The organism is Halorussus limi (genome assembly GCF_023238205.1).
GTDB lineage: Archaea > Halobacteriota > Halobacteria > Halobacteriales > Haladaptataceae > Halorussus > Halorussus limi.
Genome location: NZ_CP096660.1, coordinates 1 through 112603 on the forward strand (window position 1 = coordinate 1; position 112603 = coordinate 112603).

A 112603-nucleotide genomic window follows, 5' to 3' on the forward strand; every position below is an offset into this window, starting at 1 on the left:
CTCTCGTTTGCGAATGCGTTACCGTTTCCGTAAACGGAACCGTAAATGTACTTTCTCCCACAGATGTCTGACGAAGGATTAAGTGAGTTGTTTGCGTTTGCGCAAACGCAAATTATGTCTCGGTCCATTCGCGCCTGCACCTTCCTCGACAAGGGAGGAACGGGCAAGACCACGACGGCGGCCCACCTCGGCGTCGCGCTCGCCGAGCGAGGCAACGACGTGTTGCTCATCGACCTCGCTGGCAAACAGGGCGACCTCGTCAAGCACTTCGGCCGGTGGGAGACGGTCGAACGCCAGATCGCCGAGGACGACGACTGGCCGAACATCTCGACGGTCTTTCAGGACCAGTGGGGCGCCATCGCCGAGAAGTTGGGCGACGCCGCGGTGGACGACCTGATTCTGGAGACCGACGAGGGCGTCGACCTGATTCCGGCCCATCCGGGACTCGACAGTCTCGACGCCGAACTCGGCAACATCGACGACGCTCACGACCGCTACTCCCGACTCGACTCGTTTCTGGACGAGTACATCGAACCGCTCGGCTACGACGCCGTCCTCATCGACCTGCCGGGCCTGACGAACAACGTCAGCTACAACGGCCTCTGGGCCGCCCGGAACGTCATCGCCCCGGTCGAGATGGGGCCGTTCGAGTCCGAGCAGGCCGAGGCGCTCCGGGCCGACCTCGACAAAATCGGCGCGAACTTCGACGTGGACGTGAAACTCGCCATGGTCCTCCCGAACAAGGTCGACACCCGCACGAAACTCGCGGAAGAGTACCTCGACGCCTTCGAGGAGGCCTACCCAGAGGCGTTCGTCTCCTCGCACGTCCCCGTGAGTCAGGACATCCGGAACGCAGCGGAGTCGGGGCGGACCGCGTTCGCGCTGGAAGAACCGTCAACGACCGCCGAACGCGCGCGAGAAGCGTTTCTAGAGAACGCCGAGACGCTGGTCGAGCGGCTGGACGAGTCCGAACGCGCCGCCCCGGCGGGAGGTGAACTCGCGTGAGCGACCCCGACCTCGAAGAACTCCGCCAGCAGACCCAGCGCACCGACCGACTCGCGGAACCCGACGCCCGAGACGACGGCACCGACGACCTGCTCGAAGACCTGGTGGACGCGCTCGCGGCCATCGACTCGGGCGAGCAGGCCAAGACGTTCGCGGCCAGAGACGAGTCGGTGACCGCGCTCCTCTCGACGCTCGACGACCGCCAGCACGACCTCGAAGCCGTCGGCACCGCCTTGCAGGGCGCGCTCGGTCGCGAAATCGAGACCGACTCGCTCGACCGGAGCGAAATCGTCCGCCTCGCGGTCCGACTCGGTCTCCGCGAGGCCGCCCCCGAGTACCTAGACCTGCTCGCCGACGCGTCCGGCGAGTACGCGCGCCGAAACGTCTGAGCGGTCACTCAGGCCGTTTGCGGCATCGTTTACGCAAACGTTTCCGTTTTTGTTAACGTGAGTGCTTCTGTTCGCGCTTTCGGCGACGATGCCGTGTTTCATCCGAATTTCATTTTGGTCTGACTCCGGGTCCGATTTCGTTTCTCTCGCTTCTCGCCGCCGGGGTTTCCATCCTGAATACGTTAGCGCATACGGAAACGATACCGTAAACGGATACGGAAACAGATTTGTCACCGCGGTGTCGATGCTTGCCCGGGGGCGCTGGTGAGTCACGCGTCGGAGAGTAGGCCGATAGCCGGACTCTGACGGAAACGTTTGCGTAAACGGTAACGCAAACGAAATCGCAAACAATGAGTCGGCTTCTGTCCGAACGTAGTTCTATTCTGACATGCGGCGTAGAGTTTGATAACGGATGGCGACGTATTACTGGTCGTGACCGACGACGCGCCGACGTTCGACATCCCTCGGCGGCCAGAGCGTGTCTATCCCCACGACGGCGGGGTCGAATACGAGGGCGGTACCGTCTTTCGGCTCTCGCCAGACCCCGAGGCTTCGGAGGCCGAGCTGGCATCGCTCGTGGAGCGGGTCTTGGACGGCGACCGGTACACCTACGGCGACTGGTTCGAACTCCCCGCGCCCGTCTATCTAGTCCACGACGAGCGCCACTCGACGGCGTTCCGGGTCGTGATTCGCGGCGGGAGCGTGGAGTTTCACGTCCTGCCGGACACCGCCGCGGAGGCGCTGCGCGGGATGTACTCGCGGCTCTGCGACGCGGGCGACGTCGGCTGGTGCGTCGCCTGCGAGACGACGCGGCCGGAGTGAGGGTTCCGTATCGATTTTCGAGCGGGCGCGGTAGCTTTTTATCGCCGCCGCGATACCCCCACAGTAATGACCCTCCCCACGACCGACGACGCCCAGTTGCGGACGAGTGACACCGAACAGGAGATGTGGGACCTCGCCGAGGGCGGCAACCCCGCCGAGGCCCGCCGGGCGTACCCGAGCGGGTGGCTCTGGCTGACCGGCGAGGAGTCGGTCCGGTCGCTGCTCGCGGCGCTCCTCGACGCCGACACCGAGGCGCGCTACGGCGTCGACGACCTCGCCTCGCGTTCCGACCTCGCCGAGACCGAAGTCGAGGAGGCCATCGACGCGCTCATCTCGCTCGGCGTGCTGGTCGCCGACGAGGGCGCGTACCGCGTCAACGACTGCGCTATCGTCTACCACGCGGCCGCGGAGCTGTCGGCCGCCGTCGAGGCGACCGGCGCACCAGACGACGAGTCCGGGTTCGAGTACCTCGCGCGACTCGAATCGGTGCGGCTGATGCTCGACGCCCTGCTGGAGGTCGATCCGGACCGGTCGCTCGCACAGGAAGACATCCATCGACTCAGCGGCGTCTCGCGCAAGCGCGTCTGGCATCACGTCGAGAAGTTAGTCGACCTCGCGGTGGTCGAGGAGTCGGGTGACGAGTACGTCGTGGGTGCCGCTTCCCCCGTCGTTCGGTGGGTGCAGTCGCTCGACGCGGCGGTCGTCGGCGCGACGCTCGCCCCCTCTCACCCCTGATTCGGCGCTCGCTTTCCGTGGCTCCGGTGGACGGCCGATTCGCGCGAACGCCGGTCAGGCGGTCGCTTCCTGCGGTAAGTCCACGTACTGAGTCTCCCACTCCCGGCGGGCCTCGATTTCCCGGGTCCCCCGGCGGGTGAGGGTGTAGTAGTTGGTCCGTCGGTCGCGCTGGCCCTTCTCCACGAACCCCTTGTCCACGAGCGTATCGAGGTTCGGGTAGAGTCTTCCGTGGTGAATCTCTTTCTCGTAGTACGATTCGAGTTCGTCCTTGATAGCGAGGCCGTGTGGCTCGTCCAGTCCCGCGATGACGTAGAGCAAGTCCCTTTGGAATCCTGTCAGGTCGTACATCTTCTCCCCTTTTAGACCGAAATTTCCGTATGGGCAAAAGGATGATGGCCGTTACGACGCCCCGGACCTGTCACGGCCGGAAGATAGCAAAACCGCCCGACGCTATCGGTTTGCGTCCGTTAAGCATTCCATACTCACGGACTCGAGCCACGTGTCCGCGACCGCCGACTCGTCGGTTCTATTCGCGCGAGGTATGGCAACTATTCGCACTTCGTCGCCGTCCGACACGGCGTCGGTCAGGTCGTGTTCGAGCAGGACCGGTAACTCCGTCTCGCCGGTCGGGTCGCGCACTCGAACTTCCCGCGCGTCCACGTATTCGCTGGCCTCCGGCGCGAACGAGAGGTAGCCGACCGAACTGCACCGCGGGCACTTGGCGTGGGACCGGAACTCGCGGCCGGGTTGGGCGACGTGGCGCGTGACTTCCTCGCACTTGGCGCATCGGAACCCCGCGCGGACGACTTTCGGACGGAGCGGCCCCGTCTCGGCGACGACGCCGCGCGTGGTGTGGAGTTCGTTCAGGTGAGTCGCGCGAATTTCGTCCAGCGCCACTTCGCTCTCGGCGGGCAGGTCGCTGACCCGGAGGTACACGTCCCGCATCTCGCGGTCGGTTTCGTCGGCGAGGAAGCGCCCGAGCGCGGCCTTCCCGGCCCGGAGCGCCTCGTCGGGGTTCGCCAGCAGGGGCCGGACGAACTGGTAGTCGTGGCCGAACCGCTCGCAACTCACCGACAGCGCGCGCTCGTCGGGGTACCGCTCCACGAACCGGCGCACCGACTCGCCGCGGTCGCGGTACACGTACTCGTACCACTTTTCCGTCAAGTCGCCGCTTCGCACTGACATGGACGTCCCTTCTCGCGTTCCGGTCTTTGTTACACGCCTCCTGTCGGGCGAAGGTTCCGGTTAGCGTCGGCCTTCGAACGTCTGGTTCGGGCGACCTCCGATCGTTATCGTTTGCGCTTTCGAATTCGTTTACGAAATCGTACACGAATTCGAATCCGGAATCGTTTCCGAAGTCCCTTCGTCACCGTTCGGTCTCCCTTTGAGCGTGGTCGGGCCGCAGAAACGACCCTTCTCGGTGCCGGCAGGCGTTCATTTTGGACCCGTAATTTATGTCGCCTCGCGTGCCATGAGATACCATGTCTTCTCCCCCCGCGGACGGCCCCGACTTCGAGTCCTACCGTGACTCGCTCGGTATCGACGCGCCCGACGACCCGGACCACGCCGCCCTCGCGGACGACCTCCGGCGGGCCTGCGAGGGCGAGGTACGCTTCGACGAGTACAGCCAGATTCTCTACGCGACCGACGGGAGCATCTACGAGGCGCGCCCGGCGGGCGTCGTCTTCCCGACCGACGGCGCGGACGTGCAGGCCGCGGTGGAGGTTGCGGCCGACCGCGGCGCGCCGGTCCTGCCCCGCGGCGCGGGGTCGTCGCTCGCGGGCCAGACGGTCGGTCCCGGTTGCGTGGTCCTCGACCTGTCGCGACACATGGACGCGGTCCTCGACGTGAACCCGGACGCCCGGCGCGCGACGGTCCAACCCGGCGTCGTTCAGGACGACCTCGACGTCGTCCTCGAAGAGTACGGTCTGAAGTTCGCGCCCGACCCCGCGTCCTCCAACCGCGCGACGGTCGGCGGCGGCATCGGGAACAACTCGACGGGCGCCCACTCGGTCCGGTACGGCATCACCGACGCCTACGTGGAGGAAGTCGAGGCCGTCCTCGCAGACGGAAGCCGGATTCGCGCCCGCGAAATCGAACTCGACGGCGCGGCGTGGGACGACATCGTCGCGGGCGACGACCGCGAGGCCCGCCTCTACCGGACGGTCCGGGCCATCGTCGAGGAGAACGAGGACGAAATCGAGGAGCGATACCCGAACCTCAAGCGGTCGGTGTCGGGTTACAACATCCACGAATGCGTTTACGTTAACGAAAGCGGAAACAAATGCGTAAACTTGTCCAAACTGTTCGTCGGCGCGGAGGGCACGCTGGGAGTCGTCACCGAGGCGACCCTCTCGCTGGTGTCGAAACCCGACGACACCGCGCTGGCGCTCTACTGCTTCTCGGACCTGCTGTCGGCGATGGAGGCGGTGCCGGTCGCGCTCGACTACGACCCGAGCGCGGTCGAACTCATGGACGACGAGGTGTTCCGATTGGCGCGCGAGTCCGCCGAGTACGCGGAGTACGCCGACCCGATTCCCGACGACGCCGCGGCCGCGCTGATGTTGGAGTTCGACTCGGAGGTCCACGACGACTTGGCGGACGCCGTCGCCGAAACGAACGCCGAGTTCGTCCACGCGGGAGCGGCGTTCGACGTGTTGGAGGCCTACGACGACGACGCGCAGGCGAAGCTCTGGAAGCTCCGAAAGGCGGCGATTCCGCTGTTGATGAGCATGGAGGGCGACCCGAAGCCCTACCCCTTCATCGAGGACGCGTCGGTTCCCCCCGAGGAGTTGGCCGAGTACGTGCAGGGGTTCGAGGGCGTGCTGGAGGCCCACGACACATCGGCGGCGTACTTCGCCCACGCCGGGAGCGGCACGCTCCACGTCCGGCCGGTGCTGAACCTGAAGGAAGCGGCGGGCGTCGAGAAGATGCAGTCTATCGCCGAGGACGTGACCTCGCTCGTGTTGGACCACCGGGGGTCGTTCTCGGGCGAACACGGCGACGGCCTCGCTCGGACGCAGTTCAATCCGAAGCTGTACGGTCCCGAGTTGTGGAGCGCGTTCAAGCGACTCAAGACCGCGTTCGACCCGGACTGGCGCATGAACCCCGGCAAGGTGGTGTTTCGGGACGCGCCCGACGACGTCGGACCGACCGATTCCGACCGCGGGGTCGGGACCGACATGCGCGAGAACCTGCGGTACGGCCCGACCTACTCGTCGCTCGAACCCGCCACCGCGCAGGACTTCTCGGCGGAGGGCGGCTTCTCGCACCTCGTGGAACTCTGTAACGGGTGTGGCACCTGCCGCCAGACCGACTCGGAGGTGATGTGTCCCTCCTACCGAGGGATGAACGACGAGATGGCGACGACCCGGGGCCGGGCGAACATGCTCCGGGCCGCGATTTCGGGGGAGCTACCGCCCGACGAAATCCACAGCGAGCGCTTCCAGAAGGAGGTACTCGACCTCTGCTTGGGATGCAAGGGCTGTCAGAGTGACTGCCCTACGGGTGTGGACCTCGCCAAACTCAAGGCCGAGGTCAAGCACCGCTACCACGAGGAGGAGGGCGCAGGCCTTCGAGAACGTCTGTTCGCCGATGTGGACCGACTCGCGCGAGTCGGGTCCAAACTCGCGCCCGTCTCGAACTGGCTGGCCGACCTACCGGGCGCCGGCGTCGTCGCCGAGAAGACCCTCGGTATCGCCCGCGAACGCGACTTCCCGTCGTTCGCCAATCAGTCGTTCGAGTCGTGGTTCGCGGCCCGCGGCGGCCCGCGGATTTCCGCCTCCGAGGCCGCCGACCGGGTTCTGCTCGTCCCGGACACCTACACCAACTACGTCTACCCCGCGACGGGCCGGGCCGCGGTGCAGGTCCTCGAAGCGGCGGGCGTCCGCGTCGAAGTGCCCGACGCCGACCCGAGTGGCCGCCCGGCCTACTCCGAGGGGTTCCTCGACGTTGCCCGGGAGCGCGCGGCGTCGAACGTAGAGACTCTCGCGCCCCGCGTCCGCGACGGCTGGTCGGTCGTGTATCCGGAACCCTCCGACGCCGCGATGGTGCAGGACGAGTACCGCGACCTCCTGTCGGAGTCGCCCGAGGCCGACCTGCTCGCCGAGAACGCCTACGGCGTATGCGAGTACCTCGACCTGACCCGACGCGACGACGCCGTCGACTTCGACGCGCCCGACGCCCGACTCGCCTACCACGGCCACTGCAACCAGAAGGCGCTGGGCACCGCCGACCACGCCGCCGCGGTCCTCGCCCGGGCGGGCTACGAGGTGGCGGCGCTCGACTCCGGGTGCTGTGGCATGGCCGGTAGCTTCGGCTACCACGCGGAACACTACGACCTCTCTCAGTCCATCGGCGCCATCTTGCGCGACCGGATTTCGGAGGCCGACGCCGACGAGGTGGTCGCGCCCGGCGCGTCCTGTCGCTCGCAACTGGAGTCCGAACGGCCGACCCACCCCGTCGAGAAGTTGGCCGCGGCGCTCCCGCACCGGTAAACTTCGTTATCTTTCCTGATAACTGTCGGATAGGTTTAAAACTGTGGAGTGAGTTACGACCAACTAACGAAATGCAACCGATGGAAGCCGCCTACGTCGTACTCAGCGCGGTCCTCGTCGTCGCGGGTCTCACGCTCGTCGCCAAGTCGGCCCGCGCGTACCTCGAAACCGAGAGTCGCTCGATGCTCCTGCTGACTATCGGGTTCTCGCTCGTTGTCGCGGCCGCAGTCGCGACCACCTTCAGCGCGTTCATGACCAACTTCACCCAGAGCAGGGTCCTGCTCACGGTCAACTACGCGGTCACGACGCTCGGCTACGTCTTCATCGTGACCAGCGTCCGGGCGCAGTAACGCCGGATTTCTCTCCCGCTCCTTTTGCCATCCTGCCGACTCGCAAACCTACTTGCCGGGCGACGCCGACGGTGTACCCGTGACAGACACCTCCGAGTTCAGGCGACGCCTCCGCGACGGCGACCCCGTGGTCGGCCACTGGCTCTCGGTCGGCCACCCGGCGGTCGCGGAGGTCTGCGCCCGCGACGCCGACTTCGCGGTCGTGGACACCGAACACGCGCCGACCGACCTCGAAACCGTGGCGAACGTGGCTCGCGCAATCGAATCCGCGGGGGACGCGGTTCCGCTGGCCCGCGTCGCGTGGAACGACCCCGTGCGAATCAAGCGCGCGCTCGACACCGGCGTTTCCGGTGTCCTCGTGCCGATGGTCGAGTCGGCCGAGGAGGCCCGCGAGGCGGTCGAAGCGACGCGCTACCCGCCCGAGGGCGTCCGGGGAATCGCGGGGTCGCGCGCCAACGACTACGGCCGGGACCTCGCCGCGCAGGTCGAGGGCGACGAGCGGACGCCCGTGACCGTCGTACAGGTCGAGTCCGAGCGAGCGGTCGCTAACGCGGGCGACATCGCCGCGGTCGAGGGCGTGGACGCCCTTCTCGTCGGCCCGGCCGACCTCTCGGGGTCGCTGGGCGTCTTCGGCGAGTACGAGTCCGAGACCTTCCGCGAGGCGGTCGAGTCGGTCCTCGACCGGGCCCACGCGGCCGACGCGCCGGTCGGCACGCTGGCGACGAACGACGACGAGATTCGGCTCTGGGCCGACTACGGCTACGACTACCAAATCGTGGGCACCGACGCGGGCTACCTCGCTTCGGGGGCCGAGCGGGCCCGGAGCGCCTACGAGGACGCGATGCGATGACCGGCGACTCGCCCGAAATCGCGAGCGACTCTCGCGACCTGACCTGCTACCGGTGCGGTGCGAACGCGGCGTTCCCCGACCGCAAGCGGTGCGACTGCGGCGAACCGCTCTGGTTCGACACCGACGCCGCGGCCGAGGCGTTCGCGTGGCCCGACGCGGGAACCGGCGTCAGTCGCTACGCCGACCTCCTCCCCGTCGAAACTGGGGGCGACTCCCGGACCGACGGCGGCGTGAGCGCGGCCGCCGGCTCGACGCCGCTCGTCCGCGCGTCGGGCCTCGACGCCGACGCGGGGTGCCGACTCTGGCTGAAAGACGAGAGCGAGAACCCGACGGGGAGTTTCAAGGACCGGGGGAGCGCGGTGGGCGTCGCGTGGGCCGCGCGGGCGGGCCGCGAGTGGGTCGGAACCGTCTCGCACGGCAACATGGCGATGAGCGTGGCCGCGAACGCCGCGGGGGTCGGCGGCAGCGGGTCGCCCCGCGCGCTGGTCCTCGTTCCCGACGACATCTCCGAGGAGCGACTCGCCGCCATCGCGCAGTACGACCCCGAACTCGTCCGGGTCGCGGGCGACTACGGCCGCCTCTACCGCGAGACGCTCGACGCCGACGCGCCGGTCGAGTTCGTCAACTCCGACACGCCCCTGCGCGTGGCCGGCCAGAAGACCACGGCGCTCGAAATCTGCGAGGCGTTCGCCGCGGAGACGCGCACTCGGACGAAGCGCGCGCCAGACGCCATCGTCCTCCCGGTCAGCAGCGGCGGCCACGCCAGCGCGACGTGGAAGGCCCTGCGCGAACTCCGGACCGCCGGCCTCTTCGCGGCGGCCGACCTCCCGCGCCTCTACTTCGTGCAGGCCGCGGCCTGCGACCCCATCGCCGCGGCGTACCGCGATGGAAACGACTCGGTGATGCCCGCGGACGACGCCGGCGACACCGTCGCCTACTCCATCGCCAACGCCGACCCGCCGAGCGGGACCCGGGCGCTCGCGGCGGCCCGCGCGACCGACGGCGCGGTCCTGTCGGTCCCGGACGACGAGATTCTCGACGCGAAGGCGACGCTGGCCAGCGAGGCGGGGTTCTGCGTCGAACCGGCCTCGGCGACGACGCTCGCCGGAATTCGGCGACTCGCCGACTCGGGCGAACTCGACGCCGACGACGACGTAGTCGCGGTGCTGACCGGCACGGGGTTCCGGGAACTGGACGCCGGGAGCGCGACCACCGAGACGGTCGCGCTGGGGGACCTGTCCGAGCGCCTGCGGGCGCTCACCGCGTAGACTCCGAGTCGGACGGCGGGTCGCGCGGTCGGTTCCCCGGCGGGTCCCGCGACCGACCCGCGGCGACGAGCGATCCGACCGCGAGGACGAACAGGTAGAAGGTGACGACTCGCCCGGCCCCCCAGACGAGGTGGCCGTCGCCGAACAGCGGTTCGACGAGTCGGACGACCGGATACACGAGCGTTTCGAGGCCGAACGCGCCGTCGCCGAACAGCATCGTCACACATACGACGGCAGAAAGAGGATTCGGTAGACCGGCGACGCGTAGATGTCCACGACTTCGGGGAGCAAGCCACCGAGCGCGAGGAACCCGAACACGGCGAGGGACGTTCTGGACGCGAGCGCGGTTCGGAGCGAGCGGAGGGCGGCCACGTCCGTAACCTCTTCGGCGTCAGACAAAAAGGCCGAGCTACTCGTCGGCGAAGCGAATCTCCTCGATTTCCCGGCGCTCGCCGTCCGGGCCGTCGTCTTCGTACTTGTAGCGGACCTCCGACTCCTCGTCCTCGGCGACTCGATGCGAACCGTCGCAGAACGGGTAGTCCTCCGAGAGGCCGCAGAGGCAGACCGCAATGTCGCCTTTCTCGTCGTCGAGGTCGCTCTCGTCCAGTCGGAGCGGTCCGGTCGCCTCGTGCGTGACTTCGCGGGCCATGCCCACCGGTAGGAACCGAACGGTCTTAATCCCCGTTTTCGCGCGCCCGGTCGTACGCGCCGTCCCGCGCGAGTTCGCCGCGCTCGGCCAGCACCTCGGGCGTCCGGCAGACGCCGTTCGCGCCCGTGACCTGCGGCACCGTGCAGTTGTTGCAGTTCTCGCAGACGGCCGCCGCGCGCTCCGCGTCCAGAATCCGGGCGGGGAGTCGCGGTTCGGCGTAGAACGGGCGGCCCATCCCCACGGCGTCGCAGGCCGGCGGCCCGCCGTCGTCCCCCAGTAGCCGGTCCATCTGCTCGCGCGAGCGAATCCCCCCTTCGAGCAGGACCGGAACCGAGACCCGTTCGCGGACGCGACGGGCGAGGTCGGCGTTCCACGCGGGTTCGAAGCCGTAGAATGCGCCCTCGATTCTGTTGGCGGCCGCGACCAGCGCGGCCTTCCACCGACTGCCGAACGCCGCGACGTACCCCTCCCGGAAGTCGGGGTCGCGCCACGCTCGCTCCGGGAACCGCCCGCGGACGATGCTCATGTCCCAGAACGTCGAGACCCGGACCGGCACGAAGGCGTCGTAGCCGACTCGGTCGAGTCGCTCACAAATCGCTACGGCGTCGTCGGCGGTGAGGTGGCGGCGGACGAACGGCGGGGCCTCGGTCTCGGCGGGCACCTTCGCCATCACGGGGAGGTCGCCCGCCCGCGCGCGAATCTCGTCGTAAACCACCTCGAAGAAGCGCGCGCCGTCGCCGAACTCGTCGTCGCGGCGGTTGTAGAACGGCGAGAGGAACTGCTGGAGGATGCCCATGTTCGCGCCCGCGAGGTGGACGCCGTCGTAGCCGGCGTCGGCGGCGTTGGCCGCCGCGCGCCCGAAGTCGGCCACGAGGTCGTACACCTCGTCGGTCGAGAGGACGCGGGGGTCGAGTTCGAGGAACCCCAACCGGTCGGCGGCCCGGAGCGGCCACGGCGGCCGCGAGACCGCGAGTTGGTTCAGGTCGGGGTTGGCCCGGCGGTACCCGACGTGCCACGTCTCCATGCTCCGGAGGCCGCCGTGGTCCAACTGCGCGAAGACGCGCCCGCCGCGGTCGTGAATCGCGTCGGGCACCGCCGACAGACGCGCGGCGAACTCCGGGTCGGCGAGCGGCGTCATCGCCGGCGCGACTCGGCCGCCCGCCTCCCGGACGGGGGACGCGCCCTGACAGACCAACCCCGCGCCGGCGGCCGCGGCGGGTTCGAGTTCGTCGACGAGAGTCTCCGGAGCGTCGGGACCGTCGCCCGCGCATTCGAGGAGTGGGGCGCGGTAGAGCCGGTTCGGTAGTTCGACGCCGCCGATTTCGAGGGGGGCTTCGAGTTCGGACACGCTCCCGTCGTGGTTCGACGGGTTTCGGGTAAAGTGTTGGGCCGCGGATGGTCTCGGACGGGAAGCTATTCCGCTCCCGGTTTGCGTCGCTCCGAGGTTGGCTTGTCGCCGCCGTTCTCAGACGCCTGTATCTTTCTTTCAGCCGTATCTACACACCCCAAAGAACGAATATCATTTCTTCACCGAAACACTTTTTAGCCCCTGGGCTGAATTATTACAAGAAGAAAAGTTCCGAAAGTAAATCGGCGCTCTTTTCTATCAGTTCCGCGTAGCTTTTTCTCCGGCGCTCGAATCCGAGCGGTTCGGGCGCGCTCGTAGGTGTAATCGCTACCGACCGCTTCGTCACCCGCGCGCGGCGACGCCGCGGTCGGCCGACGCGCACCGCCAACCAGCCGACTCCCCAGTCTCGATTCAACCATGCACGACGACACGCAAGCGACCGACGACGCACCGTCCGCCCAGACGCCGCCCATCGACTCGCTCATCGACCCCGAGCGCCTCCGTGACTGCGAGGACGTCCCGTTCACCGAGGAGACGGCGGTCCACGACGACCGCGACCACTGTAACACCGATATCGAGGGCAGAGCCGTGGTCGGTGTTACCAACGACGCAGGGGAAGTCCTCCTCGCAGTTCACGAGGAGGAGTCCGTCGCCATGCTCCCGCACGCCGGGGTCGAACCGGGGGACGACTGGGTCGCGGTCGGCCGCGATACGGTCGAAATCACGACCGAACTCCCCTTCGAAATCGACGGCGTGGCGGTCGTCCGAGAAATCGACCACGTCGTCGAAGGCGAGGACGAACCGCACGCGACGACCTACGGCGTCGTCTTCCGCGCTTCGCTCGCGTGCGACCCCGAACGTGCAGTCGTCGGGGACCCCAGTCACCCGGAAAACGAGCATTGGAACGCCGAGTGGTTCGATGCGGTCCCCGAGAACACGCCTCAGGGCGACGGTCTCGTAGAAGACGACATCCGCCTGTTCGTGGACTGACGTTTTCTAAAACGCAAACCTGGCCAAAAACGTAAACGTTTGCGTAAATGCAAACGACTCGATACGGAACGACTTCGAGACGCTCGCCGTCGGTCGAAATCGGCGACTCGAAGCCCCGCTAAGTCACGCCGACCCGCACGACTGCTCGTGCATCTTCACCCGGTTCGTCGGGTCCGGGCCGTCGAGTCGAACCGGTTGCTCGACGTAGTAGAGAGCGACTCGCTCCACGTCGTCCTCGTGGGTCGCGTTCCACCGTTCGCAGAGGTAGTCCGCGAAGTGAGGCCGGAGCGGTTCGGCCGCGCTCGCCCGGAGGTCCATCATGTACTTGAACCACCTGACGTTCCGATAGCTCGCGGCCACGTCTGGCGGTTCGTCCCACCTGACCGCCCGGCGGTGGAACACGTCGGCGCGCTCGCCCGACTCCAGTCGCCCCGGCACGACGTACCACCCGTCGGTCGTCCGGGGTTCGGGCGCGAACATGTCCCACCGGTACTCCTCCGGGTCCGCCGCCGAACTCACGTCTTCGGGCAGGGCGACGTACCCGAGCGCGGCCGCGTTCCAGACGAGGACGAGCGCGAGCAGGCCCCCGACGACCGGCGGGCGGGCGCGACTCGCCCACCGGCCGAGGCGGCGTACGCCGCCGGGAACGCGGCGGCGGACGTTCGGGAGCGCGGCGGCGACTCGCGCCGGCGCGTCCGTCTCGTCGAGCCACTCGCCCAGTCGCGACTCGCGGACCCTCGCGCCCGCGGCGTCCCAGAAGACGCCGGGCAGGAACGGAATCAGCCCCGCGATGGAGAGCAGCGGGAAGACGGTGATGCGCATCGTCAGCGCCATCCCGAGGTGCATCCCGACGAACAGCGCGGCGAACGCGGCCCGCGCCCATCCGGTCAACAGCAGGAGTCCGACGGAGGTCACGAGCAGCCCGAGCCACACCCTGTCGAAGGCCCTGAGCAGCGCCGGATACTGCGCCAGCGTCTCGCCGAGTCCCACAGTCAACTGGTCCAGATTGAACACGTACAGAATCGCCTCGCCGCTCACCCACAGCTCTCCCCGGAGCTTGTAGACCGCGTTCGTGGTGTAGACCAGCACGACCTGAAGTAGCAGCGCGGCGGACGCGACGCTGGCCACTCGCCCGGACCGCTCGGTCTCCCGACGCGCTCCGTCCCGCGCGCGCCGGAGCGCGTCCACCGACCACCGCCTCCCCAGCGGCAGGAACGCGCCCCAGAGCAGCAGGCGTCGGAGCATCGAGTCGCCGCCGTTGAGCAGGACGGGGTTCCGGGCGTGGAGCGAGACCACGAGGACGAACGACACCACCGTGGCCAGTCGCGTCCGGTAGCCGACCGCGAGCGCCACCGCGAACGCTCCGGCGACCAGAAAGAGCAGTCCCACCGCCCACGGCGACCCGAAGCGGGCGTGAATCGAGACGAGGGCGATACCGCCGAACTGCTCGCGGAGGACCGACCGCGGCAGGACCCCGGCGTCGGTGTAGAACGCCACGAGGTCCCGCGACCGCAGGTAGAGGTCCGTCAACAGGAGGAGACCGAGCGAGACACGGAGCGCGGCCAGCGCCCGCGGGTCCACGCCGAACCGGCGCGAAAGCGCACTCCCGGCGCGGTCCCGGAACCCCGCCGCGAACGATTGCACGTCCATGATACGCCGCGTTATCAGCTACGACTTGTAAACGTAGCGAAGCGACCGCCGCCGGGAGTTAAGTCGGAAGTCGTCGTACGGACCGACGTGACGGTCTACGAGACGGACCTCCCCGGCGTGGGTCGCAAGTTCGAGTACGAAATCGACGGCGACGACCGCCTCGTCGTACTCATCCACCACGACGGCAGGCGCGAGGTGTTCCGGCGACCCTCCGCCGAGGCCGACAGCGAGAAGCTCTTCGAACTCTCCGACCGGCAGGCTCGCGAGTTCGGCACCCTTCTCGAAGGCGCGTACTTCCAACCCGTCGATTTGGAGCGCGTGCAGGTGCCGCTCGGCGAGGAGATAATCGAGTGGCACGAGGTCGGTCCCGACTCGTCGGCGGTCGGTCGCTCGCTTGCCGACTCCAACGTCCGGCACGAGACGGGCACGTCCGTCCTCGCGGTTCAACGCGCCGACGAGACGGTCGGGAATCCGCCGCCGGAGTTCGAGTTGAGCGCGGGCGACGTGGTCGTCGCGCTCGGCACCCGCGCCGAGCACCGGACGCTGTCGGACCTCCTGTCGGACTGATGGCGGAGGTCCTCGTGGAACTGGGCGTCGCGTTCACCGCCCTCGCCGTCGCGGGCGCGCTCGCCGCCCGCCTGAACCAGTCGGTCATCCCGGCGTACATCCTCGCGGGCGTCGTCGTCGGTCCGAACCCGCCCCGGACGCTCGGTCCGGTGGACCTGACGCTGGTCTCGCGCTCGCAGATGCTCGACGTGGGCGCGGAACTCGGCGTCGTCCTCCTGCTGTTCTTCCTCGGGTTGGAGTTCAGCCCCGACCGCCTGCTCGCGCGACCGACCCGACTCCTCGGCGTGGGCGCGACCGACTTCCTCGTCAACTTCGGCGTCGGCGCGGCGCTGGCCGCGCTGTTCGGCTTCCCCCTGTTGACTGCGCTCTTCTTCGCCAGCATCGTCTACATCTCGTCGAGTGCGGTGGTCACGAAGTCGCTGGTCGAACGCGGGTGGATAGCCGACCCCGAGAGCGACGTCATCTTGGGCACGCTCGTCTTCGAGGACCTGCTCATCGCGGTCGTCCTCGCCGTCCTGACCGCGGTCGCCCTCGGAGGTGGCGGCGTCGCCGCGGTCCTCGCGTCGGTCGGGACCGCCGCCGCGTTCCTGCTCGCGCTCGCGGCCGTCGCGGTCTACGGCACGTCCTACGTCGAGCGCTTGCTCTCGGTCGAGGCCGACGAACTCTTCTTGCTGTTCGCGGTCGGCGTCACGACGCTCGTCGCGGGCGGAGCGCTCTCACTCGGCGTCAGCGAGGCCGTCGCGGCCTTCTTCGTCGGTATCGCGTTCGGCCGGACCGACCACGCCGAGCGCCTCGAAAGCGTTGTCGGCCCGACCCGCGACCTGTTCGCCGCGGTGTTTTTCTTCACCATCGGTCTCTCGACGGACGTGACGACGTTCCTCGACGTTGGCGCGCTCCTCGCGGTCGCGGTCGTCGCGACCGGTCTCTCGAAGGTGGCCAGCGGTCTCCTCGGCGGCCGCTTCTACGGTCTGAACCGACGCCGGTCGCTCCGGGTCGGCGTCGGACTGGTCCCCCGGGGAGAGTTCTCGCTGGTCATCGCCTCGCTGGCGACCGCGGCCGGGGCGACCCTCCCGCGGACCGAGGAACTCGCGTCGTTCACCGTGGGCTACGTCCTCGTGATGAGCGTCGTGGGCACGGTGGCGATGCGCTACGTCGATTCACTAACTGCGTTCGGCGGTGGAGAGTGAGAGCGGAGCAGGGCGGACCGGCGGGGCGCCGACCTATTTCCACTTGATGGAGCAACCCCGCGAGGGCATGAACTCCAAGTCCACGTCCTCGCCCGCCAGCACCGCGTCGATGGCGTCTCGGACGTAGATTTCGGTCGGTTCGTCGTCGGGGTTCAGCGCGTCGTCGAGGCGGCCGTGGTACGCGAGGGTGAACTCGTGGTCTCGCGACTCCGCCGTCTGCTCGCGGCGTTCGCCGCTCGCGTTCGAGGCGCGTTGCGCCTCGCCGTTTCTGAGCAAGAAGGGGTCGGGCGTGCAGGCCGCACCGTAGGCCTCGGCGACTTCTTGGGTGTCGTCCCGGAGGTAGGCGTCGTAGCGAACCGCCCCGTCCTCGACGTACTCGACCATCTTCTCGTAGGAGTCGTCGGGGTATTCGGCCTCGTCGTTCGGGTTCACCCCGACGACCGCCGCGTCGTCGTACTCCGCGGCCACGTCGTTCAGTAAGTCGAACTTGGCCTGCGCGTACGGGCAGTGGTTGCAGGTGAACACCAGCAGCACGGCGTCGTAGTCGGCGAAGTCCGCGAGCGAGTGGGTCTCGCCGTCGGTACCCTTCAACTCGAAGTCGGGGACCGGTTCGCCGCGTCGCAACTTCTCCTCGGACTCTTTCATCACCATGCGCGGGCGTTCGCGAGCGGCGGAAAAATAGGTTCCGTCGTCGCAGCGCCGGAGGGCCGGAAACGCGGCGCTCTCGCCCGGCCTACAGCGACAGGTAGGGAATCGTCGCCCGTTCGCTCGCGGAGTAGTCCAGCGCCTCTGACTGGTCGGTGCCGTCGGGCGTCACGAGGTCGATGACGTTCGGATTCGCGTCGTCGTCGCGTCCGCCGCCGAAGACGTAATCGCCGGCCTCGGCCTTCACTGGGCGGATGCGGCCGGGACTGTACCCGTCCTGCCCGAGCAGGAGCGGGACCAGTTGCTTGCCCGAGAGGTTTCCACCCACGGCCGACTTGGGCACCTCGATTTTTATCGCGTCTATTGATTGATAGCCCGACAGGCGCACGTCGCGCGTAACCGTCGACCCGTCGGCGGCCTCGACCCGCGGCGCGACGAATCCTTCTGCGAACACCCGGTACTGGTAGGGGGCCTCGAAGGTCGCGTTGACGCCCTCGCGGGCCTCGGTCGTGCCACCGGAGGCGTCGGGGTCCCGGAGGTAAATCTGGACGTTCTGGACCGAAATCGCGTTGCCGCCCCACGGGTTCGTGAGTTCGCCCGCCAGTCGGACGAGGAACTGGTAGCTCTCGTCGGTCTCGTAGACGCCGAACGAGTCGATGTCGAACGCGCCGTCGACGAACGCACCGGCCTTCGGGTAGACGTAGCTCCCCGGCCCGTGGTCGTCGTCCGCGGGGTCGTCGAACTCGGCGACCGGGTCGCCCACGTCCACGCGAGCGACCGTCTGCCGGGCGACCGAGGTGCCGACCTCGGTCACGTCGCCCGCCGTCGCCGCGACCACCGTGAGTTCGGTCTCGCCGTCGCCGACCGCGAGGTCGACGGAGAACCGCCCGTCGCTCCCGACTTCTCGCCGGACCGTCTCGCCTGCGGTCTTGACGACGACCTCCGCGCCGTCGGTCGTTCCCGAGACCGTGACCGTCTCGCTACCGACGACGCTCGGCGGGAAGTCGACGTCGAGGCTCGGCCCGTCGGGACGCTGGCCGTCGGCGTACCGCTTCGCGACGAATCCGGGTCGCTCGACCGGTTCGCCCGCGTCGATGGAGTGGGCGAGGCGGACGAACTGGGCCATGCTCCACGCCAGCGGCGTGGCCGACCCAGTCCCCGCGCCGAACTCCCAGCCGAACGCGGTGGGTTCGGGCCGGTCCCAGACCTGTTCGGGAATCATCCGGCCGGAGTTGGCGAACCCGGCCATCGTCTCCAGCAGGTTCCGGGGTGCGGTCGCGCCCGAGTCGGTGCCCGCGAGCAGTTCGTACTCGCCGCGCTCGCCCGAGAAGATGGGCCAGAGCCGACCCTTCCCGGAGTTGTCGAGGCTCCAAGGCGCTCCTGCGGGGTACTTGTCGCTCCCGTCCTGCTCGCCGTAGCCGTCGCCGTTGTACCGGTAGAACGCCGGGCCGTGGGGCGTCTCCACGCGGATGGTGTCGTCCACGACCGACAGCGAGTTGCGTACCACCTCGTCGTCCCACGGTTTGACCCCGAGGCGGACCAGTTCGAGGAAGCCCGCGTCCACGACGTTGCGCTCGTCGAGTCGCGGCCCGCCGTTGTTGATGTCGAGTAGCGCGCCGTCCTCGGGGTCCCTGTCGTCGTTGATGCGGAAGTAGTAGGGCGTCTCGTCGTGGGTCTCGGTGCCCGTCTCGGTCGCCATCCAGTCCTCGGTGCGGGCCTGCCACTCGTCGGCCAGCGCGAGGTAGACCAGCGCGTCGGCGCGTTCGCCCTCGTCGGCCGCGAGTCGGGCGGCGCAGGCGAGACCCGCGATTTCGGCCGCGGTGGTCGAGGGCGAGTACCCCGACTCCTCCTCCCATCGCTCCTGTCCCGTCGCGGGACCGTTGGCGACCACGTAGTCCGCCGAGCGCGCGACGTTCTCGTAGTCGAAGCCCACCGCGTCGAAGTCCTCGTCGCGGCGAGACAGGTACTGGTAGGCCATCACCTGCGGGAACGAGATGTTGTCCATCTGCTCGCCGCCCCACCGAGTCCGGCCGTCGAGGAAGGTGTTCTGCGGGAGGAAGCCGTCCTCGCGCTGCTGGTACTCGTAGAGGTATTCGAGCGCCGCGAGCGCGCTCTCGTCGTCGCCCATCGCCGACAGCGCGGTGTACGACTGATAGAGGTCCCGCGACCAGACGTAGTTGTAGCCGTAGTCCGCGGGTTCGTCGGCGACGACCGCCTCGCCCCACGGGACGCTCGGACTCGCGACCCCCGCGCCGGGGAACCGCTTGGACTCGACCGCTTTCAGGACCATCGCGGCCGCGTCGTACTGCCGCCGGAGGGCGGGGTCGCCCCGGACCGAGTCGGGGGTCTCGACCGTCTTCAGATACTCGCGCCACCCCTTCGCGTAGTCGGCCCGGACCGCGGAGAACGACGCCGAGAGCGCGCCGGTCGCCTCGTCGGCGGCCGCGCGCTCGCCGTTGTCCTCGGCGAACCCGAGCGCGACCGTCTCCGTTGCCTGCGGCGCGTTCCCGGCCACCTTCCCGACGAGCGCGACGTTGCCCTCCGCGCTGTCGTGAGGCGCGAACGCCCCGTCTTCGAACAGCGCCTCCACGTCGCCGCCGACCACGTCGGCGCTCGCGGCCTCGAACCCGCCGTCGGCGGCGAGCGCGACTGCCACGTTGTAGGGGTCGCCGTTCTCGTCCAGAATCACGGCCCCGTCGTCGCCGGTGGTGTCGCGGGCCGTCAGATAGCGGTCGCCGCCCTCCCCGCGGACCCGGGCCGCGTCGCCCTTGCCGCTGTTCGAGAGTGCGGTGTCGGCGACGACGTAAAGGTCGTACTTCTCGGGGCCGCGCGACCGGAAGCGCACGTCTGCGAGGACGGCGTCGTGGCCGGGGTGGGCGGCGTACTCGACTTCGAGGCTCCACCCGCGCTCGGCGTCTTCGACAGTCTGTTCGAAGACCAGCGCGTCGACGTCGGCCATCTCGGTCGTCCGTTCGATTGGCGACTCGTCGTCGTCCTTCCTGCTCCGGTCGAACGTCCGGGCGGCGTACCCCGAGTCCGGGTCGGCCACCACGAAATCGAGCGTCCGGAGATTCAGCAGGTCGATTCGGGGGAATCGGGCCTGCGTCAGCGCGCCCTCTGTCAGGGTGAACCAGACCCGAGAGGGGTCGTCCTCGCCGTGGTCGGCGACGGTGCCGACGCCGTACTGCTCGCCGGTCGTCCAGTGGGCGGTGTCACCTCCGGTCGGCCGCGCGGAGGCCGCGCTCGCCCCGACCAGCGGGAGCGTCGCGCCCGCGCCGACCGCCTTCAGTACGTCTCGTCGCGACTCGCTCGGAATCCAGTCGTATTCTGGCACGCTAAAAGCAACGATGTATTACTACTTCATTCTTACCGCCGAACGAGTGGAAACTGAAACGCGACCGCGGGAAAGAAACGTCGAAATTCGCCGCCTCGGTCTCGTCTCGGCGAACTACCGTCGCACTCGACGTTTGTGCCGGGACTCGATTACCGGGGCGACGCGACGAGTTCCTCCGGCGGGCCGCCCGGCAGTTCGTCTCGGTCGTGGGGTAGTTCGAAGTCGATGGCCGGACCCTTCGGCACGATGCGCTTGGGGTTGAGGTCGGCGTGACTCCGGTAGTAGTGTTCCTTGATGTGGCTCATGTTCACGGTCTGGGCGACGCCCGGCGTCTGGTAGAGGTCCCGGAGGTAGGGCCAGAGGTTCTCGTAGTCGGAAATCTGGCGGACGTTGCACTTGAAGTGGGTGTGGTACACCGCGTCGAACCGGACCAGCGTGGTGAACATCGCAACGTCGGCCTCCGTGAGTCGGTCGCCACAGAGGTACCGCCGGTCGTCCAGCAGGTCGTCGTAACGGTCGAGCGCGTCGAACAGTTCCGTGACTGCCTCGTCGTACGCCTCTTGGGTGCCCGCGAACCCGGCGCGGTAGACGCCGTTGTTGATGGGGTCGTAGATGTCCTCGATGGTCTCGTCGACCTCGTCGCGGTAGCCCTCGGGGTAGAGGGTCACGTCGTGCTTGGCCACCGCGTCAAACGCGGTATCGAGCATCCGCATTATCTCCTCGGACTCGTTGTTCACGATGGTCTCGCGTTCGGTGTCCCACAGCACGGGCACCGTGACCCGGCCCGTGAAGTCGGGGTCGGCCGCGACGTAGGTCTCCCGGAGGTAGTCGAAGCCGTTGACGCGGTCCTCCGTACACCCCTCTTTCTCGGGACTGAACTCCCACCCGTCGTTCTCGCGGTAGGGGTCCACGACCGAGACCGAGATGGCGTCCTCCAAGCCCTTGAGCGCGCGGATGACGAGCGTCCTGTGGGCCCACGGGCAGGCCAGCGAGACGTAGAGGTGGTAGCGCCCGGCCTCGGCCGGGAACTCGGTGTCGTCTCGGAGTTCGCCTCGCTCCCCGCCCGAACGCTCTGAGTCGCCCCGCGACTCGCCGACCCAGTTCCGGAAACTGGTCTCCTGTCGGTCGAAGTTCCCCTCCTCGTCGGTGGATTCGTAGGCGCCGGTCCGCCACTCGCCGTCCACGAGCATGTTCATGACGCTTCGGAATAGGTCTCGAAGCGCAAAAGGACCACTGCTCGCGGCAGTCGCGGCCCGAATCGGAGTTCGCCGACTCGCTCAGCGGAGGTGCGACGAAAACGCGACGAGGACGACGACGCTCCACGTCACCAGACCGACGCCGTAGAACAGAAGTCGCACACGTCCCGAGACGCCCGAACCCGACCCCGGCCAGATTCCCATGTCGTCCACCATCGCGCCGAGTCCCGCGTTCTCCGCGAAGGCGCTCCCCGAGGCGCTGACCTGCCCGGCGGTTCCGCCGCCGAGCGCGATACAGAGGACGCCCGCCCCGGCGAGTGCCAGCACGAGCGCACCCGACCGCGTGAGTGCGGACGCTCCGCCGACCGTGAGGAGTCCCAGAAGTCCGGCGTCCAGCGCCAGCGGTCTCAATAATCTCCGATAACTCATGTTCAATCCCCGACTGTCTGGCTCCGACTTATCAACCTTCGGTATTCGAGCGTCTACCGCCGAATCGCCGCGTTCCGAAGTCCGTACAGCGTCGGCAAACGCGCTACCGCTCCCCTCCCACGAAACTCTGGGCCAGTTCCGCCTCCGCCCGCCGGAGTCGATACGAGAGCGTCGAGCGCGGCAGGTCGAGTTCCTCGGCCAGTTCCGCCACGGTAATCTCGCGGGGCGTCTCGTAGTAGCCTCGCTCCACCGCGGCCGCCATCGCCTCGTAATGGGTGTAGGGGAGCGCGGGCCGCCCGCTGTAGGCCGAGAGCCACGCCGACTCGTCGGTCACTTGCCGCAGGTCGAACCGGACGCCCGCGCCCGCCGCGGTTCGAATCACGTCCGAGAGTTCCCCGAGGTTGGCGTCGCTCGGCATCAGGACGTGCCACTCGTAGCGCGGGCCGTGGCGCTCCGTGGCGAAGAGGACGCCGGGACCCAGATACTCCAGCGCGAGGTGGGGTATCGACCGGCACCCCTCCGTCCGGGTCCACCCGGTGAACAGGATTCGCGTGGAGGGGTCCCGGTGGAGCGCCTCGACTCGGAGGTCCCGGCCGCAGCCGTCCGCCCCGAAGCAGTCGGCGGCGTGGCCCGACTCGGCGTAGGCCGCCTCGGCGCGCTCCAGTGCCTCCGTCGGGCCGGTCAGGCGGTCCACCCGCCAGCAGTGGTCCGGTACGACCGCACAGGCCAGCGAGTGTCCGTAGAGGTCCGAGTGGGCGCGAAACGCGTCCGCGACCGGGTCGGCGCCGCCCTCGTACTCCAGCGCGAACGAAAAGGCGCGCATACTCTCCGTTCGGCGCGCGCCAAGTTAGGAGTGGGTGCTACTCGTCTTCGTCCCTGCGCTCGATGGTCAACTTGCGGCCGTTCTCCCGGCCGCGTTCGAGGACGAGTCCGGCCGATTCTCGCTTTCTCGCGTCGACCGTCTGCTCGAACCGGCAGTCCGAGCAGACGACGGTCACGAGGTGTTCGGCGTCAGTCATCGGCGTTCCGCTTCGGACTGGAATCTGCCGTCCCGGTCGCGCCGACGTGACCGACCGCCACACGGGTCCGCGGTCGGTTCGCGCCGACTCTGGTCGCAACGAAGACCTGTCCGTCGGCGTCGGCGGAGGAATCGCCGGACGACAGCCCGGTTTTCCCCGATCCGACGCTCCGCCGAGGCGAGTTGGCGCACGCCAAGCGAGAAGACACGTATCTCTCGGCCTTGTCTTGGAGTATGGTCGAAGCAGGGCAACTCGTACTCACCGCCATCATGGGCGTAGTGTTGTTCGCCGTCGCCGCGTACATACTCCGAATCGAAGACTGGCGGTCGTACACGCCGCTGACGGGGGGCGGTGGCGGTGCCTACCGCGAGGGTGCAGAGACGACTCACGCGGAGAAACCCGGCGGACTAGCCCGCTGGTTGACGACTGTAGACCACAAGGACATCGGTATCCTCTACGGTATCTACGGCCTCACCGCGTTCGCGTGGGGCGGTATCAACATCATCCTGATGCGGACCGAACTCATGACGCCGGACTCCGTCATCATCGGGGCGAACTTCTACAACTCGCTGCTGACCTCTCACGGTATCACGATGCTGTTCCTCTTCGGGACGCCGATTCTCGCGGCGTTCGGTAACTACTTCATTCCGCTGCTCATCGGCGCGGACGACATGGCGTTCCCACGAATCAACGCCATCGCGTTCTGGTTGCTGCCGCCCGGCGCGCTCCTCATCTGGTCCGGGTTCTTCTTCGCACCGCTGGGAATCGGCATCGAACCGTCTCAGACGGCGTGGACGATGTACACGCCGCTGTCGGTCGAACAGACCAACCCCGGCGTGGACCTGATGCTGCTCGGCCTCCACTTGACCGGCGTCTCGGCGACGATGGGTGCGATAAACTTCATCGCGACCATCTTCACCGAGCGCGGCGAGGAGGTGGGGTGGGAGCGCCTCGACATCTTCTCGTGGACGATGCTCACTCAGTCGGGACTCATCCTGTTCTCGTTCCCGCTGCTGGGGAGCGCACTGGTCATGCTCCTGCTCGACCGTAACTTCGGCACGATGTTCTTCGCCGTCGAAGGCGGCGGACCGCTGCTCTGGCAGCACCTGTTCTGGTTCTTCGGCCACCCCGAGGTGTACATCCTCGTGTTGCCGCCGATGGGACTGGTCAGCCTCATCTTACCTAGATTCGCGGGCCGGAAGCTGTTCGGGTTCAAATTCGTCGTCTACTCGACGCTGGCCATCGGCGTCCTCTCCTTCGGTGTGTGGGCCCACCACATGTTCTCCACCGGCATCGACCCCCGGATTCGCGGGAGTTTCATGGCGGTGTCGCTGGCAATCGCCATCCCGAGTGCGGTCAAGACGTTCAACTGGATTACCACGATGTGGAACGGGAGACTCCGGTTGACCACGCCGATGCTGTTCTCTATCGGTTTCGTCCAGAACTTCATCATCGGGGGCGTCACCGGCGTCTTCCTCGCGTCGATTCCGGTCGACCTCGTGCTGCACGACACCTACTACGTGGTCGGGCACTTCCACTTCATCGTGATGGGTGCCATCGCCGTCGCCGGATTCGCGGGCATCTACTACTGGTTCCCGCTGTTCACCGGTCGGATGTACCAGCGCACTCTCGGCAAGTGGCACTTCTGGCTCACCATGATCGGGACGAACATGGTGTTCTTCTCCCTGCTCATCCTCGGCTACGGCGGGATGCCCCGGCGCTACGCCACCTACCTCCCGAAGTTTCAGGACCTCCACGTCGTCGCCGGAATCGGGACGTTCGTCCTCGCGTTCGCCCAACTCATCTTCGTCTGGAACATCGTGACCTCGTGGATGGAGGGCCGCCGCGTCGAGAGCGGCGACCCGTGGGACCTCGAAGAGGACGGCCTGAAGACCAAGGAGTGGGCGTGGTTCGAGCGCAAGCGCGAGACGGCCCTCACCGACGGCGGCGACGAGGGCGTCACCGACGGCGGGGGAGATCCGACCGCCGACGCCGACTCGTAGTCCGACGACCGAGCAAACCCCCCAGTCGGGTCGCAGACGCGTCCGGCGGCGACGGGTCGCGTCTCACTCGCCGCCAGCGAACGGCCCGACCTCGTCCACCGGAATCACCGAGTAATCGACCGTGAGGGTGTCCTGCGTGGCCCGAATCTTCCCGACGAACGTCGAGATGTCTTCGAGACCGCCTTCGAGGATGAACAGTTCCATGCAGTAGTGGTCGCCGACGTGGTTGTGAACGTTCGAGGTCACGAGGCCGTCGTACTCGTGGCGCAGTTCCATCATGCGCTGCTCGACGCCCGAGTTCTCGTAGTTGAACAGCACCGTGACGACGCCCATCAGGTCGCGGTCTTCGAGTTTCTTGTCCTCGAACTCGCCGAGCAGGTTGCGTCCGGCCTCCCGGAACACCTCGCTCCGACCGGTGTAGCCGTGTTCGTCGGCGAACTCGTCGATGCGCTCCAGCAGTTCGTCCGGCATCGAGATACTGACGACTGTCACGTATTAACCGAGCCACCGGAAAATAATAGCTGTTAGCATTCGAGGCGGGTTTCGGGCCGTCGAGTTGTTAACTCCGGCGGTAGCGCCCGAAAAGTGGTCCTCCTTCATTTCTCCTGTCTTGGCGTGGTGAACGGAATCGTCGCCGCGGTACGCTCCGTCACCGTCGCCGTCCGGACGATGAACGCCACGAGGAGCGCCAAGGGAAGCAAGGCGATGGTCACCGTTATCGGTAACAACACGGCCGAGTACTGGGTCAGTCCGGTCCCCGCCCGGGCCGTGAGCCCGAGCAAGACGAGTATCGAGACCAGTTCCGCGGGGAGTCCGGCGTAGAGCAGGACCCGCGACAGCGACGAGAGTTCCTCCTGCAGGTAGAGCGACTTGAAGTACTGGCGCGCCACGTCCACCTTCTGGAGGTGGTCGACCAGATTGTCGAGCGCGGTCATCACGGACTCCGGCAGGTCGTCGCCGTGGCGCGACCGAATCTTCCGAACCCGGTGTATCTCTTGGGCGTAGTTGGTGGTCAGCGTCGTCGACAGCACGTCGAACGTGTCCGCGTCCGAATCCCCGAGACGGTCGAGAACGTCGTCCGCGTGGTCGGTCAGCGACTCCACCACCTCGTCTATCTCCGAGCGCACGTCCTCGCCGACCGGGCCGAACGTCATCCCGCCGATTCGCTGGGTCTCCCGCCGGGTGTTCTGGAAGAGGAGTTCGAGGAACTTCAGCGGCGTCACCGGCGCGACTTCGCCCGCGTGCTCCTCCACCTCACGGCGGTAGTCGATGACGCTCTGCATCTCCGACTCCAACTCGCCCGGCGAGTTGAACTCCCGGCCGAGCAGCAACTGATTGATGGAGACGACGACCGTTATCAACGTGAGGTTGCCGCTGATCAGTCCGCCGAACACGTAGTAAACCGGCTGAGGCCGCTCCATCGGAACCCACCCGAGAGCCTCGACCGAGACGAGTACGATAGCTACAATCACCAACAAGCTGGCGGCGATAAGCAGTCGTTGCCCGTCGAGGAGCACCCACTCTCTGAGTCGGTTCTTCTTCGCGGCCAGTCTCGAACCGCCGCCGGACCCCTCCGAACTGTCCGACGTTACCGCGTCGTTCGTCGTCGCGCCGCTAGACGTTCTCGTTCCGTCGCTCGATTCCGTCGCTTCGCTCACTCGACGTGATACGGCGAGAGAACGGAAAACAGTAGTTGCCGCGGGCTCTCGCGCTCCGTCAGCCTCGACGCCGCGCCAGCAGCGCGGCCGCGAGGAGCGCGACCAGCGCCGTGCCGACGCCGAATCCGGGGACGCCGGGCGCGGCGTTACCGAGACCGTTGTCGTCGGCCTTCGAGACGCCGAGTTTAGCCGTCTGGCCGTTCACGTCCACCGTGTAGTTGCCCGCGGCGTCCACGCGCCGGACGAAGGTGACTTCCTTCGTCTCGCCCGCGGGAACGCGAACGGACTTGTTGGCTATCTCCTCGCCGAACATCGTCAGCGCGACCGCCTGCTCGCCGGGTTGACCGCCGGTGTTTTCGACGGTCGCGGTGATCTCGACTCGCTCGCCCGCCGAGATGGACGAGGTGTTCAGCGCCACGTCCGTCACCGCCGTCTCGGCCGGGAGCGTCTCCACGACGGTCAGGTTCCCCGTCGAGACGCCGCCGACCGTCGCCTCGTAGGTGCCGGGCGACGGCGCGGTTCCGGTCAGGGTCAGGTCCCTCGTCTCGCCCGGGGGCACCTCGACTCGCTTCGATGCCAGCGCGCTCCCGTCGACCGTGAGGTTGACCGTCGCGCTCCGGGCCGCGGTTCCGGTATTCCGGACGGTCACGTTCGCCGTCACCTCGTCGCCGGTCGCCACGGTGTCGGCCGAGAGTCCGGTCTCCGTGACCGACAGCGGCCGGTTCGCGCCGACCGCGAGCGTACCGAGCGAGTCGGTCTTCACTTTCACCCGGTAGCCGTCGGCGGTCGACTCCGAAACAGTCGCGTCGAGCTTTCGCCATTCGCCGTCGTACTGGTAGACTGCGACGTCCTCACCCGAGGCGAGTGCGCCGAGCGCGGACTGCTCGACGGTGAATTCTACAGACGCGTTCGCGACCCCGTCCTCGAAGTACTTCGCGTCGAGGCCGAGGTACGCCAGCGACTCGTCGGTCGCGGTCAGCGCCGGAGTGCTCTCGGGCGCGTCGGCGCTCACCGCGGTCTGGAAGACGACGTGTGCGTCGTCCCCGGTGGGTTCGACCGTCAGGTGCTCGAAGCGCACGCCGGTCTCGTTGGCGACCGCGCTGGCCGGGATGTCGGCCTCCACCGTCCGGCCCTCCTGGGCCTGCCGCACGTCGATGGCCGCGGTGTTCGCGCCGGTCCGCTTCGTCTCGGTCAGAATCGGCGGCGGGCCGAATCCACCGCCGCCTCCGCCGCCACCGCCGCCTCCTCCGCCGGAGACGGCCTTCTTCTTTGGCTTGACCTCGATTCGGGTCGTCGCGTTGTCGGTGTTGCCGTCGTCGTCCACGACCGTCACCGAGGCGGTGTACGTGTCGGAACTGCCGTAGGTGTGGGTCGCGGTCCGGTTCTCGCTCGTCGTGTTCGCGTCGATCGTCCCGTCGCCGTCGAAGTCCCAGCGGAACTCAGTGATGCTCCCTGTGTCCGTCGAGTTACTCGCGTCGAAGGTCACGGACTTGCCTACCCGCGTCTGGTCGGTCGCCGAGAGCGCGGCGCTCGGCTTGCCGGTGACGCTGATGGCTATCTCGCCGGTCGAGTTCCGGTGGCCCGCCGCGTCGGTCACGACGAGTTCGACCGTCGCGGACCCCTGCCGGTCGAATCCGCCGAAACTGACGGTCTGGCCCGTCGCCGTACCGACTCTACTGCCATCGCTCCGTCGGAATATCCACTCGTAGGTCAGCGGCGTACTACGGTCGCTCGCCGAGGCGCTGACATCGAGGGTGCCGCTGACCGACACCTCGTCGCCCTCCTCGACGCTGACCGAGTCGATGGTCGGCGTCGTCGCGTTCGTGACCGTGACGGTGAGATTCGCCGTGTCCGTCCGACCGTGGCTGTCCGTGACGGTCAGCGTCGCGTTCTTCGTACCGGACGAGTCGTAGGTCCACGCCACGTTCTGGCCGGTCTCCTCGGGACCGGACCCGCCTCTGAGGTCCCACTCGTAGCTCTCGATGACGCCGTTACCGTCGCTGCTCTCGTTCGCGCTGAACGTCACCGGCGCGCCCGCTTCGACTTCCGTCGGAGTCGCCGAGGCTCTGGCCTGCGGGTCGTCGGGTTCGACGACTTGCACCGTCTTCGTGACGTTGGCGGTGTTACCGATTCGGTCGGTGACGGTCAGCGTCACGGTCTTCTCGCCCGCCGAGGAGAAACTCCGTCGGGCGGTGTCGCCGTTCGCCGCCGTCCCGTTCAGGTTCCACTCGTACTGCGAGATTTCGACGTTGTCCGAACTCGCCGACCCGTTGAAGGTGACCCGTTCTCCGACGACGTGGCTCCCGCCGTCGCCCTCGCTGGTCACGCTGAAGTCGGCGCTCGGCGCTCGGTCCGGTCTCACCTCGACCGTCGTGGACGCCGACACCGACCGTCCGTCGGCGACCATCGTCACGCTCACCTGCGCGGTGGTGGAGCTATTGTAGGTGTGCGGGACCTCTCGCGTCGAGGTGTTGGCGTCGATTTGGCCGTCGCCGTCGAAGTCCCAGCGGTACTCGTTCGCACCCTCGCCGGCGGTGAACGTCACGCTCTCGCCCGCCTCTATCGGGTTCGAACTCGCGCTGAGGCTGGCTTCGAGGTTCTGGCAGTTCGCGCCGCGCTCGATGACGACCGGCTGACCCATCTGGAGGTCCTTCATCTCGCCGCTCGTGTTATCGTGGCCGGCGTTGTTGCGCACGGCCCACTTCTGAATGTCGCCGGTGAACGAGGCGTCGATGGTGACGCTCTCGCCCTGCTCTAAGTTCTGGAACCCGCGGTACGCCCCGCCGTCGGTTCCGTTAGTACCCCAGACCCAGTCGATGTCGAAGTAGCCGCCGCTGAACTCGCTCAGGGGTTGGGACTCGTATTGGGCCTGCCGGTGGCCGTAGCGGACGTTCCCGTCGGTGTAGTAGTCGTCCAGTCCCTGCGGGTACATGTCGTCGATGTACGCCCACTCGCCGCTCGGCAGGTTATCGAACGTCCACTCGGCCGTGCCGCCGCCGGGAGCAGGTTCGAGGAACCCGTCTCCGGGGCCGTGTTCTCCGTTGTACGGATTGTGCGAGGAGGTGCCGGTCTCCTCGTACAGTTTGTCGTGGCGGACGACGAGGCTCACCTCGCCGTCGGCGTTCTCGTAGAACCAGAGGTGGCTGTGGCCGTCGTGCGACCAGTTGTACTTCCCGTAGGTGGCGTACTCCCAGCCCTCCATGATGTACTGGTCGTTGAGGTACGGCGCGTAGTACTCCGTCTGACCCTTCCACGCCCGTTCGGGCCCGGGGTCGGTGTCGTTCCGGTAGCGGTAGTCCATCTGGGACTCGATGGACTCGAAGCCGTTCCAGTCGGGGTTCTCGAAGTCCCCGTACACGTCGGACTCGGGCGGTCCCTCGTAGTACTCCTGCTCTCGCAACTCGACTTCGGGGACCATCTTCGGGTGGTCGTAGGAGTACGGACTCACTTCGTAGCAGACCGGCGTCCCGGGCTGTCGTACCGTGTAGACCGGTCCGTCGCCGTGGTCCGCCCGTGCCGTTCCGACCAGTCCGACGATGCTCGCGGGGAGCACCGACGTGACCAACAACATCGCAAGCGTGATACTCAGTATCGTGGTTTTATCGGCGTTCATCTCACTGCTACCGGTCCGTATTCGCGTATTTCCCTTTGTTATGGACTCTCTGGGCGGTTCTCTGGGGAATGCTACGTGTCGACAGGATGTCCTTTCTGACGTGACAGGTTCCGTGTACTGCCGCGTAGGCGACGATTACGGAGCGAGTCGAGCAGGTATCGACGCGAGCGAGAAGGACGATTCGGGACCGCTACCGTCGGTTGCTCCGACTGTCGAATCGAGCGACGGTCGGTCGGGGCCACTCGGTCCGGACTTCACCAGTCCGGAGCCCGGCGGACTGGACTCCACTAGACCGGGTTCCATCAGACCCCATCTGCGCCGCGGGTGCGACGCCGCCAGCACGCCGGGCGGTCCGGTCGGCGGGAGAGCTCGAAAATTTGGGTCAGTTCTCGCGCTGAATCCTGATGTCGTTGTCCGAGATGTCGTTGCCCGAGAGATTCACGTCCGCGCCCGTGGTCGAGACGCCCACGAGGTTGTCCGTGATGGTGCTGTTCTCGATAGTGGCCCCGTCGGCGTCCTCCACGCGGACGCCGTAGGCGTTCGAGTAGGACTTCACGTTCCGAACCGTCGCCGAACCGCCGGTCACGAGGATACCCGAGTGCCAGTCGTCCACCGCGACGTTCCGAATCGTCACGTCCTTCGCGTCGACGACGGCGATGCCCTTGGTGTGGCTCACGCCCCGGCCGTCGATGAGGTGTCCGTTACCGTCGAAGGTCACGCCGTCCGCGGTAATCTCGATGCAGGCCTTCGAGATGGCGGTCTTCCCGCCGTTCTCGATTTTCTTGGACAGGACGTAGGTGCCGGGTTCGTCGATGGTCGTGCAGGAATCGACGGTCCGCTGTGCCGCGTCGGTCGAACTCGGTGCGTCGAACGCGCTCGCGCCGGGTACCGCCGCGCCCGCGAAGGCGACGTTCGCGCCCGCGGCGACGGCGAGCGCGGCGACGAGGACGCCGAACCGGCGAACGTCTCGGAGAGTCACGCTCTCGGCAACGGGAGACGAGTAGTTATACCCACGGTGCAGTTCGACCGCTAACCCGCGCGAACGAAACGGTAAGCGCGGGCTAATCGCTGGGGGTTCGCCGCGAGCGTGTCCTTTGCTCGCGGGGAACTCGTTCGTCGTCCGCCGGTCTCTCCGTCGGTGTCGCGGTCAGCGTCCGTCGGTTCGGCACTCCTCGCAGACGGCCACCTCCGCCGAAATCGGCGCCTCGTCGGGACCGACCGGTAGAACCGTTATCGGAACGTACTCTCGGCAGTACGCACAGCGTTCGATGGCCGTAATGTGCGTGTCCATGTGGCTTTCCTCAAACCCCCACTACTCAAATGTTACTCCGGCTGTCAACCTACAGAAATAAATCTTGTGGCCACGTGTTGGAAAAACAACGACAGAATTCAGCCGAACGCAAGCCGTTTGTTCGTCGGTCCCGTATCGCCGACCAGTGACCGACGCAGACGACGAGACCGACGAACTCGATTCGGGAACCGAGGGCGCTGCCGCGCGACGGGAGTCCGACGACGCCAGCGACACCGGTACCGACGAAACCAGTACCGACGATATCAGCGACACCGATACTGACGACACCAGCACCGACGACGCCGAACCGGTGGACGGGGACGACTCGGCAGACGCAGACGACTCGACGGATACGAACGACCCGGTGGACGTGGAGGACTTCCACGACGCCGTCGAGCAGTACGGCCGGCCGGTCGTCACCGCCGAGGAGGTGGCCCGCGCGCTCGACCGTTCGCAGGCCGAGACTGACGGCGCGCTGGCGGGTCTCGCGGAGGGCGAGGGCGTCGAGCGGCTCGACGTGTCGAACGACCCCGTGGTCTGGTATCCGACCGACTGGGGGAAACTCGCCGACCGCGAGCGCGTGGTCGTCTTTCCGAAGCGCCGCGAACTGGTCGTGGACCAACCGACCCAGTTCACGCGGGCGCAACTCTCGCAGTTCGCTCACCTCGTGGACACCACGCGCGACGGCGGCTACATGTACGAGATTCGCCAAGAGGACGTGTGGGCCGCGCCGTTCGACGACTTCGAGAGTCTGCTCGGCACCGTCCGGGACGTGCTCCCCGAGCGGTCGCCCCACCTCGAAGAGTGGATAGAGGGCCAGTGGAAGCGCGCTCGCCAGTTCGTCCTCCGGACCGACGAGGAGGACGGCTACGTCGTCCTCGAAGCCGCGAGCGAGGACCTGATGGGCAACGTCGCGCGCCAGAAACTCGACGCGGGCCAGTTGCGCGCGCCCCTCTCGGACACCGAGAGTTGGGTCGCCGAGGAGTCGGTCGCCGAGGTCAAGCGCGTCCTCTACGAGGCCGGGTATCCGGTCCGCGACGAACGCGACCTCGAAACCGGCGAGGAACTCGACGTCCAACTCAAACTCCGCCTCCGCGACTACCAGCAGGAGTGGGTCGACCAGTTCGTGGCGACCAAGTCGGGCGTCCTCGTCGGTCCGCCGGGGAGCGGCAAGACCGTGGCCGGGATGGGCGCGATAGAGGCGGTCGGCGGCGAGACCCTGATTCTGGTGCCGGGCCGGGAACTCGCCAGTCAGTGGCACGACGAACTGCTCGCGCACACGACGCTCTCGCCCGACCAAATCGGCGAGTACCACGGCGGCGCGAAGGACGTGCGCCCCGTCACGATTGCGACCTACCAGACCGCCGGGATGGACCGCCACCGTCAGCTATTCGACCAGCGCGAGTGGGGCCTCATCGTCTACGACGAGGTCCACCACGTGCCGTCGAAGGTGTTCCGCCGGTCGGCGGACCTCCAGAGCAAGCACCGCCTCGGCCTCTCGGCCACGCCGGTCCGCGAGGACGACAAGGAGGAGGAGATATTCACGCTCATCGGCCCGCCCATCGGCACCGACTGGGACGCGCTGTTCGAGGCCGGCTACGTCCAAGAACCCGAGGTACAGATTCGCTACGTGCCGTGGGACGACGAGACCTACCGCCACGAGTACGGGAGCGCGGAGGGACACGAGAAGCGCCAACTCGCCGCGAGCAACCCCGCGAAACTCGACGAGATTCGCCACCTGCGCGCCGAGTACCCCCACGCCAAGACCCTGATATTCGTGGAGTACCTCGACCAAGGCGACCGACTGGCCGAGGCGCTCAACGTCCCGTTCATCTCGGGCGAGATGCGCCACGCCCGGCGCGAGCATCTGCTTCAGGAGTTCAAGTCGGGCGAGCGCGACACCTTGGTCGTCTCGCGGGTCGGCGACGAGGGCATCGACCTGCCCGACGCCGAACTCGCCATCGTGGCCTCCGGACTCGGCGGTTCCCGGCGGCAGGGCGCACAGCGCGCGGGCCGGACGATGCGACCGACCGGCAACTCCCGCATGTTCGTCCTCGCCACGCGGGGGACGACCGAGGAGGACTTCGCGCGCCGTCGCATGCAACACCTCTCGGCGAAGGGCGTCCGCGTGACCGAACAGAGCGCGCAAGCGGTCGAGGACCGGCGGCCGTAACTCCGCTTACCGGCTCGTACCGACCGAATAACGAGGTAGCCGGAAGCCGATTCGGTTCCCGTGTCTCGTGCGCTCGTCGTCGGAATCGCGCTCTTACTCGCTTCGACTCCGGCCGCGCCGAGCGTCGCCGACGCCGCCCAGTCCGAACCCGCCACTATCGACTCCTGTGAGACCATCGACGAACCGGGCCGGTACGCGCTCGCGGCGGACCTCCGGAACGTCTCGGCCGGCCAGTGCATCTCGATTCGGGCGAGCGACGTGACTCTCCTCGGTCGGGGTCACCTCGTGGACGGCCGCGGTGCGTTCGGCTCTGCCGGAGTTTCGGTCGGCGCGTGGGACCGCCCCGTCTCGAACGTCACGGTCCGAAATCTCACGGTCGCCGAGTGGGACGACGCCGTACGCCTGACCGCGGCCGACCGGGGTCGCCTCGCGGACGTGACCGCGACCCGTAGCCGCGTCGGGGTGCGACTCTACGGCGCGAGCCGAAATCGCCTCGCCGACGTGCGCGCGACCGACAACGCGGTCCACGGCGTCTCGCTACTCGACGACAGCGACGGGAACCGAGCGAGCGACGTCACCGCCGCCAGAAACGCGCTGTTCGGCGTCCACCTCGGCGCGGACTCGTCGAGGAACCGCGTCGAGAACGTCACGGCGCGTGCCAACGAGTACGGCGTCACCGTGGTCGGTGCGGACGACAACCGCATCGTCGGTGGCCGCGCTGTGGGCAACCGCATCGCTGGGGTCTGGCTCTCGGCCGCCGACGGCAATTCGGTCGCGGACCTCCGACTCGACAACCGGTTCTACGGCGCGTTCTTGGCCGACGGCGCGGCGAACAACTCGCTTCTGGGAAATCGCGCTATCGGGAACCCAGTCGGGTTCCGCCTCCGGAACAGCGACGGGAACCGATTGCGGGACAACACCGCCCGACGTAACCGCGACGGATTTCTACTCATCGAGAGCGACCGGAACGCCGTCGTCGGGAATCGCATCGTGGGCAACCGCCGGGGCGTCTCGCTGCTGGCCTCGGACGACAATCGCGTCGAGGGGAACGACTTCCGGCGCAACCGGCGGACCTTCGTGGTCGCGCGAGGGAGCGAGAACAACAGTGTTCCGGAGTGAGACTGTCCCGTCCGGATAGAAACCTATATCGTTGTCTTAGCACGCTACGAAGTCTTTTAGCGAATGTATATATTGCCGGACTCCGAGCGTCACCAGTCGCTCTCGTCCGTTCCGGAGACGGACACGACTCTCCGCGCGCCGAAACTCGACGTTTAAGTCACGCGGCCTTCTACCACGTGGCATGCCAGACCTGTTCGAGACGACGTTCCGCGTCGGCGAAGTCCTCGACGCCGAGGCGTTCCCCGAGACGAACAAACCCGAGATGGCGAAGCTGCGAATCGACCTCGGCGACGAGGAGGTCCAGTCGGTCGCTCAGACCGGGTACAACTACGACCCCGCCGACCTCGTGGGTCGGCAGGTCCTCTGCGCGACGAACCTCGGGTCGGTGCGCATCGCGGGCGAGAAGTCGGAGGTGCTGACCGTCGGGGTCCCGGACGAGGAGGGCCACCCGGTCCTCGTCGGACCCGACGAGGACGTGCCGTTGGGCGGCGAGTTGTACTGACTCCCGCGCTGAGAGAACGAGTCGGTCGCTACTCGCTCCCGAAGGCGTGTTTCTTGACCTTCGCCGCCCACTGGGGCCACTCGCGCCGCTGCTCTACGTCTATCTGCGCGTCGCCCGACATCGCCTTGATGGCCTTCGCGTCGGCCCTGTTCCAGACCGCGCCGTCCTCGTGGAACAGGCCGTTGATGATGCCGCGCTTGCGCATGTACCGGACGTAGGCGGGTTTCACCATCAGCGACCAGAAGAAGTTGCCGACGCCGTGCTGGTGGATGACCGGCGCGATGGAGGCGTAGTCGGGTTGCCACTGTTCGACCGTCTCGTTGCTGCCCCACCCGTAGTTGGCGATGCGCTGCCACTCGGTCAGGTAGACCGGCATGTCGAGGTCCTCGCTGAGTTGGACCGCGTTCGGGAGAAGGTCGTGGTAAACGTCCTCGTTACTCGGGAAGTTGTAGTGGAACTGGAGCAGGTCCGCGCCCCAGTCTACGTAGTCGGCGTTGTTGGCGAGACTGGTCGACCCGACCGTCAGCGGGACCGACCCCCGATTCTTCGCCATCGTCTCGAACATCCCGCCGGCGAAGTTCTTCATGTCGGCGAGCCACCCCGGTTCGTTCATCGCCTCGATGGCCAGCAGGCGGTCGTCGTCCTTCCAGCGGTCCATGAACCACCGGACGAACTCCCGCGGTTTGTCCCACTTCGACTCGTTCTGGACCACGTCGCTGGCCGGCGACTGGACCGGCGGCGCGGTCAGCGGGTCGGTGTCGTGGAGGTTCTTCTCGGTCGGTTCCTTCCCGACGCTCTCGAACAGACCGAACAGCACCTCTATGCCGCGGTCGTCGGCGGTGGTCAGGAAGTGTTCGATGGACTGCTCCAGTTTTCGGGAGTCCTCCAGCCACTGCTCGTAACTGACCCACGTCCGGACCGCGTTGAGGTTCACCTGCTCGGCGTAACCGAGGTCGCGTTCGATGACGCTCTCGTCGTACCCGTGCCACATCTGGAACGTGTTCCACGCGCGGGAGGGGACGTAGAGGGCACCGCGAACGTCGACCGGTTCGACGTTGGACTGGGCCATCTCCTCGGGGGTGGTCTCGGTCGCGGTGGGGGTCGTTGACGGGGGTGCGTCGCGCTGGTCGCCGCTACTGCGCTGTCGCTGGGAGTCCGTCGGGGCGGCGCAGCCTGCAATCCCCGCAATTCCCGCTACCGAACTGGCTCGTAAGAACCTCCGACGATTCATTGGACCGATTCACGACACCGCCTTGTGTAAAAGTGTACCTACGTTGTGCGATAAGTCGGGCCTGAGAAACTGTGTAACGCGGTGTTTCTGTGAGTTCGCCAATAGACGCTATCTCGCTCCTCGGAGGACGATTTCAGCGTCGCATTCGGGGCAGACGTCTCTGCTGGCGTCGAACTCGGTCTCGCAGAACGAGCAGAGATGTTCGTCGGGGCCCGCGGATGCGCTCGCGTCTGTCTCGTCACCCGATTCGCCGTCGGAGGGGGAGTCGTCCGTCGCGGTGGTCGACCGCTTCACGGGTCGGGTGTCGCCGGAAGCGCCGTCGGCGGGTCCGGAGTGGTCGTCGTTCGTGCGCTCGTCGCCGCCTCGTAGTTCGCTCGTGATATCCTTGAGCAGGTCCATGCCATCGGGTTCTCTGGACCACGTTTCCATTGTTATGGCCTCCCTTATCCGCCGTAAGCGCCACCTTCGGCGGGTTTGGCACTGCCTATACGGTCGTCCGTTCCGCGAAACGGTCCATACGCGAGCGGCGGCGTCGGCGAAACGGAGACGACGCGAGCGGTTAGCGCCCGAAATGGGAGACGGCCCGAGTTCGATTTCGGATGGGTCAGCGAGGACCGGTTTACGCCAGTCGGTCGAGCGTCAGGGCGGCGCGGCGGGCCGCGTACAGCGCCAGCAGGGGGAGCGTACGGGCCGCGGCGACGACCGCCGCGGCGGCCGCGAGCAGGGCGAGGGGGTTCGCGGGCAGGCTACCCAACAGGACCGCGAGCGCGACAGTGGCGGCCGTCGCGCCCGCGGCGAAGGTCGCTATCGCTGCGCCCGCGACCACCGCGCGGGCGGCGTAGTCGCCCGCGGCGTCGCGGGTTCGAGTCGCCGTCGTCCGGAGGGTCGTTCTCGTCGGCAGTTTCGCCGTGTAGTTCGTGTATCGCATCGGTCTGAGTCGGGTGAGTGTCGGTCGTGAACGGTGCGTGTCGCTTCGTCGCTCTCTCCGTTGGACTCCGCGCTACGCCGAGCGGTCGGTCTCGACGGCCGAGACCGCGCGGACGCCGAACTGGTCGGCGACCGCCTCGCGGACGGCGTCGCGTTCGTCGTCCACGGTCTCCTCGACGTGGACTCGGAGTCGAACCGAGGCGTCCACGCGGAGGTCGTTGAGCGTCGGGGTGACGCCCGAGATGTCGACGACTTCGGTGCGGTCGACCGCGGCGTTGCGGTCGAGGACGGTCGCGATGCCGTCCTGCAGGGTGCCGTCGCCGCCGCGCGGGACGTGAACTTCGAGGTCTGCTGTCGCGTCGATGACGAGTGCGTTCATTGTCGTGTGGTCGTGGTCGGTGTGGTCGTCTGCTGTGCGGTCGTTCGTGCGGTCGCGCAATCGCGGTGAGCGTCGCGCGTTCTGCGGTCGGAGCGGTTCGGCCGGCGGTCCCGATTCGGGGCGCGGTCCGCCCCGCGGACGCGAGACGGACGGCTCTGGGCGGAGATGTCTCTCCGAGTCGGGTGCCGACGCGCGGAGACGTGCCGGGCTACCGAGTCGGTGCGCCGGAGAAGGACGTGGCCGAACGGACCACGCTCCCGACGCACGGCGCTCGCTTCCGAGTCGTAGCGTCGAGAGGAAGCGAGCCGACCCGGCGTTTCGGTCGGCGCGACCTCGGAGGCCGATTCCTCGGGGGTCGCGTCCGGAACGCCTTACGCGGTCGGGGTGGTCCGTTCGAGGCGATAGGTAATCTCGCCCACGTCGCCCACCTTCCCGGCGCGCTCGCGCATCGCCGGAGTCTTCCCGGCGAAGCCGTCGAGCGCCGGGGCGCCGGAGCCCACGTTTTCGGCGTCGCTACCGAAAACGCGTGCCCGGAGTGGTGGACAGACCATGGGTGAATCACCTCGCGCGCCCAGTCGTCTGGGCGGCCGAAGTAATGCTTGCTATTATCGGTTATCTATTAAAACTGACTGAACTATGTTGTCAATTGTCATGGTGTCGGTGCCGGAGTCACACCCGGAGTCAACTTTTATGCTTGATACTGTCTAACAAGAACGTACGAGCCGACAATGATGGCCGAAACAGCCTATCTGGCGAGCGCGTTCGTGACCGGGGCGCTCCTGCTCGCGGTCTGGGCGCTCGTGGCCCGGACGGAGGACTGGCGGAGCTACGACCCCGCGCCCGCCGAGGACGGACGCGGTCGGAGGCGGTCGGACGACGCCGAGGAACCGGTCGCGGCGTGGGCGGCGGGGTTCTTCCTGCTGGTGCTGGTCGTCGCCGGCGGCGCGGTCCTGCTGGTCAGCGACCCGGCGTTCGCCGCCGCGGTCGGCGACTGGGTCGCGCTCGCCGCCGCGTTCGGCGCGCTCCTCCTCGGATTCCTCGTCTGGGGGACGTACAGTTCCGCGCGCTTCCGGGGTCTTCAGAGCGCGCAGGCCGCGCTCCTGAGCGCGTGGGTGTTCGGGTCGCTGTTCGTCGCGGTCGTCGCGGCGAAACTCGTCCTCGCGGGGTGACGCCGGGGATGACCGCGACCGTTCCGGAGTCGGACGTGCGCGTCCCCGACGGCGAGACGCCCGTCCGGTGCCCGCACTGCCAGCGCCCGTTCCGGACCGAGCGTCTGCGTGCGCTCCACGTCGGCGATTTTCACGGCGGGGACTGCACCGACGGCCAGCGCGAGGCCTACGACGACGCCCTCGAAGCGGAGCGCGAGGACCTGTTCGTCTACCACCTGAAGGTCGTCGCCGGTCTCGTGGCGGTCTACGCCTTCTTCTTCCTGACGTACCTCGCGGTGTCGATGATGCAGGTTCCGGGGTGAGCGTCGGTTCCGGACCGCGTCTCGTCACCGACGCGCGTTGCCGTCCGACTCGAACTTCGACGCTTCGACGAACGGTCCGAACGCGGCGGTCCGGCGCGCGATGGTCGCCACTCGGAGGATGTACGCCGCGAGGACCGCGAGCGGTACCAGCGAGGTGACGACTATCGCCGCGGCGACCCCGACCAGCACTGGCTTCGAGAGCGTCAGCCACGCGACGTCCCGGTACGTGAAGATGCCGACCGCGGCCACCGCTATCGACGGGATACCGGTGTAAATGAGGAGCCGTGACAACCGGGCCAGTTGCCGCTCGACCACCACCGTCTTGAGGTACTGCCGGCCCGCGTCGATTTCGGTGAACAGTTCCTCTACCCGGTACAGTTTCGCGGACGTCTCGTCCCGGAGCTCCGCGCCGAACTCGTCTCTCACGCGCCGCGTCTCGTAGAACTGCACGGAATCGTCGTACGCGAGTACCGTCAACAGCGTTTTGAGCATGGTGTCTCCGTCTTCGGTCAACTCGTCGCTCGTCCGCTCGGCCTCCGCGACCACCGAACGGACGTACGCTTCGACTTCGTCGGGAACCTCGCCGTCGGACTCCCACTCGTTTCGGAACGCTCTCCCCGTCTCCGCCACGGCGTCGAGGAGCGTCCGGAAGAACTCGGCGGCCCGCGGTGAACTGACCTCCGTCTCCGTCCGGCGCTCGACGCGCTCCCGGAACTCGACGACCGCTCGCCGGCGCTCGTAGAGGTCCTCTATCGACCCGAACTCGTGCGAGAGGACGATCTGGTTGACCCCCACCGATATCGGAACGAGCGTCAGTAGCCCGTTGACCGTGCCGTTGAGGAACCAGAGAACCCGACTCGGCGTCGTCACCGTGGCGAGGTCGAGGAGACCGGCCGCGACGAACGGAACGGCGACGACGGCGAGCAGCACGACCGTCACTGCCGTCCTGCGGCCGGTCAAGAGGAACCACCGTCTCGCGCCGCCGGCTTCGCGACTCGTAATCGTCCCGCGGTCCGTCTCGCTCATCGACTCACACCCAACACGCCGCGGCATTTCAAGATTTGCGCGGACGCGGGCCGGACGCCTACGCCGGGTCGAAGACGTACAAGTTGTCGTCGCCGTCCTGTCGCTTCGTGACCGTCAGGAGCGCGCCGTCGGCGACCGTGAGGCCGCCGACCGGCGTTCCGGGGAGTTCGCGCTTCCACGCTCGCTCCGGTTCACCGCCGAGGAGTTTACCGCCCTTACCGAGGGGATACGCGGCCAGATAGCCGCCGTTCGAGTCGCCGTCGTACTCCCCGCCGACGTAGAATCGGTCGCCCGCCGCCGCGGGACCGGCGACGTATTTTCCGGACCGGGACCAGCGAGGGTCGCCGTCGCTGGCGTTCAACGAGGTGAGCGTCGAGAGGTTGGTCCCGACTACGTCGGTCTTCGCGGCCACGAAATCGTTCGCGGTGAATTCGGCGCGCCAGCGGTTCGACCCGGCGTGCGCGCCGTTCCTGAGCTTGTAGACGTAATCGCCGAACACCGAGACGACGACCGACCCGCCGTCCACGACCGCGACGTCCTGCACGCCGCCCGCGACGCGGCGTCCCCACAGCGGGTAGAACGCTTCGCCGTCTTGGTAGAACTCGTAGACGTGGCCGCCCTTCGTGCCGACGACGACGGTAGAGCGTCCCGCGCAGAGCGACGCGACCGGTCCCAGCACGTTGCGGGTCTTCGCTACCGACCCGTCGAGTCCGAGGACGCAGACGCGTCCGGTCGCGTCTCCGGCGTAGAGGCGGTCTCCCGTGTGACTCGGGAGGACTGCGGCTTTCACCGGACCGCGGGTTTCGACCGACCACTCGGCCTTGCCGGTCGCTGCGTCGAGTGCCCAGAGGCCGCGCTCGTCGCCCGCGCCGACGTAGACGGTCCCGTCGCGGACGGTCGGCGGCGCGGTCCACGAGTGGTCGGACGCCGAAAACGACCAGAGTTTCTCGCCGGAGTCGAGGTCCAGCGCGACGAGGTTCTCCATCGTGGACGCGAAGACGCGGCCGTCGGCGACGACCGGTCGGCCCCTCGGCCACGGAATCGTCGCGCTCCAGCGCTTCGAGACGCCGTTTCGGGGAGCGGCGGCGTCCCGACTGTACGCGGTCGAGTACCGGTCGTAGTCGGGATATCGCCACTCGGTCGTCTCGGCGGTTCCGGGCGAGAACGCCGACTCAGAGTATCGGAGTTCGGCGCACCCGCCGACGGTTCCGGTGCACCCCGCGGCGAGTCCGGCGAGGAACCGGCGTCGAGAGGAGGGCATGGCCGAACGATTACGCCACCGACACAAAATCGTTGTGACACTCCGAAATCGCGCGAAATATTCCGGTCGCGCGCCGCAGGTGCCGCCGCGCGCTCCGTTACAGTCGCTACTCTGATGGCGTTATCTTCCCGTTGTTCAGGTACACCGACGCGGGGCCCGTGACGCTGAACTCGACCATCTCCGTGCTGAACTCGTAGGCGTCGGCCCCTCGTTTCGGGCCGACGTGGCCGTAGGCGGACGTGCCCGCCACGCGCTCCTCCTCCGAAGAGGTCAGTTTCCCGACCCAGTCGTCCGCGGTGAACTCGTAGGCGGCCACGCCGCCGCCGTCGCTCCTGATTTCCAGCACGTCCGACCCCGGACCGCCGGGGATGTCGTCGGCGGTGACGGCGTCGGGGAGCGGCGGGTAGTCGTCGTCAGCGATGTCCTCGCCGTCCCGCGCGATGCTCGCCGGGCCGTTCAGACTGAGCGCCGTCAACTCGCCGGTGTACTCGAAGGTGTCCGTCCCGCGCTCGGGCCCGACCCACCCGTATCCGCGCGTCCCGTCTACCGTGTCGGTCCGGGAGTTTTCGGTCTTCGACAGCGACCCGCTGACTGTGAATTCGTAGACGGCGACCCCGCCGCCGTCGCTCTCGACGGTGAGTTCGCGGCGGGTCTCCGTCGGTGCGTCTCGTCGCAGGCCCTCGACTCCGAGGAGTCCCGCGGCGGCCCGTTTCACGAACCTGCGTCGCGTTCGCGGTCCCCGACCCATGTTCGGTTCCACGACGACCGGCGGGTTAACGCTACGGAACTGACAGCCTGCGGAGGGTACTCAGAGTATCGAGTACGCCGCGGCCGTCGTCAGCGCGAGCGCCGCGAGCAGGCCGACGAACATCGTGAACGTCACCGAGCGGGGTTCCCACTTGAGGTGCTGGTAGTACCACGCGACCATCAGCGCCTTCACGAACGAGAGGCCGATGATTATCCAGAAGGCAGTCCAGTAGGCCAGTCCGCTCGACTGCTCGACCACGACCTGCGCGGTCGCGAAGACGAACAACACGACGTAAATCGCGGTGTACAGTTTGAGTCGGGTCATAGTTTTGTCGGTGATTTTGTCAGGCGGTTTCGGTCGTCACAGGATGTAGAACAGCGGGAACAGGAACAGCCACACGATGTCCACGAAGTGCCAGTACAGTCCGAAGTACTCCACCGGTTCGTCGTCGCCGTCGAGGTACGCCCCGTTCCACGCGCGTACGAGGAGATACAGCGTCACCACCAGTCCCGCGACGACGTGGAGGCCGTGGAGACCCGTGGTCAGGTAGAACGTCGAGGAGGCGACGTTCGTCCCGATGTCCCACCCGTGGGGGAACGCCTCGGTGTGGACGTGGAACAGGTGGAGCCACTCCAAGGCCTTGTTCACGAGGAACGCGACCCCGAGGACGAACGTCGTCGCGAGCGACCCGACCAGCCCCCAGCGACTCCTCTTCTCGGCGGCCACGAGCGCGAGGACGACCGTGAAACTGCTCGTGAGCAGGATGTAGGTGTTGATGAGTCCCGGCAGCGGGACGTGGGCCTCAGGAATCAGGTGGTGCCAGTTCGTCCACCCCTCGGCGACCCGGATGAAGGCGTACGAACCGACGAACGCGCCGAACAGCACCACGTCGCTCGCGAGGAATATCCAGACGCCGAGTTTCGTGTTCTCGATGGCCTCGAACGGCCAACTCTCGCCGAACGGACCGGTCGGCGCGTGGAACGTCTCGTTCGCCATCCGGACCAGCGCGGCGAGGCCGCCGAGCAGGCCGCCCGCGGTCAGCGCGACGTAGAACCCGCCTTCGACTCCCGCGGGGTAGCTTCCCTGCTGGAGGCCCGACAGGCCGAGCAGGAGGACGAACGACGCGACGCCGACCGCGAACGGCCAGACGCTCGCGTGGCTCTCGGGTTCGTCGTCCTCCCGGACCTGCACCGCACCGGTGCCGCCGTCGGCCTCTACTTCGCCCCCGTCCGCGGCCCGACCGGGACCCCGCCGGAACTCCAGCGACCCGCTGGAGAAGGAGGGCTTGCCGGGGAAGTTCTCGAGGGGCGGCGGCGAGGGTATCGCCCACTCGGTCGTGGTCGAGTACTGCCACGGGTTGTCGTCGGCGTCCTCGCCGGTCCAGAGGCTCCGACTCAGGTTGTAGAACATCACGAGGAACGACGCGCCCAGGAGGAACCCGCCGACGGTGGCGAGTCGGTGCCACCCGACGAACGCCTCGGGGTAGACGAAGTCCCGGCGCGGGGTCTCCCACGCGACGAACATCGGGAAGTAGAGCAGGTTGAACCCGACGAAGTAGAGCGCGAAGTGGACCTTCCCGAGGAACTCGTCGTACATCTTGCCCGTCATCTTCGGGTACCAGTAGTAGAGACCGCCCACCAGCGCGGTCACGCCGCCGACCATCACGTAGTGGAAGTGCGCGACGACCCAGTAGGTGCCCCGGAACTCGTAGTCCAAGACGACCGCCCCGAGGAAGACGCCCGTGATGCCCCCGAGGATGAACAGCACCAGCGCGCCGAACGAGAAGAGGAACGGCGTCGTGAAGCGCACTTTCCCCTTGACGAGGGTGTAGATGAGCGCGAACACCATCAGGTCGAAGGGCAGCGAGATGCCGATGGTGGTCGCCATGAACAGCGTCTTTATCTGGAGGTTGATGCTCGTCAGGAACATGTGGTGCATCCAGACGAGGAAGCTCTGGAGCGCGACCAGCACCATCGCCGCGATGAACCACTTCCGGCCGACGAGGCGCTTTCCGGTGAACGTCTGGAAGCACTCGGCCATCACGCCGAGCGCCGGGAAGAAGACGATGTACACCTCGGGGTGGCCGAAGAACCAGAACAGGTGCGCCCAGAGCAGCGACCCGGCGTGACCGGTCGCCGCGAAGTACTGGGTGCCGAACAGGCGGTCGGCCGAGAGAATCATCAGCGCCGCCAGCAGGGCGGCGAACGCGAACAGCATCATCCACGTCGTCAGGAGGATTGTCCACGTGAACAGCGGCATGCGCCGGAGCGTCAGTCCCTCGGCGCGCATCCGGTGCATCGTCGTCAGGAAGTTCACCGACCCGACCGTCACCGACGCGGTGAACATCACGAGCGCCAGCACCGCGGTGCTCGCGCCGATGTTCGGCGTGTACACCGGGAGGTTGAGCGGCGCGTACATCGTCCACCCGCCCGCGAAGGTGCCGCCTTGGAAGAACGACACTCCGAGCAGAATCCCCGAGAAGAGGTAGAGCCAGTACGACAGCGCGTTGAGTCGCGGGAACGCGAGGTCCTTCGCGCCGATCTGAAGCGGGACGACGTAGTTCGCGAACCCGAACGCGAACGGCGAGAGGAACCAGAACACCATGATGAGACCGTGGGCCGAGACGGCCTGATTGTACTGGAGCGGTTCGAGGAGCGTCGCGCCGGGCGTCCACATCTGGGCGCGAATCAGCAGGGCCATCACGCCCCCGAACACGAGGAAGAAGAGCGCGGTGACGGTGTAGAGGACGCCGATGTCCTTGTGGTTGGTCGTGACCAGCCACCGCTTGACGCTGGCCGGGTCCGGCAGGTCGTGGTGGTGGTCTGCCCCGTGGGTCGCGTCGGCGTACCCTCCGTCCGGTTCGGTGTCCGCGTCGTCGGTCGGGGCGCTCATGCGACTGCCCTCCGCACGTTCGGCGCGCCCGCCGCGTTCGGCGCTTCCGGCGGTGCGTCGAGCGCGGAGCTATTCGAACTCGACGCGTTCTCGTACCACGACCGGTACTCGTCGGGTTCCATCACCACGACCTCAGCGGTCATGTACGAGTGGCCGGCGCCGCACAACTCGAAGCATCGGGCCTCGTAGCTCCCCGTCTCGTTCGCGAGGAACCACGTGTCCGTCGTCTGCCCCGGAATGGCGTCGGTCTTCACCCGTAACTCCGGCACGCCGAACGTGTGAAACACGTCCTCGGAGGTCACGCTGAGGTGAATCGTCTGCCCTTCGGGCACGCGCAGGGTGTTGGACGTGTGTCCGTTCGGGTAGACGAACTCCCATCCGAACCGGAAGCCGACGACTTCGATTTCCACGTCTTCCTCGCCGTCACCCGGCGGATTCTTCTCGACGTACAACAGGGTTCCGTAGGTCCACGCGATGAGCGACACCACGATTATCGTACTCAGTCCGAACGAGAGGAACAGTTTCCGACCCCCGCCGCCGCCCGACGGGAGTTCGCCGACCCTCGGCGCGTCGTCGCCCCGCGCGTCGCCCGCCGGCACATCGTCGTCCCGGTACTTGTAGGCGTTGTACACCATGTAGCCGACGACGACGACGCCCACGAGCGTCCCCAACACCAGAAACACCGTGAATATCTGACGGAACACCTCTACCCGCGTCCCCTTCGGTACGATTCCAGACTGGAGCGGTCCGAACACTCCGGCGGGGAGGAACAACTCTCCGACCGACGGGTTCATGCTACGTGACAACAATCTTCATGCACTTATCGGTTTCCCACAAACTTTCGTGATGTAACGGGAACGCTTTTGCATTGTCGAATGGTATCGTATCACATGAGTGGGGACGAATCAGAGTTCACGACCGAACTGACCGAAGACGTAACCGAGGGGACGGAACCGGACTTCGACCACTTGTGGGGAATCGTCGTCGACGGCTTCATCGGTGCGGTCGGCGGACTGGTGGGAACCGGCGCGTTGACCATCGGTCTCCTCATCGCCGCGTCGCTGAACGCGTTTCAGATAGAGAGCTTCGGAACGCTGGCCGAACTGACGGGGTTCAACGCCGTCCTGCCGCTGAGTCCGACCGCGGTCGGCTACGTCCTGTTCCTGTTGACCGGGATGGTGATGTGGCCGCTCCTGTTCGCCTCCATCGGAGCGTACCTGCCGGGCGACAAGTACGCTACGAAGGGCGTCCCGTTCGGATTCGTTCTGTGGACGGGGTTCGCGCCCGCCTTCTACGAGGGGTACACCGGACTGGCGATGGTGCTCTACTTGGCGCTGACCCTCGGCGCGCACTTCTCGTACGGGTTCACGCTCGGGGCCGTCTTCGACTACCTCGGCGACCGCCCGCAGACGCTGGTGTGAGTCGAGGCGGGGTCTCGCACTTCGACTCCTACCTCTTTTTCCGCACGCGACTAGCCCGGAGGGCACTCTCTGGCCCTAAACCGGCGAGTAATCAAGCGCCGGAACGGTGCTGGCGAGGTTCGGTCTTTAGCCAATTCCCTATATCGTAATACAGTTTATCTGCTATGGCTCGAACAACCGCCGATTCGCCGTGGGGACAACAGTCCACAGCGGACCGTTATCTCCACGGAACCATAAGTAATAAGAAAGAACTGCCGAGAAGGGCGTGTATGGTGGTCTTGAAATCGCGGTTCCGCTCGTCGCACGGGCTTGTCCCCCGGATTCGGCGCGACGGTCGCCGTCCGACCGATGACGCGTCGGCGAGAGGTGGGAAAGCGTGACCGAATCGGCCGACGACCCGTTCGCGGACGTGCGCTGGACGACCTGCTCGCTCGACGACTTCCGGGACCTCTACTGGGAAATCGTCGCCCCGCGACTCCGTGCGGAGGGTCGGGACCCCGAGACCGACCGGCCGACCCACCGCTGGTTCCGCGAGGAGGGACTCCGGGCCTTCCTCGCGGCCCTCCGCCGCCACCACGGCCGCTCGTTCGGCGATTTCTGGCGCGAGGACCTCGGACTCGGCGGTGACGAGGGCTACGACTGGGCGACCGACCACGACGAGACGCGCGATGCGCTGGAGACGTTTCTCGACCGGCGTCGTCGTCGCCACTCGCTCCGCGAATCGACGATAGAGGCCAAGCGCAGGCGGTTGAACGCCTACGTCCTCGCCTACCGCGAAGCGAACGACACCGGCGACCTGCTCTCGCCGGTCGCCCGCGATTCGGAAACCCCGACTCACGAGGCAGTTCACGCCTGTTACGCCGCCTTCGACTGGATAAACGCCCGGGAGTACAGCGCCAGAACGAAGGCCCGCGTCCGGAGCGTCGTCGACGGGTGGTACCAGCACCTCGTCGGCCGCCGACTCGCCGCGGTGAACCCGGCGACTGGTCTCTACGACGAGTTCAAGTGGCAGGTCGAGTCGTCGGACCCCTCTCCGCTCTCTCACTCTCACGTGCGCGCTCTCGTGCGCGCGGCCGACTCCCCTCGCGAGCGTCTGCTGGTCGTCGCGCTCGCGGCGTGGGGACTCCGGGCGAACGAGGTCGCCAGCCTCCACGTCTCCCAGTTCGTCCGGGACGTGGGCGAGGACGAGGCCCCCTACGTCACCTTCGCCGAGCGCAAGAACGGGCCGGGCGAGGTAAACCTCGTCTACGGTCTCGACGCGCTCGACGCCAGACTCGACGAACTCGCCGCTCGCGAGGAGTGGTCGGGTTACCTCTTTCCCTCCTCCCGGGGCGCGGACCCCCACGCGACCCGCGAAACCGTCTGGTCGTGGTTTCGAGAGTTGGCCGAGCGCGCGGACCTGCCCGAGAGAATCGACGGCGAGCGCCCGAGTCCACAGCTCTGTCGGCGCTACTGGTACGACACGTACACCTCCGTCCTCGAAGCGGTGCTGGAGGGGTTGGAAGACATCGCCGCCGAGCAGGGGAGCGACGACCCGCGCGTCGTCCTCTCGAACTACCTCTCCGAGGAGCGTTCGCGGAAAGTTCGGCGGGAGTTCATGCGGTCGGAACTGGCCGAGGCGTTCGAGGGCAGCGTGTAAACTCTATTCCGATATACTCAATCCCGTCCGCGCGCGTTCGGTCGAGAGAAAACGAGTCCGGTTGTTTCGGTACAGTACGTCGGCGCGCGTCGGTCGTCGAGGTCCGTCGGTCAGGCGTCGTTCATCCGCTTGGCCGTCGTCTCGCCACACTTCATGCACTCGGTGACGCGGTAGGGTTCCCGCGAGAACTCGGTGTTCTCCTTCTTCTTGCTCTCGGTCTGGATTTCGATGGTCACGTCGTGGGGTGTCGACTCTTCACATTCCTCGCACATTTCGGTGGTCTCGGCGAACGTCGAATTTTGGGTTGCCATTTGTCTTCACCCACATCTTCGGAATCCTTCCCTATCAACCGGTAACTCGGTTGAAACGCGTTCCGCGAATTCGAACGGTTGCAACCCCAGTCAATGCGGGATTTTCTCGCTCGGTGCCGGGCTTTCTGAACCGTTCTCACTTCGTTCGGACCGTTTTGTTCGTCCGACGTTCGTGCGTATCGCCGGCCGAGTTGGAGGTGGCTTTACCCTTTTAGGCCCACCCGACGTACCGGACTTCGTGTCCGACGACGTTTCCACCGGCGATTTCCCCGGTCGGCGACGGAACGCTGTGCTCGCGTGGGCCGCGATGCTCGCCATCGCCGCGGCCGCGGCAATCAGTGCAATCAGTGGCGACTACCTCTGGACGGGACTCGGCCTCGCCGCCGTCGTGGTCGCGGCGATACCGGCGGTCGCGTACCGCCGATGGTCGGCGGCGCTGCCGTGGGAGGTGGTCGCGTTCCTCGCGGTCCCCTACGCGCTCCAGTCGCTCGACCTCTTCCTCCCGCGGTCGATTGCGACGTATCTGGTCGTCCCGGCGCTCGCGCTGGCAGTCGCGGTCGAGTTCGACGCCTTCACCGCGGTCGAGATGTCCCCCGGATTCGCCGTCGTCTTCGTCGTCACCGCGACGATGGCCGCTGCGGGCACGTGGGCGGTGGTCCGATGGGTCGCCGACTTGGCGTTCGACACGCAGAACCTGCGGGGTCTCTACAGCGTGATGTGGTCGCTGGCCGCCGCGACGGGAATCGGCGTCGTCGCCGGCGTCGCTTTCGCCGTGTACTTGCGCCGAGTGGACCGCGAACGACTCGGGTTTCGGACCGATGACTCGCGCCAGCGCCCGTCGCCGCGCTCGCCGCGGAGCGGGCCGTCTCGGGCCGACGACGGGAACCGGAACGTCGGTGGAACTGACCTCCGCGGCCGATTCGGACTGTCCGAACGACGCCAGCGGCAGGTCGTCCGGGGGTTGCAACTCGCACTCGCCGCCGTCCTCATCGTGGGACTCGTCCAGCGGAGCGTCGGCGTCGTGGTCAACGCCGGCGTCGCCCTCGCGGTGACGGGACTCCCCGGTCTGCTCGAACACGATTACGGACTGCCAATCGACACGGGCCTGACGCTCTGGATTGTCGTTCCGGTGTTCCTCCACGCCATCGGGTCGTTCGGTCTCTACGACGCCATCGGACTCTGGGACAACCTCACACACACCCTCTCGTCCTCGCTGGTCGCCGCCGTGGGGTACGCGACGGTCCGGGCCTTCGACGTTCACGACGCCGAGGTCTACTTCCCCCGGAAGTTCGTCGCCGCGTTCATCCTGATATTCACGATGGCGTTCGGCGTTCTCTGGGAACTGCTGGAGTTCGGTATCGACGGGTTCGCGTCCCAGACCGGGATGGAGAGCATTCTCGCCCAGCACGGTCTCGCCAACACGATGACCGACCTCGTGTTCGATTGTCTGGGTGCGTTCGTGGTCGCGGTCTGGGGCGGGGCGTACCTCGCCGGGGTCTCGCGGTCGCTCGCCGACCGGATGACCGCCGACGGCGAGTCCGAGTGAGTCCTGCCAGTAGTTCTCTAAACCCCGTCGCCGTAGAACGGGGGACACTCATGACCGACGTTCAGCACCCGTTCTCGAGCGACCGAATAGCGGCCGTCGCCGACGAACGCGGCGTGGACGAGACGGACCTCGACCGAGCGCTCGCCGACGTGCAGGACGCTATCTCGCGCGGTACCGGCGACGAGTACGAGTACTCCTCCCAGCACAACTACGGATGGCGCGACGAGGAGGCGTACTACCTCTACGGCGACGGCATCTGGGAGACGCTCCGCGGGGAACTCTCGCTGTCCGAGACGGTCGCCGATGCCGCGCGCGAGGTCCACCGTCGCAAGATGGTGGCGTCGGCCGAGGAGCGTGGCGAACGAGAGTCCTTCGAGGAGATGCTGGCCGACGAAACCGAACCGCTGGTAGTCGTGGACACCGCGAGCGACCCGCCGCTCTACGGGCAGGACGTGTAGAAAATCGGCTCGCGTTTCGGCTACTCCTCGTCCGGTACGTCGAAGTCGTGGACCGGTTCGCCCGCCTCCTCGCTCATTATCTGAAGCGCGGCCGCGCCGCCGTCGCCTGCGGAGATGACGGCCTCCCACTTCTGGTCGCGTATCATCGACCCGACCGCGTAGGCGTTCTCGACGCTGGTCCGCATGTTGAGGTCCACGTCCACCAGACCGTCGTCGGTCGTCTCGCAACCCAACTGCTCGGGGAGTTCGGTGTCGGTTCCGGTCGCGAAGACGACGTACTTCGCGTCGTACTCGTCGTCGTCGGTGGTGAGGATGAACGCGTCTCCGGCGTTCTCTACGTCCGTGACCTCCTCGCCGACGCGGAGGTCGGCGTCGAAGTTCTCGACCTGTTCGCGCGCGTCCTCCATGAACTCGCTACCGCGTATCTCGTCGATGCCGAGGTAGTTGTACACGTGAGCCTTGTGCATCCACGTCTCGTCGGTGTCGAACACGACCGTGTCGAGGTCGTTTTTCGCGGTGAACAGTCCGGCGCTGAGTCCGGCGGGTCCGCCGCCGACGATTGCGACTTTAGGCATACGAAGCGTGTTCGACCTCTTCGCGGGTAAGTATTGTCGCGGGCGGCGGTTCCTGCCGGTTTCGGCCCAGCTACCCACTCAGAAGTCGTCCAATCGCGTCTGGTCGCCGAGCAGCGGCCGGGCGTCGTAGCCGTGGTGGGTCGCGAGGTGGTCGGCGAACGCCTCGTCGTAGCCGTGGTGCGTGTAGACCGCTTCGGGGTCCACCGCCTCGACGGTCGCGACCAGTTCGTCGAAGTCGCAGTGGTCGGTCAGCGGGAAGGTGGCGTCGTACCCGCCGCGGTAGCGGAACGACTCGTCGACGGCCCACCCGGAGAACCCGGCCTTCAGAGCGCCGTGGCGTTCCGCGAGGTCGGCGACCCAATCGCTCCGCGCGAGGTTGGTCGGCACGACCAGAATCTCGTCGCCCGCGAGTCCGTCGCGCTCTCGCTCCGCCAGCGACTCGGCCGGGAACGAGAGGTCGGTGGCCGCCTCGATGGCGTCGTTGACGGTCGCCACCGCGTCGTGGACCGCGACCGGTCGGTTGGTCGCCTGCCGGGCGAGGCGCTGGAGTTTCTGGGCGCGACCCAGCGAGTAGCCGAACAGGACCAGCGGCCGGTCGGGGTTGTCGGCAAGCCAGTCCCGAATCCGGGCCTGTAACTCGTCCTCCGGCGGGAACCGGTAGTTCGGGTCGCCGTACGTGGTCTCCATCACCAGCACGTCGGCGTCCACCGGTTCGAACCCCTCCAAGTAGAGTCGGTCGCGGACCGAGAAGTCGCCGGTGTAGAGGTAGCGCCGGGCGGCCCCGTCGGGGCGGGCGGTCCCGTCGTCTTCGACCAGCGCGGCCCGCGACCCGACGACATGACCCGACGGGAGCAGCGTCACCTCGTCGGTCCCTTCGCGGAACTCCGGCACCGTCGCGCCGGTCCGGGCCTCGACTAGCGCGGCGGTCGCGGCCGAACAGACCACCGTTTCCGGAGTCCGCCGGAACGTGTGGTCGGCGTGGGCGTGGCTCACGATGTTCACGTCTCCGACCGCGCTCGACGCGTCGGCGACGTACGTCCGGCCCGCCGAGATGTGGACGCCGTCCTTCCGTCGAACCGTCATCGACGGTTGTGGGGGCCAGAGGGTAATCAGTCTCGCGCTTCGGGGGTCGGGCGGGAGCGGAGGCCAGTCAGGTAGTGTGGGAGGCCGTGAAGTCGGTCAGACGTACGGTCGGCCGTCGCGCCAGTCAGCGACGCGACCGCTATCCGAAGGCGTGGTTATAGTCACGGAAAAGAAATATCTACACACCTTTCAAGTGACTCTGTATGTTCTCCTCGGTCACGCCGCCCGATTCACCTCGCTCCTCTCCGCGTCCACTGCTCCGCTCGTCCGTCACCCCGTCGTTTCCGCTGTCCGGTCGACTGGAGGCTCCGCCGTTCGTCACCCCGCGCTTTCCGCTGTTTCGCCACTGGGGACCTCTGCCGCCCCGTCACCTCGAAATTCCGCCGTCTCACTGCTCCGAGAACTCAATTTCTCGTCACGCCGACGGTTCCGCCGTCCGGACCGGTGCCGGCACGCGATTCGTCGGTCGCGTCACACCGGGATTTCCGCTGTTTCGCGCCGCGCGACGAGTCGCGCGGGACTCCCGCGCCGTCCCCCGGGCGACCCGCTTTTACCCGTCCGTCCCGTCTCTCCGGGCGTGATTCGCCTCCCGATTCGGCGGTGTCCGAACTGCTGGTACGTCGGCCTGACTCGGACGTTCGTCTCCGAGGAGAGCGACGGCTACCGTTGTCCGCGGTGCGACGCCGAAGTCGAGGCCCCTGACCCCCGACTCGCCTGAGATTGCGAAGCGTCCGGCGCGCCTCGGGCCACACCGGCGTTTCCGCTGTTTCGTCACGCGCCGACCGGCGGCCGGGTCGAGTCCGCGGCGGACCCGTTTCCGGCGGACTCGTTGCCCGCGACGAGTCGAATCTGGGCGGTCGCGTTGCTGTCGAACGCCTGCACCGAGTGGGTGTAGGTCCCCGTCGAGTCCGGAAGCGGGACCGGTGCGACCTGGAACGTCACGTTCGTCGAGGCGTTCGGCGCGAGTTGGACGACTTGCCTGCCGAGCGTCACGTCGCCGAACTCGTACCGCACGATTTCGGTGCCGTTCTGCTGGCCCGGATTGGTGACGCGCGCGCTCACGGTGTACCCCTCTCCGAGCGGAACGCGCTCGGGCGCCGAGAAGTTCGTGACCACGAAACTGCTCCGGTCGAGGCCCCGGTCGGTCGGTTCGTCGGTCCCGCCCGCCGCGGGCGGCGCGGCCCCGACGAAGCCCCTGATTATGGCGGTTCCGAGGCGGTAGTCGAACTGACCGGCCGCGAAGCGACCGAACGAGACGGTGTACTGCGCGCCGCCGAATCCCGGAGCGCCGCTCCCGAGTCGCTGGAGGAACCGCTCGCCGACGGCCACGCGCAGGTTCGTGACGCTCGCGTCCTGTTCGGGGTTCTGGGTCGTGAGCGTCTTGACGAACACCGACCCGGTCCCCTGTCTCACCGTGAGGAGGACTTCCTCGACCCCGACGGTGGTGTCGCCGACGGTCACCGCGGCGCTCGGTATCAGGATTGACCTGCGACTGTCGTTGCCAGACGCGTTGTCCTCCGCCTGTGCGAGCGCCGCGCCACGCTCGCCGGCCGCGTCGTCGCTCGCCGCGCCGACGGTCGCCCCATCTGCAGTCGTTGCAGGCAGTGCGGCGACCGCCCCCGCACTTCCGGACGCGACTATCAGTCCAAGTACGCACAGTACGACTCTCGAACGCCCTGATTTCGCCACTTTCATTCCGCACGCTCTACCCCGCCCGCCGAAATAAACGCCGCCAACTGTTCATACCGTTCACACCTCTCGACGAGACGCCGCGGAAATCGACCGCGAGGGAGCGTCTCCCCGTTTACTCACGACTCGTTGTGTCGAATTAGATACCAGATTCCGGTCGCGCAACTCGAAGTTGCACGCGGGAAACAGCGCGAGGAAAACGTCCGCCGTCGTGACAACGAATCGGTAACGTGTGAATTGGTGACAACAATCACGTGGTATTAATCTGACTTCTGTCTCACCCCGACCGGGGGAAATTTCGTGCCAGAACAACCGAACGACGAGGAGGAACCGCGGTTCGACTTCACCCGACGCTCGTTTCTGGGCAACAGCGGGCTTGCCGGCGGCGCGATGATGCTCGCCGGGCAGGCCATCGAGACGGCGAGGGGCGAAGACGGCGACCGGAGACCTTCGCAGTCGGAATCCGGCGGAGACGTGGGCGTGGACGAAGAGGGCTTGGAGTTCTTCGACATCCCGCAGGCCAGACTGGTACAGGCGATGGCCGCGCGCATCATGCCGTCCGACGAGGTGGGTCCGGGCGCGGTGGAACTCGGCGTCGTCTACTTCATCGACGAGCAACTCAACAGCGAGTACGGCGTCGCCGCCGACTGGTACATGGAGAAGCCGTTCGTGAACCGCTACGACGGAGCGAAGCCCAATCAGGGGTGGCAGTCGCGGCTCACCCCCGCCGAGGTCTACGAGAACGCCCTCGAGTGGATAGAGGAGTACACCAGCCAGCGGTACGGCAAGAGCTTCCTCGACCTCTCGGACGAGCAGAAAGACGAGGTGCTGCAGGCGCTCGACGACAACGAGGTCGACACGTTCCGGTCCATCCAACCGGAGGAGTTCTTCAGGCTCATCCGGTTCAACACCATCGAGGGGATGTACTGCGACCCGATGTACGACGGCAACCGGAACATGGACGGGTGGCGCATGAAGCGGTTCCCCGGTTCGCCCGGCGCGCTCGGGAGCTACCGGGACCTCATCGACCGCGGCGAGTTCATTCGCATCCCGCCCCGCGACGTGGAGGACGACGTGGAGTCGCTCGGCGTGGAGTCCGGCAGCGAGTCCTCGGAGGCCGCTCAGTCGAGCCACCGCCACGGCCCGCGGTACGAACTCGACGACGGCCCGGACGAGGACGACGAGGGCCACCACGAACGGGGCGGCGGTGACTCCGGCGACGGTCACGACGACGGGTCCGGTGACTCCGACGGCGAAGGAGGTGGACACTGATGGCTCAGCGACTCGACCCAGTGGACGTGGTGACGGTCGGCGCGGGTTGGACCGGGAGCATCGTCGCCAAGGAACTCGCGGAGGACGGCAAGCAGGTCGTCAGTCTCGAACGCGGCGAGGAGCGGAGTCCGCAGGACTACCTCACGATGCACAACGAACTGCGGTACGCGCTCCGCTACGAGTTGATGCAGGACCTCTCGAAGGGGACCATCACGTTCCGGAACACCCCCGACGAGCAGGCCCTGCCGATGCGCCGACTCGGGTCGTTCCTCCTCGGCAAGGGAGTCGGCGGCGCGGGCGTCCACTGGAACGGCCAGACGTGGCGCTTCCTACCTTACGACTTCCAGATTCGGTCGAAGACCATCGAGCGCTACGGCCGCGACAAGATTCCCGAGAACATGCTCCTGCAGGACTGGGGCATCACCTACGAGGAACTCCGGCCCTACTACCTCGAATTCGAGAAATTGTGTGGCATCTCGGGCAACGCGGGCAACCTCGAAGGCGAGATTCAGGACCAAGGCAACCCCTTCGAGGGTCCGCGCGCGGAGGACTACCCGACGCCGCCGATGAAGACCACGCCGCCGCTGGAGCGGTTCATGGACGCGGCGGCGGACCTCGGCTACCACCCGTTCATGTCGCCGTCGGCGAACCTCTCGGAGGCGTACACCAACCCCGACGGCGTCTCGCGCGGGGCGTGTCAGTACTGCGGGTTCTGCGAGCGGTTCGGCTGCGAGTGGGGCGCGAAGGCCGACCCGACCGTCACCGCCCTGCCGGTCGCCAAGGAGACCGGCAACTTCGAACTCCGGACGCAGGCGGAGGTCCGCAGGCTGATATACGACCCCAAGAGAGGTCGGGTGACGGGCGTGAAGTACGTCGACACCGTCACGGGCGAGGAGTACATCCAACCGGCCGAGACCGTCGCGCTCACGGCCTACGTCCTCCACAACGTCCGACTCCTGTTGCTGTCGGACATCGGCGAACCCTACGACCCGGAGAACCCCGAGGACAGCGGTAACGTCGGGAAGAACTACTGTTACCAGAACTTCGGCGGGAGCGCGACCGGATTCTTCGACGACGAGGAGTGGAACCTCTACATGGGAGCGGGCGCGCTCGGCGCGACAGTCGACGACTTCAACGGCGACAACTTCGACCACACCGGACTCGACTTCCTCCACGGCGGCGAGATATACATCACCCAGACCGGTCGCCGGCCCATCGTCAACAACCCGGTGCCGCCGGGCGTCGAGCGAAACTGGGGGTCGGAGTTCAAGCAGGCCAGCGTCGACTACTTCAACAGTTCGCTGTCCATCTCCGCGCAGGGCGCGGTCCTCCCGTACGTGGACAACTACCTCGACCTCGACCCGACGTACACTGACGAGTACGGCGACCCGCTCCTCCGGATGACGTTCAACTGGAAGGAGCAGGACCGGCGACTCGCGGAGTACACCGGCGAGAAGTGCCGCGAGATAATGGAGGCGATGGACCCCGACGAGATGAGTTACAGCAGCACGGTCATCGGCGAGGGCGGCGACTACGACATCCGGCCCTACCAGTCCACCCACAACACCGGCGGTGCCATCATGGGGCCGAACCCGGACGTGTCGGTCGTGAACAGCTACCTCCAGTGCTGGGACGCAGAGAACCTGTTCATCCCCGGCGCGTCGGCGTTCCCGCACAACAGCGGCTACAACCCCACGGGGACCGTCGGTGCGCTCGCGTTCCGGGCGGCCGACGGCATCAAGCAGTACCTCAAACGCCCGCGGATGCTCGACTGAGCGAGTCGAGAGCCAGTCGAGCAGTTCCGCTTCGATTCTCCGTCGTTCTCCCTTCCGTCGTTCTATCCCGACCCGGTGGTCGTCTCGCCGCCTCCCGCAGTCGTTTCGCCACCCGCCGCGGTCGTCTCGTCGCCGAACCGCACCGCGCCGACCATGCGCTCGGGATGCACGACGCAGAGGTAGTCGGCTATCTGCGGAACGGCGACGAACCGGAACGTCTGGTCGGCCCCCTGCTGGCGGATTATCTCGGTCTGCTCGATTCCGTTCTCCGGGAGCGCGGCCGCCCCGGCCGTCCCGGTAGTCGCTGTCGCCGTCCCCGCGTCGGCGGTGGTGGTCGCGTTCCCGGCGGCCGTGCCCCGCGGGTCGGCGCCCTCCGGCAAGATGACCGGGAGGAAGTTCTCGTCGGCGTCCCTGAACGCGAAGTTGTGGGGCAGGCCGTCGAGGTTCTCCCACGTGACCTCGTACACCGCGCCGGGTTCGAGTCGGAGCGTCGGATTCGCGATGCCCGCCACGCCCTCCCTGTCGATGGACTCGGGGGCGCGGCCGTACCAGCCCTGTTCGCGCCCGCCGAACCGGAACGCTCGTTTCGCTGTCGGGCCGCCGGCCTGCTGCCCGGTTCGAGAGTCCCGACTCGCCGACCCGCGCACCGCGAGGCTTCCGAACGCACTCGCGGTCACCGCCGCGGCCGCGCCGCCGAGTACCGCCCGTCTGGACCACCCGTCCGAGTTACCTTGGTTCCCCGTCATTTCCTCTCTACGCACGCCGCTTCGGGGAATAAACGGCCGGTATAGTTCGATTCGGCGAACCGTTTCGCGCGCTTACAACTCCTGATTTCACTCGAAAAGGCCTGCATTCGACGTTTCAACGACGGAATCCCGCGCCGATGAACCGGCGGGATCGGTGGAACCGAAGTCGTAAATCCTCGCCGGACCAAACGACACCCATGCTTCCCGACGCGGCGGTGCTGACGCCTCTCGACGCGGGCCACGGCGGGTCCCCCGACCTCGCCTTCGTGGCGCTCCTCGCGCTGGCGGGTCTCGGGTCTGCGGTCGTCCTCGGTCTCGCGCTGGCCGCGCTCCTCCGGCGGCGCTCGCGGTCGTACCTGCTGGTGACGCTGGCGCTGGCGACCCTGCTCGCCCGCACCGGGGTCGCCGCGCTGTCGCTGACCGGCGCGCTCGCCGCGGGGTCCCACCACCTCCTCGAACACGGCCTCGACGCCGCGATGGCCGCACTGGTCGTCGCGGCGGTGTACGACGCCCGGCGAGTCCGCCGGACCGCGGACCGCCGCGACGACTCGCAGTCGCTCAGGAGCGACGGCGGCGAGGTTCCCGGACGAGACGGACGCGTCGAACGCGGAGAGAGCGCGAGACGCGGGGGTGGAGACCGGTGAACGCGACCCGCCGGACCATCGCCGACCACGTCCGGGCGAACCCCGGCGTCCACTTCAACGCGGTCGTCCGGGCGCTCGACCTCGCGCCGGGACAGGTCCAGTACCACCTCAAGCGCCTCCGCGAGGACGAGTCGGTCGTGACCGACGAGATTCGGGGCCGGACCCACCTCTACCCGCCGGGGTACGACGAGTGGGAGCGGTCGGCGCTCGCGGTGTTCCGGCGAGAGACCGCCCGCGACCTGCTGGCCCACCTACTCGACGCGGGCGAGACGACGCCCGCCGCCCTCGCCGACGAACTCGGCGTGGCCCGGAGCACGGTCGAGTGGCACCTCGACAACCTGACGGAAGACGACCTCGTGGAGAAGCGCCGGGAAGGCAACCGGGTCTACCTTGAACCCGCCCGGCCCGCCGCGACCGCGGACCTGCTCGGCGAGATTACGCCCTCACTCCCCGAGCGCATGGTCGACCGGTTCACGAAGTTGGTCGACGGACTGGTCGAAGAGGACTGATTCGGGGCCGCGGTCTACTGTTCAGCGCTCGCGGTCGCCTCCGGAAGCCGACGCCCGAGGAAGTCGTCGAGCGTCCGGAACAGCCGAATCTTCTGGTCGATGTCCGAGGAGGCGTGGCCCTCCTCGCCCAGTTCGACGTACTCGAAGATGCCGTCCTCGTCCTGCTCGAAGCCTTCGTCGAGGAGCGCGTCCCGGAACAGTCGGGCCTGCGAGACGGGCACGCGACTGTCGTTGACGCCGTGGACCATCAGCAGGGGCGCGTCGAGGTTCTCGACGTACTCGATGGGACTGCGCTCGCGGTAGAGGTCGGGGTTCTCCGCGGGCGTCCCGAGGTACTTCTCCATCAGTTCGGTCCGGTAGTGGGGCATCGTGTTCTCGTACATGTCTTCGAGGTCGGTCACGCCGATCCACGCGATGCCCGCGGCGTAGAGTTCCGGATACCGGACCATCTGCCAGTAAGCCGAGTAGCCGCCGTAGGAGCCACCGAAGACGACGATTCGGTCCTCGTCCACCCAGTCCTCGGCGGCGAGTTGCCGGGTCGCCTCCGCCACGTCATCCTGCTCGCCGCCGCCCCAGTCGTCGTAGAGTCGCTCGACGAACTCCCGGCCTCGCCCGGTCGAACCGCGGTAGTTGACTTGTAGCACGCTGTACCCACGCGAGACGAGGAACTGGGTGTAGAGGTCCCACGATAGCTTGTCGGAGTGGCGCGGGCCGCCGTGGGGGTTGACCACGAGCGGCGACGGTCGCTCGCCCGAGTCGTAGAGCAGTGCGCCGATGTCCAGTCCGTCGTGGGACTCGAAGGTGAAGTACTCGGCGTCGGCGAACCGGTCTGGGTCGAACTCGCCGTACTCTGCCTCGACCAGCGTCTCGTACTCGTCGGTTTCGAGGTCGTAGACGAGCAGTTCGGGACGGCTGTCGGGCGTGGTGTGAATCACGAGTATCCGGTCGTCGTCCACGACCGGGTTCGTCCGGCCCGACTTCGATACGGCGGCGACGCCTTCTGGCAGGTCCAACTCGCGGCCCTCGCCGGTCTCCACGTCGTAGACGACGGGCACGACCGCGGCGTTCCGCGTGCGCTTGGCGAGGAACCGGTCGCCGCCGGGGAGGAACGTCACCGGTTCCTCGTCGGCGTCGAGGTCGCCGAACCACGTCACGGAGTCGGCGTCGAGGTCGTAGACGCCGCACCGCTCGAAGTTCTCGGCGTTGTCGCCGACGAGCAGTCGGTCCCCGTCGGGACCCCAGTCGGCGGCCCGCGCCTCGGCCCCCGTCTCGCCCACGTCGAGGTTCCGGGGGTCGCTCCCGTCGGCGTTCGCCACGTACACGTCCACGTTGGCGAACTCGTCGGACTCGTTGGTCGTGTACGCGACGCGCTCGCAGTCGGGCGAGAGTATTCCGCTGCCGGTCGCCCGCTCGTAGTCGGTAATCTGGGTCGTCTCGCCGAACGCGAGGTCGTGGTGGTAGAGGTTCATCTGGCCGCTCTCGGTGGACGCGACCAGCAGGGTCTCGCCGTCCTCGCCCACGTCCGAGAGGACCGTCTGGCCGTCGAGTTCGACCACCGGTTCGGTTTCGCCGTCTCGGTCGATGGCGCACACGTCGTTCTGCTCGTCGCCGCCCTCGTCGTCGTGGTAGAAGATTCGCTCGCCGTCGGCGCTCCACTTGAGGTACCACCGGGCGTTCCGGGGTACCTCGCCGTCGCTGACCTGCCGCATCTCGCCGGTCCCGGTGTCCACGAAGTGCAACTCGTTTCGCCCCGAAACGTCGTAGTACAGCGCCACCTCGCCGCCGTCGGGCGACGCGGTCGGGTGGTGGAAGCTCGGAAGCCCCGCGAGTTCTTCGAGGACGTCTGTGTCTTCGAGTGTCACACTCGAATCGATACGGCAGAAGTACAAAAACGTTGGCAGGAATCCGGTCCGTCCGATACCCTCCCTCGCTCGCCGCGCGGCCCGAACCGTTTACCTCCCGTCGGTCGTTCTCGGGCTATGCGACACGAAGTCGAATCCGGACCGGCGTACTCGCTGTTGAACGTCACGCTCGACGACGGCGAGCAACTGCAGGCGGAGGGCGGCGCGATGGTCAGTCACGGCGAGAACGTCTCGATGGACACGAACGCGACCGGCGGGTTCCTCAAGTCGCTCAGACGGAGCGTCTTCGGCGGCGAGAGCTTCTTCCAGAACACATTCACGGCGACGGGAGGCGAGGGCGACCTGACGCTCGCGCCGCCGCTTCCCGGCGACGTGACCCACGAGGAACTGAACGACGAGACGATTTACGTCCAGTCGGGGTCGTACGTCGCGGGCGACACCGCCCTCGACGTGGACACCGAGTTCGGCGGCGCGAAGACGTTCTTCGGGAGCGAAGGGCTGTTCCTGCTGAAAGTATCGGGGTCCGGTTCCCTGTTCGTGTCGAGTTACGGAGCCATCAAGTCGGTCGATTTGAGCGACGGCGAGAGCTACACCGTCGATACGGGTCACATCGTCGCGTTCGAGGCAAGCGCCGATTTCGCGGTCCGGCGGGTCGCGGGACTGAAATCCACGGTCTTCTCGGGCGAGGGACTGGTCTGTCGGTTCGAGGGACCGGGCCGAATTTGGCTCCAGACCCGGAGCCCCGACGCCTTCCTGTCGTGGCTCCTGCCGAAGATTCCCCAGCCGACGTACGCGAACAACAATCCGTAATTCGAGCGCCGTCTACTCCCACTCGTCCACGAGGATGGAGAAAATCTTGCGCTCGGCGGTCCGGAGGTGCTGGGAGAACGTCGTGTTGGTGACGCCGAGTTCGGCCGCGACCTCCTCGCCGGAGTTCTCGCGCGGCCAGTCGAAGTAGCCGCCGGCGAAGGCCGCCTCCAGCACCTCCCGCTGGCGGTCGGTCAACCGGTCCTCGACGGCCTGCTCGAACTCCCGGCGGGTGAACACCGGCACGTCGTGGTCCTTCTGGCGGCGCGCGACGACTTCCGCCGACGGGTGGGTGTCCAGAAATCGGTCGACGACCGTCGTGACGCGGTAGATGCTCGGCACCTCGGCGACGATGCGGGCCTCGCCTCCGCTACTCCGGAGTTCGCGGGGAATCGCGCCGGCGTCGGTCAGGGTCACGACGAAGTGGTCGGCGGGTTCGGTGACGAGAACCTCCACGACTCCGCCGTCGTCACCGTCGTTCATCGTCCGGGCCTCAATGCCGTCGTACTCCGCGATGCAGTCGAGGACGGCGTCGGACGTGGCGCCCGAGAAGCAGTGGAAGATGGCATAGGTGTCGTCGCCGCGCGGGACTATCTGTTCGACCCGCGTCCGGCACTCGAGGCGGTCCGGAATCGCGACCAGCGGGTACCGGTCGTCGGTGACCCGAAACTCGACCTCGACGACTGCGTCGCTCTCTGTCTCGGACACGGTGGCGTCTTGTCGGACCAACTCGCCGAATTCAGTTGAACGTTTGGTTACCGGACCGAAGTTTTTCGCTCGGTGACCGGTCGGACTAACGTCGCGACGACCGGCGGAACCCCCGGCGGCGCGCTTTCGACGCCCGAACCAGAACCCCCTTTCGCGTCGCGTCCCAAGGAGTCGCCGATGGAGAACACCGGACCGAGCGAACCCGGGGCGAGCGAATCCGGACCGAGTGACCCGGAAGCGCGGGAACTCGGAGGGAGCGACGCCGGAGAGCGCGACCCGGGACCGAGCGAAGCGAGCGGACGCGACGCCGGACGGGGCGGCGAGCGCGGCATCTCCCGACGCCAGTTCGCCAAGGCCGCGGTCGCAATCGGGGGCGCGTCGGCGCTGTCGGCCTGCATGAGCAGGAGCGACGACCTCGACGTGAAGACCGGGCCGGACGACCTCTCGACGCTCCCCGCGCGCCAGCACGCGTGGGACGAGTTCCTGAACCGGGACCAGCACGGGAACGTCGTCGCGCCGCGCCACCGCGTCCTCCTCCTGCTGAACTACGCGGGCGACGGCGCGCCGAGCGACGCGGACCGTAAAACCGCCGAGGCGGCGTTCCGAAGCCTCGAACGCGCCTACAGACGGGGCAACGACGGCCTGCTGTTCACGGTGGGCTACTCGCCGTCGTACTTCGGACGATTCGACGCCGAACTGCCCGACACCGTCGATTTACGGGAACCGAAGGCGCTGGCGCCCTTCGAGGACCCCGAGTTCGACTGCCAAGACGCCGTGGTTCACCTCGCCAGCGACCACGCCGAAGTCGTGCTGGCGGCCGAGCAGGCCCTGATCGGCGAGAAAACGACGGTCAACGGCGTCGAGATGGCGGCCGACCTCTCGGGGATCTTCGAGCGGGCCGACCGCCGGACGGGGTTCGTCGGCGAGGGCCTGCCCGCCGACCATCAGGACGTGGACGGAATTCCCGACTCGAAACCCGTTTCCGACGACGCGCCGCTCTACATGGGATTCAAGTCGGGTTTCCAGAAGAATCAGGCCAGCGAGGACCGCGTGACGATTCGGGAGGGCCCGTTCGCGGGCGGCACCACTCACCAACTCTCGAAGATAGAACTGAATCTGGAGCAGTGGTATCAACAGGACAGTCGGTCCCAGCGCGTCGGAAAGATGTTCTGCCCGGTCCACGCCGAGGAGGGCCTCGTGGAGGGCGCGGGCGACAACCTCGGCGACTCCGCGAAGATGGAGGAGAAGGGCTGTCCCGCCCACGCCGAGGACCACGCCCGGACGAAAGGGGTGGTCGGCCACTCCCAGAAGTCGGCCCGCGCGCGGGACGACGACGGGTCGCCGCTGATGATTCGCCGGGACTTCGACTCGACGGACGACGGGCAGGCGGGCCTGCACTTCGTCTCACTCCAGCGCACCATCTCTGACTTCGTGGACACCCGCGACGCGATGAACGGCGAAGACTTGGCCGAGCGGTCGGCGGTCGGCCAGACGAACAACAACGGAATCCTGCAGTACATGGAAGTCCTGCGCCGCGGGAACTTCCTGCTCCCGCCGCGGAAGCATCGGTCGCTTCCGACGCCGAACCCGGTGTGACGACCTCGAACCTGACGTGAATCCTTCCGATTACGCGCCCTGAATCACGTCGGTGAGTCCGACGGTTTCGCTGACGACCCACGCGACGAACAGGAGGTACGCCGCCAGCAGCACGTACGACTCGCTCCCGGTCAGCGAGAGGTCGGTCCGAAGGACGACGAAGAGCAGAATCGTCGCGAGCGTCAGTACGCCCATCATCGGGACGGCGACGGCGAAGTTGACCGGGGCGGCGCCCACGATGAGTACTCCGAGTGGGATGGCGACCAGCAGGTCGAACGTGTTCGAACCCAGCACGTTCCCGAGGCTCGTCGCCCCGCTCCCGGTACGGGCCGCCCGGACGCTCACCAGCGTGTCCGGGAGACTAGTCGCCGCGGCGATGATGGTGACACCGGCGAGGAACTGCGGGATGCCGAACGTGTGATTGAGTCCCTCGACTGCGCCGACCAACTGCTCGACGGCGACGAGGATGACGAGGAGTCCGACGGCCAGTTTACCCCACTGGCGCAGCACCGCGACGTCGCTTGCGTCGTCCCCGCTCTCGTGGTCGCGTACGTCCTGCCACTGGATGAAGAGGTAGAGGCCGTACAGTAGGAGAGGGATGACCGCCAGCGGGCGGGTCAGGTTCCCCCCGAGACTCGCGCCGTCCGTCGGATAGTAGATGACCGCGAGCGCGAACGTAATCAGCAGCACGGAGACCGCTATCATGTAGAACTGCGCCTCCTTGTACACGATAGTCCGACTCGATTCGACGTCCTCGTCTGTCGTGGTCCCCGCCAATCCGGGGATGACGAGGATGTTGAATATCGCCGACCCGACGATGGCGCCGACGCCCATGTCGAACGACCCCGCGAGCGCGGTGAAGACGACGCTCGCGAGTTCCGGGAAACTCGACCCGACCGCGACGACGATAGAGCCCTGCACGACCGCCGGAAGGCCGTAGTGGGACGCGAGATGTTCGGCTGAACTTTCGAGCCACCCGCTGCCGAACCAGATGAGGCCCGTCGCCACCGCGATGACGAGCACGTGGACGGCCGGCGAGTTCGGGAGGAATCCTCCGAGTACCATCGTTCCATCTGTCCAATTCTGCGACCAAATAAGTTCGGAAACTTACTCGAACCGCATCGGCATCGAATCGCCCGCCCGGCGATTCGTCGACCCGTCTCCGTCGAACTGAGTCCGTCTCACGGCGAAGAACCCGAAGCATTCGCCGCACCGCGAACCTCTTTATCACCCCGCGACACACCAACCGCCATGCGAGAAGTCAGATTCCGCGACCCCGCCGGTTCGACCAGAGTCGGCGAGTGGACCGACGACGGCATCGAGTGCGCGGGAGCGACCTACGACGAGTCCGAGGTCGAACTCCTCCCGCCGAGCGACCCCTCGAAAATCGTCTGCGTGGGGCTGAACTACGCCGACCACGCCGCCGAGCGCGACAAGGAACCCCCCGAGCGCCCGCTCCTCTTTCTCAAACCGCCGAATACGCTCTCGGCCCACGGCGATACCGTGACGCTCCCCGCCGGGAAAGAGCGCGTGGACCACGAGGCCGAACTCGCGGTCGTGATGGGCGAGCAGGCCCGGAACGTCTCGGCCGACGAGGCGATGGACTACGTCGCCGGGTTCACCTGCATGAACGACGTGTCGAACCGCGACGACCAAGACCGCGAGCAGAACTGGGTCCGGGGCAAGGCGTTCGACAACTCCGCACCGCTCGGGCCGGTCCTCGCGACCCCCGACGAGGTGCCCGCCGACGCCGGCGTCGAGTTGCGGGTGAACGGCGAGACCCGCCAGCGGTCCTCGCGCGACGAGTTCATCTGGTCGGTCCCGGAGTTGATAGAGGAGATAACGACCTACCTCACGCTCGAACCCGGCGACGTGGTCTCGACCGGTACTCCGGCGGGCGTGGCTCCCCTCGAAGACGGCGACGAGGTAGAGGTCGAAGTCGAGGGCGTCGGCGTGCTTCGCCACCGCGTTCGGCGGGCCTGAGCGAGGGGATTATACCGGTAGCGGTACTTCGTTCGTACCATGGCAGACGAGCGCGCGACGGTGACGTGTCCGGACTGCGGCCTCGAAGAGTCGTTCCGAAAACTCGCGGACGCCCGGTCTCGCATCGAGGACCACCGCGAGGAGACCGGCCACGACCCGACGTGGGAACTCGGCCGCCTCAGCGAGGGCGTCGAACGCGCGGGCGACGAGGCCGGAATCTGCGGTCGCTCGGGGTGCGGCGACGAGGAGTCGCCGCTGTTCCGCGACGACCTGTAACCGAAACCGACGGACACCCTCTCGACGTGACGTCCTTTTCGACGCACGAACCAGAATCCGTATTCGTCCCAGACCAGTAGCTTCCAGCGATGCAACGACGCGACTTTCTGCGGGCGGCCGGACCGCTCGGACTCGCCGGTCTCGCGGGGTGCATGGGGACGTTCCGGACCCAGTCGTCCGCCCAGAGCCGGTTCACCACCGTCGAAAACCGCACCGAGAAGGTGTACTACCCCACTCACATCGACGGTATGACGATGGTCGGGATGGGCGGCACGGGTCGGTACAAGGTCGGCCTGATGTACAGTCTCCCCCACGCCTTCTGGACGATAACCGGCGAGAACCTGAACCTGGCCCGGGTCGGCGAGGACGTCACGGCCCACCTGATGGCGACCCTCTGGGACTCGAAGACCGAGACGGTCCTGCCGACCTCCAGAGTCGACGCCGAGATTCTGAAGGACGGCGAAGAGGTCGATTCGCGGGACCTCTGGCCCATGCTCTCGCAGAACATGGGCTACCACTTCGGCGACAACGTGAAACTCGACGGGAACGGGACCTACACCGCGCGACTCTCGGTCAGTCCGATACAGGCCCGTCGGATGGGGGACCTGAAGGGCGCGTTCGGCGAGCAGACGACCGTCGAGGTGGAGTTCGAACACTCTCGCGGGAAGTTGGGAGGCCTCTCCATCGAGCAACTCCCCGACAAGAAGGGCAATCCCGGAGCCATCGAACCGATGGACATGAAGACGCCCATCGCCCAAGTTCCCAAGCGTTCGGACCTTCCGAACGCCGTCGCCACCGGCGTCAGCGGCGACGCCGACTTCGTGGCGTTCGCCCCGGACGAGTCGCCCCACTTCGTGCCCGACGGCAAGTCGTACCTCGCGGTCTCGGCCCGGACGCCGTACAACCGCTACCCCCTGCCGTTCATGTCTCTGTCCGCGAAACTGACCCGGAGCGGGTCGGCGGTGTTCGACGACATCCTCCGGGGGGCGGTGGACCCCGAACTGGGCTACCACTACGGCGCGGCGGTCGAGAGCGTGCAGTCGGGCGACTCGCTGACGGTTACGGTGGACGCCCCGCCGCAGGTCGCGCGCCACGAGGGCTACGAGACCGCATTCGTGAAGATGCCGAAGATGCAGATGACGGTGTAATTCGCTCTCGGTTCCGTTTCTCCTCCATCCTGCTTCTCGACTTCCTACTCCTCGACTTCCTCGGCGTCCACGAGTCCGAACAGGTCCTCGTAGTCGACGGGGAGTTGCGCTCGGACCTGTTCGATTTCGGCGGCAGGGACCTGTTCGCTCACGAATCCGACCACGACCTTCCCGTAGTAGGCGGCGTCGGAACGGTCGACGTTCGCGCGGTCGGCGACCCGACCGACGAACTCGTCGTAGTCGAAGCGCTGGCCCGACTCCGCGGATTCGAGATAGAAATCGACCTCCATCGGGAGCGGTCCAGCGAGGTCGTCGGCCTCCCCTGCCTGCAACCGTTCGCCGAGCGACTGGAGGACCGCTCGGGTCGCTCGGACCGCCCGGCCGGTGTCCGGCAGTTGGAGTCGGTTCTGGACTTCTCCCATGAAGTCGTCGTACTTCATGTCCGGGCGTAGCACGGTCGAACGAAAATACGTGACGGGTGACGCCGATTCGAAGGCGTCCGGCTCGATGGTCCGCGGCGTCGGAGTTTGTAGCTCCTCGTAAAGTCCCGCAGGTAGTCACCGGAGAAATTCGGAAAAAACGACCGCGCTCGGTCGGACGGTACCGCAACCCAGATTCGCTACTCTACTCGGACCGCGCGACCGGCGTTTAGGCCGGGACCGTACCGCTTTCGGACGCTTCGAGCAGTTCGTGGTAGCGGTTCCGAATTGTCACTTCGCTGACCTGCGCGACGTCGCTGACCTCGGCCTGCGTCACCTTCTCGTTGGTCAGGAGCGGTCCGGCGTAGACCGCGGCGGCGGCGAGTCCGACCGGCGACTTGCCGCTGTGGAGGCCCTGTCGCTTGGCGTTCCGGAGCAGTTCCCGGGCGCGGCGCTCGGACTCGTCGGAGATGCCGAGTTCGCTGGCGAACCGGGCGACGTACTGCTCGGGGTCGGCGGGCTGAATCTGGAGGCTGAGTTCCCGGACGATGTAGCGGTACGTCCGCTTGAACTCCATCTCGTCGATGCGGCTGACGTTGGCCACCTCGTCGATGGACCGGGGCGTCCCGGTCTGGCGGGCCGCGGCGTAGAGCGCGCTGGTGGCGACGCCCTCGATGGAACGACCCGGGAGGAGGTCCTCGTCGAGCGCGCGCCGGTAGATGACCGACGCGGTCTCGCGCACGTCCTCGGGGAGGCCGAGCGCGGAGGCCATGCGGTCGATTTCGCCGAGCGCCTGCTTGAGGTTGCGCTCCTTGGAGTCACGCGTGCGGAATCGCTCGTTCCACTTGCGCAGGCGCTGCATCTTCTGGCGCTGGCGGGAACCGAGCGACTTCCCGTAGGCGTCCTTGTTCTGCCAGCCGATGTTGGTCGAGAGGCCCTTGTCGTGCATCATCTTGGTCGTCGGCGCGCCGACGCGGGACTTCTCGTCCTTCTCGGCCGAGTCGAACGCGCGCCACTCCGGCCCGCGGTCCACGTTGTCCTCCTCGACGACGAGACCGCACTCGGTACAGACGGTCTCGCCGTGTTCCTCGTCGGCGGTGACCGTGCCGCCGCACTCGGGGCAGATCTGCTCGTCCTCGCGTTCGGTCTCCTGCTCGTCGGTTCGCTCGGGTTCGGTTACTTCGGTCTGTTCGTCGTAGCTTTGGATGCGTGTACTCGTCATGATGGGTTGGTCGGGTGAGGCTCGGAGAGGGGGAGAACCAAAAGAAGCTCCCCGGCCTCGCTTCCTAACCATGAGTAAGGCCGATAAGTACTTAAATGCTTCGGCGTCGTGTGAACATTATGCACGCAAACGCGGCAATTACGGCCGAAAGGCCTCCGCCGATACTGGACAGCGAATCAGCTATTTCGCACCGCTACGTCCGATATGATGTAAATTTAGAGGTGTCAGGCTTTCGTGGACTGTATTGTGGCATACGAACAATTTCAATTTCCGGAACAACCGGTTTTGCAGCGAAAGTGCGGTCGAGAAGCGACTCGGTTCGACGCCGGTTCAGCGTTCGAGATACGACATCGCTTCCTCGTCGGAGACCTGCCCGAACGAGTCGTAGAACTGACCGACCGCGCTGAAGTGCGGCGGCGTCTCGATGGCGATGACCTCGTCGGCCTCGGGCCGGAGTCGCTCCACGGCGTCGGGCGACCCGACCGGGACGGCGAGGACGACGTGACTCGCGCCCGCGGCCCTCACCTGCCGGAGCGCCGCGATGGTCGTCGCGCCCGTGGCGAGGCCGTCGTCCACTACGACCACGCGTTGGTCGGTCAAGTCGGGCAGTTCGTCGGTGCCGCGGTAGCGTTCCAGTTTCGCTCTAGCGGCCTCGGCCTCCGACTCGCGTTCGCGCTCGACGTACTCGTCGCTCACGCCGAGTCGGTCGAGCAACTCCTCGTTTCGCCAGATCGACCCGTCGCTGGCCACCGCGCCGACCGCGAGTTCCGGGTTGTTCGGTGCGCCGATTTTCGACGCCACGACCACGTCCAACGGCGCGCCGAGCGCGTCGGCGACCGGGCGCGCGACCGGGAGGCCGCCCCGCGGTATCCCCAGTACCACGTCGGCGGTCACGTCGTGGTCGTCGAGCAGGTCCGCTAACTGTCGTCCGGCGTCGGTTCTGTCTCGAAACATCGGTCCCCGTCTGGAAGGGGGACACCGGCGCGCTTAAATCTAGTCTCGAACCTGCGCACGTGACGGTTCCCTCGGCACTCCCTCCGATATAATTCGACCGACTAGGCGCTTAGTTTGCCCGCGCCGTCGGCGGGAAAGAGGACAAAACCCATATATCTCGGCTGGATGTATCGGGTTGTATGTCGAACGAGTCGAAGACGCGCTTTTCGCGGCCTTGGTTGGTACGCGGCGTGGTGTTATTGGTCATCGTGTCGCTGCTCGCCCCCTCCGCGGTCTCCGCCCTCACGTACGAACCGAGCGATACGAACCTCCAGAAGGGGACCATCGAGTCCCCGGCGAACGGAACCACGGTCATCTCGATTCAGGGCTTCAAGTTCAAAGGGCAGGCCAACGGGAAGAAGCCCGCGCGCCTCGTCGGAGTCGGTCCCCGCGGCGACGTCCAGTGGGTTCACAACGGGAGCGACAAGGGCATCACGTGGTTCTACGACGTGGACCCGACCGACGACGGGAACCTCCTCGTCACGGGAACTCAGCACGTCGCGGGACAGAAGGACCCGACGCTGGTCTACAAACTGAACCCCCAGACCGGCGAGAAACTCTGGACCGAGACGTTCGAGAGCGCCCACGACACCCACGACGTGGACCTCATCAACGGCGACCAACTGCTGGTCGCCAACATGCGAAACTACAACCCCGAGAAGAAGGTCAACGAGGACCGCATCTTCATCTACGACCGGAGCAAAGAGGAAGTCGTCTGGCAGTGGCAGTTCCGCAATCACACCGACTGGTCGAAGAAGCAGGGCGGCCAGTACGCCGCCAAGGACGGGAAGGGCGACGACTGGACCCACGTCAACGACGTGGACAAGATAGCCGAGGGCCAGTATCTCATCTCCCCGCGGAACATGGACCAGGTGATGGTCATCAATCGCTCCACGAAGGAGATCGACATGCGCCTCGGGAGCGACAACAACTACTCGGTGATGAACGAGCAGCACAACCCGACCTACCTCGAAAGCGAGAACGGGACGCCCACCATCCTCGTGGCCGACAGTCACGGTGACCGCGTGGTCGAGTACGCCAAGCGCGGCGGAGACTGGAAGCGCACGTGGGAAGTCGGGTCGCGCCAGAGCTTCAACTGGCCCCGCGACGCCGACCGCCTGCCGAACGGCAACACGCTCATCACCGACTCGAACAACCACCGAGTCATCGAAGTGAACTCGCAGGGCGAAATCGTCTGGGAGTTCTACGCGCCGTGGGCGCCCTACGACGCCGAGCGCATCACCTACGGCGACGAGGCGGGCGGCCCGACCATAGCCGACCAGAACGCCGAAGGCGACTACAAACTCACCGGGAGCGCGGGTCTTACGCCCGGCACCGGCGACAAACTGACCTTCTCGCAGTGGCTGACCGCGGCGTTCGCCGGAACACCCGTCGCCGAACCGGTCGGGTCGTTCGCCACGCAGTGGTCGAAGATCGCACCGTGGGTCCGGCCGGTCTGGATGGGTCCGTGGGACTTCGTCGGCGCAGTCGTCGCGGGACTCCTGCTGGTCGGTTGGGTCCTCGGCGAACTCGTGTACAACCGCAAGCGAATCTCCAGCGGCGTCAAGCGGCGCATCGCCTGAGAACGGTCGATTCCCGCTCGCCGGTCTCTCCTCTCAATCGTCGGTTTCGCGCTGGCGTTTCCACTCCTGAAGACACCCGTCGCTACAGAAGTGGTACGTCCGCACCGCCACGTCGCCGACCTCCGAGACGCTCTCCTCCTCGAACATGGGATGGGACTCGAACAGGTCGATGGTCTTCCCGCACACGATGCACCCCGCGTACTGCACGTCCCCGTCGCCGTCGTACTCGCCGTAGACTTCTGGCATGGCGTAGCGTAGGCGCGCGAGCGGGGTAGATGTACCGCCTGCCCGTTTCCGCGACCCGTCGGCCGGTGCATTGAACTGCTCGCCGTCGTACGCCCGGCATGAAGGCCGTCACGGTCGATGGAGAACGAATCGAGTGCGACGAACTGGAGGAGGGACGCCACGGGGTCGTCCTCTCGCACGCCGACCGGGTCGTGGGCTACGTCCCCTACGAGCGACTGGCGCGCGTCACCGAGACCAGAACTCCGGTCGCGTCGAGTTCCGTCCGGTCCATCGGCTACGACGAGGACGAGAACGCGCTCGAGATCGAGTTCCAGAGCGGCGGCATCTACCGGTACGCCGACGTGGCCCACTCGACGTACGAGGAGTTCCTGAGTGCGCGCTCTCACGGGTCGTACTTCCACGAGAACCTCCGGGGGAAGTACGACTACCACCGAGTCCGGTAGTCGAAACCTTCGTCGCTAACCGAGCAGGTCGGCGAGTCAACGCCGCTCGCCCGGCGCGGTCAGCACGGGCGGCAGGTCGCCGTCGCGGCCGTCTATCCCCACCTCGAAACCGAACTCGGTGACGAGGTCCACGCAGGTCCGCACGTGGTCCGTCACCTCGGGAATCGCCACCTTGCCTCCGGCCAGCGCGAGAAAGACGACGAGTTGGTCGCCGGTGTGGGAATCGACCGCGGCAGCGGTCGGTTCGGCCGACCTGACGGACGTTTTTCCTCCGGAGCGGTCTCCGTCGCTTTCCAGAAACGCGAGCGCCCGCTCGGCGGCCTTTCGGCCGACCGCTTCGGCCGACTTTCCTCGCTCGCCGAGCGCATCGAACCCCGCGGTCGTCCGCTCGTAGTCCAGCACGACCGCGAGCGCCGACCCCGGCGAAGCGGTCTCGACCGACGAGAGGGTTCGCTCGACGACGGAAATTTCGTTGGATGGCGCGTCGGCCTCGCGCAGGCGCTCGACCGCGCTCACGGCCTGTCGCTCGGCCACGTCGGCGTCGGCGAGGTCGGTCGACGCGGTCGAGAGAATCCGGACGCCGGTGAGGTCGCCGCGCTCGGTCAGGTCGAGTTCGGTCAGGTCCGACCGCGAGGCGGGCGCGAGCCACAGGGTCGCCTCGCCGCCGCCCGCGGGGTAGAACCCGGTCCGGTCGCACTCGACCGCGGCGTGGACGCCCACCTCGCGGACAAGCGGAAGCTTGACTCGCCGGTAGTGGGCCGTCGTCGGCGACCACTTCACGTCGGTCCCGCCGGTCGCGGTGACGGCCAGCGGGCGGTCGAGGCGGAGCGCGACCGGCAGGAGCGCGTCGAACAGCAGGGCGACGCTCCCCGCGGTTCCGATGTCCACGGTCACGCGGCCACCCGTCGGCGACCCCGGCCGGAACGTCAGTTCCTCGGCGCCCAACTCCGCGCCCGACACCTCGGCGTCGCAGAGTTGCGCCGCGGCGTCGACGGCCGCGAGGTGCTGGGGCTTGAGGCCCGGCGTCGGTCGGTCGCCCCGGACGTTCGTCATCCGGAACGGCCGGTCGGCGACCGTCGAGAGCGCGAGCGCGGTCCGGACCAGTTGGCCGCCGCCCGCGCCGCCGTCGAGTTCCAGCAGGTCGTCGTCGGTCATGGAACGGGGTTCGGGCGGGGTCTCGGTCAAGGCTTCGGTCGGGGCGGAGAAACGGTTACGACCGCGCCCGGCGTACCGACTGTAGGGGAGAACCATGACTACCGAACGCACCCGAAGGAGACCGACTCGACGCCGCGTGAACCGCCTGCGCGAACTGGAGAGTCGGGTCGAACGGCTAGAGGACGAACTCCGGTGGCTCCGGCGAGCGCTCGAAGCGAACGACGAGCGCGCCGGCACGACCGCGGTCGGGCCGTGTCCGAACTGCGAGACCGGCGTGCTGACCGCTCGCGGAGGCGAACTCCGGTGTTCTGCCTGCGAGTTCAGCAAGTTCCTCTGACCGAGATTTATCGGCTCGGCCACCGAACCACCGACGATGATACGAAACCGCGACGAACTGGTGCCCGGCCGACCGCCGAGCGACGAGTCGTCCGACTCGCAGTCGAGAGCGGCGGTCCGGGGAACTCGCCCTCGACTGCGTCTCGACGGACACCGACGGCCGCGACGGCGGGACCGACGCGGACGCCGCGATTCGGACCGGACAGACCGGCACGAACGTCAACGACCTCCGGGTGCTGGTCGTCGGCGACGAGGGTGAGGAATCGGCCGAATAGACATACATGTATTGTTTTACTAATGAAAAATCTCTTTATAACCCTCCTGTGTATTTCTACCGGCGAGGCACGGCCGGGCGTCCTCCCCGCAGGCGCCCGGCCGCTTCGACCGGCGGCGCTCGGCCGACCGACCGCCGCGGCGGGGTCTCGGAGGCGGTCTCTCCGAGTTCTCCGTGAGATGCCGGTTCGGGACGCGAGCTACCGACCCTCCGACGAATTTGGTTCGAGGGCCGAGGCCCTCGATTTCGCGCGTTCGACGACCGGTCCCTTCGCCGCGAACTCGACTCGAACCTCGCCGCCGGCGTAGGTCACGTCCGACACCTCGGCGCGGTCGTAGAGCCAAGACACCACGCTCATCGCGTCGTCGTCGTTCGGGAGCGCGAGTTCGACCGTCCGGCGGTCCGAGAGCGCGCCGGCGATTCGCTCGCGCAGCGCGTCGAGGTTCCGTCCCTCGCTCGCGCTGACGGGCACGGGGTCGGCCGAGAGTTCCACCGCGGACTCCGCCGCCACCTCGGCGGCGACCGCCTCGCGCTCGGCGCACTCGTCGGCCGAGAGTAGGTCTGTCTTGTTCAGGGCCACGACGACCTCGCCCTCGGCGGCCTCTAGCAGGTCGAAACTGGTTTCGAGTTTCCTCCGGAGTTCGGTCGGCGGGTCACCGGCGTCGGCGACCAGCACTACGCAGTCGGCGGTCTCGGTCTCCGAGAGCGTGCCGTGGAACGACGCCACGAGGTCGTGGGGCAGGTCGCCGACGAACCCCACGGTGTCGGTCACGAGCGTCCGCCGCCCCTCGACGGTGGCCCGCCGCGTCGTGGTGTCGAGCGTCTTGAACAAACGGTCCTCGATTTCGGCCGTCGCGTCGAGGTCCGCGTGGTCGACCTCGCGGTCCTCGAAGTCGAGGTCGTCGGCGAGGCGGTGCAGGAGCGTCGACTTCCCGGCGTTGGTGTAGCCGGCGAGCGCGACGAACTCGAAGCCCTCCTCGCGTCGTCGCTCCCGGCGGGCCTCCGCGTCGTCGCCGAAGTCGGCGAGTTTTCGGTCCAACTCGTCGATGCGGTCCAGCACGTCGTAGTACCGGGTGCCAGACTCGGTGAACTTGTTCATCGCCTGCTCCTGGGTGCTCTCGCGGATTCGCGGGAGGTTCCACTCCAGCGTGGCGCGCTCGACCTGCAACTCGGCGCGCTTGCTTCCGACCTGCTCCTCGAAGATGTCGAGGACGAGGCGGTGTCTGTCCACGACCGTCGTCCCGTCGGGACACAACTCCGCGAGTTCGACCGTCTGGGTCGGCGTGAGGTCGTTGTCGAACACGACCAGACTCGCGTCGGTCTCGGCGACCGTCTCGGCTAACTCCTCGGCCTTCCCACGGCCGAACTGGAGCGACGAGTCCTCCGGACGGGTCTGGGTCACGCGAGCCACGACTTCGTGGCCCGCGGCCTCGGCGAGTGCCGCGATTTCGTCGGTGTCTGGACTGCCGTCGTCTACGCGCTTGGCGATAACTGCGTCTCGAGATTGCATGGATGGGTTCGATGGCTGGCGATTGCTCGTCGCTACCCCGACAAATCTCGGCGAGGCCGCGTTCTCGGGCCGTCGGCCTCGAACTACCGAATCGCAGACCCGAACCGGACGACGCCCTGCGGACGAGGCGAGAAGAGAGCGCGAACGACTACGACGACGCGGCGTGCGAGCGACTGACTGGGCCCCGACTCGCGGCCGCGGACGTTCGTCCGGTCAACGACTGTGGAAAGAGAGCTTCATTCGACCGTACACACGGTTGCTCGCTTTTCCGCATAAAACTTCGCCCAGTGTGCCAACAGTTGCCACTAAGTCCGTTTCCACCGGCGACGGCTATTCGCCCAGTCACGTTCTGATGACGATTCGTCCGTAGTCCTTGACTCGAATCTCGTACTCGTTGTACGTGAACTGGACGACGGCGTCCCGACTGGTGTCGCCGGGTTTCGGCCGAAACAGTTCGTCGAGCGCGTCCGGGTCTACGGTCGCGGACCCGTAGAGCGGGTCGAAGTCGGTCACGTCCCTGCCGGTCAGTTCCATCAGCGCGAGCGCCACCGCGACGCTCGGAGGTTCCGACGGGTAGTCGTAGGTCGTCCGGTAGGTTCCGGTCTCCAAGTCGAAGTCGATAATTTCGCGCTTTCGTTCGAAGCTCATCCTCGTCCTCTAGTAACTCGTAATGCGGAGTACCGCCTTCAACCGGGGTGTTGCTTCCGACGCTCCCGGGGTGAAACGAGGTGTTGAGAAATTGTCAGTCGGGGTTTCGATTCCAAACGTTGCGTTACGCTTCGGGAGGGTCCGAGCGCCCCCGACCGGTTCGCACCGCTCGGAGGTCAGAACGCCGATTCGGTAGTGTCGCTTTTCCCAATTTCCGCCTGTCGTTACCGTATCGTAACCACTCCGTGAGTCAAAGACACCGCGAAACGGTCCGTCGTTCGGCGAGTCGAACCGGCAGTGGAAGCTATGGGGCGCGAACTCGTAACTGGGTTCCATGAACACAGCAGAGGTTCTCGTGGCCGGACTCGAACGCGAGGGCGTCGAGTACGTCTTCGGACTTCCGGGCGAGGAGAACGAGGCGACCATGTTCGCGCTCCGGGACTCAGACATCACCTTCGTCCCGGTGCGCCACGAGCAGGGCGCGGCCTTCATGGCCGACGTGTACGGCCGACTGACCGGCGACGCGGGCGTCTGCCTCTCGACGCTCGGACCGGGCGCGACCAACCTCCTGACCGGCGTCGCCGACGCGAACCTCGACAAGGCCCCGTTGGTCGCCATCACCGGGCAGGGCAGTCTCGAGAGTCTCCACGTCGAGAGCCACCAGAAACTCGACGTGGTGGACATGTTCGCCCCGGTGACGAAGTGGAACGCCCAGATTTCGGACCCCGGCATCGTCCACGAGTCGGTCCGGAAGGCGTTCAAGACCGCCGAGTACGAGAAACCCGGCGCGACCCACCTCGAACTCCCCGAGGACGTGGCCTACGAGGACTGCGAGGTCGAACCGATGGAGAGCAGGGGCCGGGTCCGCAGGCCCGAACCCGACGTGCCGTCGCTGGACCGCGTGCGGGACCTCCTCGGCGATGCCGACCGACCCATCGTCATCGCGGGCAACGGCGCGGTCAGAACCGACGCCAGCGAGGACCTCCGAGCGTTCGTGGGCAAATACGACCTCCCGGTGGCCGCGACCTACATGGGCAAGGGCGCGGTGTCGGACGCCGACGACCACTCGCTTCTCACGCTCGACTCGGGCGACCACGAGGAGGCGTCTGACGCCATCAAGTCGGCCGACCTCGTGATAACCGTCGGCTACGACATCGCCGAACACGACCCCGCCGACTGGAACCCGGACGCAGACACCACCATCGTCCACGTGGACAGCGAACCCGCGGAGGTGTACGAACACTACAACCCGGACGTGGAGGTGGTCTCCGACATCGCGGCGGCGGTCCGAGAACTCGACGCCTGCTGCGAGGAAATCGACGCCGACTTCGAGACCGACTGGTACGACGACCTGCGCGAGCATATCCTCGACGACGTGAGTCACGACCACGAGTCCGGCGACCCGTTCACCGTCGAGCGAGTGCTGCCGGTCCTCCGCGAGGCGATGGCCGACGACGACGTACTCATCTCGGACGTGGGGAGCCACAAGATGGCCATCGCCCAGAACTACCCGACGTACGAACCGAACACCTGCATCGTCTCGAACGGTCTCGCCTCGATGGGCATCTCGGTGCCCGGCGGCCTCGCGGCCGACCTCGCGGTGGACTCGAACGTCGTCGCCGCGACGGGCGACGGCGGATTCATGATGAACGCCGCCGAAATCGAGACGGCGACCAGAGTCGGGTGCGGGTACACGATTCTGCTGTTCCGGGACGACGAGTATCGACTGATTACCGAAGAGCAGGTCGAACACCGCGGGGAACACTTCGGCACCGAACTCTCGAACCCCGACTTCCAGACGTTCGCCGAGAGCTTCGGCATCGAGGCGTATCGCCCCGGGGACTGGGACGAACTCGCGGAGGCGCTCGACGAGGCCGTCCCGAGCGACGAGGTGTCGCTGGTCGAAGTCGTGCTGGAGTAGGGGCGGCCGAGCGACGACCGAGCGGTGACTAGTGACGACCGACGCCACAGCGGTGACCGGCGACGACCGAGAGGCCGAGTAGCGCGTGGCCGATTCGAGTCCGAGACAACGGACTCATTACGGAGCGTACGCCACTATTATGCCGTGCAGTCTCCGGGACACGCGCGCAACCACACGCCGCAGCTACAGGTCCTCTACGTCGGAGACGGTGGTCACGCCGCCGCGCGCGGGGTCGCCGACCTCCGGGAGCGAACCGACGTCGAAGTGACCCGGGTGACGACCGCGACCGCGGTCCTCGACCACCTCCAAGCGGGAACGGTGTCCTGCATCGTCTGTGCGGTTCCGCTCGCCGACGTGGACGTTCTCACGCTGCTCGACGGGGTCCGGGACGTCTCGCCGGACGTCCCCTTCGTCGTCGTGAGCGCGACCGACGACCCGGACCTCGCCTCGGCGGTGCTTGCCCGCGAGGGAACCGATTACGTCCGCTGGCGCGGAGAGTCGTACCAGCCCCGCCAACTGGTCCAGCGCGTCGAGAGCGCCGTCGACCACTACCGAGCGAGTCGGACGGCCAACTGGACGACCGCCTACTTCGACGCGCTCGTGAATCAGGCGCCGGACGCGGTTCTCACCATCGACGCCGCCAACAGAATCGTCTTCGCCAACCCCGCCGTCGAGGAAGTGTTCGGGTACGCGCCCGAGGAACTGGTCGGCGAACCGCTGACGACCGTCGTCCCCGAACACCTCCGACAGTCCCACATCGACGCCTTCCGACGCTATCAGGAGACCGGCGAGCGGACGCTCGACTGGGACTACGTCGAGATGCCCGGGCGTCACCGCGAGGGCCACGAGGTCCCGCTGTCGCTGTCGTTCCGGGAAGTCACCTACGACGGGCACCGGTTTTTCTCCGCCATCGTCCGCGACGTGACCGAACGAAAGCGGGCCGAGGACGACCGCCGCCTCCTCCACGCGACGACTCGGTCGGTCGCGGCGGCCGACACGTTCCTCAACGGCCTCGAAGCGACGATAGCGGAGGTGTGCGACGCGACGGAGTGGGCGTACGGCGAGGCGTGGGTCCCTTCGGACGACCGGACGCACCTCGAACGGACCGACGCGGCCTACGCCGTCTCGGACGCCTACGAGTCGTTCCAGCGGGTTTCGGGAGCGACGTCGTTCGCCGCGGGGGAGGGACTGCCGGGCCGGGTCTGGGAGCGCACCGAACCCGTCTGGATGGAGGACGTGACCGCGCTCGGCCCCGGCGTCTTCCCCCGAACAGATGACGCCGAGGACGCCGGGTTGCGGACCGCGCTCGGCGTGCCCGTCCTCGACGGGGACGAAGTCGTCGCCGTCCTCGCGTTCTACATGCCCGAAGTCAAGTCGTTGGACGACCGACTCGTGGACATCGTCACCACCGTCGCGGCGGAGTTGGGCGAACTGATAGTCCGTCGGCGGGCCGAGGACGAACTCAAGCGCGAGAAGGAGTTCACCGAGGGCGCGCTGAACGCGCTGCCGGACATCTTCTTCACGTTCGACCCCGACGCGCGACTGCGCCGATGGAACGAGGAGGTCAACGCGGTGACGGGGTACGACGACGAGGAACTCGACGGCCTCCCCGCGGTCGAACTGGTCGCGGACGACGAGGCCGAGCGCGTCGTCGAGACCGTCGAGCGCGTGTACGAGATCGGTTCGGCGCGGTTGGAGGCCAATCTCCTGACCAAAGACGGCCGCGAAATCGCCTACGAGTTCACGGGCGCGCTGTTGACTGACGACGAGGGCGACCCGCTCGGTATCGCCGGCATCGGTCGAGACATCACCGACCGCAAGCAGCGGGAGGCCGAACTCGAAGCGTCGCGAGAGAAGTACCGGAAACTGGTCGAGACGGCCCCGGACGCGGTCTTCCTCGTCGACGCCGAGACCGGAACGATAATCGACACGAACGACGCCGCGGAGCGACTGCTCGGCAAGTCCCGCGGCGAAATCGTCGGGATGCACCAGACGGAACTCCACCCGCCGGACGAGACCGACCGCTACCGGCGCCTCTTCGAGAGACACGTCGAGTCCGGCGGCGTGATTCAGGACGACGAGTACTACTACGTCGTCCGGGACGACGGCAGCGAGGTACCGGTCGAAATCAGCGCCGGCATCACGGAAATCGGCGGTCGGACGGTGAACCAAGCGGTGTTCCGGGACATCACCGACCGGAAACAGCACGAGGAGACGCTGGCGGGACTCCGGGAGGTGACGCGCGACCTGATGGCCGCCGAAACCAAGTCGGATATATGCCACGTCGCCGTCTCGACGGTGCGCGACATCCTCGACCTGCCCGTCTGCGGGGTCCACCTCCTCGACCCGGACGAGCGAGTCCTCCGTCCCGCCGCGGTGACCGAGGAGGCCGAAGCGCTGTTCGACGGCGTGCCGAGTTTCGAGGAAGGCGAAGGACTCGTGTGGGGCGTCTACACGTCGGGGACGCCGCGACTCTACGAGGCCGTCTCCGAACACGAGGACGTTTACAACCCCGAGACGCCGGTGAGAACCGAGATGATTCTGCCGCTGGGCGACCACGGGACCCTCACGGCGGGGTCGACGTGCGACGAGGAGTTGACCGAAGCGAAACTCGACCTCGCGAAGATACTGGCGGCCAACACCGAGGCGGCCCTCGACAGGGCCGACCGCGAGCGGACCATCGAGCGCCAGCGCGACCAGTTGCAGGCGGAACTCGACGAGGTGTTCGAGCGCATCGACGACGGCTTCTTCGCCCTAGACGAGGAGTGGCAGTTCACCTACGTGAACGACCACGCCGAGCGACTCCTCGGCGCCGACCGGACGGACCTGTTCAGCGGCACTATCTGGGAGGTCCTCCCCGAGATTCGGAAGTCGGAGGCCCGCGACGCCTTCCACCGGGCGGTCGAGACCCAGACTCACGTCTCCCACGAGGAGTACGTCGACGCGCTCGGGGCGTGGTTCGAGTTCCACGCCTACCCCTCCCAGAGCGGTCTCTCGGTCTACGTCAGGGACATCTCCGACCGGAAGCGTCGGGAACAGCAACTCGAACGCCAGAACGAGCGACTCGAATCGTTCGCCAGCATGCTCGCCCACGAACTCCGGAACCCCCTCTCCATCGCCCAGATTTACCTCCAGACGGCCGAGGACGGGGACGAGTCGGCGTTCGAGCGGGTGGCCGACGCCCTCGACCGCATGGAGGACATGATAGACGTCCTGCTGGTGATGACCCGCGGAGGCGAGGCGGCCACCGATCCCGAACTCGTCTCGCTTCGCGAGGCGGCGGGCGAGGTGTGGGCGGACGTCGGCGGCGAGTGGGACCGACTCGAAGTGGTGACCGACGCCCGGGTCGAAGTCGAACCCCACCACCTCCGACACCTGCTCCAGAACCTGCTCCAGAACGCGGTGGAACACAGTCCCGCGGACGGTTCGACGGACGCCGGCGACGGCTTGACGGTCCGAGTCGGCGCGCTGGAGGACGGATTCTACGTGGAGGACGACGGGGACGGAATCCCGGAGGACGACCGGGAACAGGTCTTCGAGGCGGGGTACACGACCGACGACGTCGGAATCGGTCTGGGACTGACGTTCGTCGCGCAACTCGCGGAGTTGTACGGGTGGGAGTGCGACCTGACCGAGAGCGAGTCGGGCGGCGCTCGGTTCGAGTTCTCGGACGCGACCGTCGTTCCCTCCGGAGAGTCGTAGCCCGGTTTTCACTCGCTGGGAACGAGAGGGGGTTTATATTGCCCAATCGGCGGAACGTCCAACTACGATGAACTCCGACAACTCCCGTTCCGGTGGCGCGATGGACCGACGAACCTTCCTGAAGGGCGCGGCGGGGGTCGCTGGCGTCGCAACTGTCGGCGCAGGTGCGGCCGACCCCGCGAAAGCGCAGTCGCCCTTCGGCGGGTGGTTCGACAACGTCTCGAACTACGACGGCGTGGTCGACGAGACCGGCAGTTCTGAGGTGACGATTGAGGTCGGCGCAAAAGGCAACAACGGCAACTTCGCGTTCGGCCCGGCGGCGGTCCGAGTCGACCCGGGTACGAAAGTCGTCTGGAAGTGGACCGGGAAGGGCGGCAGTCACAACGTCACGGCGGAGGACGGGTCGTTCGAGAGCGAGATGTCCGGCGAGCAGGGCCACACGTTCTCCCACAAGTTCCAGCAGAAAGGCGTCTTCAAGTACGCCTGCACGCCGCACAAGGCGATGGGCATGAAGGGCGCCGTCGTCGTCGGCACCGACGCGGCCTCGGGTGCCGCGTCGAGTAGCGGCGCTTCCGACGGTAGTTCCGGAGAATCGGGCGGTTCCGGCGGTTCGGGCGGCGAGAAACTCGGCGACTGGTTCGGGAACGTCTCGAACTACGACGGCGTGGTCGACCGGACCGGCGAGTCGGAAGTCACGGTCGAAGTCGGGGCAAAAGGAAACAACGGGAACTTCGCGTTCGGTCCCGCCGCCGTCAGAGTGGACCCCGGCACGACTGTCGTCTGGAAGTGGACCGGCAAGGGCGGAAGCCACAACGTGGTGGCCGAGGACGGGTCGTTCAAGAGTAAAACCTCCGGTGCGCAGGGCCACACCTTCGAGCAGACGTTCGACGAGACGGGACTGTTCAAGTACGCCTGTACGCCGCACAAGGCCATGGGCATGAAAGGCGCCGTCGTCGTCGGTAGCGAGGCCGCCCCCGACGCGAAAGCGGTCCAACCGTCGGGAACCGGTTCCGGGTCGGGGTCCGGCGGGTCGGACCTCGGCGAGACGTTCACCCTCGGGGTCGCCGGAGCGCTCGTCGTCGGGATACTCGGCCTGCCGGTCGCCGAAGTGCGCAAGCGACGCCGCGAGTAGGGCGAACGACTACTCGTTCGTCGTGTGGACGTCTTCCTCGCTCGCGTCGGCCTCCTGCACCCAGACCGTCTTCTTGTTCACGAACTCCTCGATGCCGTGTTGGGCCAGTTCGCGGCCGTACCCCGAGTCCTTCACGCCGCCGAAGGGCACTCTCGGGTCGGACTTCACGAGTTCGTTGACGAAGGTCATCCCGGCGTCGATACGGTGGGCGATGCGCTCGCCGCGGTCTAGGTTCTGCGTCCAGACCGACGCGCCGAGGCCGAGGTGAACGTCGTTGGCGACCTCTATCGCCTTCTCCTCGCTCTCGACCTCGAAGACCGCCGCGGCGGGGCCGAAGACCTCCTCGCGGGCCGCCGCCGAGTCGCGGGGCACGTCGGTCAGCACGGTCGGCGGGTAGTAGAACCCCTCGCGGTCGAGCGGTTCGCCGCCGAGTTCGAGCGTCGCGCCCGCCTCCACGGTGTCCTGCACCTGCTCGTGGAGGTCGTCCATCAGGTCCTCGCGGGCCTGCGGGCCGAGGTCGGTGTCGTCGTCGGTCGGGTCGCCGACGGTCAGGTCGTCCATCTCGGCGACGAACTTCTCTAACCACTCGTCGTACACGTCGGTGTGGACGACGAACCGCTTGGCCGCGATGCACGACTGTCCGGCGTTTATCGTCCGGGCAGTAGCGCCGGTCTCCGCGGCGGCGTCGAGGTCGGCGTCGTCCAACACGACGAAGGGGTCCGACCCGCCGAGTTCGAGGACCGACTTCTTCAGGTTCTCGCCCGCCGTCTTCGCCACAGAGCGACCCGCGCGGGCGCTCCCGGTCAGCGTGACCGCCTTCACCCGGTCGTCCTCGATGACCTGCGCGGCTCGGTCGGAGTGGACGATGAGCGACTGGAAGACGTCCTCGGGGTAGCCCGCCTCCTCGAACACCTCTTGAATCGCCTCGGCGCACCCCGGTACGTTCGAGGCGTGCTTGAGCAGGCCGACGTTGCCCGCGGTCAGGTGGGGCGCGGCGAACCGGAAGACCTGCCAGAACGGGAAGTTCCACGGCATGACCGCCAGAATCGGCCCGAGCGGTTCGTACGAAACCGAGGTCTCGGCGTGCGAGGGACCGGGCCGTCGCTCGGTCTGGAGGTGGTCGGCGGCGTTCTCGGCGTAGTAGTCACAGACCCACGCGCACTTCTGGACCTCCGAGCGCGCCGACGCCAGCGGCTTGCCCATCTCCTTCGTCATCAGTTCGGCGTATTCGTCTTCGTTGTCTCGGAGGACTTCGCCGGCGTTTTCGAGCAGCTGTTGGCGCTTCCGGATGGGCACGTCCTTCCACTCCGCGAAGCGCTCGGTCGCGCGGTCGAGCGCGGCCTCTACGTCCTCTTCGGAGTCGTCGGGAACCGGGTCGAGCGACTCGCCAGTGGCGGGATTGAGTCGGTCCATGTCGTATGCAATTCGTCGCCCAACAGGTTGTAGCTTCGGGCGCCAGCGGAGCGACGGAGTACGGAAAGACAGTTGTAGTCGCCCGCATAAATTAGCCGTAGTTGACACGATGTCCTCCAACGACGCCAGTTCGCGCCGTACGCTGCTGCGGGTCGCAGGTGCGACGCTCTCGGGTACCCTTGCAGGGTGTGCCGGTACCAGCCGGAGTTCACCGGACGGCGACGGAACTGCTGTCTCGTGTTCGAGCGCAGACCACCCGTACCCGAGCGATTGGCCCCTCGCTGGCTACGACAGTCGGAACACGGCCGCCAACCCGGAAGCGACGGGTCCGAGGGAATCGGTCGGCGTCGAGTGGACCGCCGACGGACTCCGTTCGGTCTGGGGAACACCGGTCGTCGCGGGCGAGAGCGTCTACGTCCAAGAGACGTCAACCCGTCTCAGCGCGTTCGCCCGGGAGACCGGTGGGAAGCGATGGTCGGTGGAGTTGACCGAGACCGGCGACTCGCAGGCGACGACGTCTCACTCCGGTCCCCATCTTACGCCGGCAGTCGCTGGCGACACGGTGTACGTCGGCGGCGGAACTATCGCGGTCGAAACGGACGGTCCGCGCGTGGAACGCACCGACAACCGCGTCCGCTTGTACGCCATCGACCGTCACGACGGCACGACTCGGTGGACCGTCCGACCCGACCATTACGTCGCCACCGCACCGGTCGTCGTCGGCGACACCGTCCTGTTCGCCACGCTGGCCGGGACTCTATACGCCGTCGATACCGGACGCGAGCGAGTCGCGTGGCGGTCCACGCTCGACGGTCTGGAAGCCCCAATACCGACCCCGGCCGTGGCGGACTGCAGGTGTTACCTGACCACGGTCGAGAACGGTCTGTACGCGCTCGATGTTTCGACCGGCCAGCGGAAGTGGCACCTCCCGGCGGTCGGTTCAGGTTCCCCACCGGCCGTCGCGGACGGCCTCGTCTTCGTCTGCGGACGCGACGGGACGGTTGCGGCCGTCGACACCGAGACCCAGTCCGTCGCGTGGCGGTTCGACGCGGGGCGTGCCGTCTCGACGGCGTCACCGGCGGTGGCCGGGGGCACCGTCTTCGTCGGCGACGCGGACGGCGACGCCGGAGACGAGGCGGCGCGTATCCACGCTCTCGACGCGACGACCGGCGAGGAGGTCTGGTCGGCCCGGACCGAGGAGTACGTGAACGCGTCTCCAGCGGTCGCCGACGGTCTCGTCTACGTCGCGGTCCGCGACGAAATCCGGGCGCTCGACGCGGCCACCGGCGAGCAGAAGTGGCGGTTCGACGCGAGCGGTTCCATCCGCGCACCGCTCTCGGTCGCGGACGGAACCGTGTTCGCGGGGACGCTGAACGGGCGAGTGTACGCGCTCGGCGAGTCGTCGTAGCGCCCGCCGTCGGTGACGACTCGCCTCTCGTTCGACCACCCGCTCCCGACCGTTTCGGCCTTTTCGACGACCTAACTCGGCGGTAACACGGCGTTTCGGTTCGGGGGTTTTTGTCTCTCGGCGTCGTACCGGCGGCAAGGAAACCCGAAGCGGGCGGCGCTCCGAACGGGGGACCGGAGGAACACGATGAACGTCATCGAGGGGGCACGAATCAGTTGGCGCAACATCCGAGAGCACAAGCTTCGCTCGACGCTGACGACGTTGGGCGTCATCATCGGCGTCGCGGCGGTCATCACGTTCGTCACGCTCGGCGCGAGTCTCCAGCAGGACATCATCAGCACCGTCGCCGGCGGCAACGCCGCGACGATGTACGTGACCGCCCAGTCGCCGGGAGACAGTCGCATCCCGTCTATCGGCGGTGGCGGCGGTGGCTCCGTCGTGTTCACCCAGCACGACGTCGAGCAGATACGTCAGCTTCAGGGCGTCGAACTCGCCGCCCCGGAGAGCGGCATCGCCGCGTCGTCGGTCACGTACAACAACTCCAGCGTCGGGCGCCAGTTCATCACGGTGTCTTCGCCGAGTTACTTTCAGGTCCGAAACATCGATTTCGTCGCGGGCAGACCGTACCGGACGGGCGAGCGCGAGGTGGTGTTGAACAAACCCGCGGCGCGCATGTTCGGCGACAACGTGACGGTAGGTTCGAACATCTCGTTCACGCGGGCGGCGACCAGCGAGCAGTTGAACGCGACGGTCGTCGGCATCGTCGAACCGAAGGGCGGAGGCGACGTTCTCGGGTTCAGTCAGGGCAGCGCCGACCCCCGCATCTACGCACCGACCGAACCGTACTACCTGCGGACGACCCAGAGCCCGACCACTCAGCAGGAGCAACTCGTCTACGGGCGAATCCTCGTGACCGCCGAATCGCCGAGTCAGGTCGACGCGGTGCAGGGCCGGGTCTACAACTACCTCGGGCAGAACTCCGACGCCCGCCAACTCAAGTCCCAGTCCTACCAGTTCGAGGTGACGACCCAGGACCAGATAATCGGGCAGGTCAAGCAGTTGACCAGCACGTTCACCGCCTACATCACGGGCATCGCGGTCATCTCTCTCATCGTCGGGTCCATCGGCATCGCCAACATCATGCTGGTCAGCGTCACCGAGCGAACCCGCGAAATCGGCATCATGAAAGCGGTCGGCGCGCAGAACCGCGACGTGCTCCAGTTGTTCCTCGTCGAGGCGGTGATGCTCGGCGTCCTCGGGTCGGCGCTCGGTGCGGTCGTGGGCATCGCCGGCGGCTATGCGGGAGCGCAGGCCATCGGACTACCGCTCGCGTTCCAGCCGATTTGGTTCGTCGCGTCGGTGGTCGTGGGCGTCCTCGTCGGCGTCCTCGCGGGACTGTACCCCGCGTGGGACGCGGCCCACACGGACCCCATCGACGCGCTCCGGTACGAGTAGCCGATTCAGGTCACGTAGCCGACACCTACGGCCGATACCGTGTCAGCTTTTCTCAGTCCTACACCGGTCGTCCGCCGGAGGCAAGCCGCCTCGCCGGCACGCATCGGTGGCGCGGGGCGCGCCTCGGCCGCAAGACGTTTAGTTCGTTTCGAACCGTTCGCGTCGAAACCCGAGGTTGAACGCCGCGGGCGAGAAGTAACGACGCGGCGGGTCTCGGGGCCGGCCTCGCCGGCCCGAATAGCCACTGGATAACAAAGGACCCCCGACGACAAAGGAGGGTCAAGACCAACGCGTCCGGTTGGACGCGAGGAGTCCTCTATGACCGAACAGAACGTATCACACGAGACGACGGTACGCGAACGGGGATGGAAACGGGAGTTTCTCTGGCTCGCGCCCGCGCTCTTGTCCGGAATCGTATTGTTTTACGTCTACCTTCGCTCGCACCCCTACCCCTCGTTCGGGGCGGGACTGTACCTCCTCATCGCCGAGCGCATCTCGGAACTGGGCTACGCCCTCCCGAAGACGATTCCCCACTACACGAGGGGCGGCGTCCCGTTCGCCTACCCGCCGCTGATGTTCTACGCGGTCGCGGTGATACGCGACCTGACGGGGATCGACCCCATCACCATCTCGCGGTTCCTGCCGGGACTCGTGAGTCTGGTGTATCTCGTTCCGCTGTACCTGTTCGCCCGCGACCTGCTCGGGTCTCGACCGCAGGCCGCCCTGACCAGCCTCCTCGTCGCGGTGAGTCCGCCCGTCCTCCAGTGGCACATCTCGGCGGGCGGCATCGTCCGGGCGCCCGCGTTCCTGTTCGCGCTCACGGGCATCTACGCCGGACTGAGACTCTACCGGGACCGCGACCAGCGGTGGGTCGTCCCGTCGCTCGCGCTGTTCACGATGACCATCCTGACCCATCCGGTCTACACCGTCTTCTTCGCGCTGTCGTACTTCCTGCTGTTCCTCCAGTTCGAGCGCACGCTGTGGGGGCTTCTTCGGGGCGCGGTGGTCGGGTTCGGCGGCATCCTGCTGGCCGCGCCGTGGTGGACGCAGGTGATGGCCTACCACGGCATCGACGTGTTCACCGCCGCCGCGGGGACCCACGGCGGCATCGGCGGTGGGGTCCCGTCGCTGTCGTCGCTCATGAACGTCAACCTCCAGAGCCTCTTCGTCGGGAGCGCCCTGTCGCTGCTGGCGCTCGTCGGCATCGCCTACCTCCTGAAGGAACGGCGGTTCTTCCTGCCCGTCTGGTTCGTCGCGGTCACGGTCGTCATCGGGAAGGCCCGGTTCTCGATGCTGGTCGGGTCGTTCATCGCGGCCGTCTTCCTGCTGGAGTTCGTCGGCGCGAAACTCAAAGAGCGGTCCGCGCTCGGCGTGGGTCGGCGCGGCGTCGTCACGGCCGCGCTGGTCCTGATAATGACCGTCGGACTCGCCGGCGGTGCGATGTACGCGACCGGCGAGGTGGACGCTCACGCCGGGAGTCCGTCGCTCCCGCAGTTCATCGACCACGACGACGTGGAGGCGATGGAGTGGGCCCAGCACAACACCAAGCCGAGCGCCACCTTCGTCGTGCAGGGCGACGCCGCCGAGTGGTTCCCCCAGCAGACCCACCGGACTATGCTCGTCGGACCGTGGGGCGTCGAGTGGAAGGGCCACGGGCCGTACAACCGCCAGTTGGGGCTGTTCCGGGACGTGTCGTCGTGCAACAGCGCTCACTGCATGACCCGGACGCTCTCCGAGGAGGGCGTCATGCCGGACTACATCTACCTCCCGAAGGGGAAGTTCACGGTCCGCGGGATGCAGTACCAGCGCACCAGTAAACTCGCGATGTCGATGCACCTCTCGCCGAAGTACCGGACCGTCTTCGAGAACGACGGCGTCATCATCTTCGAGGTGATGGGCCAGAGTAGCGGGGAGCAGTCGGGGAGTTCGGGGACGGACGAGACTGCGAGCGACGGGTAGTCCGAACGAGTTCCGGAAGAACGCCGGAGTGAACACGGAGACGGTCAGAGCGAACCCCGGCGGAAGTCACGACGAAACACGGAACACCCCGCGCGAGGCCCGAAGGGCGACGGTTCAGAACAGCGGGTCCAACTCGTTGTCGTCGTCCTCGATGAGTTCGGTCGTGCTCTCTTGGCTCTGGGACCGAATCTCGTCGATGTTGTCCTGCGTCTCGACCGCGACCTCCTGCAGTTCCTCGACTCGCGGGACCTGCGAGACGCCCGACAGCAGGACCACGCCGGCGACCTGGTCGGCGTCTTCGACCGGGTAGTCGCCGCCTCGGACCTCCATCGACCCGGTCTGGTTTTCGAGCCACTTCCGGCCCTTCTCGACGCCCTTGCGGTTCAGATACTCGGGCGGTCCGCTGGCGACCAGCAGCGACCGCTCGGCGCTGTCGATCTCGCACGGGAGGGTGAGTCGCCCGAGCGCCGCCTTCCGGACGAGACTCGTGATTCGGTTGGTCGCGTGGGTCGAGTCCACGTCCTCGGTCCCGTCGCTCTTGAACCGCGAGAGCAGGCCGCCGGAGGGGTTCTCGACCTCCTCGGCGGCGTAGCCGATGGTCGAGACGCCGCCGGTGGCGAGCGTGTTGATAATCTCGCTGGAGTCCACGACGCTCTCGCCCACCGCGTCGTCGCCGCTGACCTCGCCCGCGCCGAACAGGATGCCGAAGCGCCGGACGATTTCCTCGTTGATACGGTCGTAGCCCGACCCGACGCTCTCGCCCGCTTCGCGCCACGCGTCGTTGTCGAACACCAGCAGGTTGTCCACTTCGCGGACGAACGTCTGGAACGACCGCGCGGCGTTGAGCGTGTAGATGCCGCCCTCGTCTCTGCCCGGGAGGACGCCGAGTCCGTACACCGGTTCGGTGTAGATGCGCTTGAGATACTTGGCGAGGACGGGCGCGCCGCCCGACCCCGTGCCGCCGCCCATCCCCGCGACGACGAGGAACGCGTCGATGTCGTGGACCGGGACGTTGTCCACCGCGCCCTGTACCTCGTCGATGTCCTCCTCGGTTATCTCGGCGCCCAGCTCGTTGTCGGCGCCGACGCCGTGGCCCTTCACCCGCGACTGGCCGATGAGGACCTGATTCTCCTCGGGAACGTGGTCGAGACCCACGAGGTCGGCCTTCGCAGTGTTGACCGCCACGGCCGAGCGAACCGCTTCGCCGCCGGTGCGCCGGTCGTACTCGATGAACTTGTCAACTATCTTGCCGCCGGCCTGCCCGAAGCCGATCATCGCGAGTTTCATCTCGACCCCTCCGTCGCGTGGTTCAATCGGTGCCTGTCGTCGGCGCTGACGGCACCTGTAACGTCGAAACTACTCCCGTACTGGCTGGTATACATTCCGTAGCCCCCGCGGGGGTAGACCACGGGAACCGTGATAAATCCTCAGCACGGTTTTGTCTCTCGGACGACAATCGTCGGCCTCAGGGCGGGCGTAACGACCGGGCGTCGGACGCCTACCGAACGCGGTGGCGGAGAGTCGCTACGCACCGAAATCACCGTTACCGATACCCGGGAGGCGGAACTTAGGACGGGAGATAGTGACCGAAAGGATTAGTTAGATATTCTCCAAGAACGTCAGTGGACGGGAAACCATGAAGCGAACGTTCCTCGTCCCGTTCGTCCTCTTGGTCGTGTGTAGCGCACCGCTGGCTTCGTCGGTAGCGACGGTCACGTCGGGCGCATCGCAACCCCAGTCGTTCGCACAGGGCAACGCGACTGCGTACCCGCCGGGTCTCTCGGCGGACGGGGTGACGGACCCGCTCGCGCTGGCGGACGCCCACCGGGAGGCGCTCGCCAACGCCTCCTACACGCTGGCGACGTCGTACGCGTTCCGCCGACCGAACGGGACCGTACTGAGTCAGGGAGTCACCACGACCCGAGTCGCGCCGGGTGGGAGGCCGTACTACGCGGTGACTTCCCAAACCCAGCGTAACGCCACCCGACCGCTCGGAATCGCCCGGTACGAACTCGCGACGTGGGCGAACGAGACCCGCGCGGTGACGGCCCGACAAGTTCGGGGCGGCGAACCGACCTACCGGGAGGTCAATCGCGAGCGAGCGCCGTTCGACCCGAACGCCCAGTGGGAACTGCTGTACAGCGCCTTCGCGGCGACGAACACCACCGTCGTCGAGCGGTTCGAGCGCGACGGAACCACGCTGTTCCGCGTCGTCTCGACCGAACAACCGGGACCGGAACTGGCGTCCCTGTACGGCGGGTCATACAGTCTCGTGGCCGTCGTAGACTCGCGGGGCATCGTTCGGACGCTCCAGCAGACCTACCGGACGACGGTCGAGGGCCGGTCGACCGTCGTCTCGCGAACGGTCCACCTCACTCGTATCGGAAACACCACGGTCGAGCGCCCGGACTGGTACGAGAAAGCGGTGGCTAACGGGACGACGAACGGGACGAGATAATCGGTTCGGCGGGCCGACTACGCCGACGCTCGCTGGCCGACCGACTCCACGATGGCGTCCACGTCGAACTCGTCCTCATCCTTGTCGAAGACCTGTTCGCCGTCGGCGCGAACCTCGAACACGCCGCTGTCGCCCGTCACCAGCGCGACGGAGTCGAGTCGCTCGCCGTACTCGCTGAGAAGCGCGTGCTGTACGTCCTGTGCCCGGTCGAGCATCCCGCAGGGGACGCAGTACTCTATTTCGACGCTCGTCATGTTCACGCGGAGCTACTTTTCCCGCTCACTTAAAGGAACGTCCGCGGACGCGTCCCGCGAGCGACCTCACGGACTCGCCGAACCGCCTTCGAGTCGGTAGGTGTCGATTTCCGACCCGGTGTCGGTGTCGCGGTCGGCCGCGGCTTCTACGGCGTCCCGCGCGAGTTCCTCGGCGTCGTCCAGCGAGGCGCCCTCCTCGCGGCCTTCGAGGACGCCGAGCGCCAACTGCGCGCCGGACCCGAACGCGGCCACGTCGTCGCCCAAGATGGACCCGTCGCTCCGGACGCCCCGGACGCGGGCCGCGCCGTCGTCGTCGCGGGCCGCGACGACCGCCTCGACGCCCTCGTCGTCGGCGATGTCGCTGGCGACCGTGGCGAGTCGGGTGACGCTCATCGGGTCGCCGTGTTCGGTCTCGTGGGACTGTACTTCGGCTTCCAGTCTACGCCGGAACTCGTCGATACCGCCAGATTCGCCGACGGCCGCCGCGCCGACGTCGCCGAAGTCGAAGACGTGGCGCTTGTCGTCGCTGGCCACGGTGTTGCCCGCGGTGTGGCGTCGGTCCCCCGCCAGCACTGCCCCGCCGTCCGCTTCGATGGCGACGATGGTTGCCATGTCGAGACAGAGGACGGCCGGCCGGAAGTTCGTTGTTGCCGACGGCGACGCCGGCCGACGACCCGGCGAACGGCCGAAGAATGAATTACTACTCTCGTAGTCCTAGCGACACGGATGTCTCAGGCCGAAAAACTCCGAGTGGGCGTCGTCGGCGGCGGCTACATCGGAACCACGGTGGGCGGACAGTTCAACACGGACCCGCGTTCGACGGTGACGGCGCTGGCTGACGTGAACCAAGAAACGAGGCGCACGGCGGGCGATGCCCTCTACGTCGGCGACGGCTCTCAGTACGAGGACTACCGCGAGATGTACGACAGCGAACCGCTCGACGCGGTTCTCGTCGGCACGCCTCACACTCTCCACTACGAGATGGTGACGGCGGCGCTCGACCGGGACCTCCACGTCTTCTGCGACAAGCCGCTGACCACCGACTTGGAGGAGGCCCGGGAGTTGGCCGAACGCGACGAGGAGAGCGAACAGGTCTTGATGGTCGGCTACCAGCGCCACCTCAACCCGGCGTTCCAGACCGCCCGCGAGCGGTGGCAGGGCGACGCGGGCGAGTCGGACGCCGACGCCGCGGGCGGGGAGTCGAACCCGGACCCCGACTTCCTGAGCGCCGAAATCACCCAGAACTGGATATCCCGCTTCGAGGACACGTGGCGGACCGACCCCGACCTCTCTGGCGGCGGCAACCTCTACGACACCGGGAGCCACCTCGTGGACGCGGTGCTGTGGACCACGGGTCTGGTCCCCGAGGAGGTCAGCGCCGAGATGGTGTTCGCAGACGACGAGGGACGGGTGGACGAGCGCGCCATCCTGACCGTCGAGTTCAAGAGCGGCGCGCAGGGGACCATCTCGGTCCACAGCGACGCGCCGTGCGTGCGCGAACACATACACGTGTGGGACGAGGAGGGCGCGGTCTACCTCGAAGGTCGCCAGTGGGAGAAGCGAAAGTTAGAGCGCGTCGACGAGGACAGCACGACGGTCATCCCCTACATCGACCGGAGCCAACAGCGCTCGAAGGCCGAGGCGTTCATCGACTGCATCGAGACGGGCGAGACGCCGCCCGCGACGGCCCGCGACGCGCTGGCGGTCACCGCGCTGACCGAGGCGGCCTACGAGTCGGCGCGGAGCGGCGAGCGGGTCTCGGTGGACGTAGAGTAAGGTGTAGATTGCTCTAAGAACGGTAAATATTTCTCTGCGGCCGACGCGGTCGGTTTTCCCTTCTCAACCGGCGGTGTCGGCCGAGACGACGACGACGGTTTCCCCTTCCGGCCAACCGGAGCGAAGTCAGTCGAACAGTTCGCCGTTGAGACCGTCGGTTCCGTGCCAGTACGCGCGGAAGACGAGGTATCCGAAGCCGACGGAGACGCTGACCGCGACGGCCGTCGCGAGTAGTTCCATGACCGAGTCACTGCGGCGCAGTCACATAATCGTACTGTTCGGTTCCCGAACTCGCGTTCCGGGACTCACGACCGCGGACGGGCGCGGACGCCGGCGGAATCGCGGCGATTCGAACGCACTCACTGTTCGATGTCGCCGACCACGTCTCGCACCGCGCGCTTCGCTTCGACTTTCCCGTCGAATCGCTCTCGCTCGCCGCGAACGTCCACCACGTCGTCGCGGACCTCGCCGTCCATCTCCTCGGGTACCGGCACGTCGAGCAGCGAACACGCCGTCGGCGCGAAGTCGGTCAGGTCCACGGTCACGCCGGTCTCGCTCTCGACGGGGTCGCCCCACGCGTAGAAGATGCCGTGCATCTCGTGTTGCGAGGTGTGGGACCCCGTTTTGGGCGGGTCGGCGAACACGCGCTTGGTCTTCATCGTCTGCGGGTACTGAATCTGGTAGCCCGGTGCGGGCATGCAGACCAAATCGGGGCGCGTCTCGTCGTACTCGTCGCCGTACACGTCCTCGCCGTAGAGAACTGAGTCGATGACCCGTTCGCCGCGCTCGGGGTGTTCGATGGCGAGCAGTTCCTCGCGCAGGCGGTCGCGGACCTCGTCGTACTTGCCGGGCAGAATCGCGCCCTCCTCGTGGTCGTCGGTGTTGAGGTAGACCTGTCCTCCGCTGGCGACCGTGAACGCCGCCGTCTCGCTCCAGTCGATGTCCTTGCGCGAGATGGTCAGCAGTTCCGCGAGGTCCGGCCCCGACCCGTCGCCGTTGGTCCGGGCGACGCCCATCTTGAGCTTCGAGAACAGGTTGAGTTCGCTCATCACCGTCTCGACGGCGTCGTAGACGTAGTTGTACCCGAACTGCTTGAGTCGGGTCCACGGCCGGTCCTCCAGTTCGAGGTAGCCCGCCTGATAGAGCCACGAGTTGAGGTTGATGGTCTGGTAGACCGGACCGTGGCCGTGGTCCGAGAGGACCATCATCGTGTCGTCGTCGCCCATCCGCTCCATCACCCATCCAAGGAAGTCGTCGTAGAGTTCGAGCAGTTGGAGCGGCTTGTCGTCGTACCGGGCCGCGACCTGCGGGTCGTGCTTCGGGTGGGTCTCGTCCAGCACGTGCCCGAGGACGTGGAGGACGTTGTCCGGGCCGGAGAACACCAGCGAGTAGAAGTCACAGCCGTACTCCTCCACGAGGAGTTTGGCGACTTCGATGCGATTCCGCTCTATCTCGAAGAAGGTGTCGAGCAGGCCGCCGAGGTTGTCCCCGTCGGTCCCGTCGTCGTAGCTCTCGTAGGGGTCCACGTCGTACTCGCCGACGCGGTCCTCGATGTCCTCCTCCAGTCGGTCGGGGAAGGCGAACGACCCCGAGGAGGGCGTCGTGATGTTGTCCGAGACGTGGAACCCGGAGGTCCGGGAGGGCGGGTAGCCCGGCATGACGTTCATCACGCCCGACCGTTTCCCCTCGGCGTCGAGATACTCCCAGACGGGGACCGACTGCTCGCGGAGGGTATCGGCGTTGACGAACTCGGTGCCGTAGCCGCCCTCCTCCTTGAGCATGAAGTTGTAGACGCCGTGATTGCCGGGGTTGCGTCCCGTGGCGAACGAACTCCACGCTATCATCGAGAGCGGCGGCACCGTCGACCGCGTCGTACCGTCGGTGCCCTCGGCGCGCATGCGCTCGAAGTTGGGAAGCCGTCCGGCGTCGATGCCCCTATCGACCAACTCGGGCGGGACGCCGTCCAACCCGAAGACGTAGACTGAGCCCTCGCTCATGGTCACTTTTCGAGGTACCCGAGTTGTTCGAGGCGGTCCTCGACCACGTCGTCGTCGGCGCGGTCGGTCCGAGCGTCGGCCGCGTCTCCGCGCTCGATCTCGGTCGCGGTCGATTCGAGGACGTACTCGGCGAGTTCGTCGGCGTCGTCGAACCCGTCGAGTTCGTCGGCGAGCAGTTCGTAGCGGTCGCTAAGGTCCGTGGGGAGTCGTATCGTAGACATGTTAACTGTTTTCTGAACGGGGGGATGTCGGTCGTCGGCGCGTTGCGAGTCGCACTAGAAACGCCAGCACGGCGACCCCGTGCTTGACGGGGTTGTGGGTCTGGCCTTCGAGGTCGTCGTAGCGCGCGTCGATGGCGCGCTCGGCGATGGTCAGGCCCTCGCTGGTCGCCGAGTCTATCATCTCACTTTCGACGCCCATGCCGTCGGTCGTCAGCGAGAGAGATTCGAGCGCTCGGGGGGAGAAGGCTCGATAGCCGCTCTGCGTGTCGGTCAGCTCCGCGCCCCCGGTCACACGCGAGGTGCAGTAGTCGAGGACGACCTGTCCGAAGCGGCGGTAGACGGGCGTCTCGTCTTCGGCGTCGTCGCCGAGGTATCGACTGCCGATGACCATGTCGGCGTCGCCCTCGACCACCGGTTCGGCCAGCGAGGGAACGTCGGCGGGGTCGTGTTGACCGTCGGCGTCGAGCAGGACCAGCGCGTCGCACTCGACGCGCTGGGCGTGGTCGAACAGGGTCCGGACCGCGGCTCCCTTGCCGCGGTTGCGCTCGTGACGCAACACCGTCACGTCCGCCTGCTCGGCGATTTCGGGAGTCCTGTCGGTGCTGCCGTCGTCTACCACGACCACGTCGTCGGCCCACCGCTTGACGCCGAGGACGGTACTGCCGATACCGCTCTCCTCGTTGTACGCGGGGATGCCGACGACGACGTGGGCGCTGCCGAGACGTTGCTCGACAGAGTGGGCGACTCCCTCGCCCTCCCTAACCTGTAAACTCATGGTTCCTTCGGAGTATTCGTACGTTTCTCGCCACTTTGTTCTCCAGCGCCTATACCGGGATAGCGTGGGGTTGGGCCGAGTATAGGACCGCCGTACGGGTTTCGCGCGGCGTATCCACTGGTACACTTTGCCTAGCGTTCGGGAAAGCGAGGGTTTCCGGAGGAGCGGTTGGGGTAACCTACGCGCGGTCAGACCGGGATTAGCGACAGCGTGAGAGAACCGACCGACGAAGAGAGGAAAGAAGAGAGCGCCGACGGGAACCGCCCTGTCTACCGTCGCGCGTTCGAGGGTCCTCTCACAACACCGACTCGTAGACGCCTTCGATGCGTTCGGCCATGCGGTCGAGGCTGATGTCGCGCACCTCTTCGCGGCCGTCGGAGGGCCGCGGGTCGGCCAGCACGTCGACCAGCGCGTCCACGAGTTCGTCGTCGTCGTCCGAGACGTACGAGGGCGAGACGCCGTCGAGTCGGTCCCGAACGTCGCCGACGTCGGTCGAGACGACGGGCAGGTTACAGCTCATCGCCTCCTTGACCGAGTTGGGCGACCCCTCGCGCTTCGAGGTTAGCACCAGCGCGTCGGCGGCGTTCATGTACGTCGCCACCTCGGCGTGGGGGACGCCGTAGACGACCTGCAACTCCACGTCCGCGTCCACGCGCTCGCTCGCCCGTTCGACTATGCGATGGGCGCGAGGGTGGTTCTTCACGTCCTGAGAGGGCGGATACGGGAACAGGACGTGGCGCGCGTCGGGGTCCCACCCGACTTCGGCGCGGGCCTCGTCCTTCGGTCGGGGCGCGAACCGGTCCATGTTGATACCGTGGGGGATGACGTGGCAGGGTTGGCCGAGTTCCCGCGCCATCTCCTCGGACATGACGATGGTCGCGTCGCAGTGGCGCGCACACCGCTTCGCGAGCCACCCGTACTCGCCCATCAGGTCGGTCCCCCACAGCGAGAGGACGACCGGAAGCCGGAGTTGGGCCAGCGCCATCGGCGCGGTCAGGCCGTAGTTGGCGTGGACGAGGTCGTAGCCGTCGAGCGACTCGTTGACGACCTGCGGGACGAACTTGAGGTAGTCCGAGACCGTCCGCTCGGTCATGTCTTCGCGGGCCACGTGGTCGCCCGGCGGGTTCATCGTCTCGCACTCGATGCCCCGGCGCTCCAGCACCGTCCGCTGCTGCTGGAAGAAGCGGGCGTCCTCGTTCGAGACGAGGTTGAGTACGTTCACCGTCGCCCTCCCTCGCGGCGGGTTCGCTCGTCGCTCCGTTCGGCACGTCGTCGCTCCCCGCCGTCGCTCCGGACCGCGCCGAACGGGAGCGCGCGGTCGGCCTCGCGGTCCGACCCTCGGGGGTCGAGACCGGAAACTCGGTCGAGGGTCCGCGCGTCGAACTCGTCCGCCGAATCGACGCGCTCGGCGACCTCGACCACGATTTCGGTGAGGTTCACCTTGTCTTCGAGGTACCGGTCGCGGAGGTTGCGCCAGCGCTGGTCGGCGTCCTCGTCGGCGAGCAGGTCGGTCGCGGCGTCGAGGACCGCGTCGAACTCCCGGAGATTGTAGACCAGACCCGCGCGTTCGAGGTCCACGAAGTTGCCCATGTCGTCGTCGCCGACGAACGAGTTCGACCGAATCGCCGGCGTCCCGAGTAAGGCGGCCTCCGTCACCATCGTCTGGGTGTCGGCGACCAGCAGCGACGCCTCCGACAGCGCGTCGTGGAGGAGCGCCGGGTGGAGGTCGAACGCCCGGGCGGGCGTCCGGTCCAAGTCCATCTCGCCGCCCTCGTCGGAGACGAAGACGGTGGCTCGCTCGGCCAGCGTCTCGACCAGTTCCCGGCGCTTCTCGGGCGTGAAGCCGGCCTTCCCCACGTCGTGGTGCGACCCGAAGGCGTTCAGGCGAACGATGGCGAACTCCTCGTCCGGACCGACGCCGAGTTCGTCGCGCACGTCGGACTGGAGCTCGTACTCGTCGGGGTGGAGATAGGCGAGTTCCTTGAAGCCCCGGAACTCGTAGTGCTTCTCGCCGAGGTCCTTCTCGAAGGTGTGGGGCGTCAACACCGCGTCGACCAGCGGAACCGAGATGGCGTGGTCGAGGTCGGTGTTGCCCGAGTCGTCAACGAGGACGACCGGCGTGCCCGCGACGGTGCCCGCGAGGGCAGCGAACGCTCCGCGACCGAAGACGCAGTCGGGGTCGAACTGGCGTGTCAGCCAGACGATTCTGGCGAGGTGTTTCGGTAACTCGCGGGCCAGCGAGAACTTCTGAGTCTCGCACGTCCCGTAGGACTCGTAGGGAACGTCGTAGTGGTCGAGTAGGGGTTCGGTACAGCCGTAATCTCGCGCGAGGACCAGCACGTCGTGGCCTCGGTCTCGCAACGTCGCGACCGCGCGCCTGTACTGGTGGACCTGCGCTGGCGTGTTGGTGAGGAACAGATACTTCATGATAGTCTCTCCGCCGGAGCGAGCGGTCTCCGGCAGTCGGTACAGACGGTTCTCCCGTTACGGCCATTGTTATACACCGCCTGAACTGAACTCCGGCGACGAGTGTCGCCCCGAATCCCCTGCAGGTTTCTATCAATTGAACCGACAGCTTCGTAAGATGGGACGCCGCTTTGGCGGTTTTAGGTAAAAAACTGAATTAAGCGGCCACCAAGCTTATAATTACAGGGAAACTATCGGCTATCGTAACTCATGCACGACCTGACTGGTTTCCAGCGGGACCTGTTGTACGTCATCGCGGGCAAGGACGAACCGCACGGGCTCGCAATCAAGGAGGAACTCGAATCGTACTACGAGAAAGAGATCCACCACGGTCGTCTCTATCCGAACCTCGACACGCTCGTGGACAAAGGTCTCGTGGACAAGGGTCAGCGCGACCGACGGACCAACTACTACGCGCTCACCGACCGCGGAAGCCGCGAAATCGAGGCCCGCCGCGAGTGGGAGACGGGCCACCTCGGCGAGAAGTCTTCCATCACCGCGTAAGCCCGCGAACGGACAGCTCCCGAGCGACTCCCTTTTCGCCCTTCACGCAGTCTACGTGTCCCACTGAGAACCGACAAGTCGTGAGCGGCCGCGATACCTCCTCCGGACGACGGCGCGAGCGTCGGGTCACCCGGCGCGGACGACGACGGTGTCGGCCACCACGTCGCCGATTCGCTGTGCCCGGTCGGTCGCCAGCATCGAGAGGAAGCCGAGTACGTAGAACGGCGCGAAGTCCAGCGGCCGGAGCAGGTTCCGGACGAAGACCGCCCGTCGAGAGGCCGGAGAGCCGTCCTCCGCGACGACGACCAGACCGAACAGCCACTTGCCGGGCGTGCGACCGAGCGTCGCCTCCCAGACGAGGAAGTACAACCACGGCGAGAGCGCGACCCCCGCCGCGAGCGCACCGAGAGTCGCTCCGTCGCCGAGTGCGACGACGGCGACGACGGCGAACGCGAAGCCACCGACGACGCCGGCGACTGCCGCGAAGACGAGGTCGAGGAGCGCCGCGACCGTCCGCTGGCCGAACACGTCGGTCTCCGTGCCCCGTCGAGGCGTCGGCCGGGTGAGACCGAAGGCGGTGGTGAACCAACCCAGCGCGGAGCCACCGCCGAACGACTCGGGGTCGGGGCTCTCGGTCACGTCGTCGGAGGGTCTGAGCCACCGGGAGACGTGCATCCGGGAGACCGAGAGGTCGGCGTCCGACGCGAGTTCGAGGAGTCCGGTCATGTGGGCTTTCCCCGTGACGAGGCAGGGTCGCTCGTACCCCTCGCGTCGGGAGAGTGCCGAGACCCGTTCGAGCAGGTGTTCGTTCCGGTGCTCGTTGATGGCCCCCGTCGACCCGAGATAGACGAGGAGCGGACCGAGGAGGAGACCGGTCGGAAGCAGACCGCTCGTCGCGGCGAACGCGAGCGTCCCCGCCGTCGCGGGAATCGCGACGACGAGCCAGAGTCGGCGGTCGAGTCGTCGCGCCGCCAGCGTCGTCCCGATGGCCGCGGTCAGGAGGCCGGCGAACGCGAGGAACGTCGTCCGGTAGAACGCCGCGAGCGCCGCCAACGCCGCCCAGTTGACCAGCATCCAGCGCGCTCCCGCCCTGCTCATGTAGAGGACCGGGTGGTCGTCCACCTCGTGAACCGGGAGACCGCGCTCCTCGGCGACACGCCGGACGGCGATGGCCTCCGCCTCGTCGTAAGCCCGGTGGAGGACGACGTAGACCGGGAGAAACAGCGCGAGTTGGAGCAACATCCCGAGGAAGAACGTCGGTGTGCGCGCGGCGACCCGCCCGAGCGTCCGAACCGTCACCTCGGTCTCGGGTTGTTCGACGAACAGCGCGTCCGCGTCGGCGGCGAAGTCGTCCAGTTCCGCTCGGACCTTCGCCGGGCGGTCAGCGTGGAGGACGCCGAAGAGACTGAGCGCCGGAGATGACATTCTGATGAAGATTTCGGGGCGACGACCGAAAAGCTACCGACTCGCCGACGGTGACGGTCGAGGGTCGCCTGCGAGCGTGTTCCTGACGGAAAACCAATGTTAAGCCACTCCTAAGACGGCTGTAGGAAGGTCTACGAGACGGAGAGACGGCTCCGAGACGACGGTGGACGCGTCCGGAATCAGAACGGAGAGTCGAAACTCCGGACCGAAGAATCGAACGACTGAATAGAAACGGCAAATCGAACTCCCGAACCGGTTCGGCGAACTGCACTCCCGACGGGACGCGCGGAACCCCGGTCACTCGTCGTCCGGGACGACCACCGTCACCTCTTCGCCGTGGTCGAGGTCGGTCTCGTCCAGCAGGCGGAGCATGGTCACGCCCTCGCCGCAGTCGACGACGCGGGCGCGAACCGGGTCCCCGCCGGTGTCGGACGCGAGCGAGTCGAGTCTGTCGAGGACCTCGCGCCGGAACGTCTCGTCGTCGCGCACCGTCGCCTCCGCTCCGGTCGCCGTCTCCGCCCCGTTGGCGGCGGTCGAATCCGCGTCGTCCCCCGCCGCCGTCTCGGTCGCGTCGGGCGACTCCGGTCGGTCGGCGGACGGCGAGGCCTCGCTCTCGGTCCCGCGTTGGCCGAAGCGGTCGTCGAGGCGTTCGACGACGACGCCCTCGGCGTCGAGGTCCGGAGCGTCGGCGCGGGCCACCTCGGGGAGTCGCTGGTCGGCTTCCGCGACGATTTCGCCGAACCGGCCGCCGTTGACCTGCCAGTCCTGCGCGCGAATCGACTGGACTGCGGTCTCGCTCAGCCACGGCGGCGGCGACCACCGGCCGTTCTCGTAGAGCGTCTGCTCGCGGTCGTCGTCGCTGGCCCAGACGAACCGCTCGTCGTAACGGCCCCGAAACCGCCGGAGCGCGCGCCGGGGGCCGTGCCCCGCGACGACGTGGATGGGGTCCAACTCCGCGACCAACTCGTCGATGGCCGACATCGAGGGATGGTTGACCACTTCGTAGTCGTAGACGGTACAGGAGGCGGTCTCGACCGGGTTCGTCGCGCCCGCTGTCAACTGGACGAGCGTGGCCGACGAGTCGTCCTCGATAGCGCCGAACAGGCGGCGGGCGCTCCCCTCAGTGGGAACCTCCGGGCCTGCGAAGGTCAGCGTGCCGCGTTCGAGCAGTTCGCTCGGCGACTCGAACACCGGCACCGCCTCGACGTTGGGCACGTCGTAGCCGAAGTCCGCGTAGAGTTTCGCGGCCTGTCCGGCCAGCGTCACCGGGACGGACTCGCCGAGCCGCTCGCCGAGGTGGCCCAGCAGGTAGGCGTAGTGGACGGCCGTGAGCGCGCTGGCGGTGACGAGGGTCCGCGACCCGGCCCGCGAGCGCTCGAGCAGCGTGAACAGCGAGTCGGTCAGCGTCTCCTCGAAGTCGTCGGTCGTGGAGACGTTGACGAACAGCGCGTCGATTCCGGTCGGGAGGTCGGCCCGGAGGCCGGGATAGCCCGCCGCCCGGCGGGTCGTGAAGTCGCCGGTGAACAGGACGTGGTTGGCGCGGGACCCGTCGCGGAAGCGGACGACGAACCCGGCCGCGCCGGGGGTGTGACCCGCCGGAACCGGCGCGACTTCCACGTCCGGGACGACAGTCTCCCATCCGTCGAGCGGTTCGACGGCGTCGGCCGCCGAGCCGGTCGCGCCGATTTCGTAGTTCTTCTCGCCCTCGGTCAGTACGTCTTCGAGGACGTTCGCGGTGGGTTCGGCGGCGTAGACGGGCGCGCCGTCCCGGAGCGAGTCGGCCAGCGAGGCGTAGTGGTCGAGGTGAGCGTGGGTCAGCAACACCGCCGCGAGATACTCGTCGTCCGACAGAAGCGAGTCCAAGTCGACGCCGACGCCGGAGTCGACGAGGAGACACGGCGTGCGGTCGGCGGTCCCACTCCGAAATCGGAGGAGATACGAACCGCCGCCGGTCGCGGGGTTCGCGTGCTGATAGCTGAGGTTCATCCGTGGTGGGGGCGACCGTCACCCCTCTCTGTTCCGACACGCGTCATGCTAATACGATGGGACCCGAGTACCGTAAATTCTTTCGTTAAAACCTTGGCCTGTAAAGGTGCGGTATATATGGAAGACGGAAATCGCAGGAAGCAGTCGGGATTCCGTGACGATTCGTGTACGCGCTCGGTCACGTCCGGTCGTACGACGCGACCCGGCCCCACGAACTCTTCTTGCCCCACAGTCCAGACCGCATGCACTCCAGTTCGACTATCTGGGAGTTGTCCACGAACAGGTTGACCTCCGGGCCGAAGTTCTTGATGTACCACTCGAAGACCGCCGGGTCGGCCGCCTCGAACACGCAGTTCTCGACGCCGACCTCGTTGGCTATCTCGAAGGCCACGTCGGTTCGCCACTCCCGGACGCGCTCGGTGATGCCCTCGGACTCGACCATTATCTTGTACGCTCCGGCGTCGAGGTGGCGCTCGGCCTCCCGAATCGCGCTCGCCGGGTCGATGGCCGCCTCGCTCTCCAACTCTTCGACCGAGGAGGCGCCGCCCGCCCCGAACTGGACGTTTATCTCGGGCTTGGCCTTCAGTCCCTTCTCCTGGACCATCTCGGTCAGCGCTACGAGGTCGTCGGTGTCGATGGCGAGGAATCCCGAGGAAATCTCCACGATGTCGAACCCCAGAGTCTCGGCCTCCTCGACGTACTGCTCGACCTTGTCGTGGTCTCTGACGAGGACGTTCTCCACGAATCCGCCGGTCGAGACCTGTACGTCGTACTCGTGGCAGACCGAAATCAGTTCCTCGACGGCCTCCTCGGGCATCAGGGCGAACGACCCGCCCGAGAACTTGTAGATGTCCACGTACTCGCCCATCGTGTCGAGGATGTCGCGCAGTTCTCGCGGCCCCATCGGGTCGTAGTACGGTCCCCGAATCTCGGTGATGCCCCGCTCGCGCGGTTTCGATTCGCGCTCGTTGACGTGCAGAAAGTCGAATGCTCTGGCCATGGTTTCCCCCGTGAGGGCTACGACGAACCGCCTCTTTACTGTTAGCCAGCGCGCCGTCTCGACGTCGCCAGCCCCAGAACCCAACTACCTCGAACCCGTAAGACGGCCATGACTTATCAGACTACGGTCGGGTGGTCGCTCCTGTCGTCCGGTATCGTCACGCTCGCGCTGGAGATACTGCCGTGGCCGTCGCTGTACTGGGGTATCCTGTTCATCGTTCTCGGTATCGCCACGCTGTACATCCGGCAATAGGGAGCGAAATCGACGCTACTCCACGTGGACCCGAGTCACGTGGCCGCCACAGCCACACTGTTCGACGTACTCCCACGACAGCGAGTCGTCACCGAACGCCTCGGCCAGCGCGTCATAGAGATACGTCTCGGGGTGACCGTGGTCCCCGTGCGTGACGAGGTTGACGTGGTTGCCGCCCGCGGTGTGTTCGACCGCCTGCCGGGCCTGCTCGACCACGAGGTCCCGGCTCTCGGCGTGGTGGGGCTTTTCGAGGTTCGCCGACCACGAGTTGTCGTGGACCCGTTCGGTGACGGGTTCCGCGTCGCTGTCGAGGTCCGCGTCGCGGTCCCGGTCGTCGCTCCCGGACGAGTTACTGCTGGTTCCCATAGGTGAATCGAGGGCGCGGGCAGGCGAGGGAGTTGTCCCGAACTTGTTCGGGCGGAGTCGCACTGCTCGTCGGTCCGGCGACTCGTCCGGTCAGTCTAAGAGCGCGACCAGTTCAGACGCGTCGTGTTCCTCCAACTCCGCCACCGTCTCGATTATCTCCTCGCGACGCTCGTCGTCGTACCGCTCTCCGGCGGTCTCGTGGAACTTCCGCTCGATTTCCTCCCACGACATCGAGTCGTTGGGGTGGCCCTCGAAGTGGTCTTTCTCGACGCGGTAGACCGTCCCGTCGCTCGTCTCGACCGTGACGTGGGCGGGCATCTCGCCGCTCTCGAAGCGAGTCGTCAGTTCCGTGTTCTCTTCGACCTCCACCTTGCGGAGGAGTTCCTGCACGTCCGACTGCCGGATGCGCTCCTGTTCGTACTGGTCGTTTCCCAGTTCGCGGTCCACCAACGCAGCGGCGAGCATGTAGGGCAGCGAGTGGTCGGCCTGCGCCTTCGTCTCGACCTCGTAGCGACTCCCCTCGCCGCCGCCGATGATGAGTTTCGCACCGGCGAAGGTGTCGAGGTGGATGCGCTCGACGCGAGCGGGGTCGATGTCCTCGCGCTCGGCGAGTTCGATGATTCCTTCGACCGCCGACTGGGCGTAGGTCTCGGCGACGTACTTCTTGGCCATCACGTCGTGGACCCGTTCGGCGGGCGTGAACTCGGCCTCGAACTCGCCGGACACGACCTGTTTCCAGCCCTTTTGGCCCTCGAACAGGTTCTTCGGGCCGTCCATCCCGTTCTTGGCGAGGAATACGGAGTAGACCGCGTTCCGTGCGGCGTTGGCCGACGCGATGCCCTTCCACTCCGAGATGGCCTCCGTGCGAGTCACCCGGAGCGCGTTGTGTGCGGTGCCCGCGATGCCCACGGCCGACCGCAACTGCTCGCGGTCGAGTCCGAGAATCGTCCCGGTCCCGGTAGCAGCGGAAATCACGGTGTGGGTCACGTGGTCCCACCCGCGCTCGCGGACCGGCGCGTTCCACGCCAGCGCGCCCTGGACCTCGTAGGCGACCCCGACCGCCGTAATCAGGTCCTCGCCCGAGGCGTCCGCGTACTCCCCGCAGGCGAGTACTGCCGCGACGTTGTCGCTCGGGTGGGGCGTCTCCCCCGGCGCGAGAAACGAGTCCATGTAGTCGAGGTAGCGGACCAGCGTCGTGTTGTACATCGTCGCGTCGGGTGGCGAGGCGGTCGATGCCTCGGGTGGCGAGGCGGTCGAACCGCCTGCCCCGCCGCCCCACAGCGAACACCCCTCCCCGCCGAACTCGGCCACGGTGTCGCCGACGACGGAGACCGGTTCCTCCTCCATCGCGGCGACGGCGATGCCGAGCGAGTCCAGGATTCGCTTCTTGAGTTCCGTGACGGTGTCGTCGTCGAGGTCCTCGAAGTCGAGACCGAGGGCGAAGTCGGCGATGTCTGCGGTGGTCGTCATGGCGGTGGTCCGACGGCCGCGAGCAAAAAACGGCGCGTAGGTTCAGGCTGAAACAGGGGTTACACCAGAAGTAATTGCGTGTTACGAGTCGGCGTCGTGCCGGAGCGAAAAGAAGGACGTCGCGTCGGTGCCGCTACGTCAGCGCCGCCGTCCGACGAACGCCGCGCCCGCGAGCAGGACCGCCGCGAGTGCGAGCGCCGCCGTGCCGATGCCGAAACCGGGCGCGGGTGCGGTCCCCGCCTCCGTGACCGTCGCCGTGTCGTCGGCCACGGCCGCCTCGGTCGTGGTTTCGGTCGTCGTTTCGGTCTCGGTCGTCGTCTCCTCACCGCCGAGGACGCCCTCCGCGGTCGTCTCCTGACCGGCGGTAGTGGTCTCCCCGCCAGCGGCGGTCGTCGTCTCGCCGGCAGTGGTCGTCTGCTCACCGGCGGCACCGCCGCTGACGACGGTGCCGTTCACGCTGACCTGCGGGTCGTCGATGGAGACCGTGAAGTTCGTGTTCGGTTGCACGTCCGAGAAGTCGAACGTCGCCTCCCACGTGCCGTCCTCGGCCACCGTCGCGGTCTGGCGCTTGAGGAACGGCGTCTGGCCGGTGTTGGCCGCCTCGACGTTCAACTCAGTTCCGGGCGCGAGTGTGCTGTTCCCGGATATCGTCGCTTGGCCCGCCGACACCCGAACCGGGCGGTCGAACGAGGCCGAGCGGTTGACCACCGTGAAGTTGGTCACGAGCGAGGTCGCGTTCCCCTCGCTGACGTAGGGATTCTCGGCCGAGATAGTGAAGTTCGCTCGGTAGCGCGCGCCCTGCTCCAGTCTGTCGGAGTCGATGACGAGGAAGAACTGGTTACCCGACTCGTCCACGATTAGCCGACCCCTGTCCAGCGACACCTGTTCCGGCGGGACGTTGAGACCGCCGATTTTGGTCAGGTTCATCGACAGTCCCGTCGAGTTGTTGTTGAGGTCGGACACGTTCTGGACGTAGCTGTAGAGACCGGACGCCTGCACCTGCACGATGGCCCAGTCTTGGAACGCCACGTCGCTGTCCTGCGTCGCGACTTGGGCGATTTGGCTCGCGTTGTCGAGGTCAACGGAAGCGGGCGCGGTCCACGTCTGGATGCCCCCGGTCGAGCGCTCGGTCAGGAGGATGGACCCGACCGCGGTGCGCGTCGTACCGACCCTCACCTCGATGGGGTACGTCGCCACGTCGAGGCGGCCCGGAATCGGGTCGGTCAGCAACTGGAAGTTGGTGAAGTTGTCCTCGCCGACGACCGAGATACCCGGCGAGTCGGGCGAGAGACCCGCCCGGTAGGTGTCGAGCGCGACGGTCGCCGTCCCGTCGCCGTTCCGGTCGACGACGGTGAACTGCGAGACGTAATTGACCTGCTCGGACCCGAGTCGGACCGTCGCCCGGTCGGTTCCGTCGAAGGTGACGTTGAACCGGACCACGTCGCCGCGCTGTTCGGTGTAGGTCGCGTTCCCGAGCGAGGCGGACCCGTCGACCGGTTGGGCCACGGTTATCGTGGCGCTGTCCTCGGCGGCCCCGTCGCTCGTGACCACCGAGATGTCGTACGTGCCCGGTTCGACGCCGGTGAAGTTGGCCTCGAAGTAGGCGTCGCTGCCCGCCTCGCGCGTGGCGACCGCCCGGCCGTTTCGCACCTCGACCGACTCGAAGATGTCGGCGAGTTGCTGGTCGCTCAGTTGCTCGGAGAAGAGGTAGAACCCGTAGCCCGCGCGGTTCGACTGCAGGCGGAGGTCCGTCCGAGCGTCCGAGCTATCGTCGTTCAATACCATGCTCTCCGCGAAGGTGGCGTTGAGCGTCTGGTTGGCGATTTCGAAACTCGCCTCGCTCACGCTCCCGGTTCCCTGCGCGGTCCCGTTCTGGAAGACGACCGGTTGTTCGTTCTGGTTGACGATGACGTACTGACCTTCGAGGTTACTCGTGCTGATTACCGCCGACCCGCTCCCGTCGAGCAGAACCTCGGTGGCGAGCGACCCGACCTGTCCGTTTTGGACGCGCCGGAGCGCCCACACCTCGCCCGCGTTACTCTGGTTCGCGGACAGTTCGAGGAACTGCCCCTGCCAGAACACCTCGCCGGAATCGACGGCAGTGTAGTCGTCGCCGTCGTCCTGCGCTCCGCTGTCCTGCGCTCGATACGTCGTTTCAGCTCCCGTCACTGCGCCACCGGTCACGCCCGCCGTCAGCGCGCTGACGACGAGCAGTGCTGTTAACAGTATACTCTTGCGTGTTCGTGTCATGATTTCCCCATCTGCCCCCTCCCGCACAATCGCTTCTCGAACGGTCGTGCGGGCGTTCGTCGGAGATTCGGCGAATTCCGATAAGTATCTTGTGACGGTAGGCCCGGCTTGCACCGGGATAAAGAGAGCCTAGCCCCGCTAACGGGCCACAACCGCCAGCCGAGAAGGCCACCGCGCGCGAGTCCTCGGGCCAGTGGTCCCGACGCCGAACGCTTCGTTCCGCGCCTGACCGCCGCTTTTTCGCGTCCAATCCCGGCTTTCGACTCCGTTGCGCGTCCCGGCCCTCGAAATGGTATACGATAGCAAACCACGAGAGCCACCGAACCACTCAGTCATCAAGTCACCGAGTGGCGGGTCGTCGGGAGCGGAGTCTGGCCGAGCGAGACGATAGCCTCGAAGACGAGCGAAGCGACGACCCCGAATCGAACCAGAAATCGAACGACAGTCTCAATAACCGGCTATCGGAAACCACCGACATGTCCCTCCTTCACGACTCCCGATTCCGCACGGTCGCCCGCGCCTCCGGCGCGGCCGCGCCCGTCGTCACGCTCGGCGCGATACTCGTCTCTACCCTCCTCTCACCTACCTTCTCGTGGGCGGACAGCGCGCTCTCGGACCTCGGTCGGGCGGGCGCGCCGACTGCGCCGATTTTCAACGGCGGACTGATACTCGGCGCTATCCTCGCGCTTCCGTACGTCGCGCGGGTCGCGCTCGCGGCCGAGCGACTCCTGACGCGACTCGGCGCCGCGACGTTCGGTCTCGCGGCGCTCTCGATGGGTCTGGTCGGCGTCTTCCCGACCGGGACCGCGTACCACTTTCCGGCGGCGGTCTCGCTCTACCTGTTCGTGACCTACGGACTCTTCCTGTACGGTTCCGGCCGAGTCCGGGCCGGGGCGGCGAGAGGCCAGATCGAGACGACGACGGCCGGTCTCGCGGCCATCTGGCTCGGAGTCGGCCACCTCACTTCGTGGCTCGCGTGGGGCGCGGGCCTGCGCGTCGGTCCGGGTCTGGCGATTCCCGAGACCGTCGGCGCGGCCATCTTCGTCGCGTGGATTCGGCTCTCGTGGCCGCTGGCAACGGAAGACGCGGCTTAGGACGACGTTTTCGAGAAATCTCTCACAGAGCACCGCTGTCACGCTAACCATTACCAGTAATTGCTATCGTATTTGTACGACGGGTGAGAAAGTGGGCGAGCAGATTGTCGTACTTGCTTACGATTATTTATAGGGATGAAAACATCTAATACCGGTCAGCAGTGAGAAATTAATATCAATGAACCGATTGGAATTGCGAGAACTGCTCGAAGAAAAGACCGGAACCCTCCTTTTGGTCGCGGGAGGGTTTCTAATAATCCAGATTGTGGCCCCGGCTTTCCCGGATTTCGCCGGGTTCGCGTCTGGAGAGCGACTACCGGGATGGGCTGGCTTCATTTTCGCCGCCGTTCACCCCGGGGTCGTTGGACGTGTACTCCCGTTTATTGCTTTGCTGGGCCTGTATCACCGGCTGACTTCCGAGACTCCTCGGCTAGCAGTTATGGGTGGCACGCTGATGGCACTCACACCGATTCTATATCTGACTGGTCTCCTGACCCTTCTACTTCGTCCGGTACCCGAATTTCCGTATCTCCTGTGGCTCAGCCCTCTGGCGTACATGGTAGGGACTGCGTTTTTCGGGCTGGCTTTCCTTTGGAAGGACGGCTCCATCCGATTCGTTGGAATTCCACTACTTCTTTTCTCGGGGAGATGGACTTTGCTTTACGCTGTCGGTCTAAAAACCGGAGAAGTCCCGGGATGGTTTCCGTCCGGCGAACTGCTCGCCGTTTCTGTAGTTACGATGGGCTACCTCCTCTACACTGACTCGGCCACCCGCGACAACGGTACTCTCGCTGGCAGCTAACCGTCCCTGTATACGCATCTCAGTGGCTCTATGGTTCGAAGCTGGAACCGCTCACTTGACTCCCGGTTCAGTTCGCCAGCGTCGTGAACCGATTGACGCCCTCGTCGGTGCCCGCGACGATAACGTCGTCGTCGCGCCGGAACCGGAAGTCCGGGCCGATTTCGGTCAGAACCGCCCCGTCGCGCTCTATCGCGACGACGGTACACCCGGTCCGGGCGCGCACGTCGGCCTCCGAGAGAGTCTGTCCGGCGAACTCCGGCGCGGTCGTCCGGACGATTTCGACCTGCTTGTCCATCGAGATGACCTCCTCGCGCTCCAGAATCGTGGAGGCGAGCATACGTCCGGAGACCGTCGCCAGCGCCAGCACGTAGTCGGCGCCAGCGCGGTAGATTTTCCGGACGTTCTCGGTCTCCTCGGCGCGGGCCAGCACCTCGATGCCGGGGTTGAGGTCGCGCGCGACCAGCGTGCCGAACCCGGTCAAGGTGTCGTCGGCGACGGTGAAGACGACGGTACGGGCCTCCTCGATGCCCGCCTCCTCCAGCGTCTCGGGGTCGGTCGTGTCGCCGACCACGTCCACGCCGGGTTTCTCCGCGATGTCCACCACCGTGTAGGGGATGTTCGCGGACGCGAGCGCGTCGGTCACGGTCGCGCCCACCTCGCCGTGGCCGACGACGAGGACCGACCCCCGCCGGGGTCGGCGGGCCTGCGAGCGCGTCAGTTCCTTGAGTCGTTCGAGTTGGGCCTGCCGCCCGGCGACCAGCAGGACCGTCCCCGCGGCCAGTTCCACGTCGGGCGAGAGCGGCGTCTCGAACTCGCCCTCCAACCACGCCCCGATGACGTTCGCGCCCGACCGCTCGCGGATGCCGCTCTCGGCGAGCGTGTGGCCGACGAGTTCGCTCCCCCGCTGGACGGAGAGTTCCGCGATTTCGAAGTCCTCGCCGATTTCGACCGCGCTCCCGAGTTCGGTCGAGACGGCGGTCGTCACCTTGTTCGCCAGACTCTCGCCGACGAGTCGCCGGGGCGACAGCACCTCGTCCACGCCCGCGAGTTCGTGGTACGTCTCGTGTTCGGGGTCCTCCACGACGCTGACGATTCGCACGTCGGCCTCGGCCTCGCGTGCCGTGAGAACGATGCTCACGTCCACTTCGTCGCTGGCGTCGGCGACCAGCGCGGTCGCCTCGCCGAGGTTCGCGGCGGTCAGCGTCTCCACCGACTCGGGGTCGCCGTGAATCACCGAGTGGCCCGATTCGTAGAGGTCCAGCGCGGTCTCGCGGTCGGGTTCCACGATGACGTACTCCACGTCCCACGACTCCAACTCGGAGATGAGCGCCTCGGCCCGGGGCGAGTGAGTGCAGATGACGACGTGGTCTTCGAGGTCCTCCGCGGCGGTCGGCAGGGTGGTAGAGAGCGCGTTCTCGAACAGTGGGACGACGAAGACAGGGAGCGCCGCGAAGATGAGGACGACGCCCGTCAGGTCCATCACCATCACGAAGATGTTCATCTCCAGCGACTCCCACCCCGCGTCCGACCCGTACCCGGTCGTGGTGAAGGTCTCGACGACGACCTGCATCGACCGGTAGAACGGTTGCTCGTGACTCTCGTAGACCGCCATTCCGTAGTCGTAGGCCAGCGCGAAGGCGAAGAAGACGACCACGAGCGTCCCGAGGTAGTAGAGCGTCCGGCGCTTCCACGTGTCCATCGAGTGGTGGGTTTCGCGTGGCGGGTAATGGATTTAAGGGTCTGGGCCGAGTCGCCCGGCGACGCGGAATCTCCCGAGTCCGCGGCCGGTCTATTCCCCGGCCCGCGACCGGTTTACCCCTCGGACCGCAACCGGCCTGCTCCTCCGACTGCGACCACCTACTCCCTCGACCGGAGTCGCCGGAACACGCTCATGATGCTGTCGAACGACGAACTCGTCAGGACGTTCAGCGCCGTCTCGCCGCTCTCGTAGACCCCCAGCAGTCGCTCGACCTTCTGCAGGTCCCGGTCGGCGCGCTCGGAGTCGGCGTTCCGAAGCGTCTCGGCCGCCTCGTCCAGCGCCCGAGTCATGATGCGGACCTCGCTGCGGACCTCCTGATTGAGCAACTGCTGGAAGACGTGCCAGAGGTCGCGCTCCGCCTCGAAGTAGGCCTTCTTTCCCTCGCCGGGAATCGACCGCCGGTGGACGAGGTGGTACCGCTCCATCGCGGTCATCGCGGTGCTGACCGTGGACTTGGCGTAGTCGCTCTCGGCCGCGAGGTCGTCGAGCGAGCGCGGTTCCTCGGCGAAGTAGAGCAGGCCGTACAGGCGGCCGTAACTCGGCTTGATGCCGTACACCTCCGCGGCGCGGGCCATCGCTTCCACGACCTCCTCGCGGGCGTGCTCGACCGCCTCGGACTCGGCGTCCCCGGGTTCGGATTCGGACGCGTCGCTCGCGG

The 112603-nt window shown here is 66.9% G+C and carries 107 protein-coding genes (1 of these 107 cut by a window edge); 46 read left to right on the plus strand and 61 right to left on the minus strand.

The features are described 5' to 3' along the window. Positions 1-114: 114 nt before the first annotated feature. The 4 genes from M0R89_RS18305 (at position 115) to M0R89_RS18320 (ending at position 2951) form a co-directional block, all read left to right on the plus strand. On the plus strand, positions 115-1005 hold the full coding sequence (locus M0R89_RS18305) for a ParA family protein (protein WP_248652520.1): 891 nt from the start codon (positions 115-117) through the stop codon (positions 1003-1005). Further along, positions 1002-1394 (plus strand): DUF8115 family protein, encoded by a 393-nt coding sequence (locus tag M0R89_RS18310; RefSeq protein WP_248652521.1) that lies wholly within the window; start codon positions 1002-1004, stop codon positions 1392-1394. The genes M0R89_RS18305 and M0R89_RS18310 overlap by 4 nt, the downstream gene beginning before the upstream one ends. Positions 1395-1826: 432 nt before the next feature. Continuing rightward, positions 1827-2216 carry a hypothetical protein gene (locus M0R89_RS18315; protein ID WP_248652522.1) on the plus strand — a complete coding sequence of 130 codons (390 nt, stop codon included), beginning with the start codon at positions 1827-1829 and terminating at the stop codon, positions 2214-2216. Between the two features lie 66 nt (positions 2217-2282). Then, on the plus strand, positions 2283-2951 hold the full coding sequence (locus tag M0R89_RS18320; RefSeq protein ID WP_248652523.1) for a hypothetical protein: 669 nt from the start codon (positions 2283-2285) through the stop codon (positions 2949-2951). A 54-nt stretch (positions 2952-3005) separates the two neighbouring features. Here M0R89_RS18320 and M0R89_RS18325 read toward each other — a convergent pair whose 3' ends face one another. Continuing rightward, complete coding sequence (locus M0R89_RS18325; protein WP_248652524.1) at positions 3006-3299, minus strand: PadR family transcriptional regulator; 294 nt, start codon at positions 3297-3299, stop codon at positions 3006-3008. 102 nt (positions 3300-3401) lie between these two features. Continuing rightward, positions 3402-4136, minus strand: a complete 735-nt coding sequence (locus M0R89_RS18330) for a minichromosome maintenance protein MCM (protein ID WP_248652525.1) — start codon at positions 4134-4136, stop codon at positions 3402-3404. A gap of 296 nt (positions 4137-4432) precedes the next feature. On the opposite strand from M0R89_RS18330, the gene M0R89_RS18335 reads away from it, so the two are divergent. From M0R89_RS18335 to M0R89_RS18350, 4 genes are all read left to right on the plus strand, one after another. Further along, on the plus strand, positions 4433-7447 hold the full coding sequence (locus M0R89_RS18335; protein WP_248652526.1) for an FAD-binding and (Fe-S)-binding domain-containing protein: 3015 nt from the start codon (positions 4433-4435) through the stop codon (positions 7445-7447). Positions 7448-7518: 71 nt separating this feature from the next. After that, complete coding sequence (locus M0R89_RS18340; RefSeq protein ID WP_248652527.1) at positions 7519-7797, plus strand: DUF7521 family protein; 279 nt, start codon at positions 7519-7521, stop codon at positions 7795-7797. Between the two features lie 79 nt (positions 7798-7876). Beyond that, positions 7877-8647, plus strand: coding sequence for an HpcH/HpaI aldolase family protein (locus M0R89_RS18345; protein WP_248652528.1), 771 nt, complete (start codon positions 7877-7879; stop codon positions 8645-8647). Next, positions 8644-9915 (plus strand): threonine synthase, encoded by a 1272-nt coding sequence (locus M0R89_RS18350; protein ID WP_248652529.1) that lies wholly within the window; start codon positions 8644-8646, stop codon positions 9913-9915. Before M0R89_RS18345 ends, M0R89_RS18350 begins: the two co-directional genes overlap by 4 nt. On the opposite strand, the gene M0R89_RS18355 is transcribed toward M0R89_RS18350, so the two are convergent. Genes M0R89_RS18355 through M0R89_RS18370 form a run of 4 tightly spaced genes read right to left on the minus strand, consistent with a single transcriptional unit; the run spans position 9905 to position 11912 of the window. Continuing rightward, complete coding sequence (locus M0R89_RS18355; protein WP_248652530.1) at positions 9905-10138, minus strand: hypothetical protein; 234 nt, start codon at positions 10136-10138, stop codon at positions 9905-9907. The genes M0R89_RS18350 and M0R89_RS18355 overlap by 11 nt on opposite strands. Further along, positions 10135-10287, minus strand: coding sequence for a hypothetical protein (locus tag M0R89_RS18360; RefSeq protein WP_248652531.1), 153 nt, complete (start codon positions 10285-10287; stop codon positions 10135-10137). Before M0R89_RS18360 ends, M0R89_RS18355 begins: the two co-directional genes overlap by 4 nt. A gap of 37 nt (positions 10288-10324) precedes the next feature. Then, entirely contained in the window at positions 10325-10564 is a 240-nt protein-coding gene (locus tag M0R89_RS18365; RefSeq protein WP_248652532.1) for a CDGSH iron-sulfur domain-containing protein, read from the minus strand. A 25-nt stretch (positions 10565-10589) separates the two neighbouring features. Then, a complete protein-coding gene (locus M0R89_RS18370; protein WP_248652533.1) occupies positions 10590-11912 on the minus strand; it encodes an oxidoreductase in 1323 nt (440 codons plus the stop codon). A 417-nt stretch (positions 11913-12329) separates the two neighbouring features. Here M0R89_RS18370 and M0R89_RS18375 point away from each other — a divergent pair, with 417 nt between their 5' ends. Continuing rightward, positions 12330-12902, plus strand: a complete 573-nt coding sequence (locus tag M0R89_RS18375) for a hypothetical protein (RefSeq protein ID WP_248652534.1) — start codon at positions 12330-12332, stop codon at positions 12900-12902. Positions 12903-13025: 123 nt separating this feature from the next. Here the strand turns inward: M0R89_RS18375 and M0R89_RS18380 are convergent, their stop codons facing one another. Next, positions 13026-14552, minus strand: coding sequence for an HTTM domain-containing protein (locus M0R89_RS18380; protein ID WP_248652535.1), 1527 nt, complete (start codon positions 14550-14552; stop codon positions 13026-13028). Positions 14553-14639: 87 nt separating this feature from the next. On the opposite strand from M0R89_RS18380, the gene M0R89_RS18385 reads away from it, so the two are divergent. Continuing rightward, complete coding sequence (locus tag M0R89_RS18385; protein ID WP_248652536.1) at positions 14640-15119, plus strand: cation:proton antiporter regulatory subunit; 480 nt, start codon at positions 14640-14642, stop codon at positions 15117-15119. Further along, positions 15119-16306 carry a cation:proton antiporter gene (locus M0R89_RS18390; protein ID WP_248652537.1) on the plus strand — a complete coding sequence of 396 codons (1188 nt, stop codon included), beginning with the start codon at positions 15119-15121 and terminating at the stop codon, positions 16304-16306. The genes M0R89_RS18385 and M0R89_RS18390 overlap by 1 nt, the downstream gene beginning before the upstream one ends. 33 nt (positions 16307-16339) lie before the next feature. Here M0R89_RS18390 and M0R89_RS18395 read toward each other — a convergent pair whose 3' ends face one another. The 6 genes from M0R89_RS18395 to M0R89_RS18420 form a co-directional block, all read right to left on the minus strand. Further along, positions 16340-16957, minus strand: a complete 618-nt coding sequence (locus tag M0R89_RS18395; protein ID WP_248652538.1) for a thioredoxin family protein — start codon at positions 16955-16957, stop codon at positions 16340-16342. 82 nt (positions 16958-17039) lie between these two features. Next, positions 17040-20285, minus strand: coding sequence for a glucodextranase DOMON-like domain-containing protein (locus M0R89_RS18400; protein ID WP_248652539.1), 3246 nt, complete (start codon positions 20283-20285; stop codon positions 17040-17042). A 149-nt stretch (positions 20286-20434) separates the two neighbouring features. After that, positions 20435-21481: a glutathione S-transferase family protein gene (locus tag M0R89_RS18405; RefSeq protein WP_248652540.1), complete on the minus strand. Its 1047-nt coding sequence runs from the start codon at positions 21479-21481 to the stop codon at positions 20435-20437. A gap of 81 nt (positions 21482-21562) precedes the next feature. Next, positions 21563-21910, minus strand: coding sequence for a DUF8070 family membrane protein (locus M0R89_RS18410; protein WP_248652541.1), 348 nt, complete (start codon positions 21908-21910; stop codon positions 21563-21565). A 103-nt stretch (positions 21911-22013) separates the two neighbouring features. Continuing rightward, positions 22014-22733 carry a helix-turn-helix domain-containing protein gene (locus M0R89_RS18415; protein ID WP_248652542.1) on the minus strand — a complete coding sequence of 240 codons (720 nt, stop codon included), beginning with the start codon at positions 22731-22733 and terminating at the stop codon, positions 22014-22016. Between the two features lie 37 nt (positions 22734-22770). Beyond that, positions 22771-22929, minus strand: coding sequence for a hypothetical protein (locus M0R89_RS18420; protein ID WP_248652543.1), 159 nt, complete (start codon positions 22927-22929; stop codon positions 22771-22773). A 269-nt stretch (positions 22930-23198) separates the two neighbouring features. Between M0R89_RS18420 and ctaD the strand changes: the two genes are divergently transcribed. Next, on the plus strand, positions 23199-24932 hold the full coding sequence (ctaD, locus tag M0R89_RS18425; protein ID WP_248652702.1) for a cytochrome c oxidase subunit I: 1734 nt from the start codon (positions 23199-23201) through the stop codon (positions 24930-24932). A 63-nt stretch (positions 24933-24995) separates the two neighbouring features. Here ctaD and M0R89_RS18430 read toward each other — a convergent pair whose 3' ends face one another. From M0R89_RS18430 to M0R89_RS18450, 5 genes are all read right to left on the minus strand, one after another. Next, a complete protein-coding gene (locus M0R89_RS18430) occupies positions 24996-25424 on the minus strand; it encodes a CopG family ribbon-helix-helix protein (RefSeq protein WP_248652544.1) in 429 nt (142 codons plus the stop codon). Positions 25425-25528: 104 nt separating this feature from the next. After that, the gene (locus M0R89_RS18435; RefSeq protein WP_248652545.1) at positions 25529-26590 is read right to left on the minus strand and encodes a DUF7972 family membrane protein; all 1062 of its coding nucleotides are present in this window, start codon (positions 26588-26590) and stop codon (positions 25529-25531) included. A 58-nt stretch (positions 26591-26648) separates the two neighbouring features. After that, complete coding sequence (locus M0R89_RS18440; RefSeq protein WP_248652546.1) at positions 26649-30203, minus strand: PKD domain-containing protein; 3555 nt, start codon at positions 30201-30203, stop codon at positions 26649-26651. Positions 30204-30585: 382 nt separating this feature from the next. Next, complete coding sequence (locus M0R89_RS18445) at positions 30586-31182, minus strand: right-handed parallel beta-helix repeat-containing protein (protein ID WP_248652547.1); 597 nt, start codon at positions 31180-31182, stop codon at positions 30586-30588. Between the two features lie 168 nt (positions 31183-31350). Next, complete coding sequence (locus tag M0R89_RS18450; protein WP_248652548.1) at positions 31351-31494, minus strand: hypothetical protein; 144 nt, start codon at positions 31492-31494, stop codon at positions 31351-31353. Between the two features lie 145 nt (positions 31495-31639). On the opposite strand from M0R89_RS18450, the gene M0R89_RS18455 reads away from it, so the two are divergent. From M0R89_RS18455 to M0R89_RS18465, 3 genes are all read left to right on the plus strand, one after another. Beyond that, positions 31640-33667 carry a DEAD/DEAH box helicase gene (locus M0R89_RS18455; protein WP_438267692.1) on the plus strand — a complete coding sequence of 676 codons (2028 nt, stop codon included), beginning with the start codon at positions 31640-31642 and terminating at the stop codon, positions 33665-33667. A gap of 60 nt (positions 33668-33727) precedes the next feature. Then, complete coding sequence (locus M0R89_RS18460; protein WP_248652549.1) at positions 33728-34786, plus strand: right-handed parallel beta-helix repeat-containing protein; 1059 nt, start codon at positions 33728-33730, stop codon at positions 34784-34786. A gap of 181 nt (positions 34787-34967) precedes the next feature. After that, positions 34968-35288, plus strand: coding sequence for a tRNA-binding protein (locus tag M0R89_RS18465; RefSeq protein ID WP_248652550.1), 321 nt, complete (start codon positions 34968-34970; stop codon positions 35286-35288). 28 nt (positions 35289-35316) lie between these two features. Here M0R89_RS18465 and M0R89_RS18470 read toward each other — a convergent pair whose 3' ends face one another. The 5 genes from M0R89_RS18470 to M0R89_RS18490 all read right to left on the minus strand — a co-directional run bounded on the left by M0R89_RS18470 (position 35317) and on the right by M0R89_RS18490 (position 38376). Next, positions 35317-36519, minus strand: coding sequence for a glycoside hydrolase 5 family protein (locus M0R89_RS18470; RefSeq protein ID WP_248652551.1), 1203 nt, complete (start codon positions 36517-36519; stop codon positions 35317-35319). 108 nt (positions 36520-36627) lie between these two features. Beyond that, entirely contained in the window at positions 36628-36948 is a 321-nt protein-coding gene (locus M0R89_RS18475; RefSeq protein ID WP_248652552.1) for a hypothetical protein, read from the minus strand. 190 nt (positions 36949-37138) lie between these two features. Further along, positions 37139-37447 carry a hypothetical protein gene (locus M0R89_RS18480; protein ID WP_248652553.1) on the minus strand — a complete coding sequence of 103 codons (309 nt, stop codon included), beginning with the start codon at positions 37445-37447 and terminating at the stop codon, positions 37139-37141. Positions 37448-37519: 72 nt separating this feature from the next. After that, entirely contained in the window at positions 37520-37885 is a 366-nt protein-coding gene (locus M0R89_RS18485) for a hypothetical protein (protein WP_248652554.1), read from the minus strand. A gap of 311 nt (positions 37886-38196) precedes the next feature. Then, positions 38197-38376, minus strand: a complete 180-nt coding sequence (locus tag M0R89_RS18490) for a hypothetical protein (protein WP_248652555.1) — start codon at positions 38374-38376, stop codon at positions 38197-38199. A gap of 177 nt (positions 38377-38553) precedes the next feature. On the opposite strand from M0R89_RS18490, the gene M0R89_RS18495 reads away from it, so the two are divergent. Both M0R89_RS18495 and M0R89_RS18500 read left to right on the plus strand, forming a co-directional pair. Then, positions 38554-38994 carry a hypothetical protein gene (locus tag M0R89_RS18495; protein WP_248652556.1) on the plus strand — a complete coding sequence of 147 codons (441 nt, stop codon included), beginning with the start codon at positions 38554-38556 and terminating at the stop codon, positions 38992-38994. Positions 38995-39002: 8 nt separating this feature from the next. Further along, on the plus strand, positions 39003-39296 hold the full coding sequence (locus M0R89_RS18500; protein ID WP_248652557.1) for a DUF7410 domain-containing protein: 294 nt from the start codon (positions 39003-39005) through the stop codon (positions 39294-39296). A 24-nt stretch (positions 39297-39320) separates the two neighbouring features. On the opposite strand, the gene M0R89_RS18505 is transcribed toward M0R89_RS18500, so the two are convergent. The 6 genes from M0R89_RS18505 to coxB form a co-directional block, all read right to left on the minus strand. Next, positions 39321-40322: a DUF7972 family membrane protein gene (locus M0R89_RS18505; RefSeq protein WP_248652558.1), complete on the minus strand. Its 1002-nt coding sequence runs from the start codon at positions 40320-40322 to the stop codon at positions 39321-39323. A 58-nt stretch (positions 40323-40380) separates the two neighbouring features. Continuing rightward, positions 40381-41583 carry an outer membrane protein assembly factor BamB family protein gene (locus tag M0R89_RS18510; protein ID WP_248652559.1) on the minus strand — a complete coding sequence of 401 codons (1203 nt, stop codon included), beginning with the start codon at positions 41581-41583 and terminating at the stop codon, positions 40381-40383. Positions 41584-41689: 106 nt separating this feature from the next. After that, positions 41690-42331, minus strand: a complete 642-nt coding sequence (locus M0R89_RS18515; RefSeq protein WP_248652560.1) for a hypothetical protein — start codon at positions 42329-42331, stop codon at positions 41690-41692. 60 nt (positions 42332-42391) lie between these two features. Then, entirely contained in the window at positions 42392-42655 is a 264-nt protein-coding gene (locus M0R89_RS18520; RefSeq protein ID WP_248652561.1) for a cytochrome C oxidase subunit IV family protein, read from the minus strand. Positions 42656-42691: 36 nt separating this feature from the next. Next, positions 42692-45223, minus strand: a complete 2532-nt coding sequence (locus M0R89_RS18525) for a cbb3-type cytochrome c oxidase subunit I (RefSeq protein WP_248652562.1) — start codon at positions 45221-45223, stop codon at positions 42692-42694. After that, a complete protein-coding gene (gene coxB / locus M0R89_RS18530) occupies positions 45220-46017 on the minus strand; it encodes a cytochrome c oxidase subunit II (RefSeq protein WP_248652563.1) in 798 nt (265 codons plus the stop codon). The genes M0R89_RS18525 and coxB overlap by 4 nt, the downstream gene beginning before the upstream one ends. A gap of 96 nt (positions 46018-46113) precedes the next feature. Here coxB and M0R89_RS18535 point away from each other — a divergent pair, with 96 nt between their 5' ends. Together M0R89_RS18535 and M0R89_RS18540 are read left to right on the plus strand one after the other, a co-directional pair. Next, entirely contained in the window at positions 46114-46644 is a 531-nt protein-coding gene (locus M0R89_RS18535; protein ID WP_248652564.1) for a DUF6789 family protein, read from the plus strand. Between the two features lie 376 nt (positions 46645-47020). Next, positions 47021-48283 carry a tyrosine-type recombinase/integrase gene (locus M0R89_RS18540; protein ID WP_248652565.1) on the plus strand — a complete coding sequence of 421 codons (1263 nt, stop codon included), beginning with the start codon at positions 47021-47023 and terminating at the stop codon, positions 48281-48283. Between the two features lie 110 nt (positions 48284-48393). Here M0R89_RS18540 and M0R89_RS18545 read toward each other — a convergent pair whose 3' ends face one another. Continuing rightward, positions 48394-48594 carry a DUF7835 family putative zinc beta-ribbon protein gene (locus M0R89_RS18545; protein ID WP_248652566.1) on the minus strand — a complete coding sequence of 67 codons (201 nt, stop codon included), beginning with the start codon at positions 48592-48594 and terminating at the stop codon, positions 48394-48396. Positions 48595-48832: 238 nt separating this feature from the next. Between M0R89_RS18545 and M0R89_RS18550 the strand changes: the two genes are divergently transcribed. Together M0R89_RS18550 and M0R89_RS18555 are read left to right on the plus strand one after the other, a co-directional pair. After that, the gene (locus tag M0R89_RS18550; RefSeq protein WP_248652567.1) at positions 48833-50140 is read left to right on the plus strand and encodes a DUF2238 domain-containing protein; all 1308 of its coding nucleotides are present in this window, start codon (positions 48833-48835) and stop codon (positions 50138-50140) included. A gap of 50 nt (positions 50141-50190) precedes the next feature. Next, positions 50191-50598 carry a DUF8048 family protein gene (locus tag M0R89_RS18555; RefSeq protein WP_248652568.1) on the plus strand — a complete coding sequence of 136 codons (408 nt, stop codon included), beginning with the start codon at positions 50191-50193 and terminating at the stop codon, positions 50596-50598. Between the two features lie 20 nt (positions 50599-50618). Here the strand turns inward: M0R89_RS18555 and M0R89_RS18560 are convergent, their stop codons facing one another. Continuing rightward, complete coding sequence (locus M0R89_RS18560; RefSeq protein WP_248652569.1) at positions 50619-51173, minus strand: NAD(P)/FAD-dependent oxidoreductase; 555 nt, start codon at positions 51171-51173, stop codon at positions 50619-50621. A gap of 78 nt (positions 51174-51251) precedes the next feature. Further along, on the minus strand, positions 51252-52256 hold the full coding sequence (locus M0R89_RS18565) for an MBL fold metallo-hydrolase (RefSeq protein ID WP_248652570.1): 1005 nt from the start codon (positions 52254-52256) through the stop codon (positions 51252-51254). 577 nt (positions 52257-52833) lie between these two features. Between M0R89_RS18565 and M0R89_RS18570 the strand changes: the two genes are divergently transcribed. Beyond that, complete coding sequence (locus tag M0R89_RS18570) at positions 52834-52974, plus strand: hypothetical protein (RefSeq protein WP_248652571.1); 141 nt, start codon at positions 52834-52836, stop codon at positions 52972-52974. A 53-nt stretch (positions 52975-53027) separates the two neighbouring features. Here M0R89_RS18570 and M0R89_RS18575 read toward each other — a convergent pair whose 3' ends face one another. Continuing rightward, positions 53028-53951, minus strand: a complete 924-nt coding sequence (locus M0R89_RS18575; RefSeq protein ID WP_248652572.1) for a hypothetical protein — start codon at positions 53949-53951, stop codon at positions 53028-53030. Between the two features lie 294 nt (positions 53952-54245). On the opposite strand from M0R89_RS18575, the gene M0R89_RS18580 reads away from it, so the two are divergent. Next, positions 54246-55217 carry a gluconate 2-dehydrogenase subunit 3 family protein gene (locus M0R89_RS18580; RefSeq protein ID WP_248652573.1) on the plus strand — a complete coding sequence of 324 codons (972 nt, stop codon included), beginning with the start codon at positions 54246-54248 and terminating at the stop codon, positions 55215-55217. Further along, positions 55217-56992 (plus strand): GMC family oxidoreductase, encoded by a 1776-nt coding sequence (locus M0R89_RS18585; RefSeq protein WP_248652574.1) that lies wholly within the window; start codon positions 55217-55219, stop codon positions 56990-56992. Before M0R89_RS18580 ends, M0R89_RS18585 begins: the two co-directional genes overlap by 1 nt. 62 nt (positions 56993-57054) lie before the next feature. Here the strand turns inward: M0R89_RS18585 and M0R89_RS18590 are convergent, their stop codons facing one another. Further along, positions 57055-57738 carry a hypothetical protein gene (locus M0R89_RS18590; RefSeq protein ID WP_248652709.1) on the minus strand — a complete coding sequence of 228 codons (684 nt, stop codon included), beginning with the start codon at positions 57736-57738 and terminating at the stop codon, positions 57055-57057. Positions 57739-57935: 197 nt separating this feature from the next. Between M0R89_RS18590 and M0R89_RS18595 the strand changes: the two genes are divergently transcribed. Both M0R89_RS18595 and M0R89_RS18600 read left to right on the plus strand, forming a co-directional pair. Continuing rightward, complete coding sequence (locus M0R89_RS18595; protein ID WP_248652575.1) at positions 57936-58382, plus strand: DUF7471 family protein; 447 nt, start codon at positions 57936-57938, stop codon at positions 58380-58382. Beyond that, positions 58379-58891: a winged helix-turn-helix transcriptional regulator gene (locus tag M0R89_RS18600; protein WP_248652576.1), complete on the plus strand. Its 513-nt coding sequence runs from the start codon at positions 58379-58381 to the stop codon at positions 58889-58891. The genes M0R89_RS18595 and M0R89_RS18600 overlap by 4 nt, the downstream gene beginning before the upstream one ends. 14 nt (positions 58892-58905) lie before the next feature. Here the strand turns inward: M0R89_RS18600 and M0R89_RS18605 are convergent, their stop codons facing one another. Further along, entirely contained in the window at positions 58906-60753 is a 1848-nt protein-coding gene (locus M0R89_RS18605; protein WP_248652577.1) for a S9 family peptidase, read from the minus strand. Positions 60754-60870: 117 nt separating this feature from the next. On the opposite strand from M0R89_RS18605, the gene M0R89_RS18610 reads away from it, so the two are divergent. Beyond that, entirely contained in the window at positions 60871-61563 is a 693-nt protein-coding gene (locus tag M0R89_RS18610; protein ID WP_248652578.1) for a TIGR00266 family protein, read from the plus strand. Between the two features lie 12 nt (positions 61564-61575). On the opposite strand, the gene M0R89_RS18615 is transcribed toward M0R89_RS18610, so the two are convergent. Further along, positions 61576-62268, minus strand: coding sequence for a bacterio-opsin activator domain-containing protein (locus M0R89_RS18615; protein WP_248652579.1), 693 nt, complete (start codon positions 62266-62268; stop codon positions 61576-61578). Positions 62269-62445: 177 nt separating this feature from the next. Between M0R89_RS18615 and M0R89_RS18620 the strand changes: the two genes are divergently transcribed. Then, positions 62446-63864, plus strand: coding sequence for a DUF7405 family protein (locus tag M0R89_RS18620; protein WP_248652580.1), 1419 nt, complete (start codon positions 62446-62448; stop codon positions 63862-63864). A 30-nt stretch (positions 63865-63894) separates the two neighbouring features. Here the strand turns inward: M0R89_RS18620 and M0R89_RS18625 are convergent, their stop codons facing one another. Further along, positions 63895-64929, minus strand: coding sequence for a sodium:calcium antiporter (locus tag M0R89_RS18625; protein ID WP_248652581.1), 1035 nt, complete (start codon positions 64927-64929; stop codon positions 63895-63897). Between the two features lie 186 nt (positions 64930-65115). Here M0R89_RS18625 and M0R89_RS18630 point away from each other — a divergent pair, with 186 nt between their 5' ends. From M0R89_RS18630 to M0R89_RS18640, 3 genes are all read left to right on the plus strand, one after another. After that, positions 65116-65847 (plus strand): fumarylacetoacetate hydrolase family protein, encoded by a 732-nt coding sequence (locus M0R89_RS18630; protein ID WP_248652582.1) that lies wholly within the window; start codon positions 65116-65118, stop codon positions 65845-65847. 39 nt (positions 65848-65886) lie between these two features. Continuing rightward, positions 65887-66123, plus strand: coding sequence for a DUF7542 family protein (locus M0R89_RS18635; RefSeq protein WP_248652583.1), 237 nt, complete (start codon positions 65887-65889; stop codon positions 66121-66123). 89 nt (positions 66124-66212) lie between these two features. Then, a complete protein-coding gene (locus tag M0R89_RS18640) occupies positions 66213-67271 on the plus strand; it encodes an iron transporter (protein ID WP_248652584.1) in 1059 nt (352 codons plus the stop codon). A gap of 44 nt (positions 67272-67315) precedes the next feature. Here the strand turns inward: M0R89_RS18640 and M0R89_RS18645 are convergent, their stop codons facing one another. The 3 genes from M0R89_RS18645 to M0R89_RS18655 all read right to left on the minus strand — a co-directional run bounded on the left by M0R89_RS18645 (position 67316) and on the right by M0R89_RS18655 (position 69866). Beyond that, on the minus strand, positions 67316-67711 hold the full coding sequence (locus M0R89_RS18645) for a DUF2267 domain-containing protein (RefSeq protein WP_248652585.1): 396 nt from the start codon (positions 67709-67711) through the stop codon (positions 67316-67318). A 208-nt stretch (positions 67712-67919) separates the two neighbouring features. Beyond that, positions 67920-68912, minus strand: a complete 993-nt coding sequence (locus M0R89_RS18650) for a transcription initiation factor IIB (RefSeq protein ID WP_248652586.1) — start codon at positions 68910-68912, stop codon at positions 67920-67922. Between the two features lie 330 nt (positions 68913-69242). Beyond that, the gene (locus tag M0R89_RS18655) at positions 69243-69866 is read right to left on the minus strand and encodes a phosphoribosyltransferase (protein WP_248652587.1); all 624 of its coding nucleotides are present in this window, start codon (positions 69864-69866) and stop codon (positions 69243-69245) included. Between the two features lie 179 nt (positions 69867-70045). Here M0R89_RS18655 and M0R89_RS18660 point away from each other — a divergent pair, with 179 nt between their 5' ends. Next, a complete protein-coding gene (locus tag M0R89_RS18660) occupies positions 70046-71488 on the plus strand; it encodes an aryl-sulfate sulfotransferase (RefSeq protein WP_248652588.1) in 1443 nt (480 codons plus the stop codon). Between the two features lie 33 nt (positions 71489-71521). On the opposite strand, the gene M0R89_RS18665 is transcribed toward M0R89_RS18660, so the two are convergent. After that, positions 71522-71734: a DUF7576 family protein gene (locus tag M0R89_RS18665; protein WP_248652589.1), complete on the minus strand. Its 213-nt coding sequence runs from the start codon at positions 71732-71734 to the stop codon at positions 71522-71524. Positions 71735-71832: 98 nt separating this feature from the next. On the opposite strand from M0R89_RS18665, the gene M0R89_RS18670 reads away from it, so the two are divergent. Further along, complete coding sequence (locus tag M0R89_RS18670; protein ID WP_248652590.1) at positions 71833-72177, plus strand: KTSC domain-containing protein; 345 nt, start codon at positions 71833-71835, stop codon at positions 72175-72177. Between the two features lie 36 nt (positions 72178-72213). On the opposite strand, the gene rtcA is transcribed toward M0R89_RS18670, so the two are convergent. Next, complete coding sequence (gene rtcA / locus M0R89_RS18675; RefSeq protein ID WP_248652591.1) at positions 72214-73332, minus strand: RNA 3'-terminal phosphate cyclase; 1119 nt, start codon at positions 73330-73332, stop codon at positions 72214-72216. Between the two features lie 136 nt (positions 73333-73468). Here rtcA and M0R89_RS18680 point away from each other — a divergent pair, with 136 nt between their 5' ends. Continuing rightward, the gene (locus M0R89_RS18680) at positions 73469-73669 is read left to right on the plus strand and encodes a hypothetical protein (protein ID WP_248652592.1); all 201 of its coding nucleotides are present in this window, start codon (positions 73469-73471) and stop codon (positions 73667-73669) included. A gap of 472 nt (positions 73670-74141) precedes the next feature. Here M0R89_RS18680 and hflX read toward each other — a convergent pair whose 3' ends face one another. Both hflX and M0R89_RS18690 read right to left on the minus strand, forming a co-directional pair. After that, on the minus strand, positions 74142-75452 hold the full coding sequence (gene hflX, locus M0R89_RS18685; protein ID WP_248652593.1) for a GTPase HflX: 1311 nt from the start codon (positions 75450-75452) through the stop codon (positions 74142-74144). 342 nt (positions 75453-75794) lie between these two features. Further along, positions 75795-76100, minus strand: a complete 306-nt coding sequence (locus M0R89_RS18690) for a HalOD1 output domain-containing protein (protein ID WP_248652594.1) — start codon at positions 76098-76100, stop codon at positions 75795-75797. 334 nt (positions 76101-76434) lie between these two features. On the opposite strand from M0R89_RS18690, the gene M0R89_RS18695 reads away from it, so the two are divergent. The 3 genes from M0R89_RS18695 to M0R89_RS18705 all read left to right on the plus strand — a co-directional run bounded on the left by M0R89_RS18695 (position 76435) and on the right by M0R89_RS18705 (position 82855). Next, positions 76435-78021: an acetolactate synthase large subunit gene (locus tag M0R89_RS18695; protein ID WP_248652595.1), complete on the plus strand. Its 1587-nt coding sequence runs from the start codon at positions 76435-76437 to the stop codon at positions 78019-78021. A gap of 144 nt (positions 78022-78165) precedes the next feature. Beyond that, positions 78166-81723, plus strand: a complete 3558-nt coding sequence (locus M0R89_RS18700) for a PAS domain S-box protein (RefSeq protein ID WP_248652596.1) — start codon at positions 78166-78168, stop codon at positions 81721-81723. A gap of 67 nt (positions 81724-81790) precedes the next feature. Next, positions 81791-82855 carry a halocyanin domain-containing protein gene (locus M0R89_RS18705; RefSeq protein ID WP_248652597.1) on the plus strand — a complete coding sequence of 355 codons (1065 nt, stop codon included), beginning with the start codon at positions 81791-81793 and terminating at the stop codon, positions 82853-82855. 9 nt (positions 82856-82864) lie between these two features. Here M0R89_RS18705 and M0R89_RS18710 read toward each other — a convergent pair whose 3' ends face one another. Further along, positions 82865-84268: an NAD-dependent succinate-semialdehyde dehydrogenase gene (locus M0R89_RS18710; protein WP_248652598.1), complete on the minus strand. Its 1404-nt coding sequence runs from the start codon at positions 84266-84268 to the stop codon at positions 82865-82867. A 109-nt stretch (positions 84269-84377) separates the two neighbouring features. Between M0R89_RS18710 and M0R89_RS18715 the strand changes: the two genes are divergently transcribed. The 3 genes from M0R89_RS18715 (at position 84378) to M0R89_RS18725 (ending at position 89090) form a co-directional block, all read left to right on the plus strand. Beyond that, positions 84378-85676 (plus strand): outer membrane protein assembly factor BamB family protein, encoded by a 1299-nt coding sequence (locus M0R89_RS18715; protein ID WP_248652599.1) that lies wholly within the window; start codon positions 84378-84380, stop codon positions 85674-85676. Between the two features lie 186 nt (positions 85677-85862). After that, on the plus strand, positions 85863-87131 hold the full coding sequence (locus M0R89_RS18720; protein ID WP_248652600.1) for an ABC transporter permease: 1269 nt from the start codon (positions 85863-85865) through the stop codon (positions 87129-87131). Positions 87132-87449: 318 nt separating this feature from the next. Continuing rightward, entirely contained in the window at positions 87450-89090 is a 1641-nt protein-coding gene (locus M0R89_RS18725; protein ID WP_248652601.1) for a putative glycosyltransferase family protein, read from the plus strand. Positions 89091-89204: 114 nt separating this feature from the next. Here M0R89_RS18725 and M0R89_RS18730 read toward each other — a convergent pair whose 3' ends face one another. Next, on the minus strand, positions 89205-90377 hold the full coding sequence (locus M0R89_RS18730) for a tubulin/FtsZ family protein (RefSeq protein ID WP_248652602.1): 1173 nt from the start codon (positions 90375-90377) through the stop codon (positions 89205-89207). 349 nt (positions 90378-90726) lie between these two features. Here M0R89_RS18730 and M0R89_RS18735 point away from each other — a divergent pair, with 349 nt between their 5' ends. Further along, entirely contained in the window at positions 90727-91548 is an 822-nt protein-coding gene (locus tag M0R89_RS18735) for a hypothetical protein (protein ID WP_248652603.1), read from the plus strand. A 17-nt stretch (positions 91549-91565) separates the two neighbouring features. Here M0R89_RS18735 and M0R89_RS18740 read toward each other — a convergent pair whose 3' ends face one another. Continuing rightward, positions 91566-91802 carry an Rdx family protein gene (locus tag M0R89_RS18740; RefSeq protein ID WP_248652604.1) on the minus strand — a complete coding sequence of 79 codons (237 nt, stop codon included), beginning with the start codon at positions 91800-91802 and terminating at the stop codon, positions 91566-91568. 66 nt (positions 91803-91868) lie between these two features. After that, positions 91869-92414: an Ntn hydrolase family protein gene (locus tag M0R89_RS18745; protein ID WP_248652605.1), complete on the minus strand. Its 546-nt coding sequence runs from the start codon at positions 92412-92414 to the stop codon at positions 91869-91871. 114 nt (positions 92415-92528) lie between these two features. On the opposite strand from M0R89_RS18745, the gene M0R89_RS18750 reads away from it, so the two are divergent. Further along, positions 92529-93578: a Gfo/Idh/MocA family protein gene (locus M0R89_RS18750; protein WP_248652606.1), complete on the plus strand. Its 1050-nt coding sequence runs from the start codon at positions 92529-92531 to the stop codon at positions 93576-93578. Between the two features lie 359 nt (positions 93579-93937). On the opposite strand, the gene M0R89_RS18755 is transcribed toward M0R89_RS18750, so the two are convergent. The 5 genes from M0R89_RS18755 to M0R89_RS18775 form a co-directional block, all read right to left on the minus strand. After that, on the minus strand, positions 93938-95575 hold the full coding sequence (locus M0R89_RS18755; protein WP_248652607.1) for an alkaline phosphatase family protein: 1638 nt from the start codon (positions 95573-95575) through the stop codon (positions 93938-93940). 2 nt (positions 95576-95577) lie between these two features. Continuing rightward, positions 95578-95796 carry a hypothetical protein gene (locus tag M0R89_RS18760; protein WP_248652608.1) on the minus strand — a complete coding sequence of 73 codons (219 nt, stop codon included), beginning with the start codon at positions 95794-95796 and terminating at the stop codon, positions 95578-95580. Position 95797: 1 nt separating this feature from the next. After that, on the minus strand, positions 95798-96571 hold the full coding sequence (locus M0R89_RS18765) for a glycosyltransferase family 2 protein (protein ID WP_248652609.1): 774 nt from the start codon (positions 96569-96571) through the stop codon (positions 95798-95800). A 295-nt stretch (positions 96572-96866) separates the two neighbouring features. After that, the gene (locus tag M0R89_RS18770; protein ID WP_248652610.1) at positions 96867-97793 is read right to left on the minus strand and encodes a glycosyltransferase family 4 protein; all 927 of its coding nucleotides are present in this window, start codon (positions 97791-97793) and stop codon (positions 96867-96869) included. Then, positions 97790-98998: a DUF354 domain-containing protein gene (locus M0R89_RS18775; protein WP_248652611.1), complete on the minus strand. Its 1209-nt coding sequence runs from the start codon at positions 98996-98998 to the stop codon at positions 97790-97792. Before M0R89_RS18775 ends, M0R89_RS18770 begins: the two co-directional genes overlap by 4 nt. 249 nt (positions 98999-99247) lie before the next feature. Between M0R89_RS18775 and M0R89_RS18780 the strand changes: the two genes are divergently transcribed. Further along, positions 99248-99541: a PadR family transcriptional regulator gene (locus tag M0R89_RS18780; protein WP_248652612.1), complete on the plus strand. Its 294-nt coding sequence runs from the start codon at positions 99248-99250 to the stop codon at positions 99539-99541. A 126-nt stretch (positions 99542-99667) separates the two neighbouring features. Here M0R89_RS18780 and M0R89_RS18785 read toward each other — a convergent pair whose 3' ends face one another. From M0R89_RS18785 to M0R89_RS18795, 3 genes are all read right to left on the minus strand, one after another. Further along, complete coding sequence (locus M0R89_RS18785) at positions 99668-100966, minus strand: RDD family protein (RefSeq protein ID WP_248652613.1); 1299 nt, start codon at positions 100964-100966, stop codon at positions 99668-99670. A 297-nt stretch (positions 100967-101263) separates the two neighbouring features. Next, positions 101264-102952 carry an MBL fold metallo-hydrolase gene (locus M0R89_RS18790; protein WP_248652614.1) on the minus strand — a complete coding sequence of 563 codons (1689 nt, stop codon included), beginning with the start codon at positions 102950-102952 and terminating at the stop codon, positions 101264-101266. A gap of 178 nt (positions 102953-103130) precedes the next feature. Next, positions 103131-103952, minus strand: coding sequence for a phosphosulfolactate synthase (locus tag M0R89_RS18795; protein ID WP_248652615.1), 822 nt, complete (start codon positions 103950-103952; stop codon positions 103131-103133). Between the two features lie 108 nt (positions 103953-104060). On the opposite strand from M0R89_RS18795, the gene M0R89_RS18800 reads away from it, so the two are divergent. Then, complete coding sequence (locus M0R89_RS18800; RefSeq protein ID WP_248652616.1) at positions 104061-104204, plus strand: hypothetical protein; 144 nt, start codon at positions 104061-104063, stop codon at positions 104202-104204. A 15-nt stretch (positions 104205-104219) separates the two neighbouring features. Here M0R89_RS18800 and M0R89_RS18805 read toward each other — a convergent pair whose 3' ends face one another. From M0R89_RS18805 to M0R89_RS18815, 3 genes are all read right to left on the minus strand, one after another. Beyond that, the gene (locus tag M0R89_RS18805) at positions 104220-104570 is read right to left on the minus strand and encodes a CGCGG family putative rSAM-modified RiPP protein (RefSeq protein ID WP_248652617.1); all 351 of its coding nucleotides are present in this window, start codon (positions 104568-104570) and stop codon (positions 104220-104222) included. 90 nt (positions 104571-104660) lie between these two features. Further along, positions 104661-106040: an MmgE/PrpD family protein gene (locus M0R89_RS18810; RefSeq protein ID WP_248652618.1), complete on the minus strand. Its 1380-nt coding sequence runs from the start codon at positions 106038-106040 to the stop codon at positions 104661-104663. Between the two features lie 138 nt (positions 106041-106178). Further along, a complete protein-coding gene (locus M0R89_RS18815) occupies positions 106179-108290 on the minus strand; it encodes a BGTF surface domain-containing protein (RefSeq protein WP_248652619.1) in 2112 nt (703 codons plus the stop codon). A gap of 476 nt (positions 108291-108766) precedes the next feature. Between M0R89_RS18815 and M0R89_RS18820 the strand changes: the two genes are divergently transcribed. Further along, a complete protein-coding gene (locus M0R89_RS18820) occupies positions 108767-109384 on the plus strand; it encodes a DUF998 domain-containing protein (RefSeq protein WP_248652620.1) in 618 nt (205 codons plus the stop codon). A 178-nt stretch (positions 109385-109562) separates the two neighbouring features. Beyond that, complete coding sequence (locus M0R89_RS18825) at positions 109563-110186, plus strand: hypothetical protein (RefSeq protein ID WP_248652621.1); 624 nt, start codon at positions 109563-109565, stop codon at positions 110184-110186. A 67-nt stretch (positions 110187-110253) separates the two neighbouring features. Here M0R89_RS18825 and M0R89_RS18830 read toward each other — a convergent pair whose 3' ends face one another. Further along, positions 110254-111885: a potassium channel family protein gene (locus tag M0R89_RS18830; RefSeq protein ID WP_248652622.1), complete on the minus strand. Its 1632-nt coding sequence runs from the start codon at positions 111883-111885 to the stop codon at positions 110254-110256. A gap of 158 nt (positions 111886-112043) precedes the next feature. Continuing rightward, positions 112044-112603, minus strand: the 3' portion of a protein-coding gene (locus tag M0R89_RS18835) for a GbsR/MarR family transcriptional regulator (RefSeq protein WP_248652623.1). The gene runs 34 nt beyond the window's last position; the window shows 560 of its 594 coding nt (coding positions 35-594); its start codon lies off the right edge, out of view; it ends in the stop codon at positions 112044-112046.

Coding starts and splice junctions, on each gene's coding strand:
- M0R89_RS18305 (WP_248652520.1), top strand. CDS start 115: ATGTCTCGGTCCATTCGCGCCTGCACCTTCCTCGACAAGGGAGGAACG.
- M0R89_RS18320 (WP_248652523.1), top strand. CDS start 2,283: ATGACCCTCCCCACGACCGACGACGCCCAGTTGCGGACGAGTGACACC.
- M0R89_RS18325 (WP_248652524.1), bottom strand. CDS start 3,299: ATGTACGACCTGACAGGATTCCAAAGGGACTTGCTCTACGTCATCGCG.
- M0R89_RS18330 (WP_248652525.1), bottom strand. CDS start 4,136: ATGTCAGTGCGAAGCGGCGACTTGACGGAAAAGTGGTACGAGTACGTG.
- M0R89_RS18335 (WP_248652526.1), top strand. CDS start 4,433: ATGTCTTCTCCCCCCGCGGACGGCCCCGACTTCGAGTCCTACCGTGAC.
- M0R89_RS18340 (WP_248652527.1), top strand. CDS start 7,519: ATGCAACCGATGGAAGCCGCCTACGTCGTACTCAGCGCGGTCCTCGTC.
- M0R89_RS18350 (WP_248652529.1), top strand. CDS start 8,644: ATGACCGGCGACTCGCCCGAAATCGCGAGCGACTCTCGCGACCTGACC.
- M0R89_RS18365 (WP_248652532.1), bottom strand. CDS start 10,564: ATGGCCCGCGAAGTCACGCACGAGGCGACCGGACCGCTCCGACTGGAC.
- M0R89_RS18375 (WP_248652534.1), top strand. CDS start 12,330: ATGCACGACGACACGCAAGCGACCGACGACGCACCGTCCGCCCAGACG.
- M0R89_RS18380 (WP_248652535.1), bottom strand. CDS start 14,552: ATGGACGTGCAATCGTTCGCGGCGGGGTTCCGGGACCGCGCCGGGAGT.
- M0R89_RS18390 (WP_248652537.1), top strand. CDS start 15,119: ATGGCGGAGGTCCTCGTGGAACTGGGCGTCGCGTTCACCGCCCTCGCC.
- M0R89_RS18395 (WP_248652538.1), bottom strand. CDS start 16,957: ATGGTGATGAAAGAGTCCGAGGAGAAGTTGCGACGCGGCGAACCGGTC.
- M0R89_RS18405 (WP_248652540.1), bottom strand. CDS start 21,481: ATGAACATGCTCGTGGACGGCGAGTGGCGGACCGGCGCCTACGAATCC.
- M0R89_RS18410 (WP_248652541.1), bottom strand. CDS start 21,910: ATGAGTTATCGGAGATTATTGAGACCGCTGGCGCTGGACGCCGGACTT.
- M0R89_RS18415 (WP_248652542.1), bottom strand. CDS start 22,733: ATGCGCGCCTTTTCGTTCGCGCTGGAGTACGAGGGCGGCGCCGACCCG.
- M0R89_RS18420 (WP_248652543.1), bottom strand. CDS start 22,929: ATGACTGACGCCGAACACCTCGTGACCGTCGTCTGCTCGGACTGCCGG.
- ctaD (WP_248652702.1), top strand. CDS start 23,199: ATGGGCGTAGTGTTGTTCGCCGTCGCCGCGTACATACTCCGAATCGAA.
- M0R89_RS18440 (WP_248652546.1), bottom strand. CDS start 30,203: ATGAACGCCGATAAAACCACGATACTGAGTATCACGCTTGCGATGTTG.
- M0R89_RS18450 (WP_248652548.1), bottom strand. CDS start 31,494: ATGGACACGCACATTACGGCCATCGAACGCTGTGCGTACTGCCGAGAG.
- M0R89_RS18465 (WP_248652550.1), top strand. CDS start 34,968: ATGCCAGACCTGTTCGAGACGACGTTCCGCGTCGGCGAAGTCCTCGAC.
- M0R89_RS18470 (WP_248652551.1), bottom strand. CDS start 36,519: ATGAATCGTCGGAGGTTCTTACGAGCCAGTTCGGTAGCGGGAATTGCG.
- M0R89_RS18475 (WP_248652552.1), bottom strand. CDS start 36,948: ATGGAAACGTGGTCCAGAGAACCCGATGGCATGGACCTGCTCAAGGAT.
- M0R89_RS18480 (WP_248652553.1), bottom strand. CDS start 37,447: ATGCGATACACGAACTACACGGCGAAACTGCCGACGAGAACGACCCTC.
- M0R89_RS18490 (WP_248652555.1), bottom strand. CDS start 38,376: ATGGTCTGTCCACCACTCCGGGCACGCGTTTTCGGTAGCGACGCCGAA.
- M0R89_RS18495 (WP_248652556.1), top strand. CDS start 38,554: ATGATGGCCGAAACAGCCTATCTGGCGAGCGCGTTCGTGACCGGGGCG.
- M0R89_RS18500 (WP_248652557.1), top strand. CDS start 39,003: ATGACCGCGACCGTTCCGGAGTCGGACGTGCGCGTCCCCGACGGCGAG.
- M0R89_RS18505 (WP_248652558.1), bottom strand. CDS start 40,322: ATGAGCGAGACGGACCGCGGGACGATTACGAGTCGCGAAGCCGGCGGC.
- M0R89_RS18510 (WP_248652559.1), bottom strand. CDS start 41,583: ATGCCCTCCTCTCGACGCCGGTTCCTCGCCGGACTCGCCGCGGGGTGC.
- M0R89_RS18515 (WP_248652560.1), bottom strand. CDS start 42,331: ATGGGTCGGGGACCGCGAACGCGACGCAGGTTCGTGAAACGGGCCGCC.
- M0R89_RS18520 (WP_248652561.1), bottom strand. CDS start 42,655: ATGACCCGACTCAAACTGTACACCGCGATTTACGTCGTGTTGTTCGTC.
- M0R89_RS18525 (WP_248652562.1), bottom strand. CDS start 45,223: ATGAGCGCCCCGACCGACGACGCGGACACCGAACCGGACGGAGGGTAC.
- coxB (WP_248652563.1), bottom strand. CDS start 46,017: ATGAACCCGTCGGTCGGAGAGTTGTTCCTCCCCGCCGGAGTGTTCGGA.
- M0R89_RS18535 (WP_248652564.1), top strand. CDS start 46,114: ATGAGTGGGGACGAATCAGAGTTCACGACCGAACTGACCGAAGACGTA.
- M0R89_RS18545 (WP_248652566.1), bottom strand. CDS start 48,594: ATGGCAACCCAAAATTCGACGTTCGCCGAGACCACCGAAATGTGCGAG.
- M0R89_RS18555 (WP_248652568.1), top strand. CDS start 50,191: ATGACCGACGTTCAGCACCCGTTCTCGAGCGACCGAATAGCGGCCGTC.
- M0R89_RS18560 (WP_248652569.1), bottom strand. CDS start 51,173: ATGCCTAAAGTCGCAATCGTCGGCGGCGGACCCGCCGGACTCAGCGCC.
- M0R89_RS18565 (WP_248652570.1), bottom strand. CDS start 52,256: ATGACGGTTCGACGGAAGGACGGCGTCCACATCTCGGCGGGCCGGACG.
- M0R89_RS18575 (WP_248652572.1), bottom strand. CDS start 53,951: ATGAAAGTGGCGAAATCAGGGCGTTCGAGAGTCGTACTGTGCGTACTT.
- M0R89_RS18585 (WP_248652574.1), top strand. CDS start 55,217: ATGGCTCAGCGACTCGACCCAGTGGACGTGGTGACGGTCGGCGCGGGT.
- M0R89_RS18590 (WP_248652709.1), bottom strand. CDS start 57,738: ATGACGGGGAACCAAGGTAACTCGGACGGGTGGTCCAGACGGGCGGTA.
- M0R89_RS18595 (WP_248652575.1), top strand. CDS start 57,936: ATGCTTCCCGACGCGGCGGTGCTGACGCCTCTCGACGCGGGCCACGGC.
- M0R89_RS18610 (WP_248652578.1), top strand. CDS start 60,871: ATGCGACACGAAGTCGAATCCGGACCGGCGTACTCGCTGTTGAACGTC.
- M0R89_RS18620 (WP_248652580.1), top strand. CDS start 62,446: ATGGAGAACACCGGACCGAGCGAACCCGGGGCGAGCGAATCCGGACCG.
- M0R89_RS18625 (WP_248652581.1), bottom strand. CDS start 64,929: ATGGTACTCGGAGGATTCCTCCCGAACTCGCCGGCCGTCCACGTGCTC.
- M0R89_RS18630 (WP_248652582.1), top strand. CDS start 65,116: ATGCGAGAAGTCAGATTCCGCGACCCCGCCGGTTCGACCAGAGTCGGC.
- M0R89_RS18635 (WP_248652583.1), top strand. CDS start 65,887: ATGGCAGACGAGCGCGCGACGGTGACGTGTCCGGACTGCGGCCTCGAA.
- M0R89_RS18640 (WP_248652584.1), top strand. CDS start 66,213: ATGCAACGACGCGACTTTCTGCGGGCGGCCGGACCGCTCGGACTCGCC.
- M0R89_RS18645 (WP_248652585.1), bottom strand. CDS start 67,711: ATGAAGTACGACGACTTCATGGGAGAAGTCCAGAACCGACTCCAACTG.
- M0R89_RS18650 (WP_248652586.1), bottom strand. CDS start 68,912: ATGACGAGTACACGCATCCAAAGCTACGACGAACAGACCGAAGTAACC.
- M0R89_RS18655 (WP_248652587.1), bottom strand. CDS start 69,866: ATGTTTCGAGACAGAACCGACGCCGGACGACAGTTAGCGGACCTGCTC.
- M0R89_RS18660 (WP_248652588.1), top strand. CDS start 70,046: ATGTCGAACGAGTCGAAGACGCGCTTTTCGCGGCCTTGGTTGGTACGC.
- M0R89_RS18665 (WP_248652589.1), bottom strand. CDS start 71,734: ATGCCAGAAGTCTACGGCGAGTACGACGGCGACGGGGACGTGCAGTAC.
- M0R89_RS18670 (WP_248652590.1), top strand. CDS start 71,833: ATGAAGGCCGTCACGGTCGATGGAGAACGAATCGAGTGCGACGAACTG.
- rtcA (WP_248652591.1), bottom strand. CDS start 73,332: ATGACCGACGACGACCTGCTGGAACTCGACGGCGGCGCGGGCGGCGGC.
- hflX (WP_248652593.1), bottom strand. CDS start 75,452: ATGCAATCTCGAGACGCAGTTATCGCCAAGCGCGTAGACGACGGCAGT.
- M0R89_RS18690 (WP_248652594.1), bottom strand. CDS start 76,100: ATGAGCTTCGAACGAAAGCGCGAAATTATCGACTTCGACTTGGAGACC.
- M0R89_RS18695 (WP_248652595.1), top strand. CDS start 76,435: ATGAACACAGCAGAGGTTCTCGTGGCCGGACTCGAACGCGAGGGCGTC.
- M0R89_RS18705 (WP_248652597.1), top strand. CDS start 81,791: ATGAACTCCGACAACTCCCGTTCCGGTGGCGCGATGGACCGACGAACC.
- M0R89_RS18710 (WP_248652598.1), bottom strand. CDS start 84,268: ATGGACCGACTCAATCCCGCCACTGGCGAGTCGCTCGACCCGGTTCCC.
- M0R89_RS18715 (WP_248652599.1), top strand. CDS start 84,378: ATGTCCTCCAACGACGCCAGTTCGCGCCGTACGCTGCTGCGGGTCGCA.
- M0R89_RS18720 (WP_248652600.1), top strand. CDS start 85,863: ATGAACGTCATCGAGGGGGCACGAATCAGTTGGCGCAACATCCGAGAG.
- M0R89_RS18725 (WP_248652601.1), top strand. CDS start 87,450: ATGACCGAACAGAACGTATCACACGAGACGACGGTACGCGAACGGGGA.
- M0R89_RS18730 (WP_248652602.1), bottom strand. CDS start 90,377: ATGAAACTCGCGATGATCGGCTTCGGGCAGGCCGGCGGCAAGATAGTT.
- M0R89_RS18735 (WP_248652603.1), top strand. CDS start 90,727: ATGAAGCGAACGTTCCTCGTCCCGTTCGTCCTCTTGGTCGTGTGTAGC.
- M0R89_RS18740 (WP_248652604.1), bottom strand. CDS start 91,802: ATGACGAGCGTCGAAATAGAGTACTGCGTCCCCTGCGGGATGCTCGAC.
- M0R89_RS18745 (WP_248652605.1), bottom strand. CDS start 92,414: ATGGCAACCATCGTCGCCATCGAAGCGGACGGCGGGGCAGTGCTGGCG.
- M0R89_RS18750 (WP_248652606.1), top strand. CDS start 92,529: ATGTCTCAGGCCGAAAAACTCCGAGTGGGCGTCGTCGGCGGCGGCTAC.
- M0R89_RS18755 (WP_248652607.1), bottom strand. CDS start 95,575: ATGAGCGAGGGCTCAGTCTACGTCTTCGGGTTGGACGGCGTCCCGCCC.
- M0R89_RS18760 (WP_248652608.1), bottom strand. CDS start 95,796: ATGTCTACGATACGACTCCCCACGGACCTTAGCGACCGCTACGAACTG.
- M0R89_RS18765 (WP_248652609.1), bottom strand. CDS start 96,571: ATGAGTTTACAGGTTAGGGAGGGCGAGGGAGTCGCCCACTCTGTCGAG.
- M0R89_RS18775 (WP_248652611.1), bottom strand. CDS start 98,998: ATGAAGTATCTGTTCCTCACCAACACGCCAGCGCAGGTCCACCAGTAC.
- M0R89_RS18780 (WP_248652612.1), top strand. CDS start 99,248: ATGCACGACCTGACTGGTTTCCAGCGGGACCTGTTGTACGTCATCGCG.
- M0R89_RS18785 (WP_248652613.1), bottom strand. CDS start 100,966: ATGTCATCTCCGGCGCTCAGTCTCTTCGGCGTCCTCCACGCTGACCGC.
- M0R89_RS18790 (WP_248652614.1), bottom strand. CDS start 102,952: ATGAACCTCAGCTATCAGCACGCGAACCCCGCGACCGGCGGCGGTTCG.
- M0R89_RS18795 (WP_248652615.1), bottom strand. CDS start 103,952: ATGGCCAGAGCATTCGACTTTCTGCACGTCAACGAGCGCGAATCGAAA.
- M0R89_RS18800 (WP_248652616.1), top strand. CDS start 104,061: ATGACTTATCAGACTACGGTCGGGTGGTCGCTCCTGTCGTCCGGTATC.
- M0R89_RS18805 (WP_248652617.1), bottom strand. CDS start 104,570: ATGGGAACCAGCAGTAACTCGTCCGGGAGCGACGACCGGGACCGCGAC.
- M0R89_RS18810 (WP_248652618.1), bottom strand. CDS start 106,040: ATGACGACCACCGCAGACATCGCCGACTTCGCCCTCGGTCTCGACTTC.
- M0R89_RS18815 (WP_248652619.1), bottom strand. CDS start 108,290: ATGACACGAACACGCAAGAGTATACTGTTAACAGCACTGCTCGTCGTC.
- M0R89_RS18820 (WP_248652620.1), top strand. CDS start 108,767: ATGTCCCTCCTTCACGACTCCCGATTCCGCACGGTCGCCCGCGCCTCC.
- M0R89_RS18825 (WP_248652621.1), top strand. CDS start 109,563: ATGAACCGATTGGAATTGCGAGAACTGCTCGAAGAAAAGACCGGAACC.
- M0R89_RS18830 (WP_248652622.1), bottom strand. CDS start 111,885: ATGGACACGTGGAAGCGCCGGACGCTCTACTACCTCGGGACGCTCGTG.